This window comes from Streptomyces sp. NPDC002680, assembly GCF_042889145.1.
GTDB classification, from domain to species: domain Bacteria; phylum Actinomycetota; class Actinomycetes; order Streptomycetales; family Streptomycetaceae; genus Streptomyces; species Streptomyces adonidis.
Genome location: NZ_JBIAQP010000001.1, coordinates 1023140 through 1138172, shown reverse-complemented (window position 1 = coordinate 1138172; position 115033 = coordinate 1023140). Strand labels below are relative to the sequence as shown.

Sequence of the window (115033 nt, the reverse complement as noted above, 5' to 3'; positions counted from 1 at the left end):
TCACCGGCCTCCCGCTGGTCACCGCCGCCAACCTGGTCGAAGCGACCCAGGACTGCGGGGCGTTCGTCCAGATGTCCGGTGTACTGAAGCGGGTCGCGGTCAAGTTGAGCAAGAGCTGCAACGACCTGCGTCTGCTCTCCTCCGGGCCCCGCGCCGGCCTCGGCGAGATCAACCTGCCGCCGGTGCAGGCGGGTTCGTCGATCATGCCGGGTAAGGTCAACCCGGTGATCCCCGAGGTCGTCAACCAGGTCGCCTTCGAGGTGATCGGCAACGACGTGACGATCACGATGGCCGCGGAGGCGGGCCAGCTCCAGCTCAACGCCTTCGAGCCGATCATCCTGCACTCCCTCTCGGAGTCCATCACCCACCTGCGTGCCGCATGCCTCACGCTCGCCGAGCGCTGCGTCGACGGCATCACCGCCAACACCGAGGCACTGCGCGCGAGCGTCGAGAACTCCATCGGCCTGGTCACCGCCCTCAACCCCCACATCGGCTACACGGCCGCCACCGACATAGCCAAGGAGGCCCTGGCCACCGGCCGGGGCGTAGCCGAACTGGTCCTGGAAAAGGGCCTGCTGCCGGCAGAACGCCTCGCGGAGCTGCTCCGCCCGGAGATAGTGGCCGGCACGGGCGCGCCCCGATAGGGACGCGGGGCTGTGTCGATATGCGGCTCCGCCGGCGCGGCTGCGCGACAAGGCAATCGGCCTCGGTGCAGCCGCGCCCCTCAGGGGCGCGGGGAACTGCGCGACCAGCCCCCACCGGGCCGCAGATTCATCACTACCGCCCCAACGAAGCGCCCAGCACACACGAACGCGCATCAGGACCGGCCCAGAGGGACAATGGCGATCATGGCATCAGCACCCTCGCCCCCGACCTTCCAGCCGGTCCTGGACCGAATCGCCGAGGAAATCGCCCGCACACCCGGATGCGGGCGCCCCGCCGACTACATCCCCGCCCTCGCGTCGCAGGACCCCCGCAGCTTCGGCATGGCCGTCGCCGAACTCGACGGCACGGTGTACGGCGTGGGGGACTGGCAGCAGCCGTTCTCCACCCAGTCCGTCACCAAGGTCTTCACCCTCGCCCTCGACCTGGCCCGCGAGGGCGACGAACTCTGGGAGCACGTGGGCCGCGAACCCTCCGGAAACCCCTTCAACTCCCTGATCCAGCTGGAGTACGAGAACGGCATCCCGCGCAACCCGTTCATCAACGCGGGCGCCCTCGTCGTCACCGACCGCCTGCACACCCGTACCGGCGACGCGGCCGGCGCACTCCTCGACTTCCTGCGCGCGGAGTCGGGCAACCCCGGCCTCACCTTCGACAAGGACGTGGCCGCCTCCGAGGCCGGACGCGGCCACCGCAACGCCGCCCTGGGCCACTTCATGGCCTCGTACGGCAACATCGACAACCCGGTCCCGGACCTGCTGGAGCAGTACTTCCGCCAGTGCTCCATCGAGGCGTCCTGCGCCGACCTGGCCCTCGCGACCGGTTTCCTGGCCCGCCACGGAGTCCGCGCCGACGGCACCCGCCTCCTGACCCGCAGCCAGGCCAAACAGATCAACGCCATCATGCTGACCTGCGGCACCTACGACGCGGCAGGCGACTTCGCCTACCGGGTGGGCCTCCCCGGCAAGAGCGGAGTGGGCGGCGGCATCATCGCCGTGGTCCCCGGCCGCTGCACGCTGTGCGTCTGGAGCCCCGGCCTGGACGAGCGCGGCAACTCGGTAGCAGGCGTCACAGCCTTGGCCCGCTTCACAACACTGACGGGGGTTTCGGTCTTCTGACCGGAACGCCGAGGGCTTGAGGAGGTCGTGAGCCGTCGCTTTCGTGGGCACGGGCGGCCACATTCGAGGAACGGTGCGCGATCGCTTTCGTGGGCACGGGCGGTCACTTTCGAGGGACGGTGCGCGGTCGCTTTTCGGGGCACGAGCGGTCACCTGCAAGCGACGGCAACCCGCCGCTTTCAGGGGCGCGGGGAACTGCGCGACAAGCCCCCACCGGGCCCGCACCCGACACCCAACCCCCAGAGATCACCCGCCAGTAACTCCCAGGTCCCCACCCGGAGAGCACTCCGTAGCCTCCCGGCCACCCACGATTGACACCCTGACCGAGTGTTGGCCATGGCTTTCCCCATCGATCTCCGCCGCTGTCAGGCCCTCGGCCTGATCGGCACCGCATGCCTCGCCCTGGGCGGCGAGACCGCCGGCGCCCTCCCCGTACGAGAACTCATCGCCCCCTCGACCGGCCGCGCAGCGCTGGGCCTCGTCGGCGTCTACTTCGGTGTCGTCCTCCTGATCGCCGCCTGGATCATGCTCGGCAAACTGGTCCGCAGCCCGGAGCCGCCCACCGTACGGTCCCTGATGCTCGTCCTCGTCGTCTGGGCGACCCCGCTCCTCCTCGCCCCACCCCTCTTCAGCCGCGACGTCTACAGCTATCTCGCCCAGGGCGCGATGGTCGAGGCGAACATGGACGTGTACACGCACGGCCCGGCCCTGCTCGGCGGCCCGCTCGCCGCCGAGGTCGCCCCGGTGTGGCAGCAGACCGGCGCCCCCTACGGCCCCGTGTTCCTCGCCGTCGCGTCCGGGCTCTCCGGACTGACCCGGGGCGAGATACCCGCCGGCCTGTTCGGTATGCGGCTGGTCGCGCTGCTCGGTGTGGCCCTGATGGCGGCCGCCCTGCCCCGCCTCGCCCGGCACAGCGGCGCCGACCCGGCCGCCGCGCTCTGGCTCGGCGCCCTCAACCCGCTGGTCCTGCTGCACCTGGTGGCCGGCGCCCACAACGACGCGATCATGCTCGGGCTGCTCGGCGTCGGTCTGGTCGCGGCGCTGGGCCGGTGGCCGGTCCTGGGCGCCGTACTCGTCACACTCGCCGCCCTCGTCAAGGCGCCCGCGCTGCTCGGCCTCGCCGCGGTCGTGGCCCTGCAGATCCGCGCGGGCCGCAGTCCGGTGCGGGCGATACTGACCACGGCGGGCGCGGCAGCCGCCACCACCGTGGCCGTCACCACGCTGGCCGGCACCGGATACGGCTGGATAGGCGCCCTGAAAACCCCGGTGTCACCCCAGAACTGGGCCCTCACCAGCCTCCTCGGCCGCGCCACGGCCGCCGTGCTCACGAAGGTCGGCAGCGACCTCGCGCCGCTCGCCGTCCCGGCCTGGCACTTGCTCGGCATCGCGCTCACCGTCCTCGCCATCGCGTACATATGGCTGCGCCGCCCACGCCTCAGCCCGGTCTACGCACTCGGCCTGAGCCTGGCCGTCGTGGTCGTCCTCGGCCCGGCGATCCGGCCCTGGTACGCCCTGTGGGCCCTGTTCCTCATCGCCGCCGCCGCGCCCAGCAGTTCGGTACGGCGTCGGCTCGCGGCCGTCACGGGAGTCGTCGCGCTCCTCGCCCTGCCGAGCGGCGCGCCCGCCGGCACCGAGGAACTGGTCCTGGCCGTCTCCGGCGGCGCACTGGCCGTCGTCGTCCTCTGGCAGGCCCACCAGGCGGCCCAGGCACCCCTGCGGGAGAGCACGGTATGAGCATCAGCACTGTCAGACTGCCCCGCACCGACCGGGGACGGCTCCTCCTGGTGCTCGCCCTCGTCGCCGCGGTGACCGTGTTCACGGCGACCGTGCCCCTGCTGCGCGGCTGGTTCGACCTGCGCGTCTACTACGGAACCATCGACACCTGGGTCCACCACGGCGGCCGGATCTACGACTACCAGGTGCCCGGCACGACGTACGGCTTCACCTATCCGCCGTTCGCCGCCGTCAGCATGCTGCCGATGGCGCTCGTCGGACTGCGCGCCGCCATCACCGCCGCGCTGCTGCTCAACCTGGCGGCCCTCGGCGCGGTGGTCTGGATGACGGCCAGGCCGGTGCTGCGCCGCTACGGCTGGTACGGCTGGGCCCTGACCGGCTGTGCGCTGGCGCTGTTCGAACCGGTCCGCGACACCTTCAGCTTCGGCCAGGTGAACCTCGTACTGCTGGCCCTGGTCCTCCTCGACGCCTGGCTGCTGACGACCGGCCGGGCGCGCTGGGCGGGCATCGGGATCGGGCTCGCCGCCGCCATCAAGCTGACGCCCGCCCTCTTCATCGGGCTGCTGCTCCTCGCCGGTCGGCGACGGGCCGCCGGGGTCGCGACGGCCGTCGCCGGTGCGGCGACCGGGCTCGCGGTGTGGATCGCGCCGGACGCCTCGCGCTTCTACTGGAGCGAGGCGCTGTGGGACACCCAGCGCATCGGCAGGCTCGCGTACGTCTCGAACCAGTCCCTCCAGGGCGTCCTGGCGCGGCTGGCCGTGCCGGGCGAACCCAGCCGTGCCGTATGGCTGGTGGTGGTACTGGTCGTCCTCGCCGTCTGGGCGTGGCGGGCCCGGCGGGCCGTCGTGGTGGGGGACTGGTGGGCCGCGTTCGCCCTCACCGGGCTGACCGCCTGTCTGGTCAGCCCGATCACCTGGGTACACCATCTCGTCTGGCTGCTGCCGTCGTTCGCCGTCCTCCTGCGTACGGGGCACGCGCGCGTGGCGGGCGCCCTGTACGCGGTGCTGTGCACGAGCGTGGTGTGGCTGTGGTTCGACGACGCGTCCGGCGTCGACGGGTTCATCGGCGGCAGCGCGTACGTCTGGGTCACCCTCGTGCTGCTGCTGTGGCTGCCGGTGGACGGTGCCGATCAGGCCCGCCGTACACCCGCGATCCGCAGCAGCAGCGACACCGCTCCGGCTCCGAGCACGGCCGCGCCCACGATCGTCCAGGTCTCCGGCCAGCCCGGCCCGGTCCCGGACGCCACGGTGGCGGCCACCGGCACCGAGCGCGGCGCCTGCGGACCGGCCTGCGACACGGGCCGTGAGACGGCCAGTGAGCCGACGGGATCGACGCGTCCGGCGGCCCCGAAGCCCCAGTCGAGCAGCGAGCGGGCCTCCTCGTAGACGGCGTATCCGCCGCCCTCCTGAGGGTTCATCACCGTGACGACCAGGGTGCGATCGCCCCGGCGCGCGGCGACGACCAGCGTGTTGCCCGCCTTGCTGGTGTAGCCGTTCTTGACGCCGACGACGCCGGGGTAGCGCCCGACGCCGTCGGCACCGGTCAGCAGCCGGTTGGTGTTCTGGATCTCGTACGACCAGCCGCCACCGCCGGGGAACTTGGCCCGGGCGGTGCCGCAGTAGTCGACGAAGTCCGCGTTGTGCAGCCCCGCCCGCCCGAACACCGCGAGGTCGTACGCCGACGAGACCTGCCCCGACGCGTCGTACCCGTCGGGTGACCGCACGTGCGTGTCGCGGGCGCCCAGGGAGCGGGCCTTGGCCTGCATCCGGACGGCGGTGTCGCGCCAGCCCCCGCTCATGGCGGCCAGGACGTGCACGGCGTCGTTCCCGGAGTTGAGGAACACGCCCCGCCACAGGTCGGCGACCCGGTACGTACGCCCCGCCGCGACCCCGACCAGACTGCTGCCGGCCCCGATGCCCGCCAATTCCTCCTCGGTGACCTTGTGCCGCAGGCCCGCGGGCAGCGTCGGCAGCACGGTGAGGGCGAAGAGCGTCTTGAGCGTGCTGGCCGGGGGCAGCTTGCGGTGTGCGTTGTGCGCGGCGAGGACGTCACCGGTGCGGGCGTCGGCCACCAGCCAGGACAGTGCGGACACGTCCCGTGGGATTCGGGGTGCGCCGGGGCGGAGCCGGGCGTGGGTGCCGGGGCGGTACAGCAGTTGGGCGTCCGCCGCCGTCTGCGTGGTCTGCGTCGTCGCGTCGGCGGTGGGGTGGGCGGATGCCGGGGCCGGCGCGAGGGCCAGCACGCCCGTCGCGCACAGTGCGCAGCAGGAGATGGCGATGCGGGAAGGGAATCTGATCGTCATACCGCAAACGTAGGAACGGATGTGCGGTACGGGGTGGTGCCGGGGCCGAGGGGTGGTCCCTAACACCCGGATGCGCTAGCGCTCCGCGGGGTGGGGGCGTTTTCGGCTGCGGGCCGGTGGGGGCTGGTCGCGCAGTTCCCCGCGCCCCTGTCGGGGCGCTGCGCGGCCCCGACTTCAGCCGGACGTGGGCAGTGTCGGCTGGATTCGGCGCAGGAAGGTCGCGTTGTCGGGTGTGTCGCGGAGGCGTTCCAGGAGGGTCTCCATGGCCGACTGGCCGTCCCGCGACTGCAGGGCCCGTCGCAGGCCCTGTACGGTCGTCAACTCGGCCGGAGGTAGCAGGAGTTCCTCGCGGCGGGTGCCGGACGGGATGATGTCGACGGCCGGGTACACGCGCCGGGACGCCAGCTCGCGGCTCAGCCGCAGCTCCATGTTGCCGGTGCTCTTCAGCTCCTCGAAGAAGAAGTCGTCTGCGCGTGAACCCGTCTCCACCAGGGCGGTGGCGAGGATGGTCAGCGAACCGCCCTCCTCGGCCAGGCGCGCCGCGCCGAACAGCCGCTTCGGCCCGTGCAGCGCGGCGGCGTCGACACCGCCGCTGAGGGTACGGCCACCGGAGGCCGCCGCGTTGTTGTGGGCGCGGCACAGCCGGGTTAGGGAGTCCAGGAGGATGACGACGTCCTCGCCCGCCTCGACGAGCCGCTTGGCCCGCTCGATGACGAGTTCGGCGAGGGCGATGTGCTGCTTGGGTGTCTTGTCGAAGGTCGAGGCGTACACCTCGCCGCGCACGGAGCGCCGCATGTCGGTGACCTCCTCGGGCCGCTCGTCGAGCAGCACCACCATCAGGCGGCACTCGGGATGGTTGCCGGCGACGGCCGCCGCGATCTGCTGGAGCAGTACGGTCTTGCCGGTCTTGGGCGGGGCCACGATCAGCCCGCGCTGGCCCTTGCCGACGGGCGTGACCAGGTCGGTCACGCGTCCGGAGAGTCCGGCGGCCGGGTGTTCGAGGCGGAGCCTCTCACGCGGGTGCAGCGGGGTGAGGTCGCGGAAGTGACGGCGGCCGCGCAGCTCTTCGGGCGTACGGCCGTTGACCAGCCCGACCTCGGTCAGGGCGCGCTGTGCACCGCGGGCGCCGGCGACGAGGTCGCCCTTGCGCAGGCCGTACCGGCGGATGAGCGCCGGGGAGACCTGGAGGTCGGTGGGGGAGGGCAGGCAGCTGTCGGCGGCCCGCAGGTAGCCCTTCCCGTTGCTGTCGATGTCGAGGACACCGGTCGCGATCCGGGTCGGGGGCAGTTGTTCCACAGGGGGGTGTTCGAGTGTGGTGGTCATGAGACTGGGTCCTTTCAAGGACGGAGACGCATGCCGCATGAGGCACGCGGAGACAGAGAGGAAGGGTGAGAGGCCGCGAGAACTGAGCGCGCCGAACGCGCTACGGGCGGCGAAAGAGCTGATGCGCCGATCGGAAACCGACGGGCGGTCAGCGGGAGAGAGAATGATCCAGCACCGGCGCCCAAGAGGGGGCGTACACAAGTGCTGTTGGCACCGTACCACACGATGCGCGGTCCCGGATGTGAGGTGTGACTCAGCGGCTCGACGCCCGTCGAGGTGCGGACGCGCCCCCGAACTCCACTGCCCGCATACCTGCCATACGAACCCCCGATGGACCTGAAGCGACGCATTTCTTGTTCTGCCCAAAGGCCGTACCTACGCTTCCACCACCGCACTCCGGCGGCACTGGACAAGGGACATGGCAACCATGGGTCGACTGGCCGGGAAAATCGCTTTCATCAGTGGAACGGGGGCCGGAATAGGCCGATCCGCGGCCCTCGTATTCGCCGCGGAAGGCGCCACGGTATTCGGCTGCGACCTTGACGAGGACAGTGCGTCCGAAACCGTCGAACTCGTCGAGAAGGCCGGCGGAACCATGAAGTCCCTTGCCCCCGTGGACCTCTCCACCGAAAGCGGCGCCCGGGAATGGATCGACGCCGGGATCGAGGCCTTCGGCGGCATCGACATCCTCTACAACAACGCCTCCGCACTACGGAACGGGCCGTTCGAGTCCCAGCCCGTCGAGGACTGGTACTTCACCATCCGCAACGAGCTGGACATCCCCTACTTCTGTACGCGCGCGGCCTGGCCGCACCTGATCGCGCGCGGCGGCGGAGTCGTCCTCAACGTCGCCTCCGTGGCCGCCGTACGAGGGGCGCCCTTCATGCCGATGGTGCCGCACGGGGCCGCCAAGGGCGGGGTGCTGGCGATGAGCAAGCACCTGTGCGCGGCCGGCGCCCCGCACCACATCCGCGTCAACACCATCGCCCCCGGCATGACCCGCACCTCGGCCACCGCCCCCTTCCTCGACGACCCGGACGGCCCCCGGGCCCAGTTGGAGGCCCGTATCCCCGTCGGACGCGTCGGTGAACCCGAGGACATCGCCCGCGCCGCGGCCTTCCTCTGCTCCGACGAGGCGGCCTTCGTCAACGGCGCCAACCTCATGGTCGACGGCGGCGACAGCGCGATGGCGGGCTGAGCGGACGTGACCACCCGACTCGACCACGTGGGCGTCAACGTACGCGATCTGCCCGCCCAAACCACCTGGTACCAGGGCGCGTTCGCGCTGAAGACCGTCTTCGAGTTCCACCTCGAAGGACCCGGGCTGAAGGGTGTCGTCCTGGAGCATCCGGACGGCTGGCGCCTCGAACTGCTCGCCCGGCCCGGCTCCGCCCCGGGCCTGCGCGCACCGGACCCGCTGACCGCCGCCCTCACCGAGGGTTACGGGCACTTCGCGGTCACCACCCCCGAACTCGACCCCGTTCACGACGCTTTGATCGCCCATGGAGCGGGCGAGGTCATGAAACCGGGGCCGTCCCCCGAACCGGGCGTGCGTATGGCCTGGGTCAGTGACCCCGAGGGAAATCTCATCGAACTCATAGAGAAGAAGCCGCGATGACGCAACCAACGAAATCGATCTCCCTGAACAGACTCGACAAGGGCACGCTCATAGCCTGCTGCCTCGCGGTCGCGGCGGCACAATTGTGCATTACCGTCCCCTCGCCCATCAACGGGGAAATCCAGGCCGCATTCGGGGCCTCGGGTTCCCAAGTGGCCTGGGTGACCTCCGCCTTCATTCTCCCCACCGCCATTCTTGAACTGAATTTCGGTGTGGTCGGAGATCTCTTCGGCCGTAAGCGCCTACTGGTCCTCGGCGGACTGATCCTGGCCCTCGGTGAACTCCTCAACGCCACCGCGCAGAGCATCGGCATGCTCTGGACCGGCCAGGCCCTCGCCGGTATCGGCGCCGCCGCGCTCTTCCCCAGCTCCCTCGCGGTCATCGCAGCGGCCACCCCGGACCAGAAGGACCGCGCGAAAGCCGTCTCCACCTGGGCACTGAGCATCTCGCTGGCCTCGGCACTCGGACCGCTGTCCTCCGGTGTGCTCGCCACCGTCGCCGACTTCCGCTGGGCGTTCGTGCCGCCCGTCATCCTCGGACTCGTCGTCGCCGGCACCTGCTGGAAGCTGGTCACCGACTCCAAGGCCCCCGAGGGCCGCACCCTGGACTGGCCCGGCCAGATCACCATCGCCATCGGCCTCACCGCCCTGCTCTGGGGCATCATCGAGGGCGGCGAACGAGGCTGGAGCAGCACGGCGATCGTCGGCTCCCTCTCGCTTGCCGCGATCGCCCTCGTCGGGTTCGTCGTCGCCGAACTGCGTGCCGCGTCACCGATGTTCAACCTCGAACTCCTGAAGATCCCCTCGTTCGCGGCGGCGGCCGTCGTCGCCCTCGCCGGGATGTTCGGCTTCATCGGCACCGCGTACTGCGTGTCGATCCGGCTCGGCGCGGTCATGCACCTGAGCGCCCTCAAGGCCAGCATGCCCTTCGTCATCCTCCAGCTGATCCCGCTGCTCCTGGCCCCCGTGCTGAGCAGAATGCTGACCCGGGTGGACGCCCGCTGGCTGCTGATGGGCGGGCTGCTGCCCATGGCCGCCGGCCAGTTCTGGATCGCCGCCCTGCCCATCACCACCACCTCCCTCGCGGCCTTCATCGGCCCGGTGCTACTGCTCGGCGTCGGCTTCATCTGCGTGGTCTCCTCGCTGACCTCCGCCGCCGTCAACGCCGTACCGATCCACATGACCGGCATGGCCAGCGGCGCCACCAGCCTCGTCCGGGAGTTCGGACAGGGCCTCGGTCCGGCCGTCATCAGCACGATCGCGATGAGCGCCGCGTCCTCCGCCCTGGTCGGCAAGCTCAGCGGGGCCGACGCGGGGATGGAGGCGGCGGCCGGACCGCTCGCCGTCGTCAACGCGGGCAGCGAAAGCGCCCGGGCCGCCGCGCAGGACGCCCTCGGCCACGGCATGGCACTGGGCGTGGTGATCTGCGGCTGCGCCTCACTGCTCGGCGCGGTGGTCACCCTGCTGCTGGTCCGCAAGAACACCGCCCGGTCGGAGGTCGACACGAGCGGAGAGACGGCGGTGCAGCCCGCGACCGCGTGACCCGTCGTAGACGCAAGAGGAGGAGGCCGTGGCTCCAAGCCACGACCTCCTCCTCTTGCGCGCCCCCGCAGGTCCGTCAGGACGCGTCGAGGGCGTTCGTGATCGCCTTCACGCCGCCGTGCGCCGCGTAACCGCCGTCCACGGTGATCTCCGCGCCGTTGACGTACGACGCCTCGTCCGACAGCAGATACACGACCAGCGGTGCCACCTCCTCCGTCGTCCCGGGGCGACCCTGCGGGGTCATCGCGAGATGCGCGCCCACGAACACCGGGTTCGCGGTAGCCATCAGCGGCGTCTCGATGTACCCGGGGTGGATGACGTTCGTACGGATGCCACGGGGTGCCAACTCCAGTGCGGCCACCCGCGACAGGCCTCGCAGCGCCCACTTGCTCGCCGTGTACGCGACCGCGTGATGAGCGGTGAGACCGGCCACCGAGCCGACGTTCACGATCGACGAACCGGACGGCATCAGCGGAGTCAGTGCCTGGATGCCGAGCAGCGCACCCGTCGTGTTCACCGCGAACGCCCGGTTCCAGTCGGCGAGTTCGACGTGCCCGAGCCGCGCCCGTACGGCGATGCCCGCGTTGTTCACCAGCCCGTGCACGACGTCCAGCGAGGCCGCGAGGGCCGTCCAGTCGTCCTCGGACGACACGTCCAGGTGCCGGTAGGTGACATCGAGGCCGTCGGCGCGCAGGGCGGCGGCGAGCTTCTCGCCGGGCTCGTCGAGGACATCGGTCGCGATCACCGACGCACCTTCGCGAGCGGTCGCCGACACCTCGGCGGCGCCCTGTCCCTGCGCGGCTCCGGTGACGACGACGGTACGGCCGGCCAGACGCGTACGGCTCACGGTTCCTCCAGGAGGCTAGGGGTTTCCCCTGCCACGCTAGGAAGCGGGCGCCAGCTCCGGAAACGCGCGTTCCTCATGGCTGGCATCCGTGTCCGCGATCGGCTCGGTACCGTCGGTCTCCGGCTCCTCGTCCAGACGGGCGCCCACCCTGCGCATGGTCTCGCGCAGCCAGCTGTGGGCCGGGTCGGAGTGCCGGTTGTGGTGCCAGTACATGGCCTCCACCAGCGGTACGTCCGGGAACGGCGTCGGTACGGCGACACAGCGCGCGAAGCCCTCGTACCGCCGGGCGAGCCGCTCGGGCACCAGGGCGACCAGATCGGTGCCGCCCACCAGGAACGGCAGCACACTGAACCCCGGCGCGCTGACCTGCACCTTCGGCACGATGCCAAGGGTCTCCAGCTGCCGGTCCGCGGGCGTCTGACTCTTGCCGAACGCCGACGCGGCATGCGGCATCTCCGCCAGATCGCGGAGCGTGAGGCGGCCCTCGACGAGGCGCGGGTTGTCGGGGTCGACGATGCACACGAACCGGTCGTGCATCACGGCCTCGCTGATCCCGGGCAGCCGGTAGCCGAGCGGTACGACCATCAGGTCGTGGCAGCGCAGATGGGTCTCGTTCTCCGGCTGGCCGTGCACCAGGGGGTGGAAGTCGATGCGTACGCCGGGCGCCTCGTCCGCGATGGCCCGCAGCAGCGGCTCGACGAACACCGTCATCACGTAGTCCGACATCACCACCGAGAACCGCTGCCGACTGCGCTCCGGATCGAACCGCCGGGTCAGCGACAGGGCCTCCTCGGCCTTGTACAGGGACGCCTGTACGACGGGCAGCAGCCGCTCGGCCAGCGGGGTCAGTTCGTACTCGCGGCCCACCCGCACCAGCAGCTCGTCGTTGAAGTGCCGGCGCAGCCGGGCGAGCGAGCCGCTCATCGCGGACTGGCTGGTGGAGAGCCGGACGCCGGCGTGCGTGACGTTCTTCTCCTCCAGCAGGGCCTCCAGCGCCACCAGAAGATTGAGATCGATCGCTCCCAGACCCACGGATGTCCCCTTCCGTCACGCCTGGCCGCAGGCGCCGGCCACCTCGTCGTACGGCCGTGAAACCGGAGCGTAACTTCGGGAGGACTGCGTGAGGAAGGTCCGTGCGCGCATTCTCAGAAACGCGGATGCGAGCCATCGCGACCGGGAATACGCGCAGGTCGGCGGGCCTGCACCCCCATGGTCGGGACACAGGCCCGGCTTGGTCGAGGCACAGGATTCCGTGCTACGGCCGTGGTGTGCGGCCCCGCTTCCGGGCACGCGGAAGGTACACGTCCGTACGCCCGGTGACGATGCGGTTGGAGAGGCTGCCGAGGCGTTCCACGGTGAGCGTCACCTCGTCACCGGGGGCGAGGGGCGCGGGAGTGCGTTCCCCGACGCGGCCCCAGAACTCCGCCAGGGCGCCCCAGCCGCAGGTGCCCGAGCCGAGGATGTCACCGGGGCGCACCCAGGCGTCACGGGCCGCGTAGGCGATCATCTCCTCGAAGGTCCAGGAGACGTTGGCGAGCGTGTCGCGGCCGATCAGCTCGCCGTTGAGGGTCGCGGTCATCTCCAGGTCGAGGAAGCCGTCGGCGTCCCTGCGGTCCTCCACCTCGTCGGCGGTGACCAGGAACGGGCCGAGCGTGTTGGCGAAGTCCTTGCCCTTGGAGAAGCCGAGGCCCAGGTTCTTCTCCGGTTTCTGAAGGTCACGGGCCGACCAGTCGTTGAAGACGAGATAGCCGACGATGTGCTCACGGGCCTGCTCGGGCGTGAGGTCACGCCCCGCCCGTCCGATGACCACTCCCACCTCCAGCTCGAAGTCGAGCACCGAGCAGCCCGCCGGGATCGGCACCTCGTCGTGAGCGCCGTAGGCCGCGTGCGGGTTGGTGAAGTAGAAGTTGGGCGCCCGATACCACTCCTCGGGCACGTGCTCCAGCCCGTCGAGGGACTTGGAGACACCCTCGATGTGCGCCTCGAAGCCGACGAAGTCCCGGATGGACGGCGGCTTGAGCGGCGGTAGCAGTCGCACCTGATCCACCGTCAACTCACTTGCCTGGCTGAGAGCTTCGGCTCCGGCCGCGTGCAGTGCCTCCGTCTCGACGAGCGAGAGGACGGTGACCCCGTCCGGCAGCGGATGGATGCTCTGCCCCTGGACGACTCCGGCGCGCTCCACGCCCTCGTACTCGTATGTCGCGAACCGCATGCCTCACTGCTCCCAGTGGTTGGTGTTGGTGACGGCCCCGGTGCTCAGATATCCGGCGAAGAGGCCCTTCGGGTCGCGTACGGCCCGGATCTCGCGCAGCCGCCGCCACTGCGCGTCGCCCATGAACCGCACCTGCCGGACGGTGAAGTCGGAGTCCCCGAGGTACTGACCGGCGGTCACCGGCTCCATGTCCGCCATCGCGCCGTCGAGCCAGGACCGCAACTCGGCGTCCCGCTCGGGCTCGTCGTGCACGACGTACGTGGCGCAGTAGATCTCCGACTGCAACGAGAAGGCCATGTCGGGGAGTTGGCGCAGCGGGGCCATCGAGAACCAGATCGTGAACGTCTGCGGAGTGGGCTGCTCGGTGAACGCCTTCCGGATGACCGGTACGACCTCCTCGGCGGGCCCGGTCAGCCAGGCGTTGTCGACGAGATAGCGATGCCCTTCGGGGTTCGCGGTCCGCTGGTTGAGAAGCTGCTCGGCGAGTGTGGTCGGCTGCGCCTCGACGCGGAAGACGGCCCGGTCGGCGTAGGGATTGGCGTGCAGCGGCGCCAGCGCCTCGGCGGCCTGTTCGGGCGTGTCGGTCATCGACACGCCTGTGACCAGGAGCAACGGCTCGTCGTGGCCGGGCGGTGTCTGGGTGAGGGCGACGATCTCGACCAGGTCCGACACCGTGTGGTGCATGCCGTGCAGCCAGGTCATGACCTCGTCGAAGAGGGCGACCGGGTACGCGTGGACCGTGTGCGCCAGATGCTTCGGCAGGGGGCGGGTACGGAGGTGGAAGCGGGTGACGACGCCGAAGAAACCGGGACCGGCTCCCCGCGCCGCCCAGAACAGGTCGGAGTTGGTCGTCTCGTCCGCACGGACCAACTCGCCCTCGGCGGTGACGACATCGATCGCCACGAGATTCTCCGCCGCCCAGCCCCAGCCGCGCGCGTTCCAGCCCTGGCCGCCCTGGAGGAGGAAGCCGCCGATACCGACCGAAGGACAGTGCCCGCCGTTGAAGAACCGGCCGAACTCGCCCAGGAACGGGTTGAGTTCGTCGCCTCCCTTGACGCTGGGGGTGGCCGTCACGATCCCGGTCGTGTCGTCGTACGTCATCTCGCGCAGATCCCCGAGATCGATCAGCAGGGCGTCCGTCCGCACCGACCAGGCCGCCCAGCTGTGCCCGCCGGAACGGACGGCGACCTGCCAGCCCCGCTCCAGGGCCAGCCGTACGCCCTCGACGACGTCCTGCTCGGTCGCCACCCGCAGTACGGCCGCCGGTGAACGGTCCGACGGGCGGCGGGCGTTGAAGACACGGCCGAAGCAGGCCTCGTCGAAGTCCTCGTCGCCGGGGAGGTGGAGGGTGCCGGAGAAGCGGTTGCTGTTCATGGGGCTACTCACTTGACCGCGATCGGGTTGACGGGTGCGCCCACCGCGCCGGTCACCGGCAACGGCGCCGCGACCAACAGGAATTCGTACACACCGTCCGCCGCGCAGTCCTCGGACAGTTCCTCCAGGTCCCACATCTCGCCCAGTGGAAGGCCCATGTTGGGGATCGCGATCTGGTGCAGCGGGGACATGGCCCGCTCGGTGAACTCGTACGGCCGTACCTCAAGTCCCCACGTGTCGGAGGCGATTGCCGCGAGTTCCGTGCGGTGCAGCCAGCCGAGGGTGGTGAACGAGAGGCCGGGGGCGTCGCCGGCCGCGTAGCCGCCCCAGTCGCCGAGCCGTCGTACGCGGCCCAGTTGGCCCGTGCGGATGAGCACGAGGTCGCCGCGGCGGACCGTCGAGGTGGCGCCCTGCGCCTCGATCGTGGCGCGCAGGTGTTCCTCCAGGATGGGGAAACCGTCGGGGAGTTCGCCGTGCTCGTCGCCGATCGCACGGCCGACGTCGAGGAGGACTCCGCGGCCGGTGAAGGCGTCCTTCATGTGCTCGATGCCGGTGACGGAGTCGCCGTCGCCGTTGACGATCGTGCACGAACGGCCGTTCCACGCCTGCTTGTTGTCGAAGATGTGGCCCAGCCCGTCCCACTGCGTGGAAGCCTGGAGCGGCATCACCACATGGTCGTCGGCGCCGCCGAAGCCGTGCGGAAAGCCCTGCGTGCCCGCCGCCGCGTCCGAACCGGTGTCCTTCATGTAGTGGACGGGGTTGATCCGGCCCCGGAAACCGCGCTGCGGACCCTGCTCGTTGAACTCCTGCGCGAGCGAGAAGGGCCGGCCGCGCCGCACCAGACCTACCGCGTGCGCACGCATCGCGTCGTCGATGTGATTGAGGGTGCCGAGCACGTCGTCCGGTCCCCAGCGTCCCCAATTGCGGTATGCGGAACGGGCCTTGGCCAGCTCTTCCTCAATGGGACCGAGGTTCATCGGACGCGTCCTTTCAGCAGCAGGTCGTAGGCGTTGCCCCCGGCGACGGCGGACCGGTCGGCGGCGGTCAGCCCGGCGGCGCCGAGGCGGTCGAGCGGGTCGGCCACGCCCATGTCGAAGGGGTAGTCGGTGCCCAGGACGACCCGGTCCGCGCCCACCTCCTCGACCAGATGGCGCAGTGCGCGCGGGGTGTAGACGAGCGAGTCGAACCACATACGCCGCAGATACGCGCTCGGCGGCTCGGCGCATCCGCGCGCGTCCTCGCGGACCCGCCAGGCGTGGTCGGAGCGCCCGATGTACGTCGGCAGATAGCCGCCGCCGTGCGCGACCACCAGCTTCAGCCGGGGGAAGCGGTCGAGGACGCCGGTGAAGACGAGATGCGAGAGCGCGACCGTCGTCTCGACCGGCTGCCCGACCGTGTTCCCGAGGTAGCGCGTGGCCAGTCGGGCGCCGAGCGAGCAGCCCCACGGATGCACGAACACGAGCGCGCCCAGCTCCTCCGCCCGCTGCCACACCACATCGTGCGCGGGATCGGCCAGCTCGCGCCCCTCGACGGTCGTCGACACGCTGATCCCGTTCAAGCCGTGGTCGACGACCGCCTCGCCCAGCAGGGAGACCGCGAGGTCCGGATGCTGGAGCGGAACCGTGCCGAGCCCGTACAGCCGCTCCGGCGCCTCGGCACAGTGCGCGGCCACCGCCTCGTTGACGGTACGGGTGAGTCGTGCGGCCAGTTCGGTGTCGGCCCAGTAGTGGTGCATCGGCATCGGGCCGACCACCTGGGCGTCCACACCCATCGCGTCGAGATCGGCGAGGCGAGCGTCGACGTCCGTCAACTTGGGGGCCAGTCGCTGGAGTTGGGCCCGGTTCACGGCGAGGGAGACGGGGGAGTGGGCGCGCTGTTCGGCGGCGAACTCGGCGGCGAGACCGGGCGTACCGGCGCACAGCGTGTCGGCGGCCGGTACCGCGAGATGGCCGTGGAAGTCGACGACGGGGGCGCTCACGCCGCCGCCGTCAGGGAGTTCAGCGTGCGCGACATGATGCCCGCCGGGTCGGCGCCCGGTGTGCCCGGGGCGATCTCCCACGCGGCCAGCTGGAGCGAGTTCTCCAGCACCATCCGCACCCTCGGCAGCCGTCGCACCATGAAGTGCTCCAGGGCCAGGTCCACCGGCTCGTCCCCGGTCACCAGCTCGGCCAGCAGCACCGCGTCCTCCGCGCACATCGCCGCACCCTGCGCGATGAGCGGCGGGCACGCGTGCGCGGCGTCGCCGATCACCACCGTACGGCCGCGATGCCAGGGTTCGTCGACGAGGATCGCCTCGATCCAGCGGTAGTCGACCGCCGTGTCGTCGGGCAGCGAGGCGAGGATCTTGCCCCAGGTGCCGCCGTACCCGGCACCGCGTTCGCGCAGCAGCCCGAGGGGGGCGCGCGGGCCGACGAGGGAGGCGTCGAGGTTCTCGTCGAGGAGGTAGGCGTAGCACTGGTCCGGGGAGATCGGGCTGTAGCCGGCCTTGTAGCGGGGGCCGCCGTAGTAGACCTCCGCGCAGTCCATCTCGGCGGGGCGGTCGGCGACGACCCGGAAGATCGACATACCGACCGGGTGGGGCCGCGTGTCGATGCCGATCTGTTCGCGCATCCGGGAGTTGATGCCGTCGGCGCCGACCACCAGGTCGTACCGCCCGGTCGAGCCGTCCGTGAAGGTGACGTCGACGTGGTCGGAGGACTGGTCGAGCCGCTCGACGCTCAGCCCGAGCCTGACCCGTACCCCGTGCGCGTGCACGGCGTCGCACAGCGCGTTCTGCAGATCGGTGCGCAACGCCCCTGCCGTGGACGGCAGTTCAGGCCCGCCGGTGTGCGGTGTCGGCAGCTCGGTGAGCAGCTCGCCGTCGGCGTGGCGCAGCCGCATGATGTCGAAGGGGACCGCCCGGGCGAGCACCCGTTCCAGTACGCCCACGGAACGCAGCGCCTTGAGGGCGTTGCCCTGGAGGGTGATGCCGTGCCCCACCCCGAACCACCGGGGCGACAGTTCCACCAGCTCGGCCTCGGCGCCGCGCTGGGCCAGCGCGAGGCACAGCACGCTTCCGGTGATGCCGCCGCCGACGACGAGCACCTTTTCAACGGGCATGGGGATCCTTGCGAACGTAGAGGGGGGGAGGCAGGGGTGCCGGCAGGTCAGCCGGTGAAGCGGGCGGCGCGCTCGCTGTAGTGCTCGACCACCGGCGGCGCGGCGAAGAACGGGCCGACCAGCGCGCGCCAGCGGGCGAAGCGTTCGGACTCGCGGAAACCGACCGTGTGGTGGGCGACGGACTCCCAGCCGACGAGCAGCAGATAGGTGTCCGGCCGCTCCTCGCAGCGCAGCAGCTCGGTCCAGCGGAACCCGTCCGCCTCGGCGAGAACGAGGCGGGCCTTCTCGTAGGCCTCCTCGAACGCCTGCTCACGCCCGGCCTGGACGGCCAGCTCGGCATGCTCGACGATCACGGTTCGCTCCTCTGTCCAGAGCTTGGCTCGGTGGGTGGTCCGAGCCTGCGTGGACGGTGGATGCAGGGTCAACGGATCGAGGCATCGGCAAGGGGCACGTCATCCATTGCGTACGGCGATGGGCCCCTGATCACGGGCCGTACGGGCCCCGCCGGGGCCACCGATGGCAGGCATCGCCAATCACCATTTCCGCCGTCCCGCGGCACTGCCTAGCGTCGAGGGCGAGCCCCCAGTCGTACGAGGAGAGCCGCCCGTGCCTGATCCCCTGCCCACTCATTCCGGACCGTTCGCGCTCGGTACGTTCAGGAGCCATTCCGGAGCCTTCCCCGGCCTGGTCACCGGCGTCCGTGTCCGTGACCTGTCCGGCCAGGTGCCTTCCGTGCGGGCGATCGTCGAGGAGTGGGACACCTGGCTGCCCCGCCTCCACGACCTCGCCACGACCGCCGACGGTCCGTGGCACGACCTGGCGGCGCTCCGCGTGCTGGCTCCGGTCGAGCCCGGCCAGATCCTCCAGAGCGGCGCCAACTACCGCAAGCACGTGGTCGATCTGGTCGCCGCCGAGAAGGAGAGCGTGCACGGTGCGACCCCCGAGGAGGCCCGCGCCGACGCCGAGAAGATGATGGACGTACGGGCACGGAACGGCGTCCCGTACGTCTTCCTCGGCTCGCCGCGCGCGATGTGCGGCCCGTACGACGACATCGTGCTCCCCGCGCTCGGCGACCAGCACGACTGGGAACTCGAACTCGCCCTCGTCATCGGCAAGTCGGGCAGGAACATCCGTGCCGAGGACGCGATGGAGTACGTCGCCGCCTACACGATCTGCAACGACCTCACCACCCGCGACCGCCTCTACCGGCCCGACCTCAAGGCGATCGGCACGGACTGGTTCACCGCCAAGAACGCCGACACGTTCCTGCCGACCGGCCCCTTCCTGGTGCCCGCCGCCTTCGTCGGTGACCCGAGCGACCTGCGAATCACCTTGCGCCACAACGGAGTTGTCCGCCAGGACGAGTCCACCAAGGACATGATCTTCGACATCCCGCAGCTCATCGCGTACGTCTCCACGACCACCACCCTGCGCCCCGGCGACCTGCTCCTCACCGGCTCCCCGGCCGGCAACGGCGCGCACTGGGGCGTCTTCCTCAAGCCCGGGGACGTCGTGGAGTCGGAGATCACCGGCCTGGGCCACCAGCGCAACACCGTCAGGAGCGGACAGTGACCTTCCAGCCCATCACCCACTTGCGCCATGTCGACCTGGCCGTACCGGACTTCGCCCGCCAACGTGCCTTCTTCGGTACGACCTGGGGCCTGACCGAGGTCGCGAACGACAGCGGCATCGCCTTCTTCGCCGCCGAGGGCAGCCCCGAGCAGTACATCGTGCGGATCCGCCAGGGCGAGCGGAAGCGGATGGACCTGATCGCCTTCGGGGCGGCCTCGCCCTCCGCCGTCGACGAGCTGGCCGTGCGGCTCGGCAGCGCCGGTGTCCAACTGGTCCATGAACCAAGGGCGTTGGACACTCCGGGCGGCGGCTACGGCTTCCGGTTCTTCGACCCTGACGGGCGGGTCGTCGAGGTCTCGGCCGACGTCGCCACCCGCGCACACCGGAAGATCGAGGAACGCGAGGCCGTCCCCGTACGGCTCTCGCACTGCGTGGTGAACTCCCAGGACCCGGAAGGGCTGCGGGACTTCTATGTCCGGCACCTCGGGTTCCGGCTCACTGACACCCTCTACTCGACCCACATGGGCGATCTCATGTACTTCCTGCGGTGCAGCCCCCTCCACCACTCCTTCGCCATCGCGCGCGGACCCCATGTCTCCCTGCACCACGCCTCGTTCGAGATGCGGGGCGTGGAGGAGTACATGCGCGGCACGGGGCGTGCTCTGCGTGCCGGAACCCGGCTCACCTGGGGGCCGGGCCGCCATCTGGCCGGCGACAACACCTTCTCCTACTTCCACGATCCGCACGGCAACACCGTCGAGTACACGACCGAACTCGCCGTCCTCGAAGAGGACTTGTGGCATCCCGGCCGCCATGACGTCGACGACCCGATCACCCAGGACCAGTGGGGGACGGCCGATCCGATGAGCGAGTCGGTCGCCAAGGAGCAGTTCAACGACCCCGACGTGCTGTTCACTGCGCCGCCCGTCTGATCCGAACCACCCATGGAAAGGCCGCAGTTGTGGCAGAGATCCTGAAGCACGCCGTACCGAGGTCCGAGGTCGCCGCCTCCCTCGCCCAGGTGCGGGAGACCGTGACCGGCGTCATCGCGGACATCCGTGAACGCGGTGACGCGGCCGTGCGCGAGTACTCCGAGAAGTTCGACAACTGGAGCCCGGACTCCTTCCGGCTCTCCGCCGAGGAGGTCGAGAAGATTGTCGCGTCGGTGCCCGAGCAGGTCATCGTCGACATCCGCTTCGTCCAGGACCAGGTGCGCGCCTTCGCCCGCCACCAGCTCGACTCCCTGCGCGAGTTCGAGGTGGAGACGCTGCCGGGTGTCCGGCTGGGGCAGAAGCACATCCCCGTGCAGGCCGCCGGTGCCTACATCCCGGGCGGACGCTATCCGCTCACCGCCTCCGCCCACATGACCATCGTGACGGCGAAGGTCGCGGGCGTACCGCGTGTCGTCGCCTGCACACCGCCGATCCGCGGGGAGATCCCGGCCGCCACCGTCGCCGCGATGCACCTGGCGGGCGCGGACGAGATCTGGCTCCTCGGCGCAGTACAGGCGGTCGCCGCGATGGCGGTCGGGACGGACTCGATGCGGCCCGTGAACCTGATCGCCGGGCCCGGCAACGCCTATGTGGCCGAGGCCAAGCGGCAGTTGTTCGGCGAGATCGGCATCGACCTGTTCGCCGGGCCCACCGAGATCCTGGTCCTGGCCGACGAGGGCGCCGACCCGTTCGTCTGCGCGGTCGACCTGCTCTCCCAGGCCGAACACGGCCCCGACTCCCCGGCCGTCCTCGTCACCACCTCCCGCGAGGTCGCCGAACGGACGATCACCGAGGTGGAGCGCCTCCTGCCCGGCATGCCGACCCGCGACTTCGCCGGACCGGCCTGGCGCGACCACGGCCAGGTGCACGTCGTCGACACCCTGGACGAGATGTACGCGCTGGCCGACGACTTCGCCTTCGAACACGTCGAGGTCCTCACCGCCGAACCACGCCTCGCGCTGGAGAAGATGACCCAGTACGGCGCCCTGTTCCTCGGCGAGGGCACCTGCGTGTCCTTCGGCGACAAGGTCATCGGCACCAACCACGTCCTGCCCACGCGCGGTGCCGCCCGCTACACCGGCGGGCTGTGGGTGGGGAAGTACCTCAAGACGGTGACCTACCAGGAGGTCACCGACAGCGCCTCGCAGGCACTGCTGGGCCGCCTCTGCGGGCGCGCCTCCCGCGTCGAGCTGTTCGAGGGCCACGCCCGCTCCGGCGACGTACGCGCGGCGAAGGCCGAGGGCGACGCGCTGCCGTGGAACGGCGTCGCATGAGCCTGCACGGGCGTACGGCGCTGATCACGGGCGGGGGAGGACCGCTGGGGCGGGCGTTCGCGTCGTCACTGTCGGACGCGGGCGCCCGGGTGATCCTGGTCGGCCGTGACGAGATCGCCCTCGCGGACGCGGCGGACCGGATCACCAAGCAGGGCGGCGAGGCACGTACGGCGGTGTGCGACGTCTCCGCCCCCGAGTCGGTGCGCGCGCTGGCATCCCAACTGGCCGACGAGGACGTGTCGTTGCTGGTCAACAACGCGGGCGTCGCAGGACCCGTGAAGCCGCTCGTCGACATCGAGCCGAACGAGTGGGACGACGTGTTCGCCGCCAACGTCCGGGGCGTCTACCTGATGTGCCGGGCCTTCCTGCCACCGATGCTGACGGCGGGCCGAGGCGACATCGTCAACATCGCCTCGGTGAGCGGCAAACGCCCCCTGCTCCACCGCACCCCGTACACGGCGTCGAAGATGGCGCTTCTCGGCCTCACCCGCACCCTCGCGGGCGAGGCCGGCCCGCAGGGCGTCGCGGTCAACTCCCTTTCCCCGGGCCCGGTTCGAGGCCCGCGCATGGACCGCAACTTCCGCCTGACGGCCGAACTCACCGGCTGCACCCCGGAGGAGGCGGAACGGGACTTCGCCTCCCGGGCGGCGCTGGGTCGCCTGGTGGAGGCGGACGAGGTGGCCCGCGCCCTGTTGGCGATGCTCGCGATGCCGGGCCTGTGCGGGGCGGACATCGATCTGTCGGCGGGAATGATCGCTCCGGCGTAGCCTCGCAGGGTCCCCCTCACCGGGGCCGCCGCGACGCTTCCAAGCAGCCCGGCCGGTAGGGGAGTTCGGGCAGATGCTCGTGCCAAGTGGCCCGGGAGAGCGGGTGGGGACAGCGGGCGCAGACGGCCTTCGCCGGATCGGCCAGGGCGGACACGTCCCACAGGTGGAGCCGGGCGCCACCTGCCGCGAGGGAGAAGCCGTCGCGGCTGAAGGCCAGGGAGGTGACATCGCCGGAGTGGTCCGTCATCTGTTCCCCGATCGCCTGTCGCCCGACGACGTCCCACAGCTGGATCTCCCCGAAACCAACCCGCCTGTGGGGAATCAGGGCCGGGCAGCGGCGGACCATCCGCGTCGCCGGGCCGCTGCCATTGCAGGGTCACCGTCAGATGGGTCTCCCCGGTCGACTCGGCGATGACCAGGCCGGCCTTCGCCGACAGCTTCAGCCCGAACTCCACCTGCACCGAGTCCGGCGGCCGGGTCCCGGACCGCACCGGGTGAGCACCTCGTTGGAGAAGGACCGCACACGGTCCAGCCCGGCCGAGAGGCTCTCGGGCAGCCGCATCACCGCGTCCGCCCTTCGGCTCACCGGCCCGAAGGTGTCCTCGTCGTCCTGTGAGGTCACCTCGACGGACATCAACTGGTCGTCTCTGAGCGGGACTTGAAGAAACCGTGCCACGCAGCCGTCCTTCCCCGTAACGGCAGGGCAACCCCCGACTCGGCCCTTCCGCCGACGCATCCCAGGACGCGAACGAGGCCTCGCGTGGCGAAAACGGACGAGCGGAGCAGGCCGTGCGAATCCGGCATGCGAGGCCGTTCGACACCCCTTGTGGCCACTCTGTGTGAGCCCCATGAACCGGGCGCCGCGATCCGAGCCATCGGGGTCCTGTATGTGTGCGCGGGGCGCCTATTCCCTTGTGTACGTGGGTGATTCACTCCCTCGTGCGCACCACTGGTGCCGCTGCCCGCCCCGTCGCCCCCGTGCGTTCCACGGCTGTCCGGTCACGGTCCGCGACGGCGTACTCGATCCCTGGGAAGGCATGCCATGACGCTGATCACCCGACGTTCGATTCTCATCGCCGGTACCGCGACCGCCGGTGCCGTACTGGCCCCGGTGGCCTCCGCGACCGCCGCGCCGGCGACCGCCCGGGGCGCGCGGATCACGGTCGCCGCCGGGGAGACGTACGAGCTGTCCGCGACCACCCGCGTGGACCGACTGTCCATCGCCCAGGGCGGAAAGATCGCCGCCCCCGACGGCCACAGCGTCACCCTGACCGTCGACGGCGTGGAGACGGGCCAGTTGCTGACCGAGACCGGCGGTACGGAGACGCTGATCCAGGCCGGCACCTACCGGGGCGATGTCGTCCTCACGGTGGCCGAGGCGAACCCGGTGACCTACGAGACGCTCACCTTCCCCTTCCGGCAGGCCCTGTACGTCGACGCCGACGGCGTAGCGCGCGCCAAGTCCGTGCTGACCAGCGTCATCGGGGGCCGGCTCACCGACACCGTCGCGAAGAACGTGTCGATCACCTCGACCGGCGAGTGCTTCGACGGCGTGTATGTGAAGGACGCCGACTACACGCTGGAGCGGCCCGTCATCTCCTTCACCGGGAACGGGCGTTCCGACTTCGCCGGGTACGGTGCCGCCGTGGTCGGTACCGGATCGGCGACCACGCTCGTGGTCGACGGCGCCCGGATCGCGACCAAGGGCGTCGTACGCACCGGTGTCATCGCCGACGCCGGTGCGAACGTCGTCGTCAAGAACTCCCGGATCCACACCCGCAACGGCGTCCTGCCCGCCGACTACCAGGCCACCGTCGAGACGCCGTACATGCAGTCGGTGCCCTGGATGCTCGGCCTCGACGGGAACGTCCGCGCCACCAACCTCATCGGGGCGGGCAGTCGGGCGACCTATGTCAACTCCACCGTGTTCTCGGAGACTTGGGGCGCGCTGTCCGTCGAGGGCGGCCGGGCGCTCAAGCTGACGGTCGTCAACAGCCAGGTCGGCAACACCGGTTCGTACGGCTACGGCACCTATGCCATCGGCGACGCGACCGTCCGCGTCCTCGGCTCACGGTTCGACGTCGGCAGCTACGCGACGATCATCGCGGGCCCGGCGGCGGTCGTGCACTACGGCGACAGCACGCCCACAGCCGTCGCCGCGCTCAACACCGAACTCGAACTCGGCCTGAGCAACGCCGAGTTGAAGGCTCTGCCCGCCCGGAACACGGTCGTGAACTCGGGGCACTTCGGCTACATGTTCTTCGGCGCCGGAACGCTGACGCTCGACGGCGGAACCGTCGTCAACTCCGAGAAGGCCACCTTCCTCAACAAGGGGCAGCAGACCATCATCACCGTCGACGGCTCGGAGGGCGCCCGTCTCAACCCGCGCAACGGGATCGTCCTGCAGATGATGGAGCTGGACGACCCGGGCCCGGTCCCCGTCAACGGCAAGATGATGAACGTCGGCGTCTACACCGAGCCCACCGGCGACCCGGCCAAGGACACCACCTTCGACGTCACCGCCGTCCACACCGCCGACGGGGCCGCCACCTTCACCTCCATCGCGCTGAAGGGCGACTTCTACAACGGCATGCGCAAGGGCAAGAACCTGGTCCTCACCTTCGACGACAGCACCGTGAAGGGCGTCATCTCGGCCTCCAGGACCCAGCACCGGGTCTCCACCATCGACGCCTCCACCTTCTACGAGCTGGGCGAGGTCACCAACACGAAGCAGGCGGCCGTCAACAACGGGGTGATCGTCCAACTGGGCGCCGGCTCCACCTGGACGGTCACCGGCACCTCCTACCTGACGAAGCTCACCCTCGCGGCCGACGCGGTGGTCGAGGCACCCCATGACAAGAAGCTGACCATGACCGTCGACGGGACCGTCACAGCCGTCGCGGCCGGGCAGACGTACACCGGAGCGATCACGCTGACCGTGGGGTGAGCCGTCCCCAGCAGGGAGGCCCGGGGTCTGCTCAGGCGGACCCGGCGGCCCGCGCCATCCGCTCGCTCGCCCCCTAAGCTGAGCCGATGTTCAGCCCCGAAGGACCCACCTTCCGCGAACTCGCCGTGCAGGCACTGTCGTCCGTCGAGCGCGGCTACGACCTCCTCGCACCGAAGTTCGACCACACCCCGTTCCGTACGCCGGACACGATCCTCGACGCGGTGGCGTCGGCGCTCGACCGCCTCGGGCCCTTCGACGACGGCCTCGACCTGTGCTGCGGCACCGGCGCCGGATTGGACGTGCTGGAGCGGGTGTGCCGGGGGAGCGTCACCGGGATCGACATCAGCGCGGGCATGCTGGAGGTGGCCCGGCAGCGGACGGGCGAGCGGACCGGCGGGCCCCGCGTCTCCCTGGTGCGCGGCGACGCCCGCGCCCTGCCCTTCACCACGACAGCTGCCCCTGCCCCCGCCTTCGATCTGGTCGTCAGCTTCGGGGCGTTCGGGCACTTCCTGCCGGGCGAACTGCCGGGTCTGTTCGCCCAGGTCCACTCCGTACTGCGGCCGGGCGGGCGCTTCGCCTTCCCCCTCGTGGCGCCGGCCCGCCCGGGAACGCGCGCCTACTGGGCGCTGCTCGGCTTCGACGCGGTGATGAGGGTGCGCAACGCCGTGTGGAAGCCGCCGTTCGTCATGTACTACCGGGCCTTCCGACTGGCCGACGTACGCAGGGAGTTGACGTACGCGGGCTTCGACGTCGAGACCTGTGCCCTGCCCGAGTTCGGGCGACGGCCGGACGGCAGTCCGCGCTGCCGGATGGTGGTGGCGACGCGGACACCGGCCGGGTAGCCCGTCGGCTCAGCTCTGGATGAACTCCAGCAGATCGGCGTTGAACGCCTTCTCGAAGTCGCCGACCAGGCCGTGCGGGGCGCCCGGGTAGACCTTCAGCGTCGAGTCCTTGACCAGCTGTGCCGTCTTCTCCGCCGACGCGGCGATCGGCACGATCTGGTCGTCGGCGCCGTGCGCGATCAGCGTCGGTACGTCGATGCGGCCGAGGTCCTCGGTGAAGTCGGACTCCGAGAACTGCTTGACGCAGTCGTAGGCCGCCTTGAGCCCGACCTGCATGCTCCACAGCCAGAACGAGCGGCGCAGACCTTCCGACGGGGTGGCGTCCGGCCGGTTGAAGCCGAAGAAGGCCTCGCTCAGGTCCCAGTAGAACTGCGAACGGTCCGCCTCGACGCCCGCCCGGATACCGTCGAAGGCCTCGATGGGCGTGCCCTCCGGATTGGCGTCGGTCTTCAGCATCAGCGGCGGCACCGCGCCCAGCAGCACGACCTTGGCGACCCGCGCCGTCCCGTGCCGGCCGATGTAGCGGGTCACCTCGCCGCCGCCGGTCGAGTGACCGACCAGGATCACGTCGTTCAGGTCGAGCGACTCGATCAGCTCGGCCAGGTCGTCCGCGTACTGGTCCATGTGGTTGCCCTGCCACGGCTGCCCGGAACGGCCGTGCCCGCGCCGGTCGTGCGCGACCGCGCGGAAGCCGTGGTCGGCGACCAGCCGCGCCTGCCCGTCCCACGTGTCCGCGTTCAGCGGCCAGCCGTGGCTGAACACCACCGGCTGCCCCGTGCCCCAGTCCTTGAAGAAGATCTCGGTGCCGTCGGAGGTGGTGAACGTGCTCATGGGGGTGTGCCTTTCGAGAGGTGGGACGTCACGACACCCGACGGACGCGCGATCCACCACGCGTCATCGGATGCCATGCCCCGACGCTATGCGCCCGTGACCTCCGGGGAATCTGTCATCCGACTGCGTCTTCCGCCCCCTCGGTACGGCTCACCACCCACCCGCGACCCTTACCCAGGTCAGAGCGCGCTGTACAGGGCGTCGATCAGCGCCATCTTCCGCGGGTCGTCGGCGATGTGCGGCCCCATGCGGTTCATGACGTACCCCAGCGACACGCCCGCCTCCGGATCGGCCAGCCCGCAGGAACCACCGAAGCCGTCATGGCCGTACGCCCTCGGATTCGGCCCGTACGAGCCGCCCGGCCCGCTCAGCCACAGCCCCAGCCCGATCTCCGTCTCGTGGCCGAGACCCGCGCCGAGCACCAGGTCGCGACAGCTGCCCTGCCCCTCGCGCACCCGCTCGGCCGCCTCGGGGGAGAGGACGCGCTGCCCGCCGTACGAGCCCTGCCCGGCGAAGACGCCGTACAGCGCGGCGATCGCGCGAGCCGTGCCATGGCCGTTGGCGGCCGGTATCTCGGCGGCCCGCCACTCGGGGCTGTTCGCCTCGGCGGCGCCCAGGATGGGATTGGCCAGGGCGGCGATCGCGGCGGGCGTCAACTGGGCGAAGATCGCGGCCTGTTCACTGGACGAGGCGGCCGGCGGCTGTACCAGCTCGGCGGCCCGCCCCGCCTCCTTCTCCGGCAGCCCGATCGTGAAGTCGATGCCCAGTGGCCCGGTCACCTCCCGCTCCAGGAAGGCACCCGGCAGCAGCCCCGACACCCGGCGGACCACCTCACCGACCAGGAAGCCGTAGGTGAACGCGTGATAGCCGGACTGCGTCCCCGGCTCCCACCAGGGTTCCATCGCGGCGAGCCGCTGGGTCGTCAGCTCCCAGTCGTAGAACTCGGCGAGCGCGTGCGGCTCCCGCAGACCCGACAGGCCCGCGCGGTGCGACAGCAGATGCCGTACGAGCACGCCCTCCTTGCCGCCCGCCGCGAACTCCGGCCAGTACGTGGCCACCGGGGCGTCCAGGTCGAGCAGTCCCCGGTCGGCGAGGATGTGCGCGCACAGAGCCGTCGGGCCCTTCGACGTCGACCACACGTTGACGAGCGTGTCGTGCTCCCACGCGCGCGTGCGCCCTGTGTCGGCCCAGCCGCCCCACAGGTCGACCACCGTCTCGCCGTCGACCGTGACGCTCACCGCCGCGCCCAGCTCCCCGCGCTCGCGGAAGTTCTCCTCGAACGCCGTCCGCACCGCCGAGAAGCGTGCGTCGCAGTCACCGTGAACGTGTGGCACGTGCTCGGACATGGGCCCTCCGTCGTCCGCCGGAACACCGGGCCACGACACTGTGACCCGGCACCGCCGAACATACCGACTGGTCGGATCGCGGGGAAGGGAGGAGAAGTCATCGGAATCGACCAGTTGCGCCGTTCCCGTTGCCGCCCTCCCTTGCCGCTGGCCCGACCGCAGCCACCCGCGGGCCCGTCAGGCGTACGAGCGCAGCCACCTCACCTTCGTCGCCTCCTGGAAGGGGCCGCCGCCCTCGTGGTCGTTGAAGTCGTAGACCTCGACCTTCTTGTCCTCGTGCGCCCAGGCGTTGAAGGCCGCGAAGACCGTCGACGGCGGGCAGGTCTGATCCTCCAGGGCCGCCGAGAAGAGCGCCGGGGCCCGGCCGCGCGCGGCGAAGTGCACACCGTCGAAGTAGGCGAGCGTGTTCTGCGCGTCGGCGCTGCGGCCCCGGTGGGTCTTGAGGTAGTTGCCGATCTCGCGGTACGGGTGGCGGTCCGTGAGGGTCGCCGCGCGCGGGAAGTCGCACAGGAACGGCACGTCCGGGGCGATCGCGACCAGGTCCGGGACCAGCCCGCCGACCGCGATCGTGATCCCACCGCCCTGACTGGTGCCGATGGCCACCGTGCGCGCCGGATCGACCAGGGGGTGCGAACGGGCGGCCTCCACCGCGCGCACCGCGTCCGTGAACACCCGCCGGTAGTAGTAGTTCTCGGGGGCGTCGATACCCCGGGTCATGAAGCCAGGGAACGCCGGCGCGTTGCCCACCGGGTCCGCCGTTCCACCGCCGCCGCCCCAGGCGCTGCCCTGACCGCGGGTGTCCATGACGAAGTGGGCGCGGCCGGTCGACGCCCACAGCAACTGCTCGTGCGGCAGGCCGCGCCCGCCGCCGTACCCGATGAACTCCACGACCACCGGCAGCGGCTCCGACGCACCGGCGGGCAGCCGCAGCCAGCCCTTCACCGGGTGGCCGCCGAAACCGGCGAACGTCACGTCGTACACGTCGACCGTGGTCAGGCCCGTGTCCACCGGCTCGAAGCGGGCGTCCAGGTCGTGTTCCCGGGCCTCCTGGAGGGTTTTGGACCAGAAGGCGTCGAAGTCCTCGGGCTCGACGGACGCGCTGCGGTACTCCTGGAGTTCGTCGAGGGGGAGGTCGAACTGTGCCATGCAGGACCGCCTTTGTGGGGTGACAGCAAGCGATTGCGGGTGATCACACCGTACGTGGGAGGCCTGGACGCCCGCCAGGCCTCATGCCCCGGACGGGCCCCCGACGCGGCCCGGACGCGGTCCCGGACGAGATCCCCTAGGGGCTCGCGCCGCTCTACGATGACGCCCATGTCGATTCCTGTGGAACTGCTGGTCAGGGACGCCGAACTCCTCGTCGTGGACGGCGCGCGCGAGATTCCCGGCGGGTGGGTCGCCGTCGACGGCGGACGTGTCACCGCCGTGGGCGCCGCCGGGACCGAGCCCGAGGCCCGGACGACCGTGTCGGCGGCCGGGCGCCTGGTCACCCCGGGCCTGATCAACACGCACCACCACATCTACCAGAACCTCACGCGGTCCTACGCGCCCGCCGTCAACGGCACCCTCTTCGACTGGCTGACCACGCTCTACCCGCTGTGGGCGGCGCTCGACGAGGAGGCGGCGTACGTGTCCGCGTACGTGGGCATGGCCGAACTCCTGATGGGCGGCTGCACCACCTCCTCCGACCACCTGTACGTCCACCCGCGCCCCGGACTCGTCGACGCCGAGATCCGCGCCGCCCGTGACATCGGCTTCCGCTTCCACGCCACACGCGGCTCCATGACCCGGTCCGTGGAGGACGGCGGCCTGCCACCCCGGAGCGTCACCCAGACCGAGGAGGAGGTCCTCGCCGACAGCGAGCGCCTCATCAAGACCCACCACGACCCGCGACCGGGCGCGCTGATCCGGGTCGCCCTCGCGCCCTGCTCACCCTTCTCGGTGACCAAGGAGCTGATGACGGCCACCGCCGAACTCGCCGAGCGCCACGACGTACGCCTGCACACGCACCTCGCGGAGGACCACGACGAGGACACCTACTGCCTGGAGACCTACGGCTGCCGGCCCGTCGAGTACTTCGAGGAGGCCGGGTGGATGAGCGACCGCACCTGGGTCGCCCACTGCATCTATCCCAACGACGCCGAACTGCGCCGCCTGGCCGCAGCGGGCGTCGGGGTCGCGCACTGCCCCAGCTCCAACATGCTCATCGGCGGCGGCACCGCGCGCGTGAAGGAGATGCGCGAACTGGGCCTGCCCGTAGGCATCGGCTGCGACGGCTCCGCCTCCACCGACCACGCCTCGCTCTGGATGGAGACCCGCGGCGCCCTGCTCCTCGGCCGCTACCGGGGCGGCCCCGGAGCGATGACCGCGCGGGACGCCCTCGACATCGCCACGCGGGGCTCCGCGCGCTGTCTGGGCCGCGCCGACGAGATCGGGCATCTGCGGCCCGGCGCCTGCGCCGACCTGGTCGTCTGGGACCTGCACGAGGTCGCGCTCGCCGGGGCGCTGAGCGACCCCGTGGAGGCGTGGCTGCGCTGCGGACCCGCGCGCGCGTGGACGACGGTCGTCGCCGGACGGGTCCTGGTCGACCGGGGTGAACCCGTCCTGCCGGGCCTGCGGGACGCACTCACCGACCACGGCAGGATCGCCCGCCGGATGCAGGAGCGCGTGTAGAGCCCCTCACGCCCGACGCCGGGTCCACTCCGGCTCCGTACGCGCCCACGCGCGTTCCCACTCCACGAGCCGACGCTGAACGGACGTACGGTGTACGGCGCTTCGGGCGAGGAGGGCGACGCCGACGGTCGCGCCCGCCGCGCAGATCCCGACCGCGACCGCGTGCTGCCGGACAGCGGCGGCGCCGGGCGGCGGTGCGACGGTCCGCCCCTGCGCGTCGAGCCACAGGTCGACGACATCACCGCGCCGCGTACCGGCCGGAACGTGCGCCGTCGCCGTACGCGCCCCCGCGCCCGGCTCCGTCCACAGCACCTGTACGCGGTACAGGTGCTGTCTGCCGGCGAGTGCCGCAGGCTCCCCGGGCCCGGCGACGGCCACCGCACGCACCCGATGCCGCTCCGCCCGCTGCGTGTCCGCCGTCGCCCGAGCCTCGTCGTGCGCCCACCGGGCCGCGAGGGCCCCGACCAGGGGCGCGCCGACGCCCAGCACCACGGCGACGACGAGCACCGTCCACGCCTCCACGACGTCCGACCGGCGGCGCAGCGGATTCTGCCGCCAGCGCCAGCCGTACACCCGCGTTCCCCTCCGGACCTCCACCCACCCATCGTCGCGCGCGACACCGACCGAACGGGAGCCGCGTACGAGGGGCCGTGCACACGACCGGCCCACGCCCCCGTGGATCCGGCGCACCACCGTGGCCGTGGCCTCGGGCGCGCCCGGGAAGGTGCGGGGCCGCACACTTGCGCCGGGAGGCCGCCACCGGGGGCCGGATTCAGATCCGGTTCACGGGTTGGCTCGCCGCGACCAGCAGTCGTGGCGCTGGCGGGTGTCCGGCGAGGGCGTTGGAGCCACGCACGTGCGTCTCGCACCGGCGGGGCGCATGGGCACCACCAGGGCTGGGATCCTCAGCCGAAGCGTTCGATGCGGATCCGGTCCACGGGCTGGCCCGCCTCCACCAGCAGGCGTGAGGCGTGTTCGGCGAAGGCGTTGGAGCCGCACACGTACGCCTCCCAGCCGCCCGGCGGCTGCTCGGCGCCCAGCAGCGGCGCCACATGGGCCGGCGCCAGTCGCCCGACCGGTACACCCTCGGGTGCCCGGCGGGTGAAGACGGGCGTGGTTTCGGAGCCGTACTCCCGGGCGTAGATCAGGTCTTCGGGGCCGCGCGCGGACACCAGCAGCCGCAGCGGCACGGACAGGTCCCGCGCGCGGTGGTGGCGGATCATCGACATCAGGGGTACGACCCCGGAGCCCGCGCCGATCAGCAGTGCGGGACGGTCGCCCGGCCAGGCGAAGAAGCCGCTGAGGGGGCCGCGCACCTCCACCTCGTCGCCGGGTTTGGCCACCGTGTGGAACCAGCCGGAGACCTCGCCGTCCTCGACATGGTCCAGGGTCAGTTCGATGTGTCCGGCGTCGTCCGGGGGCGAGGCGATCGAGTAGTGGCGCTGGGCCGTGTAGCCGTCGTCGGCGGTCAGCCGCAGCATCAGGTGCTGGCCGGGCAGATGACCCGCCCAGCCGGGCACCGCGAACCGGAACGTGGACGCCTGGGGTGTCTCCCGGCGGACCTCGGTGAGCGTCGCCGTCTGCCAGAGGGCCGCCGCGCGGTTGCTGACGGCGATCCGGCCCGGCACCGCGAACCGCGTCACCGGCACGAAGTCCGATCCGGCCACCCGGGTGCCCGCGCCCTGAAGGGGCGCGGGGAACGGCGCGATCGGCGACGACGACGCCGCGGACGGCCGACGGCCCGTTGCGGAACTCTCAGCGGAGCGCTCAGTCACCGGAGTACCTCTGTTCCTCCCACGGGTTCCCGCGCGCGTGATAGCCGTTCTGCTCCCAGAACCCCGGCTCGTCGTGGTCGAGGAGCCGCAGCCCCGCGATCCACTTGGCGCTCTTCCAGAAGTACAGATGCGGCACCAGGAGCCGCGCCGGACCGCCGTGCTCGGCGGGGAGCGGCTGCCCCTCGTACTCCCAGGCGATCCACGCCCGGCCGCCGGTGAGGTCGGAGAGCGGCAGGTTCGTGGTGTATCCGGTGTGCGAGTAGGCGACTGCGTGTGTCGCGGACGCGTCGGGCCGCACCGCGTCGAGAAACGCGTCCAGGGACACGCCCCCGAACCGCACCCCGAACTTCGACCAGCTCGTCACACAGTGGATGTCACCCTCGTACGCCGACGCGGGCAGCGCGTGGGCCTCCGCCCAGTCCCAGGTGCGGGGCGCGGCCACCAGGCCGTCGATCCGGAAGGACCAGTCCGCGGGCGCCAGATCGGGAGTGACCTCGGCGGACAGGACGGGCCAGTCGTCGCCCGCGTCGTACTGGCCGGGCGGCAGACCGGCGTTGAGGACGCGCGGGCGTCCGGTGAAGCCTCGGGTGACGTTCATAGGGTGGGCGCCTCACGGTCAGGCCTGGTCAGTCGGTACGCGTACCACCGTACGGGGTCACCGCGGGTGCCCCCGACCTTGGGCCCGTGGTGATCATTGCGGCCGTATGAACTCTCGGCCGTCACGGGAATAGCACCCCGGCGATCCACCTTGCCCTGAATACCGGCTCCGGTGATCGGCTGATCCGGTGCTGATGCTGAGCGAAGGAGAGTGGGAGCACATGCCCAAGGCGTACGTCTTCACACGGTTCGGCGGTCCGGAGACCGAGGCGTTGGTCGACGTGGACCGGCCGCGACCCGGCCCCGGGCAGCTGCTCGTGGCGGTGCGCGCGGCCGGTGTGAACCCCGTCGACTGGAAGCAGCGCACCGGCTACGCGCGCGCGGGCGGCGGGGCGCGCGAGCTGCCCGCCGTCTTCGGCAACGAGGTCGCCGGAATCGTCGCGGAGGTCGGCGAGGACGTCACCGGCTTCGCCGTCGGGGACGAGGTCTTCGGCAACCCGGTCGCCGGCGGCTACGCCGAGTACGCCGTGCTGCCGGTCACGGTGACCGCCCACAAAACCGCCGAACTGTCCTTCACGGACGCGGCGGCCCTGCCCGTCGCGGCGGCGACCGCGTACGACGGCATCGTCCAGCTCGCCCTGCCCGAGGGCGCGACCCTGCTCGTCACCGGCGCGGGCGGCGGGGTCGGCGCCGCGATCCTCCAGATCGCCCGAGCCCGGGGGCTGCGGGCAGTCGGGGTCGCGGGCGACGGCAAGAAGGACTTCGTCGAGTCGCTGGGCGCGGTCCACGTGCCGTCCGGCCCCGACCTGGCGGCACGCGCGCGTGCCGCGGCCCCGGACGGCGTCGACGGCGTCTACGACCTGGTCGGCGGCGAGGTGCTCGACGAGGCCGCGACCCTGCTGACCGACCGCACGAAGCTGATCACGGCCGGCGCGTCCGCCGAGGACGTGGAGCGGCTGGGCGGCGCCCGGGTCGCCCGCGCCCGCGACGCCGCCGTCCTCGACGCGGTCGCGGACCTCGTCGTACGCGGTGACCTGGACCCGTATGTGACCCGGACGTTCCCGCTCGACCGGGCCGGCGAGGCACTGCGTACGGTCGAGGAGGGTCACGCGCGGGGCAAGACGGTCATCGTGATCGAGGTCGCCCGATGAGCGACGGCACACCGCATGTCCTCGACAACCCCGCTCTGGCCTCGCTGACCGGCCCGCACGCCCACTTCGCCGAGCGGCGCGGACGGGTGCTGCGCTACCCCGTCGACGTGTCGCCGTGGCTGGCGCTGCCCGACGAGCCCGACGCCGACGACTGGGCCGACGCCGCCGCGCTCGCGGGCCCCGGGGCCGAGGTGCCCTTGGCGGGCTTCGTGGGGCAGGTCCCGAAGGGCTGGGAGATCACGTTCGAGGTCGACGGTGTGCAGTTCGTTGACGACGGCATCGCCGCCGCACCGGACCCGGAGGCGGTCCTCCTCGGCCCCGCCGACGTGCCCGAGATGCTCGACCTCGTCGAACGGACCCGGCCCGGGCCGTTCCTGCCCCGCACCGTCGAGATGGGCACCTATCTTGGCATCCGGCGGGACGGAGCCCTCGTCGCCATGGCGGGGGAGCGGCTGCATCCGCCGGGCTGGACCGAGATCAGCGCGGTCTGCACCGACCCCGCCGTTCGCGGCCAGGGCCTGGCGACCCGGCTGATCCACGCCGTCGCCCACGGCATCCGGGAACGCGGCGAGACACCCTTCCTGCACACCGGAGCCGGGAACACCCACGCCATCCGGCTCTACGAGTCGCTCGGCTTCCGGCTGCGCCGCAGAACCGCGTTCCTGGCCGCCCGCGTACCCGAACGACTGGGCGACGAGCGGGAGTTGGCGCTGCCGTAGCAAGAGTGTCGGGGTGCGGGGGGCGTGGGCCCGACCGTTCGGGTAATGTTGCCGTCCGGCTGTGGAACGCCCCAGCCGGACATCACCTGGGAGGTGAGACCCATTACCGCTGTGTCAGGTCGGGTGCTCTCACCTCAAGGCATCACGGACCGCCTCCGCTAGGCGGCCGCGAGAGCGCCCTTCGGCTTCCGAAAGGCTCTCGGCTCCATGCCCCCCAGTTCCTCCGGCACTGCCCGTTCCTCCAGCTCTTCTTCGCTCGATCCCTCCCCGGCCGTCGTCGCCGCTCTGCGCGCCGCCGGTTGTGTCTTCGCCGAGGAGGAGGCCCGGCTGATCCTCGGCGCCGCCCGTGGCGCGGACGAGCTGGCCGCCATGGTCGCCCGCCGCGCCTCGGGTCTTCCGCTCGAACACGTCCTCGGCTGGGCCGAGTTCAGCGGTCTGCGCATCGCCGTCGAGCCGGGCGTCTTCGTGCCGCGCAGACGTACCGAGTTCCTCGTCGCCGAGGCGCTCGCCCAGGCTCCGGACGCGTCCGTCGTCGTGGACCTGTGCTGTGGCTCGGGTGCGGTGGGCGCCGCGCTGGCCGCCGTACTCACCGGCGTCGAGTTGCACGCCGCCGACATCGACCCCGTGGCCGTGGAGTGCGCGCGCCGGAATGTCGCCGCGTACGGCGGACACGCCCACGAGGGTGACCTGTTCGACGCGTTGCCCTCCGGGTTGCGCGGGAGGGTCGGGATCCTTGCCGCCAATGTGCCGTACGTCCCGACCGAGGAGGTCGGACTGCTGCCCCCGGAAGCGCGTGACCATGAACCGCTTGTCGCTCTGGACGGGGGTGGCGACGGGCTCGACGTGCTGCGCAGGGTCGCTGCGCGGGCTTGGGAGTGGTTGGCGCCTGGTGGGTGTCTTCTGGTCGAGACGAGCGAGCGTCAGGTGCGTTCGGCGGTTTCGGCGTTTGAGGGGGGTGGGTTGGATGCGCGGTTGGCGGTGTCGGAGGAGCTGTACGCGAATGTGGTGATCGGGGTTCGGAGCTGAGCGGATTGTGGGGGTTGGTGGTTCGGCTGCTGCGCCGTCGTGGCTGGTCGCGCAGTTCCCCGCGCCCCTGGCGGGCGGGGGCTGGCGCCCCGCCCCCGCCCCCGTCCGCCTCCCGCCCTCCGTCCCCCGTCCGCCTTCCGTCCGCCGCCCCGCCCCCCCCCGTCCGCCTTCCGCCCCCCCGTCCGACGCCCCGGGGCGGGGCGGCGGACGGAGGGCCAGGGAAAAGGGGGCAGGTGGGTCAGAGTCGGTACGGCTTTGCGCGGCGGCGTAGTACCCAGGCCGCCGCCACCGCTCCGCACACCACCAGGGTGCCGCCCGCCGCGAGGGTGAGGGTGCCGTAGTCCTTGGTGGCGCCGCCCAGGCCGCCCATGACGCCCCGGGAGGGGGAGGCCGTGGCCGAGATCGTCGGCGTCGAGGCCGTGCTGACGATGACCGCCTGGGAACCGGCGGTGACACCGTTCGCGCACCGCACGGTGACCGTGTAGGTGCCGGTGCCGACGCTGGACCAGACGGCGGACTGGCTGGCGCTCGTGCCCGAGAGCGTCACCACACGCCCTTCGTCGAAGGACCGCTGACTGCTGTTGAGGAGCGAGGCGCTGCCGTAGCCGCTGCCGCTGCTGGTGGGGCACGCACTGGTGGTCACCGAGACCGTGGACCCGCTGGTGCTCACCGAGATCCCGGCCGCCGAAGCGGTCTGGGCGGTCAGGACGAGCGGAAGCACGGCGGCGGCCGCCACGGTCAGGCCGGATCGGAGGAGGAGTGGAACGGTTCGCATGTGGACTGCCCTCCGGCGGCACGGTTGGCGGTACGTCCCATGCGCCGCCGAGGGTCGGGGATCGCCCGTGCTGCCTCGGGGCCAGCCAATGTGGCCTTGCCCCGGCCCGCACCCGGACGGCGACCGGGCAGGTGACGGATTCGTTCGTACGGCGGACCGGTGATGGGCTGTCAGGGCGATCCCGGCCGCGGTCCTACGGCGCCGTCACCGCCGTCCGCTCCGCCGAGAACCCGCCCCACGTCCCGTCCGGCAGCCGCGCCCTGATCCGCACCCGGTACTCCGCCCCCGCCTCCCGGCCCACATAGAAGCTGTACGACGCCCGCCCGCGCGGAACGGGCCCGCCCCACACGAGGGAGGTGGCCTGACGTCCGTCGAGCTGGATCTCGTACTCCGTGATCACCCCGTCCGCGCGCGGCGGAACCCAGGACAGGTCCAGGTAGTACGCCCCGTCCGTGCGATGGGTCGCCGCCCGGAAGTCGGTGGGGGCGGTGGCTCGGCCGTCGTCGGTGCCCGGTGTCGTGAGCCGTACGGGGGTGCCGGGCGCGGAGACGTTGTCCGCGGCGTCGCGGGCGCGGACGGTGAAGGTGTAGCGGGTGCCCGGCCGCAGCCCGGTGACCACGGCCGTCGTCCGGTCCCCGGCCACCGTGTGGATTCTTGCCGCGCCCTGGTGGATGTCGTACGAGGCCACGTTCCTGTCGTCCGTCGACGCGTCCCAGGACAGCCGTACCGACCGGCTGCCGGTGGTCTCGGCCCGCGTGCGGCCGGGGCGGGTCGGGGCTGTGGTGTCCGACGGGGACGCGGCCGGGGTCGTCGCGCGGACGTCCTCGCTGCGGGGTCCCGAGCGGCCGTCGGTGCTGCGGGCCCGCACGGTGAAGACGTACGTGGTGGACGGGGTGAGTCCGACGACGTCCACCATGTGCTCCGACCCGGGTACCTCCTTCACCTTCGCCGTGCCCCGGTACACCTCGTACACGGAGACCTCGGGACCGTCCGGCGCGCGGTTCCACATCACGTGCACGCTCGTCGCACTGCCCGCGGCGGCCGTGACCCCGGCCGGGGCGGGCGGGAGCCCACCGTCCGAGCCGCTCCCGCCCGCGTTCCCGGTCCAGGTGCAGGAGGCGGTGAGCAGCAGCGCTCCGCAGACGGACGTGACGTACCCGGCGACGCGTCGCACAGCTGTCCCCTCCTCCGCCCCTCCCGCACGGTATTGGTCCGGACCAATATGGACCCGGTGAGGCGTGTGCATCAAGAGGGGTGCGGTTGCTCCGTGTCCGCCGTGATTACGTATGCTGAGGCTCGTCAAGGCTGAACTCGCCCCGCTGTCGGGGCAGTTCATGTCAGTTGCGCGGAACCGCTGTCGTCGCAGGACCCGCGCCGTCACGGGTGGCCGGGTCGCCGGAGCCGACACGGGCTCAGGCGCCCGGCCCCTGTCGCGAGTTCGGGGCATGCACCGTACGGCCCCCTAACGGTGGACGCGTGATCGGACCGGCACCAGATTGGGCCGAGTGTCCGTCAGATCCCCCAGGAGAGGGCCCCTATCGTGCGTGTCCACACGCTGACACTCGCCGCGGCCGGCGCCGCCCTGCTCGCCCCGACCGCGTTGCCCGCCGCTCACACGAACGCGCCGGCGCGGTACGAGGGCAGCGTCCGGGCTGTCGACCTGCTGGCCAGGGTGCAAGGCTGCACTCCTGTGTCCAACGGCCACTATCGCAGCGACGCCGGAGCCCGCGCGGACATCCCGGTCTGCGGCACCGAGGAGGCCGTCTACTGGACGGCCGACATGGACATCGACTGCGACGGCCAGGCCGGCCCGCGCTGCAACAGCACCACCGACCCGTACTTCGCCGACACCACCGCCTACCAGCAGTCCGACGGCCGTCAACTGGACGCCGCACGGCTGCCGTTCATCGTCGTACCGGTCGCCAGCAGCATCTGGAACTACCGCGACTACGGCATTCGGGGCGGCTCGGTCGCCGCCGTCGTCTACAAGGACCGGGTGCAGTACGCGGTCGTCGGCGACACCGGTCCCCGCGACATCATCGGTGAGGCGTCCTACGCGACCGCCGACGCGCTGGGCATCAACCCCGACCCGCACGGCGGCGGAACTGCCTCCGGTGTCACGTACATCGTCTTCAAGAACTCCAAGGTGTCGCCGATCGAGGACCACGCGGCGGCGGTGGAGACGGGGGAGCGGCTGGCGAAGGAGTTCGTGGGCGAGGGCGTCGGCCGTGCCGGGGCCGGGGCCGTGGACGGGGACTGAGTCGGCCCGTCAGGGACGGCGGGCCGGTCCTCGACCGTTGCCCGCCGCTCCCGACCCCCTACACCTTGCGGTACGTGTACGCCTCCGCGGCCGCCGCCTCCACCGCCGCGAGGTCGGCCCCTGTCGACGCCGTGACGACCGCCGCCACCGCTCCCTCGACGAACGGGGCGTCCACCAGCCGGGTGCCGTCCGGGAGTTCGTCGCCCTCCGCCAGGAGCGCCTTCACCGTGAGGACCGCGCTGCCCAGGTCCATCAGGACCGCGACTCCGGCACCCTGGTCCACGGAACGGGCCGCCGCGGTGATCAGGTCGGCGCTCGTGCCGAGTTCACCGGACCCGGTGCCGCCCGCCGCGGCGACGGGAACGGCCGCACCGCCGCCGACCAGCGCCCGGGCCAGATCCGCCACCGAGGCGGCCACCGCCGCGCTGTGCGACACCAGCACGACCCCGACAAGGCCGGTCCCGTCACTCACCGGCGGTCTCCGCGAGAGCCGCGATCAGCAGCGCCGCCGAGGTCGCCCCCGGATCCTGGTGGCCGATGCTGCGCTCGCCGAGATAACTCGCCCTGCCCTTGCGGGCCTGGAGGGGCACGGTCGCGAGAGCGCCCTGTTCGGCGGCCGTGCGTGCGGCGGCGAACGAGACGGCGAGGGCGTCCACGGCGGGTACGAGGGCGTCGATCATCGTCTTGTCGCCGGGCGCCGCACCGCCGAGCGCCATCACCGCGTCCACCCCGGTGCGCAGCGCGTCCGTGAACTGCTCCGCGCTCACCTCGGCCGCTTCGCCGAGCGCCTTGCCGGTGCGGCGCAGCAGCGTTCCGTACAGCGGCCCCGAGGCGCCGCCGACCGTCGAGATGAGCTGGCGTCCGGCGAGGACGAGGACGCCGCCGGGCGTGTCCGGGGCCTCCTTCTCCACGACGTCGGCCACGGCGTTGAAGCCGCGCCGCAGATTGCTGCCGTGATCGGCGTCGCCGATCGGCGAGTCCAGGGCGGTGAGCCGTTCCGCCTCATGGCCGACGGACACGGCCATGGCCGCCATCCAGCGGCGGAAGAAGTCGGCGTCGAGCACAGGATCTCCTTGCGTGGTAGGTGCGTGGTGGGTAGGTCGGTCACTGCCGTACCCGCGCTCACATGCCCCAGCGCAGACCCGCCGTCCGCGCCGGCGCGTCCCACAGTCCCAGCAGCTCCTCGTCGATCTCGCACAGGGTCACCGAGGCGCCCGCCATGTCGAGCGAGGTGACGTAGTTGCCGACCAGTGTGCGGGCCACGGCGACCCCGCGTCCGGCCAGCACCCGGTGCACCTCCGCGTTGAACCCGTACAGCTCCAGCAACGGTGTCGCGCCCATCCCGTTGACCAGGAGCAGCACGGGATTGCGCGGGTTCAGATCCTCCAGCAGCGCTTCCACCGCGAAGTCGGCGATCTCGCCCGAGGTCATCATCGGCCGCCGTTCCCGGCCCGGTTCGCCGTGGATGCCGACGCCCAACTCCAGCTCGCCCGGCGGCAGATCGAAGGTGGGGCTGCCCTTGGCCGGGGTGGTGCAGGCGGCGAGCGCCACACCGAAGCTGCGGGAACTGTCGTTGACCTGCTGGGCGATGGCGCGCACCTGCTCCAACGGGCGGCCCTCGTCCGCCGCCGCGCCGGCGATCTTCTCCACGAACAGCGTGCCGCCCGTCCCGCGCCGCCCGGCCGTGTAGAGGCTGTCGGTGACGGCGACGTCGTCGTTGACGAGGACCTTCGCGATCTGGATGCCCTCGTCCTCGGCGAGTTCGGCGGCCATGTCGAAGTTGAGGACGTCGCCGGTGTAGTTCTTCACGACGAACAGCACGCCCGCTCCGCTGTCCACGGCCGCCGCGGCCCGCACCATCTGGTCGGGCACGGGAGACGTGAACACCTCACCCGGACAGGCCGCCGACAGCATCCCCGGTCCCACGAACCCGCCGTGCAGCGGCTCGTGCCCCGAACCGCCGCCTGAGACAAGGGCCACTTTCCCGGCCACGGGAGCGTCCCGCCGTACGATCACCCGGTTCTCCACGTCGACGGTCAGCTCGGGATGGGCCGCCGCCATGCCCCGCAGCGCGTCGGCGACCACAGTCTCCGGAACGTTGATGAGCATCTTCACGTGTACCTCCTGATGAGATTAACAGATGAGCCTCTGACCTGTGTCTTCGCAGGTCAGACTATGACTGTTCAGTTGTCGATCTTGGCGGTGCGTGGCGGTCGGAAGCGGGCTCTGGCGGTACTGATGCTGACTCAATGCTGACTTTGGTGACGGGGCGTCAGGTATGGCTGACGTGCAGTTGGTGTGGCCCTGGAAGCCTTCCCTCGAAAGTATCGACGCTGAGTGAGCGGGGGTCACGTGTGCGGATGCTAACGGGAGTACGTGGGTTGCGCGCCCGTGAACCTTTTGGCGTGGACGTCGTCGGCTCTGACTCCGCCCGGCGCTGGTTGGAGTGTTCGTACGGCTACGTGTGGACGATTTGTTGGAGCCCTTGCGGCCGGAATACGGAGATGGATGACTACCTGGTAGCGGACGGCTCGCTGAGTGCACCCTGGACGTCGCCACGTCACTACCGGGTCGTCCGGAGGAACCGTCGGCTCCTCCGGTGCGGATGGGCCCCCGGCGGCTTCTGTCGACTCCAGGGTGAAGGTGCACGGCCGCTGGGCGAGCTGAGACGGCAGGGGCGCCCGGAGGTTCGGCGTCAGCCCTGATGTCAGTGCCCCCTCATAGGCTTGGTTCATGGCATCAAGCAGCCGCAAGGAAATCCCGGCGCCGGTCACCAACCGCCTGTTCGCGCTGTCGGGGAATCAGTGTGCGTTCCCGGGGTGTTCGAGCCCGGTAACGTATCAAGAGGCTTCTGGGGAGAAGCCTGTGACGCTGGCGCAACGCGCGCATCTGGTCGGTGTCGGGAGGCAGGGGCCGCGCTCGAGAGAGGCTCCGCTGTCGAATGATCCGGACGCGGTGGAGAACCTGACTCTCTTCTGCGGAACCCATCATGCGGTCGTGGATGGGAACCCCCGGATCTATTCGGTCGAGGTCCTCGCCAAGTACAAGGCGGACCACGAAGCGAGGATGGCGGCCAAGGATCTTCGCGTACCGCCTTCGTCGTTCGAGACCGACTCGGTCGATCTGTCGGTGCTGTTCGTCTCGGAACTTCCGGGTTCTGTCTGGAAGGCGGAGTCGCGGTTCAGGACGTCCATGGAAGTCATCGAACGGCTTCCCCGACCGATGCGCGGTCAGGTCCTTCCTTTTGTGCTGGTCAACGGTCAGGTGTGGGCGTTTCATGATCTCGCCGATACCCGTGGACCGTTCAAGCAGGTAGTAAAGCCTGAAGACGCGCAGTGCCTGGACGCGGCGGAACTGCTGGCTTCGCAGGACCGGAACATCTATGTGTGGCTGCTGAACTCGGCTCTTCGCTTGGCCCTGCGTAAGCGCGGGATCCAGTATGACCGTGATCACGGGCGCTACTACTTTCTGGCGGACCACGAGACGGTCACCCGACGGGTGGAGGCCAAGACCAAGACAGGCAGGAACCAGTCCGCCAAGAAGGTCGTCCGCCAGGAAGGCGAGCTCGTAGGTAATCCACGAGATGTGTGGTGGCATCTCGCGGCGCAGCTTCGCTTCGAGGAATTCGCCACGGGGATGTGGGGGCTCACGGTCCGGCCGGAGTTCCATCTCACGAAGGACGGGAAAGTACCGCTGGATCCGCGCAGGGTAGGGCGCAAGGTGACGAAGCGTAAGTCCCGCATGTATAACGAGGGATACTTCGACGCCGTCCATTTCTTCCGGTACTTCCTTCTCGACGGCCGTGCGCGGGTTGTCTTCGAGGTCGGCCAGCAAAATATTGCGATCGACGGCGACTTCCCGCAGGTCGACGCCAAGTGGCCGCTGATCGACGACAACCGCTTCAACCCCGTCACCATGCTCGACAGCGGAGACGAAGACGACGTCATCGATGCTCTCGCCAGTTCGTGGGACGTCGACGACGAGGAGTGGGACTGGGGCGCTGAGCATAAGGAGGACGATCGATGAGTCTCGTACTCAAACCGCTGAACCTGGGCATCGAATGGATCGATGAGCCAGACCTCGCCTTTGCCGGCAACCTGACACACATCGACCCTAAAGTCGGCATTCCTGCGGCGGGCCCCTGGTCGCGTGACCAGCCGAACCACCCTGAGGCTGTGACCGCTGGCTTCATCGGCACCGCCGAATCCATCGCCAAGGCCCGGGCCTGGCTGTCGCGGGCGGCTGAAGGTGTCGACGGCGACGACGAGCACCATCCGTTCTGCGGGTTCCAGCCGGATGGTCCGTTCGCGTCCCGGTTGCGTACCGACGGTCCGGAAGCGAAGATCACTGCTGCCGAGATCCGTGCCGTGACCGCGGAACGGCTCAGAAGGCTTGAAGGCTTCAACCAGCTCCTGGACGTCATCGACGACCGTCTGCGCAGGCTGGCCAGCCTCGATGCTCCGCCCGCCGTCGTGTTCATCACGCTGCCATCCGAGATCACCAAACGGTACTGGGCCGTTCACCAGCGAAATCGCGGAGTGGAGACGGTGTGGAACCTGCGTGCCGGGATCAAGGCCCGGGCGATGCAGCGGGGGCTGCGCACGCAGTTGCTCCAACAGGAGACCGTCGAGTCGGACCTGAACGCGCACACCTCCGACCTCGAACACCCCGCCGACCTCGCCTGGAACCTGTTCACCGCGATCTACTTCAAGGCCGGTGGCTTCCCCTGGACCCCGGTCGGCCTACCCGAGGGAACGTGCCACCTGGGGGTCACGTTCTACCGTCCGCACGGTGAGAGAGCCGCGATGCGTACGAGTGTCGCCCAGGCGTTCGCCGAGAACGGAGAGGCGTTCGTGCTCCGCGGCAGTCCGTTCGAGTGGAAGGGCAAGTGGCCGCACCTTCCGGCGGAAGAGGCGTCCCGGCTGATCTCCGACGTCATCGGCCGTTACAAGCAGACGATGGGGCGCACTCCCCGGCGCATCGTCATCCACAAGCAATCGCGGTTCTTTCCCGAGGAACGCGCAGGCTTCGAAGACGCGCTCAGCGACTACGAGTACGACCTGGTGGCCCTGGCACCCTCCACCGGCGTACGCATGATGCGTCACGGCGAATACCCGCCACCTCGCGGCACGTGCGTCAGCCTCGGCGACCGTCGCTACCTTTACACGACCGGTTACGTGCCGTCGCTCGGCCGCTACCCGCACGGGCATGTGCCGGCGCCGGTTCAGATCACCGACCATGTCGGCGACTCCAACGCCCGGGACCTGCTCCGCGAGGTCCTGCTGCTGACCAAAATGAACTGGAACTCCGCCCGCTTTGCTGAACGGTTGCCCGTCACGGTGCGGTTCGCTGGCGAAGTCGGCGCCATCCTGCGCGACCTCCCGGACGCCTACGAACCCGAAGCCCGCTACGCGTTCTACATGTAGGTGCGGATCCGGGTGCCTCATGGTGCCGGTCCGCACCGCGAGATTTCATGACGGCGGCGTGGCCGACACCCGGAGCAGTGGGGACCCTCCGGTTCTGGCAGCGGATTGGTGTGCGGCGGTAGGCCGACACCTTCTGTGTAGCGGGTGGACAAGACGGATCATCTTCGCCTCGGGGGAGGGGTGGGGTCAGTTCTCGGGGCCGGTGACGCCGACGCCTACCCGCTGTCGAGGACGGTCGGGTCGGGCGTCGCCGTGACTGCCGGACGTACGGCGTGTCGCCGTCACGAGGTAGGTGACGGCGCCCGCGAAGACCAGCAGGGCGGTCCAGTCGTTCAGCCGCAGGCCGAGGATGTGGTGGGCCTCGTCCACCCGCAGGTACTCGATCCAGAACCTGCCGACGGTGTAGGCGGCGGCGTACAGCGCGAAGGCCCGGCCCCGGTCGAGGCGAAAGCGCCGGTCGGCCCACAGGACCAGGCCGGCCACGCCGAGGCACCACAGCGACTCGTACAGGAACGTGGGGTGGTAGGTGGCCAGGTCCGGCGTCGTCGCGGGCCGGTGCTCGGGGTCGATCTCCAGCGCCCAGGGGAGGGTGCTGGCCCGCCCGTACAGTTCTTGGTTGAACCAGTTGCCCCAGCGGCCGACGGCCTGGCCCAGCGCGATGCCGGGGGCCACTGCGTCGGCGTACGCGGACAGGGCGACGCCCTTGCGGCGGCAGCCGATCCACGCTCCGACGGCGCCGCCGGCGATCGCGCCCCAGATGCCGATGCCGCCGTCCCAGACGTAGAGGGCTTTGACGGGGTCGCCGCCCTCGCCGAAGTACGGCCCGCTGGAGGTGATCACGTGGTAGACGCGGGCGCCGACCACACCGAACGGAACCGCCCACAGCGAGATGTCCGTCACGACCGTCCGCTCCCCGCCGCGCGCGGCCCAGCGACGGCCGCCCAGCCAGATCGCGGCGGCGATACCCAGGATCAGCATCAGGGAGTAGCCGCGCAGCGGCAGCGGACCGAGATGGATCTCGCCGACGGAGGGGCTGGGAAGGAAGGCCAAGGACACCGGTGGTACCTCACGTGGGGGTGCTGGAACAGCGGGGATCGGCCGCGGGCCCGATCGTCGCCGCCCGGCCCCGTTCCGCACATCGTCCGATCGACGCATCGCCCGCCAACCGATCGGTGGACCTGTCCCCACCGGCCGGCTGATCCTCCCGCTGCCCCACGGCGCCTACGCTGAGGGGCATGGCACTGCGACAGACATGGGCGGGGGAGCGGTGGAAGGCGGTAGGCCAGCACGCCTTCTTCGTCGTCGTGCTCGCGCTGTCGGTGCTGGGCGCGCTGGCCGGCACCCATCCGACGATCGGCGGGGCGCTGCTGCGCATCGGCCCGGCCCTGGGGCTCGCCGCCTGGTACGCGTACTGGATCGTGCTGCGCGGCGGCGCCAACCGCCTCCAACTGCCCTACCTCGTCGGGGCGTCGGCCTGGTGGGCGGTGATGTCCGCGGTGGACCCGGCGCTGCTCCCGGCCGCCGTGGCCGTGCTCACCCCGTACTGGCTGCGACGGGCCTGGTGGTCGGCCGGTGGGGTGCTGGTGCTGGGCGCAGCCTGGGCGTGGCAGCGCCTCACCACAGAGGGTTCCGTCGACGTACGGACGCTCACGGGCTGTGTGCTCGGAACCGCGGTGGCGGTCTCCCTCGCCTGTTACGTCGCCACCCTCGACCACGAGAGCCACAAGCGCCGGCGGCTCCTGGACGAGCTGACGGCCACCCAGGCCGAGCGCGCGGCGGCGGAACGGCAGGCGGGTGTCCTGGCCGAGCGTCAGCGTCTCGCCCGGGAGGTCCACGACACGCTGACCCAGGGGTTCGCGTCGATCGCCATGCTGCTGGACGCCGTACGGGACGATCTTCCGCCCGCCACCCCGGCGGCCCGCCGGGTCGAGCAGGCCATGCGGACCGCCCGGGACAACCTCGCCGAAAGCCGACGGCTCGTGCACGCCCTGCGCCCCGCGCCGCTGGAGCGGACGCATCTGGCGGACGCGGTCCGTGAACTCACCGCTCGGCTGGCCGAGGAGACCGGAATCGAGGCATACACCGTCGTCACCGGGGAGCCGGCCCCCACCTTTCCCGCTGCGGAGAGCGAGTTGCTGAGGGTCGTCCAGGAGGCGCTGACCAACGTCCGCAGGCATGCGCGTGCGGTGAGCGTGTCCGTCACGCTGTCCTACCTCGACGACGTCCTGGCCGTCGACATCCAGGACGACGGCGGAGGCTTCGCGCCCACCGCCCGACACACCGGTATCGGGCTGGCCACCATGCGGGAGCGCGTCGCCGGGCTGGGCGGCACGTTCGTAGTGGAGAGCGGCCCGGGCGAGGGCACCACTGTCGCCGCGACCGTTCCGCTGCCGGTCGCTGAGTCCGTGCCGACACCAGCTGCGGCGGACGACTCGGCTGCCGGTGCCGACCGTCTCGTGGTGCTGCCATGAACACGCACACCGGGCCCGCGATCCGAATCCTCCTCGCCGACGACCACCCGGTGGTCCGCGACGGACTCGCCGCCGTGCTCTCGACGCAACCCGACCTCAAGGTCGTCGGCGAGGCCGCCACCGGCGCAGAGGCGGTGCGCCGGAGTGCCGAACTCGCCCCCGACGTGGTGCTGATGGACCTGCAGATGCCCGGCATGGACGGCACCGCCGCGACCGCCGCCATCCGCGCCGCTCAGCCCGACGTACGGGTACTGGTCCTGACCACGTACGACACGGACGCCGACATCACCGCCGCCGTGGACGCGGGCGCGGTCGGCTATCTACTCAAGGACACGGGACGGTACGAACTGTGCGAGGCCGTGCGGACTGCCGCCCGCGGAGGTGCCGCGCTGTCGCCCACGGTCGCCGCCAAGGTCCTGGCCCATCTGCGCGGCGAGCGGGCCGCGGGGCTGTCCGGCAGGGAACTGGAGGTGCTGTCCGCCGTGGCCCGGGGACAGAGCAACAAGCAGATCGCCCGCGGCCTGCGCCTGTCCGAGGCCACCGTCAAGACCCATCTGTTGCACATCTACACCAAGCTTGATGTCGGCGACCGCACCGGCGCCGTCACCGCCGCGCTGGGCCGGGGCATCATCCGCGTGGACTGAACGCACCGACGCACCAGCCGGTATGGCGACAGCGGACGGTCAGTGACGCGGGGACCGGCGGACGGTAAGGACAGCGACGTCGTCGTGGAGGCCACCGTGGCCGGCGAACGCGCGGGCGTCCTCGTAGAGGGCCTGGGGCAGTTCGGTGGGGGAGCGGTCGAGCTGTTTCGCGAGGCGTTCGTCGACGGGGTAGAAGGTGCCGTCGCCGGCGCGCGTCTCGGTGAGGCCGTCGGTGCTCAGCAGGAGTGTCGCCCCGTCGGGGAAGGGGAACCAGTCGACGGTCGAGGGTTCGACGGCCAGCTCGGCGAGTCCGAGCGGGACGCCCGAGTCCAGTGCCGGCGAGGTGATGGAGCCCTCGTGCATCACATGGGGCAGGACGTGCCCGCAGTTGACGGCCTGTACTTCGGTGTCGGCGTCGATGCCGATGACGAGGGCGGTGACGAAGCGTTCGTCGTCGCCGGTGTGTTCGGCGTAGGAGTTGTGGCGTACGACGGCGGCGTCCAGTGCGTCGACGAGCGCGGTCAGCGTGGGCTCGCGGTGTGCCGCCTCGCGGAAGGCGCCGATGACGGCGAACGCGGCGCCGACGGCGGCCAGTCCCTTGCCCTGTACGTCGCCGATGAGGACTCGGGTTCCCCAGGGGCAGGCGACCACGTCGTAGATGTCGCCGCCGACCAGGCGGTCCTCGTGGAGGGGCTCGTAGACGCCGTTGACCAGGACGTCGTCAGTGACGAGGGGGAGCGGGTGCAGGATGTGCCGCTGCATGGCGACGGCGGTCGAGCGCAGGCGGAGCATCTCGTGCTCGCGTCTGACGCGCCGGTGGCAGGCGTAGACGGAGGTCACGCCGAGAGTGAGGGTGAGCAGGACCAGCAGGAGGCGGTCGAGCCAGCGGGCCTCGTCGACGTCACGTACCACGGCGGTGGTGGTGACGACGAGGACGGCCCACGCGGCGACGAACCTCGTCTGCCGGACGGTGCACAGGGCGGAAGCCGTACCCGGCAGGAAGACCAGGAGTCCGAGGAGCCACACCTCGGACCCGGACAGCACGCCGAGGAACTCCACCAGGACCGTCGCGGAGACCACGGCGGTGATCAGTTCGGAGGTGCCCGGAGGCTCGATGGCCTCGAAGACCTCGGCGGGCCCCTTGCGGAGAGGGCGGCGGCTGCCGATCACGGGAACTCCCGGTCAGGATGTGCGGCGGCGAGCAGTTCGAGTGCGACGGTGAGGGCAGCGGCCCGGATCTCCTCCGGGTCGGCTTCGATGCCGTCCGGTGCGAGCGTCGCGGCGTGCACGGTGAGCATCGCGGCGATGCAGCGGAACCGGTCGGGCAGGCTTGCCCCGCCTTCGGTGAAGAGCGCGACCGTATGCGCCATCGTCTCCCGGCACGCCACTCCTGCGGGGAGATCGCGCACGGCTGCCTGGCTCGCCCTGAATACCGCGAGGACCGGGGCCGCCTGTGCGAGGGCGGTCGCGTAGCGGCGCAGTGCCTCTTGCTTGGCGGCCAACCCGGCAGGGGCGTCCTGGGCCCAGGCAAGCACGTCGTGGAGGGGCGCCATCCGCTCCTCGAAGAGGGCGTTCAGGATGTCCTCTTTCGCCTTGAAGTGATGGTAGAGGGCAGCCTTGGTGACACCAAGCCGTTCGGCGATCTCCCGGAGGGAGGTCTTCTCGTATCCTCGCTCGGTGAAGAGTTCCAAGGCCACACGCTGGATGTGGGTGCGAGTGTCGCCGGTTGTCATAGTGTCCGCCATGTCACTCCGCTTGTCCCGGCGAGACGCCGGGCGAACGCTTAAATCAATGGGTTGATTTAAAATATCCGAAGGGTTCGACCCGGTCAAACGGAGCGGGTCGGGCGTCCGTCGAATCATCCGGATCCCGCGGTACGGGGCGAGGTGGTCGTCGTCCGGCGGCAACTCGGTCACGAGGAGGTTGATCTGGGACATCTCCGGAGCGCGGACAACCGACTGCTAGGCCCGGATGCCGGTGCGTCGCTGCACAGTCCCCGGCACCGCACTTCCCGAGCTGGTCGCCCCCGGACAGGAACGGGCGCTCGTTCTCCCGGAGGTCGCGTGGGCCCTCGGCGCCGACAGGACTCTGATGGTGACGTCCGTAGCGACACGGCGTCCGCCGTGGCAGCCGCACCACTCTCCCCACGTGGGCCCATGTCGTGCTCGGTCTCTCAGAGAGTCGCCAGTTCCTCCGCGAGCGTGCGCAGCGTCTCCTTGGGGAATGAGGCGCCCGACATGGCGGCCAGCGAGATCAGCGACGTGGTGCCGATCAGCTGGAGAAGTTCGGTGTCGACGAGGGTGGGCGCGTGGGTACGCAGCACCTCGACGGCCACAGGGTCGGAGACCAGGACGGCGAGCGGGGTGCGCAGCGAGAAGCGGCCGACGGGGTAGTCCTCGGGGCGGGGGAGGGGCTCCTGGGCCTTGTCGGCCTGGTCACGCTGTGCCCGTACCAGGAGGTGCTCCGCGGTCGCCGGGCCCTCGGCGGGCAGGCCAAGACGCTCGTACTGGCTGGGCGGGGCGTCGCTCGCGCGCAGCAGATCGAGGAGCAGGTTCGCCATCAGCAGCTCCACGACGTCATCGACGATCGGCGAGCGCTGTTCCGGGTCGGTGTGCAGATCGAAGAGAAGGGTGCCGAACTGGAAAGGATTGAAGAAGGTCCGCCCGGCCACCCGAACCGTGCGCACGCCCTTGGTGAAGGAGAAGGGCTCGGCGAGTTCGATGTCGGCCAGTTCGTCGGGCGTGAAGCGTCCGCGCATGTGCGTCGGCATCAAGGTGTGCTCGAACAAGGGGGCGTTGTCCACGGACACCGGTGCGCGCATGTAGACGTACCGGCCGTCGGTGATGTTGACGTGCCCGCCGTGGATGCCGAACAGGGCCGCCTTGCGCACGCCTTCGTCGGCGGCTGTCCGAAGAGGTGAGCCCTGCATGTCCGTCGACCGCTCCACGCCGAAGAACTCCAGCAGTGTCGGAGCGAGGTCGATGGTCTGCACGAGCGACTCGCGGCGCTCGCCGGTGACGCCCGCCCTGGGGTCCCAGACGAAGAGCGGGAGATGAACGAGCTCGTTGTACCAGGGCTGGACGGACTTGCCCCACCAGTTCTTCTCGCCCAGGAGCAGACCGTGGTCGGTGTTGACGATCAGCAGGGTGTCGTCCCACATGTCGTGCTCGTCCATCAGGTCCAGGACGCGGCCGAGCGAGCGGTCGCACATGGAGAGCAGTGCCGCGTACTCCATGCGCGCATGCCGCACCTGCTCGTCGGTCTCGGTGACCTGCCGGTAGTCGGGCCAGTCGAAGTGTGGGCCGTCGTAGTCGTGCGGGTAGAGGTCCTTGTACTGCTGGTGGCTGAAGAACGGCTCGTGCGGGTCGAAGGTCTCGATCTGGAGGAACCAGCGGTCCTCGGTGTGGTTGGTGCGCAGGAACTCCAGACCGGCGTCGAAGGTGAGGGTCTGCGGGTGGCGGTCCTCGGTCCGCATGTACTGGCGGTTCACCCAGTCCTGGCGGTACCCCTCCTGCCGCATCTCCTTGACGTCCGCGTCCGGCATGGGCGGTGCGGCGACATGCCCCTTCCAGGCGTCGCCCTCCTGCCCGCGGAAGAACTCCCAGGTGTTGTACCGGCCGTGGTAGGTCGCTCCGCCGTCCTCCCAGTAGTGCGGGTGGTCGCTGGCCAGGTGTGTGTACACACCGGCGCGCTTGAGCAGTTCGGGCATGGAGTCGTCGAACGGTTCCAAGGGGCCCCAGCTGCGGTGCAGGAAGTTGTGGCGGCCGGTGTGCAGTTCGCGGCGGGCCGGCATGCAGGGCATTGAACCCGCGTAGCAGTTGTCGAATGTGACGGAACGCTCGGCCAGCCGCGCGAAGTTGGGGGTCTGGGTCCAGTCGCAGCCGTACGGCTGCAGCATGTGACGGTTGAGGCTGTCGAACATCACCATGATGGCTTTCATGCCGTGGTGCTCCTTCGGCGTCTTCGCAGTCGGTCGGTCACGGGTCTTCAGGCGTCCCGGGCGCAGCGGAACCCGGTGTGGCCGCTGGCCCCGTCGGGTGAGTTGGCGGTGCGGGCGGCGACGCGGTAGCGGTTGCAGTAGGACCTGTGGCAGAGATGGGAGCCGCCGCGGATGACCTTGTCCCGGCCCCGCGTGGGGCCCTTCGGGTTGGTGGCCAGGCCGGGGGAGTGGTCTACGGTCCACCAGTCGGCGCACCACTCCCAGACGTTGCCGGAGGTGTTGTACAGGCCGTATCCGTTGGGCTCGAAGGCATCGACGGGGGCCGTGCCCCGGTGGCCGTCGGCACTCGTGTTCTTCGTGGGGAAGGCGCCACGCCAGATGTTGCAGCGGTATGCGCCGTCAGGATCGAGTTCGTCGCCCCAGGGGTAGCGCCGCTGCTCCAGGCCGCCGCGGGCCGCGTACTCCCACTCGGCCTCGGTCGGCAGCCGCTTGCCCGCCCAGACGGCGTAGGCGGCTGCGTCGTTCCACGACGTGTGCACCACCGGATGGTCGCCGCGGCCGTCGAGGGTGCTGCCCGAGCCTTCCGGACGGTCCCACCGGGCGTCGGTGACCCCGCACCACCATGGAGTACGTTCCGGTCGTGGCGCCCCGCGTCGCAGCGCGGCGGGCAGGAAACCGGCGAACACGTAGGACCAGCCGATGCGTTCGGCCTCGGTGACGTATCCGGTGGCGTCGACGAATTCGGCGAACCGGTCGTTGCTGACGGCGTGGGCGTCGATGTGGAACGCGCCGAGCCGCACCGGACGGACCGGGCCCTCGCCGTCCTCGGGGAAGCCCTCCGTGTCGTTCGTGCCCATCAGGAACTCGCCGCCAGTCAGGCGGACCATGCCGTCCAGGGAGCCCGTACGGAGTCCCGGCGAAGGCACGACCACCGGCGGGCCGGGTGCTCTGCCGCTGCGGGGCGCGCAGCAGGCGGGGGGCGAGGAGTCGTGGGGATCCATGGTGCTCGGCTCCTGGTGCGGGGGCGGATCACGAGAACGAGGGAAACCCTAACCTCTAAATTTTTTGAAGTATAGATTTACGACGTCGTAACTCCACGGTCACTGACAACGACGCCCTCCGGATGCTCGCCCGGGTGACTGTCGCTCGGCCCGCCCCGGGTGACTGTCCGGGATTTCGGCCGTTCGCCCGCTCCCAGAAATGTCGCCGCGACGGAGGCGAGGGCGACCACCGCGATGCCGAGCCACTGCGGCCAGGCCAGCCGCTGCCCGAGGATGAGGAGCCCGAAGACGGCGCCGGCGGCCGGCTCCAGGCTGGTCAGCACACCGAACACGCGTGGCGGGATCCGGCGCAGCGCCTCCAGGTTGAGCGAGTACGGCAGCACGCTGGCGGCCACCGCCACCAGCGCGGCCACCCACAGCACCTGCGGGTCGAGGAGCGCGCTGCCGGCCTGGGCGATGCCGTACGGGGCGCTGACCATGGCCGCGAACAGCACTGCCACCGCCAGACCCTGACCGCCGCTGAGGCGTCGCGCCATGCGGGAGGAGACGAGGATGTACCCGGCCCAGCAGCACGCCGCCACTCCGGCCAGCGCGAGACCGCCCGGGTCGAGCGGGACCCCGCCCCCGCCGAGCAGGACGACTCCGCCGATCGCGAGGCAGGCGGGGAGCAGGTCGACGGTCCGTCGTGATCCCGCGAGGGCGATCGCGAACGGGCCGAGGAACTCGATCGTGGCCACGGCCCCGAGGGGGATGTGCTTCACGGCCTCGTAGAACGCGAGGTGATGGGCCGCCAGGAGAGCCCCGGCGCTTAGCACCGTTCCCCAGGCGCCCTTCACCGAACTCAGGGCCTGTCGCCGTGGCCGCCAGATCAGGCACAGCAGCACCCCGGCGATCAGCAGCCGCAGGAAGACGACGCCAGGCGCGCCCACCTGCGGGTAGATCCGCGGCGAGAAGGCCGCGCCGAACTGGATTCCGCACACGCCGGCCAGTACGAGCCCGGGAGCGGGCACCTTCCCCACGACCCCGGTGAACCCCTGGCCCATGCTGTTCTGTTTCATTCCTTGCCCGAGTTTCCAGAGGTTCCGTCGTCCTGCTGAGGGTGGTGCGCACGATGGCCGCCCTCAGTCGGTCACCCGAAGCAGCAGCTTCCCCGTAGAGGTGCGGCTGCCCATCAGTCGGTGTGCCTCGGCCGCGTCCGCCAGTGCGAACTCGGCGGTGACCGGAAGGCTGACGGTGCCGTCGGAGACCGTACGGAAGGCGCGCTCGGCGAGGGCGCGGAGGGCGTCGGGTGCGGACTGGGCGAGCGCCAGGATGGAGAAGCCGCCGACCGAACGGCCCCGTGCGTACAGCTCGGGCTGCCCGACCTGCCATGGCTCGGACCCGCTCGCGTTACCGAAGGACACCAGGCGGCCGAAGACGGCCAGCGCGTCGAGGCCGCGCCGCAGGGTGTCGCCGCCCACCGGGTCGAGGAGCAGGTCGACCCCCTTGCCATCGGTGGCGCGGCGGACGTCGTCGGCGAAGGTGTCGGCGGTGAACACCGCGTCGTAACCGTGCTTGAGCGCGTGCTCGGCCTTGGCCGCCGAGGACGCCACGCCGTACACCGCGCCGGCGCCGGCCGCCCGTGCCAGCTGCCCTGCCACGGTGCCGATGCCGCCCGCCGCGCCCTGCACCAGCACGGTCTCCCCGGCGCGCAGCCGCCCGACCTCGTGGAGCAGGGCGTGCGCGGTCGGTACCACCGTGGGGAGCGTGGCGGCAGTCCGCAGGTCCAGGCCCTCGGGGAGCGGGAAGACGGTGGCGGCGTCGGCGACGACCACCTCCGCATAGGCTCCGCCGTCGACGAGCGCGGCGACCTCCTGCCCCGGCCGCAGCCCCTCGACGCCGTCGCCGACCGCCCGGATCCGCCCGGCGACCTCCAGGCCCGGCCGGAACGGCAGCGACTGCACCCGGTACCCCTCGGCGCGTGCCTTGAGGTCGGCGAAGTTCACGCCGACATAGGCGGCGTCGACGGTGACCTGGCCCCGCCCGGGTTCGGGGGTCCCGGCCTGGACGATCTGCAGCACCTCGGGGGAGCCGTACTCCTGGAACTCGACTGCGCGCATGACGGATCACCGCACCCTTCGCTGAGTGTTCAACGGGAAGCGAACACTGGGACTGTAAGATATCCATCGAACACTCGACAACCGGCCGGGACGCTCCGAGGGGTGTGCCGTCGGCGATGCGTCACGGCGGGAGGGGCATGTCGAACCAGGCTGCGAGCGGTGGACACCGGGCGGCGCCGGTGCACACGGATCCCGAGGAGGTGTCCATGCTCACAGCGCTGTCCGCGGTCTCCGACCCCGTACGCATCACGCTGATCCGCGAGCTGGCGGGCTCCGCCGACTGGACACGCAGCTGCGGCAGCTTCGACGTGCCCGTGGGCAAGGCCGCGCTCAGCCACCACTTCTCGGTCCTGCGCGGCGCCGGCCTGGTCGAACAGCGTGATGAGGGCCCCAAGCGGGTCAATCGACTACGCCGCGAGGAGTTCGAGGAGCGCTTTCCAGGGCTGCTCGCTCTGCTTCTGCGGGACGACGGCGCCGAGTGACTTTCCTCTGAGGCTCGGGTGGCGGCACTGGCCGGATGGGGCGGATCGCTGTTAGTGGACGGAGACTGTCGCACTCCCTCCGGCGGCGACGGCGCTGTCGTCACGGTCGGCGGTGAGGTGATCCGCCCCCGGCAGACCGGGGCCCGGCCGGATACCTGCTCTGTTGGAGGTCGGTACTGCTCACCCGCACCACGTACGTGTCGCTCGTGGGCGGTCCGGCCCTCCGCTATGCCTCGGGCGCCGCAGCCTCGGCCGACCGGGCGCAACCGTACTCATCCACGGCGCGTGAACTGGCCGCATTCGTCGATTCCGCCCCGCGCCGAGTGGATCCAGGGGGCGTTGCGCCACCTCGAATTCGGCCAGTGCTTCGGGAGGATCGTCGTCACCGCGCCAGGGGGCGAGGTCTTGCTGTGCGCGGTCAGCTGTCACCCGGCATGCGGGGCTGGAGTGAGCGGTAGGAGACCGGACTTGTTCGACCCCATCTGCCCAACCCCATGACGCGCTGGGCGAGGCTGCCGTCCTTGACCGTCGGGTCGAACGGTTCGTCGGCTGTCCCGGCGTTGAAATCCTGTACCGGGCAGGTGAGTTGATCGTCTCCGGTGCCGATGGCCCGGGTCGGTCCCCAGTTGTGCGCGCCAGTAGGTATTCGCGGCGGCGCCATCGTCATGCCACCGCTCCCCGTCGACCGTCGCGTGTGCACGGCGTCCTCGCTCCGCAGCCCGGATGTCCGCGCTTCCCGTGCGGCAGCGCCGCGGTGAGCGCGGCACCCTGCCATGCCGCGCCGATGCGCAACCTCGCCCTGCGGGTGCCAGGAGGCGCCCGTGTTGCGTGCGCCGGTCGGCGTCGGCTCGCCCCGTCGCGGCCTCTCCGGCCGGACTGTCATGCCTCGCGGCCGTGCGCGTGCACCACTGGCGGCAGCACTCTGGCCGTGAATTTTTTTGAATGGTAGATTTTCGATCGCCGAAACATCGCGGTCACTCGAGACGGGGTCGCCGGGGCGTATCGCGTTCCGCCAGGCTGCGTGCCCGGCCCCCACGGCGGCGAGCCGACAACTCATGGAGTCCACATGATCCGCACGTCCTTCAACGACGGCTGGCAGGTCCGGCCCAAGGTCAACCCCTTCGCCGAACTGTCCGGTCATGTGGTCCCCTTTCGGCCGGTGACGCTGCCGCACGACGCGATGATCGAGCAGCGGCGCGCCGTCCCGGACGAGGTCACGATGGAGGGCGCCGCGGGCGCGTACTTCCCGGGCGGCGTCTTCGAGTACCGCAAGACCTTCGCCGTCCCGGAGGAGCAGCGGGGCAAGCGGATCTTCGTCGAGTTCGAGGGCGTGTACCGCGACGCCACCGTGTACATCAACGGCGACTACGCCGGCCAGCGGCCCTACGGATACTCGCACTTCCGCATCGACGCCGACCGTTTCCTGCGCTTCGGCGAGGACAACGAGATCCGCGTCGAGGCCCGCGCCCACCGTGACTCGCGCTGGTACACCGGCGCGGGCATCTACCGTGACACCTGGCTGCTGGTCGGCGAGGTGGTCCGGATCGCGCCCGACGGCGTCAGGGTCACCACCCCCGACATCGACGGCTCGCGTGCCGTCGTCGAGGTCGCGACGGAGGTGACCAACGACTCGATCGAGGTCCGCACGATTCCCGTCGTCACGGAGATCCGGGACGCGTCCGGGGCCGTCGTCGCCACCGACACATCCAAGGTCACGGTGCTGCCCGGCGAGCCGACGACGGTCCGGCAGCGTCTCTACGTTCCGTTCCCGGCCCTGTGGAGCCCGGAGTCGCCGGTCCTCTACGACTGTCACGTGGCTCTGGGGGAGGTGGACCGGGAGGCGGTCGGCTTCGGTATTCGCTCCCTGCAACTCGACCCCAAGCACGGCCTGCGCGTCAACGGCGAGGCCGTGAAGCTGCGCGGCGCCTGCGTGCACCACGACAACGGCATCCTCGGTGCGGCGACCTACGCCCGGGCCGAGGAACGGCGGGTCGAGCTTCTCAAGGAGGCCGGGTTCAACGCGATCCGCATCTCCCACCAGCCGATGAGCAAGGCGATGCTGGACGCCTGCGACCGGCACGGCATGCTCGTCGTGGACGAGACCTTCGACGTGTGGACGTCCGGCAAGACCGAGTTCGACTACAGCCTCAACTTCCCCGAGTGGTGGGAACGTGATGTGGAGGCGATGGTCGCCAAGGACTACAACCATCCCAGCGTGATCATGTACTCGATCGGCAACGAGATCCCCGAGACCGGCTCGCCCTTCGGCGCCGCGTGGGGCCGCAAACTCGCCGAGAAGGTCCGCTCCCTCGACAGCACCCGTTACGTCACCAACGCCGTCAACGGCATGCTTGCGGTGATGTCCGAGTTGGGCGCCCTCCAGCAGCAGGCGCTGGAACAGGCGGCCGAGGACGGCGCCGGCATCAACACCCTCATGGCCGACGCCGGCGACGCGATGAACGCGATCAGCGCCTCCGAGCTGGTCACCGAGCGCACGGCGGAGTCCTTCGCCGTGCTCGACGTGGCCGGCATGAACTACGCCGAGGCCCGCTACGCCCTGGACCGCGACCTGTTCCCCAACCGGATCATCCTGGGCACCGAGACCTTCCCCACCCGCATCGACGGCAACTGGCGGCTGGTCGAGGAGTACGGCCATGTCATCGGCGACTTCACCTGGACCGGCTGGGACTACCTCGGCGAGGTCGGCGTCGGCCGGCCCCAGTACCTCGCCGAGGACGGGGCGGGACAGCAGCCCGCCCACAATGCGCCCTACCCGTATCTGGTGGCGGGCTGCGGCGACATCGACATCACGGGTCACCGCAGGCCGGCCTCCTACTACCGGGAGATCGTCTTCGGGCTGCGGTCCGAGCCGTACATCGCCGTCCGTCGGCCCGAATACCACGGCAGGACATGGGCGGGATCGCCCTGGGCATGGAGCGATACGGTGTCAAGCTGGACCTGGCCCGGGTCCGAGGGCGCCCCGATCACGGTCGAGGTCTACAGCGACGCCGACGAGGTCGAACTCATCGGCAACGGCAACTCGTTGGGACGACGTCCCGTCGGCGCGGACCACCGCTTCCGCACCGAGTTCGGGATCGCCTACGTACCCGGTGAACTGGTCGCCGTCGCCTACCGGGACGACGTCGAGACCGGCCGCAGCAGCCTCCAGTGGGCAGGCGGTCCCGTACGGCTGAACGCCGAGGCCGACCGCGAGGTGATCCGGGCGACCGGTGGCGACCTGGCCTACGTCTCGCTGACCCTCACCGACGCGAAGGGCACCCTCCACACCGCCGCCGACCGCCGTGTGTCCGTCGAGGTCTCCGGCGCCGGCGTCCTGCTCGGCCTCGGTAGCGCCGACCCGTGGACCGAGGAACCCTTCGACACCACGGACCGCCTCACCTATGAGGGCCGCGCGCTGGCCGTCCTGCGTCCCACCGGACCCGGGAAGATCCGCCTCACCGCGACGGCCGAGGGATGCGACCCGGTCGACGTCGTCGTCACGGCCGAATGACACCGGCACAGCCCCCGCACAACCCCCGCAAGGAACGATGACCATGATCGACCGTGAGTCCCTCGTCCGCCGCCACACCATCGAGATCACCCGCCCCGATCCCTCCCACGTCCTGACGGTCGGCAACGGAGACTTCGCCTACACCGCGGACATCACCGGTATGCAGACCTTCGTCGAGTACCACGACCAGTCCGCGGCCTTCGCCGAGCAGCGCCTCGCCGTCAACAACGGGACCATGTCGAACTGGGGCTGGCACTCGATGCCCAACCCCGATGGATTCGTTCTCGACGACGCCATGTCGACGTACGAGACCGCGCGCGGTCCGGTGCAGTACCCCGACAAGTTCGACATGGCATCGATGATGGGCGGAGAGCCGGCCGAGGAATTCCGCGCCGGGGCCTGGCTCCACCAGAACCCGCAGCGGATCGACCTGGGCCGTATCGGCCTGCTGCTGCGCGCCGCCCCCGACGCGGAGCCGGAACCGTACCCGGAGGCGCTCGCGAACCCACGCCAACGGCTCGACCTGTGGACGGGCACGCTCACCAGCACCTTCGAGTACGCCGGACAGGAGGTGCGGGTCACCACGGTCGCCGACCCGAACCACGCCCGGGTCGCCTTCCGTATCGAGTCGGAACTGGTGGCGAGCGGCCTCGCCGGGGTCGTCCTGCGGTTCCCGTACGCCAGCGACGGCTTCTTCCAGACCTCCGACTGGACCTCGCCCGAGCGGCACGAATCGGTGCTGGAACCGCTGGGAGAGGGGGCGGGCCGTATCCGGCGAGTGCTCGACGACACGGTCTACGCGGTACAGCTGGACTGGAGCGAGGGCACGCTGTCCGCGACGGACGAGCCGCACGAGTTCGTGCTGACCGGCTCGGCGGACACCCTGGAGCTGGTCGCCGGCTTCGCGACCGACCAGGAGGGGCCGGACAGCGCCACCTTCGACGCGGTCGCCGACGCGGCCGTGGCCTGGTGGCAGGACTTCTGGACCTCCGGTGCCGCCGTCGACTTCGCCGGCAGCACCGATCCCCGGGCCGCCGAGCTGGAGCGCCGTGTCGTCCTGTCGCAGTACCTGACCGCCGTGCACAGTTCCGGCGCGCTCCCGCCGCAGGAGTCGGGACTCGTCGCCAACTCCTGGGGCGGCAAGTTCCACCTGGAGATGCACTGGTGGCACGCCGCCCACTTCGCAGCCTGGGGGCGCCCCGGACTGCTCGCCCGCAGCATGGACTGGTACCTGTCCATCCTCGATTCCGCCCGCGAGACCGCCCGGCGGCAGAGTTACGAGGGTGCCCGCTGGCCCAAGCACGTGGGCCCCGACGGCCGGGAGAGCCCGTCGGACATCGGTGCCCTGCTCGTCTGGCAGCAGCCGCACCCCCTCTATCTGCTCGAACTTCTCCATCGCGCTCAACCGAAGGAGCAGCGCCCGGAGTTGGTGTCCCGCTTTGCCGAACTCGTCGAGGAGACGGCCCGGTTCATGGCCTCCTTCGTCGAGGAACGCTCCGGCACCTACCACCTGCCCGCGCCGGTGATGCCTGCGCAGGAGTTCTACGACGCGAAGACAACCGAGGACCCCACCTTCGAACTCGCCTACTGGTGGTGGGGGTTGGAGATCGCACAGTCCTGGCGCGAGCGGCGCGGCCTGGACCGCGACAAGAGATGGCAGCACATCCAGGACAACCTGGCAGCACCCCACCAGCGGGACGGGCGCTACACCGCGACCGCCACCGAGCCGTACCTGCGCCGCGACGACCACCCCTCGCTGCTGTCCGCGCTCGGCCTCGTCCCGGCCGGTCCGCTCGTCGACACGGCCACCATGGAGGCGACCCTCGTCGACATCCTCGACGACTGGCAGTGGGAGACCGCCTGGGGCTGGGACTTCCCGGCCATGGCCATGACCGCCGCCCGCGTCGGCCGCCCCGACCTCGCGGTGAACGCCCTGCTCAAGGACACCCCGAGGAACACGTACTCGGCGGTCGGCCACAACCCGCAGTTCGGCAGCCTCCTGCCGCTCTACAACCCGGCCAACGGCGGCCTGCTCGCCGCAGTGTCCCTGATGGCCGCCGGCTGGGACTCCGCCGACGCCGACTGCCCGGGTTTCCCGCGCGACGGCCGCTGGCAGGTCCGGCACGAGGGCTTCGTCCCCTGGCCCTGACCGACCGCACCACGCTTCCGTCGCCGCCCGACCCCCTCCGAACGAAAGAAACCTGACATGGCCAGTGATGAATGGAGCCCGGACGAGATCTGGCAGCTGGTCTCCCGGCTCACCCTTGAACAGAAGGTCGCCCAGCTCGCCGGGCTGAGCGCCGCCGACCTGTTCACACAGTCGGAGGCCGGCCCCGCCGTCGAGGCGCCGCGCATCAAGGAGCTGCGTCCGCACGGCGTGGGGCACCTGTCCCTGGCATGGTTCCTGGGCCACGACGCCGACAGCATGCGCGGGCTGCTCGCCCAGATCCAGTACGTCGTCCGCGAGGTCTCCCCCTTCGGCATCGGCGCGCTGGTGCACAACGAGGGCATCAACGGTTTCCTGCACGCCTCCGGTTCCCAGTTCCCCACGGCCTGGGCACAGGCCACGACCTGGGACCCCGAGCTGGTACGACGGGCCGCCACGGTGACGTCCGCGCACATGCTCGACGCCGGGATCCAGCTGATGTTCGCCCCGGTGATGGACATCAACCGTGACCCGCGCTGGGGCCGCGTCCACGAGACGTACGGCGAGGACCCGGAGCTGGCCGCGCAGATGTCCGTCGCGTTCGTGCGGGGCGCCCAGGACAAGCCCGGCGTCCTCGCGACCGGCAAGCACTTCCTGGGCTACGGCAGTTCGGAGGGGGCCCTCAACCAGGCGGCGACCCAGCTCGGACGCCGCGCCCTGGTCGACGAGTACGCCGAGCCGTTCCGCCGCGCGATCACGGAGGCGGGCCTGCGGTCCGTGATGAACTCGTACAACGAGATCGACGGAGTGCCCGTGGCCGCCAACCGCTGGCTGCTCACCGAGTTCCTGCGCGAGACCCTCGGGTTCGACGGCCTGGTCGTCGGCGACTACGACTCGGTCAACCTGCTGCGCACCCACCACCGCACCGCCCGTACGGCGGGCGAGGCGGCGGTGCAGGCACTGTCCGCCGGCCTGGACGTCGAACTTCCCGGCAACGTCAACTACGCGTCCCTGGTGGAGGAGGTCACCGAAGGGCGCCTGGACGAGAAGGTCGTCGACGTGGCTGTGGCCCGCGTCCTGGCAATCAAGGCGCGCGTCGGACTCGTCCCCGGCTTCGGCCCGCCGCCCACCCCGGCGGTGCGTCCGGACCGCGAGGAGGCCACCGAGGTCCGTCGCGCCATCGCCGCCCGCAGCACGGTCCTGCTCCAGAACGACGGCATCCTGCCCCTGACGCCGGGTGAGCGCCGCATCGTCGTCGTCGGGCCCGCCGCCGACGAGCTGCGTATCCACTTCGGGGCGTACACCTCCGTCTCCAACGCCGAGATGCCCCTGGGCATGATGGCGGTCATGGAGGGCAAGGTGCCCGGCGTAGACCCGGCGTCCTTCAACTTCACCGACATCTTCCAGACCCGGATGCCCGGCATGGACCCCACCTTCGAGGGGGCGGCCCGCGACCTGCACCCCGAGGCGCTCACGGTGCTGGACGCCCTGCGGGAACACGAAGCGAAGATCGAGTTCGTGTCACTGGGCCGGTTCGAGAAGGACGGCTCCCTCGACGCCGCCACCGTGCGGACCGCCGTCGCGGACGCCGACCTAGTCCTCGCGGTCCTCGGCGAACGCACCGGCTGGGTCGGCAACAACACCGCGGGCGAAGGCCAGTCGACGGCCTCGCCGTCCCTGCCCGGTGACCAGGAGACCCTCCTGGAACACCTGGCCGCCACGGGCAAGCCGCTGGTCACCGTGGTCGTCTCCGGCCGCCCGCTGGTACTGGCGAAGGCGGCGTCGGTCTCCAACGCCGTCCTGCTCGCACCGCTGCTCGGCCAGGAGGCCGGTACCACCATCGCCCACACCCTGTACGGCCAGATCAACCCCAGCGGCAAGCTGCCCAGCACCTTCCCGCGCCACCTGGGCCAGATCCCTCTGTACCACGGCCACCATCACGGCAGCGGCTACGCACATCCCACCGGCACCCGCCACGGCTACGGCGACTTGGACACCCAGGGCCCCCTCTACGCCTTCGGCCACGGGCTGTCGTACACCACATTCCAGGTCACCCTCGACGAACAGGGGGACCGCCCGGCGGTCGAACTGGCCGACGGCGTGATCCGGGCCCGGCTCACGGTGGCCAACACCGGGGACGTGGACGGTGAGACGGTCGTGCAGCTGTACGCACGCGACGAGTACGCCTCCGTCGTCCGGCCCGTGCGGCAGCTGATCGCCTTCAGCCGCGTCGGCCTCGCCGCGGGGGAGACCAGGAACCTCGTCCTGGAAGCCCCGGTGGAGCGGCTCCACCACACCCTGACCGACGGACGCCGCGGCATCGAGCCGGGCGACGTCACCGTACTGGCCGGCCTCGCCGCCGACGCACTCCCCTGCGCGGCGACCGTGACGGTCGGTCAGGAGCTGTCCGATCCGACCTGAACGGGCCGGACAGGCTCCAGCTCGGCCGGCCCGGCCACCGGTGTCCTGACGCACCGTCGGCCGGCCGCGCCGAAGAGGCGGGGCGGGCGCGTCACCTGAAGGGCGCGTCCGCTTCGCCATGCCCTGGCGTCGGCGGAACCGTGCTGGGCGCGCATGGCCGATTTCCACAACAGTGCAGGCCATACGCCCTCTGTCGGGCGGGTCGGGTGAAGTACGGTCTCACGAGTGACGGACCAGCGAAAGCCACGAGGCCCCCGAGTGACGAACGAGCGAAAGCCGCGAGGCCCCTACCGCAAGAGCGCGGAGCGACGGGAACAGATCCTCCAGGCCGCGTACGAGGCCATCGACGAGCACGGCGAACGAGCCTCCCTGCAGGACATCGCCGACCGGGTCGGGGTGACGCAGCCGGCGCTGACGTACTACTTCCCCACCCGGGACGACCTGCTGCTCGCGGTGCTGGAACGCCGGGACGTGGTGGGCAAGGCCTCGGGTGACAGCGCCGCCGCGGAGCGCCAGAGCATGGTCGACGGCATGGCGGCGAGCGCCAGGCACACCACCAGCCACCCCGGGCTGGCCAAGCTGTACGTCACGCTCTCCGCGGCCGCGACCGACCCGGAGAGCCCTGCGCACAGTTACTTTCGCGACCGCTACCGCACCATCGCCACCGAAGTCACGCGTGACTTCGAGGAGCAGCAGCGGACCGGTGTGATCCGGGCCGACGAACCGGCCGAGCACCTGGCCAGAGCCGTGCTGGCGGTACTGGACGGCCTGCAGATCCAGTGGATGCACGATCCCACGGTGGACATCGCCGCCATCGCGGAGACATTCACCCGGATACTGGCGCCCTCGGTCGGCCCCGGGACGGAGACGAGCGCCGCCGACTGATCGGTGGCGCTCCGGCATTGAACTGTAATTTCTTTGAGTGTTAGATTTTGGTGAGCCGACACCCTGGGAGCACTCATGCCACTCGACCCCTTCCTCGCCGAGAAGTCGCACCTTCTCGAAGGCCTCAGCTGGGCGGACGCGCAGTCCGACCCGAAGGCCATGGGCCGGTTCGTGGAGTACTTCCGCGATCCCGGCGAGTGGACCGCGCCGGACATCTCGATCGAGGACCGCACTGTTCCAGGCCCGCACGGGGAGGTGCCCGTCCGGATCTACACCCCGCGCGAGGAGCCTCGCGGCGCGGTGCTGTGGCTGCACGGCGGCGGGTTCGCGGGGGGCGACCTCGACATGCCGGAAGCACACATCGTGGCTGCGGAACTCGCCGTCCGGGCCCAGGCGTCGGTGGTCTCCGTCGGCTACCGCCTGGCCGTGGACGGCATCCGTTACCCGGTCCCCGTCGACGACGCGCACGCCGCGTGGCTCTGGCTCGCGGGGGAGGGCCGGCCCCGGTCCGGTCCGGTCGGCCTCGGGGGCGCCAGCGCGGGCGCCGCGCTGGCCCTGTCCACGGCTATCCGGCTCCGCGACCAGGACGAACCCCGTCCGGACGCTCTGCTGCTCGCCTATCCCTTCGTGCACTTCCCGACCCCGGCGCTGGACGACGAGACGGCGGCCGGGATGCGGGACCTGCCGCCCCTGCTGCGCTTCACCACCGACTCGATCGAGCAGATGGTGCGCAACTACGTGGGCCGCCTCACCGATCTGCCCCCGGCCGCGATGCCTGGCGCCGCGCACCTCGACGGCCTCCCCGCGACCGGCATCGTCCTCGCCGAGTACGACGACCTCCGGCCGTCCGGCGCCCTGCTCGCCCGGCAGTTGGAGGAGTCCGGGGTGCCGGTCCGCACGTACTTCGCGACGGGCATGCCGCACGGGCACCTGAACCGGACCCCGGCCCTCAAGGAAGTCGACAGTTCACTGGACTTCTTCGTGACCACGCTCCTGGGCTGACCGCCACCTTCCCTTCACTCCGCCGTCTCGCGCAAACGCCGTAGGAGCAGCGCGAGTTCGAGACGGAGGCGGCCCGCGGGAGCCGTGAAGGAGAAGCCCAGGTGGGACTCCGCCCGCTCCAGTCGGGCCGCGACGGTGCTGGGGTGGCGGTAGACGGACGCGGCGGCTTTGCGGACCGAGCCCGTGGTGCACAACGCGACGAGCACCTCCAGGGTGCCCGCGCCGTGCGGCAGGGCGGCCAGCGTGTCCAGCGCCCTCACATCCGCGATCCTGGCGATGTCCTCGCCGCTCATCGCCGCGGCGATGGCTGCCAGCGAGCCGAGCTGCTCGGCGTGCACGACCTGTGCGCCGGGTGGGTTCGGCAGGGCGAAGCGGAGTGCCGTCCGTGCCTGTAGCCAGGACTCCGGTGCCTGGAGACCGGGCAGCGCCGGGCCCACACCAACTCGCATGCCCGTGGGCAGGGTGGGCGGAGGATGCGGTACGAGAACCGCGTGCAGCCGGCCGAGCAGCGCGACGCGTGCGCCGGACAGCCGGCCCATCGTCTCCCGGATGCCGCTGTGGTCGTCGGCCACCGCCAGGACGCACACGGGCGCCCCCGGATCCAGGCCCATCAGCCGTACCGCCCGGGCCCGTTCCATGTCCCCGGCGCTCGCGGACAGCGCGAGTTCCACGAGGGCGGCGTCGCCCAGCTTCGGCAGGGGCCCACTTGCCTGGTGGGACAACAGCGAAGCCGCGATGGCGAAACGCTCCAGCAGGATGTCGTCCAGGGGGAGCGGTTCTCCCGCGCGCTCGATCCACACCTGGCCGCCGTCGGAGAAGCCGTGGCATGTCGCGTCGTCCGGTGCCGTCCGGCCCGTTCCGTTGGAACAGAGGGAGACACCGCGCACGGAATCCGTGATGCCTGCCGGGCACTCCGCCAGCTGCGCGGTCTGGCGGGCGAGTACGCGCAGCGAGACGCGGCTCGTGATCAAGGCGTCGAAGAAGCCGATCACCCGCATGGCGTTCGCCGCGTCGGCGTCCAGCGCGGACAGTCGCATGAGGAGGCTGTTCATGAGCGGGAGGGGGCCTTCCGGTGATCCGACGGTCGGCGGGTTCTCTCCCTGCCGGACCCGGCACTTGACGGGTTCCGGCAGTGCCGGGCCCTGGCGATGATCGGAGTGTCGACAGCTGACGAAGGAGTGCGAGAGTGACGTACGACGTGGACCCCGAGCTCGTCCCCTGGATGGAGATGCTCCAGCCGGCCCCGATGAGCGAGTACCAGCAGGCCCGCGAGAACATGGCGGCGCTCCTCGAACGCAGACCGCCGTACGAGTCCGGCACGCCGCTGGACGTCAGGGATGTCCGGGTGCCCGGCCCCGAAGGCGCCCCCGAGGTCGCCGTGCGCGTTTTCAGTCCTTCCGGTCGTGGCCCCGACGAGCGCCTGCCCGGCCTGGTGTTCATCCACGGAGGCGGGTTCGTCCTCGGTAGCGTCGACGGACTGGACTACGACGCCGCGCGTATCGCTGACCAGGTGGGCGCGGTGGTCGTCTGCGTCGAGTACCGGCTCGCCCCCGAAAACCCCTTCCCGGCCGGACTGGAGGACTGCTACGCCGCGCTGACCTGGACCGCCGCCCACGCGGACGAGCTGGGCATCGACCCCGAGCGCCTCGGCGCGGGCGGCGAGAGCGCAGGCGGCGGACTGACCGCGGCCTTGGCTCTGCTGGCCCGGGACCGGGGCGGCCCGGCCCTGTGCTTCCAGTACCTGGGCATCCCCGAACTCGACGACCGCCTCGACACCCCGTCCATGCGGGACTACACCGACGCCCCCATGTGGGACACCCACCGTGCCGGACTGAGCTGGGACTACTACCTTGGCGGTCCCGGGCTGCGGGGCGGCCCTTCGGTGTCCCCGTACGCCGCTCCCGCGCGCGTCGAGGACGTCGCCGGTCTTCCGCCCGCCTACGTCTCGGTCTGCCAGTTCGACCCCCTGCGCGACGAGGGCATCGTCTATGCGCAGCGGCTGATGCACGCCGGCATCCTGACCGAGTTGCACCAGTACCCCGGCACCTTCCACGGGGCGGCCGGGATTCCCGGCCCCGCCGTCAGCGAGCGCATGACCGCCGACATGCTGTCCGTACTGCGGCGCGGACTGCGGGCCGGAAAGGAGTAGACGACTCACGCGGACCCGATCCCGTGTCACCCGGCCGCCGCGTCAGCGGACCCGGAGGACCGTCCGGGCGGAGGAGGTCCGGTAGTCGGTACGTCCGTCCCGTGTGTCCGCCGGGGTTGCCTGGCCCTGGACGACTTCCACGGCGCTTTCGGGGAACGGCAACCGGATCTCGGTCGGCAGGCCCGCCGGGACGTCCACGGTCAGGGTGAGTCTGTCCTCGTCCCGCAGCCAGCTCGACGACACCCGGCCGTGCGGGGTGAGCACACTCGCCGACGCGTGGTCCAGATCGGCGGGGAACACGGGGGCGATCCGGACCTCGCCGTAGCCGGGCGTGGCCGCCTGGATCCCGGCGAGGTGCCGGAAGAACCAGTCCTCGACCGTGCCCAGGAAGGGGTGGTCGAGGGACTGTTCCGAACCACGGTGGCTCCAGGTCTCCCACGACGCGGTCGCGCCCTGCTCCACCCAGTGGCCCCAGCTCGGGTACTCGGTCTGGGCGGCCACCCGGTAGGCGAGATCGCCCAGACCGTGCTCGGTGAGGACGGGGAGCAGCAGCTTGGTGCCGATCGCGCCGGTGTTGAGGCGGTGGCCGCGCGCCGTCAGGTCGGCGACCAGGTTCGCCAGCACGGCGTCCTCGTGCCCGGCGGGCACCAGGCCGAACGCCAGCGGGACCAGGTTGGAGGTCTGCCGGTAGCCCTGCTGGGCAGGGGTGCGGTAGACGTTCTCGGCGGTGTCGAAATAGGCCGCGTTGAACGCCGTCGCGATGCGGTCGGCCATCGCCTCGAACCGTGGGGCGTCCTCGGGGCGGTCCAGCAGCCGGGCGATACGGGCCAGCGTTCGCGCCTGCAGGAAGAGGTGCCCGTTGGCCGTGACGGCGCCGCCCTCCGGCGGACTGAGGGCCACGGTGCCGGCGTCCTCGGAGCCGGGGGAGGAGTGGTCTCCGAAGGAGTAACCGTCGTACAGGTCACCGGACTTGAGGATGAGAGCGTCCATGCGGTCCATCCAGACGACCATGGCCTCGTAGTTGTCCCGCAGGTACTTCGACTCCCCGTAGTGCTGGTACAGCGTCCACGGCATCAGCACCAGCATGCCCGACCAGGACGGGTCGTCGTAGAGCTGGACCTCCCGTCCGAAGGGCGCGTAGACCGGCGTCGAACCGTCCGGCAGCCGTGCGTCGCGCAGTGAGAGCAGGAATCGGTCGTAGACCTCGGCCACGTCCGCGAAGTTGAGGATCGCGCCGTCCATGAACAGCGCCGTGTCGGCGGTCCAGCCCTGCCGGTCCCGCCAGGAGGTGTCGGTGGGGAAGCCCCAGTGGTTGAGCAGCAGGCTGCGGCGCTGGTTGTCGTGGATGCGGTTGAGCAGCGGGTTGCCGCTGGCGAAGGTTCCCGTCGGCTCCAGCGCCGTGTGGTTCTCCCGGGCCTCGATCCGGAACGAGCCGACGTGGTCCAGAGGGGCGCCGGTGTGGTCGGAGAAGGAGACCTCGACGTACTGGAATCCGTGCCGGACGAAGCGGGGCTCCCACACCTCCGGGCCCTCGCCGCTGAGGGTGTAGCTGTCGATGTGCATGTTCGGCAGCCAGGTGTAGACCGTGCCGTCGTCGTTGAGGGTCTGCCCGTAGGTGAGGGTGACGGTCGTGCCGCGCTCGCCCTCGACGGTGATCCTGGTCCAGCCGGCCGTGATCCGGCCGAAGTCGTAGACACGCGTGTCGGCCTGCGACTGGGTCTGCGCGACGGGGCCGAACGTGTCGGCGATCCGGACCGGCGGCATGAGCGCCGGGACGACGCGCCGTGTGGGTACGGGCTGTTGCGGCGCCGCAGACCAGGACGAGGTGTCGTACGACGGTGTCGTCCAGCCCGGCTTCTCCGCCCGGGCGTCGTGGTGCTCGCCGAGGAACAGCCAGTCCCGGACCGGCCCGTCCGCCATGCGCCAGGCGTCGTCACTGACGATGCGCAGCGTTTCGCCGCCGGGCAGGGTGATGTCGAGCTGGGCCAGCAGACGCGGCTCGGACGTCCAGACCGCCTCGGGGCCGCCTACTCCGGAGACGTAGGCGCGGCCGAGCATGACACCGAGGGCATTCTCCCCCTCGTGCAGCAGTTCGGTGACGTCGATCGTGCGGGAGAACGCAGTCCTGTCGTACTGGGAGGGCGGCGGGTCCAGCAGTGCGTCGCTCACCGCGCGGCCGTTGATCTCGGTGTGGTGGTAGCCCAGGGCGGCGATGTGCAGTTCGGCGTGCTCGGGCGGGCAGGGGAGCCGGAAGTCCCGGCGCAGCAGCGGCGCCGCGGGCTGCTCGCCCGGCGGTGGGGGAGGCACCGGGTTGTCCCGGCCGATCCATCGGGCGGTGGCGTCGAACTCGTGTGTGTCCGTGAGGGTCCGGGGATTCTGGGGCGGCATGGGGCTCCCGTCGTGCGTGGTGGTTCCGGTCGGGCTCGGTGGGGGACCGTGTGTGCGGATGCGGGGGTGTCTTCGTGGCCTCGGCCGGCTCTGACGGGGAGTCGGAGCCGGCCGAGAAGGCGTGGGGGGCCACGAACCAGAGAGAGGCCGTCAGGCTGCCTGGCCGACCTCTGCCTCCTTGAGGCTCTTGGCCTTGGGGATCAGCAGGATCAGCAGGGTGCCGACCGCGATCACGCCGGCGAACAGCAGGAATCCCTTGCTGTAGCTGTCGTCGACGTAGAAGGCGGTGCCCTTCATCACGTTGCTGTTCTGCGCGACGAGCACGAAGGCCACCTGGGTCATCACGCCTTGCAGAACGCCCTGCATCATGTTCTGCGCGCCGTTGCCCAGCGCCTGTTCCTCCGGCTTGACCGACTCGATGACCATGATCGGGACGAGTGCCACGACGATGCCCATGCCGACCCCGCTGAACACACCGATCGCCATGATCTGGCCGACGCTGTGGTGGAACTCGGACATGAGGGCGACACCGACGGCCACCAGGGTGCCGCCGATCCCGAGCAGCAGGCGGGAGTCGAAGCGCCGGACGAGAACGCCGGTCGCCACCGAGACCGCGATGAGGAGGACGCTGTTGGGCGCGCTGACCCAGGCGTTCTTCGTGGCGGTCCAGCCCAGGCCGTCGGACAGCCCCGGGATCTTCGGCATCAGGATGAGCAGGTTGAGCACCGTGCCCTGGGCGAAGATCGCGCCCATGATGAGGCTCGACACCAGGAACGTCGACCACACCCGGCGGCGTCCGAGCAGGGTGATGGGGAACATCGGGTGGGCGACCCTGCGCTCGACCAGGACGAACCCGATCACGGCCAGCAGACCGAAGCCGATGAAGGACAGCGTGTCACCGCTGGTCCAGCCCCACTGCTCACCCTTGCCGACGCCGTAGATGACGGACGCCAGACCGCCGCCCAGCAGGATTCCGCCGGCCCAGTCGACCGGGGTGCGAGGCTCGCGGACCTTGCTCTCCGGCACGAGGAACAGGAGTGCCAGGAGGCTGACCCCGGTGGCGATCACCATGAACCACAGGACACCGCGGTAGCCGTAGTCGTCGAGGACCCAGCCGGACAGGAACGGTCCGCCGAGGGCGAGCACGCCCATGCCGCCGCCGAGGAAGCCGCTGGCGGGACCGACCAGCTTGGGCGGGAAGACGTCCCGGGTCAGCGCGTAGACGAGCGCGATCGACGGGCCGTAGAAGCCGGCGACGGCGCGCCCGACGAGCAGGGTCTCGAAGTTGGTCGAGAGCGCGGCGATCAGGTCGCCGACCAGGCCGAGCGTGGTGATGATGATCAGCAGGCGCCTTTTGCCGAACATGCCGGCGGCCTTGACGATGAACGGCGTCGCGAAGACGCCGATGAGCAGGCCGATCTGGCTGAACCAGGCGATCTCGGTGGTGTGGTAGTGGACCGCGATCTCGGCCTGTGCGTTTGACCCCATGAGGCCGATGAGGCCGTTCAGCTGGGACGCCCACAGCAGTGCGATCAGGATGAGTGCGAACCGAGCGCCGAAACCGGACTTACCGGTCTCTTCCTTGCGTTCTGGCGACTCGACGTTGAGTGTCATGCGGCACCCCGGCCTTCTGTGCGGTGGAGCCCTTTTGCTCCCGACGCGCAGGCTAGCTCTGAATTTTTTTGAATGGTAGATTTTCAACACGGAAACATTTCTGTGACCTTGAGGTGGCGCACATGCAGCAGTTCGACACCGCGGCCCTCTCCCTGGAGGAGAAGGCGTCCCTGCTCTCCGGAGGGGACTTCTGGTCCACTCAGCCGCTCGACCGGGCAGGAGTTCGCGCGGTGGTGCTGACCGACGGCCCGCACGGCATCCGTCGTCAGATGGAGGGCACCGACCATCTGGGCTTCCATGCGAGCGAGCCCGCCACCTGCTTTCCGCCGGCCGTCGCGGTCGGTTCCGGCTGGGACACCGAGCTCGCCGCCCGGGTGGGGGAGGCCGTGGGCCGGGAGGCCCGCGCGCACGGCGTCGCCGTCGTCCTGGGCCCCGGCGTGAACATCAAGCGCTCCCCGTTGTGCGGGCGCAACTTCGAGTACTACTCCGAGGACCCCCTCCTGTCCGGCGTCCTGGGCGCCGCCTTCGTACGCGGCATGCAGACCCAGGGCGTGGCGGCGACCGTCAAGCACTTCGCCGCCAACAACCAGGAGACCGACCGGATGCGCGTCAGCGCCGACGTCGACGAGCGCACCCTGCGCGAGATCTACCTGGCGGCCTTCGAACGTGTCGTCACCGAGGCCCGCCCGGTGGCCGTCATGGCCGCCTACAACCGGATCAACGGCGTCCCGGCCTCCGAGAGCCGCCGGCTGCTCACCGAGATCCTGCGGGAGGAATGGGGCTTCGAAGGGCTGGTCGTCTCGGACTGGGGCGGCGTCGGCGACCGGGTGGCAGCGCTGGCCGCAGGCCTCGACCTGCAGATGCCGGGTCCGGACCCCGTCCACGACGCGGCGGTCGTGCGGGCGGTGCGCGAAGGCGGCCTGGACGAGGCACTGGTCGATGCGAGCGTACGCAGGGTGGCCGCCCTCGCCGGACGCGCCGTGCCCCCGGACGCCGGGGCCGCCGTACCCGCCGCCGAGCACCACGCGCTGGCCCGCGAGGTGGCCGCCGACTGCGTAGTGCTGCTGAAGAACGACAAGTACACCTTGCCGTTGGCGGAGGGCGTACGTCTCGCCGTCATCGGCGAGTTCGCCGCGAGACCCCAGTTCCAGGGCGGCGGCAGCTCCCTCGTCAACGCCACCCGCGTCGACACCGCGCTGGAGACGCTCCAGGTCCTCGGTCACCCCGTGACGTACGCGCCCGGGTTCACCACCGACGGGACGGGCGACCCCGAGGAACTGCGTGAGGAGGCCGCACGGGCCGCCTGCGGGGTCGAGGTCGCCGTGGTCTTCGTCGGGCTGCGCGGGGACACGGAGGGCTCCGACCGTGAGCACCTCGACCTGCCCGCGGACCAGGTGGCAGTGGTGCGGGCGGTGGCCGCCGTCGCCCCGCGCACGGTGGTCGTCCTCTCGACCGGCGGCGTGGTGTCCCTGGAGGGCTGGCACGACGACGTCGACGCGATCATGGCGGGCTGGCTGCTCGGCCAGGCCGGCGGCGCCGCCCTTGCCGACGTCCTGACCGGCGCCGTCAACCCGTCCGGCCGACTGGCGGAGAGCATCCCGCTGCGGCTGGAGGACAACCCCAGCTACCTCACCTTCCCCGGAGAAGCGGGCCACGTCCGCTACGGCGAGGGGGTGATGGTCGGCTACCGCCACTACGAGAGTGTCGGCCGCGCCGTGCGCTACCCGTTCGGACACGGCCTCGGCTACACGACCTTCGAGACGGGCGAACTGTCGGTCGACATCACCGGGGACGACACCGCCACCGTCCGGCTGCGGGTGACCAACACGGGCGAGCGGGCCGGCAAGCACGTCGTCCAGGTGTACGTCGCGACCGGTGCCGGGCGAGTGCGCCGCCCGGTGCGTGAGCTGCGCGCCTTCACCAAGCTCGCCCTGGCTCCCGGTGAGTCCCGCACAGTCGAACTTCCGCTGGGGCGAAGGGCGTTCGCCTACTACGACGTGGAAGCCGGCCGCTGGACGGTGGCCCCGGGCGAGTACACGATCCAGCTCGGCGAGAGCGCCGCCCGCGTCGTCGCCGAGCAGACGATCACCCTCGTCGGTGATGCCGCCGCCGCTGCCCTGACCCTCGACTCCGCCATCGGCGACTGGTTCGCCCACCCGGTGGCCGGTCCACTGCTCCAGGAGGCCCTCATGGCCGGGGCGACCGAGGAGCAGCGCCGGCAGGCGGAGGCCAACAGCGACCTCATGGAGATGGTCGCGTCCATCCCGGCCCGTCAGTACCTGCATTTCCCCGGCGTCCCCGTGACCGCCGACGACCTGACCGAGATCCTGGAGGCGACCCGATGAGCCGTGCGCCCGACCTGCGTCCCGACTTCCTGTGGGGCGCGTCCACCTCGCCGCACCAGATCGAGGGAAACAACATCAACAGCGACTGGTGGCGGATGGAGCACCAGAGCCAAGGACACCTGGAACCGAGCGGCGATGCCCTCGACAGCTACCACCGCTACGGCGAGGACATGCGCCTGCTGGCCGAAGCCGGTCTGAACGCCTACCGGTTCGGCGTCGAGTGGGCCCGGATCGAGCCCGAGCCCGGCCAGTACTCGCGGGCCGAACTCGCCCACTACCGGTGCATGATCGAGACGGCGCGCGGCCTCGGCCTCGAACCGGTCGTCACTCTGCACCACTTCAGCAGCCCCCGCTGGTTCACCGACGAGGGCGGCTGGACGAGCCCGAAGGCCGTCGACCGCTTCGCCGGCTACGTCGAGCAGGTCTGCCCGATCCTCGACGACGTCACCTGGGTCTGCACCATCAACGAGCCGAACATCCTGGCCCTGATGAGCGGCATGGCGACGGCCGTGGCCGACGGCGTTGACATCAACCTCGGCGCGGGCATGCGGATGCCGTCCCCCAGTACGGAGATCGGCGAGGCCCTCGTGCGGGCCCACCGGGCTGCCGTGGTCGTCCTGCGCGAGCACACCTCCGCGAAGGTCGGCTGGACCGTGGCGCAGCAGGCGCTGGTCCCCACCCCCGGCAGCGAGGAACTCCACGCCGAGCTGCGGTGGGCGTGGGAGGACCTCTACCACCACGGGGCACGCGGGGACGACTTCCTGGGCGTGCAGTCGTACACCAGCCAACTGGTCGACAAGGACGGCATCGTCCCCGCACCCGAGAGCCCCGACAACACCCTGACCGGCTGGGCGTACCGGCCCGACGCCCTCGGCATCGCCCTGCGGCACGCCTGGGAGGCCACGGAGGGCATCCCCCTGCTCGTCACCGAGAACGGCATCGCCACCACCGACGACTCACGCCGCATCGCCTACACGACCGAGGCGCTCGGGCACCTGTACGACGCGATCGCCGAGGGCATCGATGTGCGCGGCTATCTGCACTGGTCGGCGCTGGACAACTTCGAGTGGGGCCACTGGGCGCCGACGTTCGGTCTCATAGCCGTGGACCGCGAGACGTTCGAGCGCACCCCGAAGCCGAGCCTGGCGTGGCTCGGCGGGGTCGCGCGCAAGGGCGGGGCCCTGGACACGGGGGAGTGAGTACGGGGCGGGTCTGCGACAGGTGACCCCGGCGGAGACGGGCGGGCCGGATGAACTCGTCCGGCCCGCCTCGCCGTTCGGCGCGGCCAGGCCACGCTGGAGCACGTGGTCGAACAACCGTCATGCGCACGGCCGTCGGCGCTCTGTCAGGGAGCCATTTCGACAATCGTGGAAATCGGGCCGCGGATCTCCGTCCGCAGTAGATGTCCCGCCCCGGCGCGCTGCTCGACGATGGTCTGCAACGCGCTGCGGGGTTCCCCGAACGCGGTCTCCGGCAGTGACCTTCCCGGCCCTGGCCCCGTGCCTCCCGCGCCGACACCGAGAGGGGTGTTCCGATGACCGGTGCCTCCACCGACCCGCTGCTCCAGCCCTTCCAGCTCAGGCATCTGCGGTTGCGCAACCGCATCATCAGCACCAGCCATGAGCCGGCCTACGCCGAGGACGGCAAGCCGAAGGAGCGCTACCGGCTCTACCACGAGGAGAAGGCCAAGGGCGGCATCGCGCTCACGATGATCGGCGGATCGGCGAACGTCGCGATCGACTCGCCGTCCTCGTTCGGCCAGGTCTACGTCGGCGACGACGCGGTCGTCCCCTACTTCCGGGAGATCGCCGACGGTGTGCACGCCCACGGCGCCGCGGTGATGAGCCAGATCACGCACATGGGCCGCCGTACCCGGTGGGACGACGCGCAGTGGCTGCCGATGGTGTCCTCGTCACCGCTGCGGGAGCCGGCGCACCGGAGTTCCCCCAAGGAGATGGAGGAGTTCGACATCCGTCGGATCGTGCGCGCCTACGGTGCGGCGGCGCGCCGATGCAAGGACGGCGGCCTGGACGGTGTCGAGGTCAGCGCGCACGGCGGGCATCTGATCGACCAGTTCTGGTCGCCGCGCATGAACCGGCGCACCGACCGCTACGGCGGCAGTTTCGACGGTCGGCTCCGGTTCGCGTTCGAAGTGATGGAGGGGGTCCGCGCCGCCGTCGGCGACGACTACATCGTCGGCATCCGCATGAGCGCGGCCGAGAACGCCGAAGGAGGCCTGACGGCACAGGACTCCATTGCGATCGGGCAGCGCCTGGCCTCGTCGGGCCTCGTCGACTTCATCTCGCTGACCGTGGGGTCCTCGACGACGGACCTGGAACTCGCCCGGCAGATCCAGCCGCTCGGCACTCCGCTCGGCGGGTACCTGCCCCTTGTCCGGGCGTTCAGGGACAAGGTCGATCTCCCGCTCATCCACGCGGGCCGCATCGCAGACCTGCCCACCGCGCGCCACGCTCTGCGGGAGGGCGGCGTGGACCTCGTCGGCATGGTGCGCGCGCACATCGCCGACCCGCACATCGTGCGCAAGCTCGAAGCCGGCGAGGAGGACCGGATCCGCCCGTGCGTCGGAGCCTCGTACTGCCTCAACCGGATCTACGTCGGTCTCGACGCCCTCTGTCTGCACAATCCGGCCACCGGTCGCGAGCAGTTCATCCCGCAGATCTCGCCCCCGGCGGCGCGACGCGGCCAGGTCGTCGTGGTCGGCGGTGGCCCGGCGGGGCTGGAGGCGGCCCGGGTCTGCGCCGAGCGCGGGCACACGGTGACCCTGCTGGAGGCGGCCGGCCGGCTCGGCGGTCAGGTGCAGCTCGCCGCGCGCGCCAACGAGCGGCAGAAGGAGCTGCTCAGCATCGTCAACTGGCTGGAGGCCGAGGCACGGACGCTCGGTGTCACGGTGCGGCTCAACACCTACGCCGACGCCGCCGACGTCCGGGCGCTGAACCCGGACGTCGTGATCGTCGCCACTGGCGGCCTCCCCGCGACGCCGGCGCTCGACGCGGGGGAGGACCTCGTCGTGTCGACGTGGGACATCCTCGGCGGCGACGCGACGCCCGGGCGGCGAGTCCTCGTCTTCGACGACCACGGCAACCACCAGGGGATGTCCACTGTCGAGCGGCTGGTCGAGGCGGGCTCCGAGGTGGAGATCGTCACCCCCGACCGAGTGGTGGGCCACGAAGTGGTCGGCACGCTGTACCCGGCATACCTCGACTCCTTCTACCGGTCCGGCGTACGGCTCACTCCTGACCATCGGCTTCGCGAGGTCCGCCGCGGCGCCGACGGGCTCGTGGCCGTCCTCCGCAACGAGTACACCGGCCAGTGCGTGGAACGCGTCGTGGACCAGGTGGTGGTCGAGCACGGCACACGGCCCAATGACGACGTCTATCTGGAGCTCAAGGACGCGTCCACGAACCTCGGTGAGGTCGACCTCGACGCGCTCGTCGCCGTCGCGCCGCAGCAGCTCTCGCGCAACCCGGACGGCCGCTACCAGCTGTACCGCATCGGGGACGCGGTGGCCGGCCGGGACATCCACGCGGCGATGTACGACGCGCGTCGGCTCGCGCTCTCCCTCGGGATGACTCGCCGACAAGAGGCGCCGTCCCTGGAGTGATCTCCTCCAAGGACACGTGGGAGCCCATGAGTTCAGCAGGCCGAAGTGTTCGCGACCGCCCGCAGCCGTCAGGAGTCGGCGGCGGGCGGCATCACCATCGGGTCCGCCGGTACCGGGTCCGGGTCGGGTGCGTAGGTGAAGCGGGTGAGCAGGGCGTCCGTGCCCAGCCCCTCCACGCCGATCACCCGGCCGGTGAAGCCGCCCGCCACCTCGGTCGACAGGTACCGCCCGTCGATCGTGGCCAGCGACCGGAACCTGCCGTCGGCGAGGTAGCCGAGGTGGAGGTCGTCGGGGCCCTTGGCGAAGGCGAACTGCTCGGTGTTGGCGACGGAGCGCAGGGCGAGCGGGTGGTCCGGCGTGACGCCCTCGGCGGTGCCCAGCACCTGGTCGAACGGGCCGACGACCGCGCGCGCCGACACGGTCGTGCCCTGACGTTCCACGGCGGCCCAGTGTGCGTCGTCGATCCGTACGACCAGGGCCACGTCGCCCTGCGGCACGGTGGCGGTCGCGGTCCAGGAGGAGTCGCGGGCCCGGACCGAGAGAAGCCGAGCGGCCTCTCGCGCCTCGGGCGCCCGTCCGGCCGACAGACGAATGCCGCCGCCCGGCCTGGGCACGGCGAAGGAGCGAGGGTCGGCGCCCGGCGCGATCCAGCGCGGATGCAGCCGCTGCGCGTCGAAGTCGTCGGTGAAGGCGGTGGGCGCTTGGGGCACGTCGAACCGGTCCTCGACGATCACGGGCCAGTCGTCGACCCAGTCCACGCCGGTGAGGAAGGTCTCCCGGCCGTTGACATGGGACTCAGGGAACGATCCGCGCGGCCGTACGCCCAGGTGCACCATCGCCCAGGAGCCGTCGGGCAGTTCGACCAGGTCGCCGTGGCCGGTGTTCTGTACCGGGTGCGGGGAACTGCGGTGGGAGAGAACCGGGTTGGCGGGGTGCGGTTCCCACGGGCCGGAGGGTGAGTCCGAGCGGGCGACGGTGACCCCGTGTCCCGGGCCGGTGCCGCCCTCGGCCACCAGGAGGTACCAGTACGCGCCGTGCCGGTACAGGTGCGGGCCCTCCACGTGGGCCAGGCCCGTGCCGCTCCAGATGAGGCGCGGTTCGGAGAGCACCTTGCCGGTCGCCGGGTCCACCGTGGACTGATGGATGCCGCCCGGGAACGACCAGGTCAGGTAGCAGGTACCGGACTCGTCCCAGGCGAGGTCGGGGTCGATGCCGATCGCGCCCGTGGTGTACACGGGCTCGCTCCACTCGCCCGCCGGGTCGCTCGCGCGGACGATCAGATGGCCCTTCAGCACGTCCTCGCGGTTCGTGGTCACCATCCAGAACTCGCCGTCGTGGTGGCGGATCGTGGGCGCGTAGATGCCCGCGCTGGCTCCCTCCCGCCCCGGCCGCACGGTGAACTGGCTCGGCCGGTCGAGGACGTTGCCGATCTGCTCCCACCGCACCAGGTCCCGGCTGTGGAAGATCGGTACCCCGGGGAAGTACTCGAAGCTGGAGTTCACCAGGTAGTAGTCCTCGCCGACACGGCAGACGGACGGATCCGGATAGAAGCCCGGAATGACCGGATTGGGGTTGGTGGTCATGTGCGGCCCTTCGGCGTGCGGTCGTGCGGGACGGCGGTGTCGCGATCACCCTAGCTCCTAAATTTTGTAGATGTTAGATTTTGAAAGCCGGCCCGCGAAGGACCGAAGAAGGACCGAAGAGAGGACCAGGACACCGATGTCCACCCCCCACACCTCCTCCCATTCCGCCTCCCGTACCTCCACCCCCCACCCGGACGACCTCGGCTTCGACCCCGAGGCCCTGCGCGCCCGCTACCGCGCCGAGCGCGACCGTCGTATCCGCCCCGACGGCACCGCCCAGTACAACGCCGTCAGTGGCGAGTTCGGCTACTACGCCGAAGACCCGTACGTCGAAGGTGAGTTCACCCGGGAACCGCTGCACGACCGGGTCGACGTCGCGATCGTCGGCGGTGGCTTCGGAGGCCTGCTCGCCGCCGCCCGGCTTCGACAGGCGGGCGTGGAATCGATCCGGGTGATCGACAAGGGCGGCGACTTCGGCGGCACCTGGTACTGGAACCGCTACCCGGGCATCCACTGCGACATCGAGTCGTACGTCTACCTGCCGCTGCTGGACGAGATCGGCTACGTCCCGAAGTGGCGGTACGCGCCGGGCGAGGAGATCCGGCAGCACGCGCGGGCCGTCGCGCGGCACTTCCGCCTCTACGACGACGCGTGCTTCCGTACGCAGGCCACCGAACTACGGTGGGACGAGGCCGAGTCGGAGTGGATCGTCGCCACCGACCGCGGCGACCGCATGCGGGCCCGCTACGTCGTCACCGCCACCGGATCGCTCAGCCAGGCCAAACTCCCCGGGATCCCCGGCATCGAGTCCTTCAAGGGCCACACCTTCCACACCAGCCGCTGGGACTACGCCTACACCGGCGGCGACGCGAACGGCGGCATGACCGGGCTCGCCGGCAAGCGGGTCGCCCTCGTCGGCACCGGTGCCACCGCCATCCAGGTGGTCCCACACCTCGGCCGGGACGCGGCCCACCTGTACGTGTTCCAGCGCACGCCCTCCTCCGTGGACGTACGCGACAACCGCCCCACCGACCCGGAGTGGGCCGCCTCCCTCCGGCCGGGCTGGGCGCGGCACCGCAGGGACAACTTCCTGAAGGTCGTCACCGGCGTCCGCACGGACGAGGACCTGGTCGGCGACTCCTGGACGAGCAGCGCCCGGCTCCAGGAGAAGCTCATCCCCACCAACGCGTACGCGGACGTACCCGCCGAAGAACGCGAACGGGCCTACGAACTCGCCGACTTCCAGAAGATGAACGAGATCCGCGCCCGGGTCGAAGGCATCGTCGAGGACCCGGCGACGGCGGAGAAGCTGAAGCCCTGGTACCGCTACATGTGCAAGCGGCCCACGTTCAGCGACACCTACCTCCAGACCTTCAACCGGCCCGACGTCACCCTCGTCGACACGGCCGACACCCACGGCGTGCAGCGGATGACGGAGACCTCGGTCGTCGTCGGCGACACCGAGTACGAGGTCGACTGCGTCATCTTCGCCACCGGCTTCGAGACCGGCGTCTCGGGCATCCTGTCCGGGCAACTCCCGGTGTACGGAAAGGGAGGCGTCCACCTCTTCGAGGCCTGGGCCGAGGGCCCGAAGACGCTGCACGGCTTCAGCACCCACGGCTTCCCCAACCTGTTCCAGCTCGGCCCGCTGCAGAACGCGTCCGCCGTGAACTTCGTGCACATCCTCGACGAACAGGCTGTCCACGTCGCCGAGTTGGTCGCCCAGGCGGGAAGGCGCCGGGCCCGGTACGTCGAGCCGACCGCCGAGGCGCAGGAGGCGTGGGTGGCCGCCCTGCAGGAGAAGGCACCCGACCTGCACGCCTTCCAGGCGCAGTGCACCCCCGGTTACTACAACAACGAGGGCAAGCCGGTGGAGCGGAACGAGGCGTATGCCGACGGTCCGGTCGCCTTCCACGAGTTGCTCAGGACCTGGCGTGCCGACGGCGGCCCGGACGAGGTGCTCGTGGAGGCGGAGGAGGCGTGAGCACCTTGCTTCCCAGCCGCTTCGACGAGTCCGGCAACGCGACCGTCTCCACCTCGCGTTGGCGTGCGGAGCGCCTCAACCCGCCCAGCCGTCTTTGGGGTTCCAACGGCGTCGCCTTCGGCCCCGACGGACGGCTCTACGTCGCTCAGTTCCTCGCCGGACAGATCAGCTCCGTCGACCTCGCGACCGGGGACGTGGAGACGGTCGTACCGATGGACGGCCCGGTCCAGTCGCCGGACGACCTCGCCTTCGGCGCGGACGGCTCCATGTACATCGCCGACCTGGTGCCGGGCCGGGTGTGGCGGCGCAGCCGGGCCGGCGAGTACAGCCTGGTCTCGGAGGACGTGAAGGTCCCCAACGGCATCACCTGCGTCGGCGACCGGCTGTTCGTCAACGAGATGCGGCCGGGCGGCCGGCTGCTGGAACTGTTCCCGGACGGTGGCGATCCCGTGGTGCTCACGGAAGGGCTCGCCCTCGGCAACGCCATGCAGCTCGGTCCGGACGGTCGGCTCTACTACCCGCACATGATGACGGGCCAGGTCTGGTGCATCCCGCCGGACGGCGGCGTGCCCGAGCCGGTCGCCGAGGACGTCCACGAGCCGGTCGCAGTCCGCTTCGACCAGGGCGGTGTCCTGCACGTCCTGTCCCGGGGCGTCGAAGGCATCGTCACCCGCATCGACCTGCACGGCAGCGGCTCTCGCAGCCTCGTCGCCAGCGGACTGGTCGGCCTCGACAACGCGGCCTTCGACGAGGACAACCGCATGTTCGTCTCCAGCTACGCCACCGGAGGCGTCACCGAACTGCACCCCGACGGCCGCACCCGTGAGATCGTCCCGCGCGGACTCGACGGCCCCTACGGCGTGACGGTCGACCTCGGCGGCACGATCTACGCGGGTGACCACTACCGCCTCGTCGGGCCACAGCCCGAGGGGGACACAGCTTCGCTGACCCTGCTGCCACCCTTCGTGCACGGCGTGACCAACGCGGGCGGTCTCGTGCATCTCACCTCCCAGTACGGGGAGGTCCACACCTACGATCCCGATGACGGGACGACCAGGGAACGCGCGGCGGGACTGAGGGAACCGGTCGGCATCACGGTCGCCCCGGACGGCGCCCTGGTTGTCGCCGAGGCGGGGGCCGGCCGGATCGTGGCCGTCGACGACACCGATTCCGTCACCGTCCTGGCCGAAGGGCTCGACCACCCGGTGGACGTCGCCTTCGACAGCGACGGGCACTGCCTGGTGAGCGACAACCGGCTCGGAGCAGTGCTACGGCTCACGGAGGACGGAACGACGGAAGTCCTCGCGGACGGACTCGGCGCACCCCACGGTCTCGCGGTCCTGGGAGACACGCTGTTCACCGTCGAGACCGGACCCCGCAGACTCACGGCGATCTCGCTCAGCACGGGGGAGCGGCGCACGGAGGCGGAGGACCTGCCGGTCGGACAGCCCCCGGGCACGGCACCGCGCACCGAACCCGCGCTGTTCACCCACGGCATGACCGGCGCGCCGCGCCCCTTCACCGGCCTGGCCGTAGCCCCGGACGGCTCTCTCCTCCTGTCGGCCGACGGAGAAGGCAGCGTGTGGCGGTTCAGGCGCGCCACATGACCCGTACGTACACCTCCGGCGCCATGCAAGGAGCAGCCCCGATGAGCATCAACGCCCCACTGGTCGTCACGGCCCGCGGCCCGGTCCGCGGTGAGCGGCGTCCCGACGGCGGCATCCGTTTCCTAGGCATCCCGTACGCCCGGCCACCCGTCGGCGAGCTGAGGTTCGCCGCGCCCGTGGCACCCGAACGGTGGATCGAGCCCCTCGACGCCACCGCGTACGGACCGACAGCCCAGCGACACCCCGTCACCGAGGACACGACGGTCCCGGAGCCGACCATCCCCGGAGACGCGGTCCTGAACCTCAACGTCTTCACGCCCGACACCGTCCCCGGGGAGCCCCTGCCCGTCCTGGTCTGGATCCACGGCGGCGGCTATGTCGCCGGCTCGGCGGCCAGCCCCTGGTACGACGGATCCGCCTTCAGCCGGGACGGCGTGGTCCTCGTCTCGCTGGGCTACCGGCTCGGTGTCGAGGGCTTCCTGCACCTCGACGACGCCCCGGCCAACCGTGGGGTGCTGGACTGGATCGCCGCCCTGGAATGGGTCCGCGACAACATCGCCGGGTTCGGCGGCGACCCGGCGAAGGTGACGATCGCCGGTAACTCGGCGGGCGGCGGCGCCGTACAGACGCTGCTCGCCGTGCCCGCCGCCCGTGGACTGTTCCGTGGCGCGATATCCGCCTCCGGCATTCTCATGCGCCCGGACGGCCCCGACGTCGCGCGTGCGGCGGCACGTCTGTTCACCGCCCGCACCGGTGTCCCGGCGACGGCCGCCGCGCTGCGCGGACTCGGCCACGACGAACTGTTCGACCTCCAGAGCCGGCTCCTGGAACCGGGGGCGGACCGCGAAGGGCTGCCCCCGATGCAGACCCTCGCGCCCTTCGCCGACGGCGAGTTGATTCCGCAACCGCCGTTCACGGCCCTCACCGAGGGCGACGCGGGCGTCGACGTACCGCTTCTGCTGGGCTGTACAGCGCACGAGTTCAACGTGCTTCCGGAACTCCCCATGACACCACCGCTGCCCGTACTCCTCGGCTTCCTGGGCATGGACCCCGAGCGGTTGGACGCCGGCCGTGCCGCGTACGAGAGCCTCGGACCTGACGGGTACTTCGGCCAGGCGCTGACCGACAGCACCTTCCGCGCCCCGGCCGTGGCCGTCGCCGACACCCGTGCCGCTCGTGAACTCCCCACCTGGCTCTACGAGTTCACCTGGACCTCGCCCGTGAACGGCGCCGCCTTCCACTGCCTCGACGTGCCGTTCGCCTTCGACCTCCTCGACGCCGAGGGCGTCACGGCAGCGGCGGGGGCAGCGCCCCCGCAGGCGCTGGCCGACGCCGTCCACGGAGCATGGGTGGCCTTCGTCCGGGACCTGGACCCGGGCAAGGAGTGGCCGCGCTACACGGCCGAGGAGCGCACGGCGATGGTGTGGTCCGCAGAGCCCCACGTCGAGGACGACCCGCTGCGCCGGGTCCGCGCGGTCTGGGCCGTGTGAACGTCCGCCCGGAAGAGGAGATCCCCGTGATCCAACGACTCGCCCACCTCCTTCTCGCGACCGCGGCGGCCTTCGGGCTTCCCGGCGCCCTCGCGGCACCGGCGGTCGCGGACACCCAGGAAGCGGTCCGGCCCGCCGGAACGCGTTGTGCGCCCGCCGAGTCCGGCCTCACCACCGTCCAGGTCACCTCCGCCGACGTCACCTACCCGGTGACGGTGTACGTGCCCCGCGGATACACCGGACGGCATCCCGTCCCGTTGGTCCTCAACCTGCACGGCAGCGGCTCCAACGGAACCAACCAGTTCATCATCAGCGACATGCAGAGAGCCGCCGACGAACACGGGTTCCTGGTGGCCCTGCCCAACGGTGGCGCACCGCAGCCTGATTCGCCCGACGGCTACACCTGGGTCCTGCCCGGCGTGCCGAACGTCTCCGGACAACTGCCCTCCCCGGACGACCGTGACGACGTCAGGTTCCTCTCCGACACCATCACCGCCCTGTCCGACAGCCTCTGCGTCGCTCAGGAACGGGTCTACACCACCGGGTTCTCGGGTGGCGCCCGGATGGCCTCCCTGCTCGCCTGCCGACTCTCCGACCGCATAGCCGCGATTGCCCCGGTCGCGGGTCTACGGGCCGGCAACCCCGATGCGGCCGACCCCACCCGGCCCGTCGCCGGTGGCTGCACCCCCTCGCGTCCGGTCCCCGTCCTGGCCTTCCACGGACAGGAGGACACGGTCAACCCCTACCCGGGGGGCGGCCCCGCCTACTGGCAGTACTCGGTTCCCACGGCCTACGCCACCTGGGCGGAACTGAACGACTGCCGCGTCGGACCGCGCGAGACCCGGCTCACCGAACACGTCACCCTCACCTCCTACAAGGCATGCCGTGAGGGCGCCGATGTGAGCATGTACGTGGTGGCGGACGGTGGACACACCTGGCCGGGCTCCCCCTACCCGGCCGCATTCCCCGACCTCGGCAACGTCTCCACCGAGATCAACGCGACCGACATGATGTGGGACTTCTTCGCGCAGCACTCGCTCCGCTAGCTAGGGAGTCTGCTTCGCCCGATCACCTCGTACGGCAGGCCGCGCCTCCCGCAGAGCCTGCGCCAGCCGCTCCGGCTCCCGCGTCGACAGGTACAGATACGGTGTCGGATCGGCGGGGTCGGCCACCTCCACGCGAAGCGCGGTGGGGATGTAGGCACGCAGCAGCAGGAAGGCGCGTGCGTCCGCCTTGTATGTCCGCCAGGCCCGGGTCTCCTCCGGGTCGAGTGTCCTCGCCTCCCCCAACGCGGACACCGGGATCTTCGCCTCCCCCGCGATCAGGAACCCGCCCACGACGCGGATCCGCGGCGAGCCGTACGCGCTCATGACGGCCGCCGTGACCGCGATGCCGCCGGCCAGTCCGGCGAGCATCGGCAGCGTGCCGAGGGGCAGCAGGGCGAGGGCCGCCCAGAGACCGACGGGGAAGGAGACCAGGCTCCAGGAACGGGGGACGGTGAGGCGTTCTTCGTAGGCGGGGGAAGAGGGCTGCATGGGGGGCGGACCTTCGGTCAGAGGCTGCGCAGGACACGCAGCCGGTCGGCCCGTGAGCGTTGGACGACGTCGATCCGCGGGGCGAGATGGTCGAAGGCGTGCGGACAGCCCGGGTGCACATGTAGCTCGACTGAGGTGCCGGTGGCTGCCAGCCGACGGGCGTACGCCACGTCCTCGTCACGGAAGATGTCCAGCTCTCCGACCTCGATGTAGGTCGCGGGCAGGCCGGACAGGTCGTCGGCCCGCGCCGGAGCGGCGTGGCCCGGCACATCCGGTCCGCCGACGGCGTCGCCCAGCAGGGCGTGCCAGCCGGTGTAGTTGTTGTCGTAGTTCCAGGTGGCCGTGGGCACCAGCGCGGGGTCGGGTTCGGTGGTGCGGTCGTCCAGCATCGGATAGACGAGGATCTGCCTGGTCAAGGGCAGCCCTCGGTCCCTGGCCAGCAGTGCCGCGCCCGCGGCCAGCCCGCCGCCCGCGCTCTCGCCCATGAGCGCGATCCTGGCCGGGTCGACACCCAGTTCACCGGCGTGCGCGGCCAGCCAGGCGAGGCCCGCGTACGCGTCCTCGACCGGGGTGGGGTGGGGGTGCTCGGGCGCCCGGCGGTAGTCGACGGAGAGCAGCGGAACGCCGCTGTCTGCGGTGTAGCCGGCGGCCAGGCGGTCGAACAGCTCCACCGAGCCCGAGATCATGCCTCCACCGTGCAGGAACACCACGGCCGGGCCGGCCCCGGACGCGTCGTACCGCGCGGGTGTGTACCAGCGCACCAGCACCTCGGCGCCGTCGTGGGACACGGCGTGGTGGTCGGCGCGGGCGACGGACGGCTGTTCGGCCTTCATGGCGTCGAGGGCGGCCAGACCGGACTCGCCCTCGCGGAGGGCCTTCCAGTCACCGCGGGCCGGACGGTGTGCCTCTTGGTCGGCGGTGGGGCGACTGGCGGTGAGGATCTGCTGGAGCTGGGAGTCGAGGGCGTACGGCATGGGGTTCTCCGTGGAGTGGTGGTGCTCTGTTGTGGGCTGCGCTGCGTCCGGGAGAGCGTCAGGCGAGCCTTGAGGTCCATCCGCCGTCGACGGGTACGACCACCCCGGACACGAACGAGGCGCGGTCCGAGGCGAGGAACGCGGCCACGTGCGCCTGCTCCTCCGGCTGCCCTGCCCGGCCCAGCGCCGCCTTGCCCTCCAGCATCGCCAGGGCCTCGGCCGGCACCCGGTGGTTCTTCTTGCTCATGGTGAAGCCGGGCGCGACGGCGTTGACGCGGATGTTCTGGGGTCCGTAGTGCACTGCGTAGGACTTGGTCAGGGAGTTCACGCCGGACTTCGCGGCGGCGTAGGCCATGGAGATCAGTTTGTCGGTGTTGAAGGAGGCGGCGGAGGAGAAGTTGACGATGGCGCCGCCGCCGTTGGGTGTCATGGCTCGTACGGCGTGTTTGTTGGTGAGGGCGGTGCCGAGTAGGTGGACCGAGGTCAGGCTCTGGTACTCCTCGACGGTGATCTCGTCGCCGCGTCGTCCGCCGGGGTTGCCGGCGACGTTGACGAGGATGTCCACGCGCCCGAACACCTCTACGGCGTGGGCGAACATGGCTTCGACCTCTTCCTCGCGCGTGATGTCGACCTGGAAGGGAGCCGCTGCGGGTCCGAGCGCGACCGCGGTGTCCTTCTGCGCGCCGCTGATGTCGGCGCAGACCACCTGCGCGCCCTCCTGCACGAACACGGCTGCGGTGACCGCCCCGATCGTCTCGGCCGCGCCGACGCCGGTGATCACGGCCACCTTCCCATCGAGCAGGTGGCCCGGAAAGTGCGCATGCGTTGCCTGGTTGTCGGTAGTCATTGGTTCTCCAACTGTTCTGTGGCCGCCGACGGTTGAACCGATGGGCGGGGGTGATCGGAGGGTGATCGAGGTCGGCCGCAACCGAGCGGACCCGCTACGCCTTGTGCCCGGCGTCCGCGGTTGCGGGGGCGTTGGCGGGGGTTCCGTGGGCGGTGATGGTGGATCGCTTGTGGGGGAGGAAGGAGGCGAGGAGGAGGGCGAGGAGGGCGGCGCCGCAGCCGATGGCCATGATCACCTTGAAGGAGTTCTCCGAGGGCAGGGCGTGGCCGCCGAAGTCGATGGTCATCTGGGCGAGGATCACACCCGAGGCAGCGCTGGCGACGGAGCTGCCGATGGAGCGCAGCAGGGTGTTGAAGGCGTTGGCGGCGGCGGTCTCGGAGACCGGGACGGCGCTCATGATGAGCATGGGCAGGGCTCCGTAGGCGAATCCGATACCGGCGCCGATGACGCAGGAGACCAGGATGAGCTGCCAGATCTCGCTCATCAGGAAGATGTTCAGGGCGTAGCCGCCTGCGACGATGAGAGCGCCGAGCATGAGCGTGAGCTTCGGGCCCTTGGCCTGGGAGATCTTCGAGGAGAGCGGGGCCGCGAACATGACGATCAGACCCTGGGGAGCCAGGACGAGGCCGACGGTCAGCAGGTCCTCGCCCAGGCCGTAGCCGGTCTGTTCGGGCAGCTGGAGGATCTGCGGGACGATCAGCTGGACCGCGAACAGGGAGAAACCGAAGGCCAGGGCGGCCAGGTTGGCGAACAACACCTGAGGACGGACCGTGGTGCGCAGGTCGACGAGGGGCTGGGTGGTGCGTAGTTCGAAGAAGCCCCAGGCGATCAGGATCACGATGCCGACGGCGAAGAGGCCGAGGGTGGTGCCGCTGGCCCAGCCCCAGTCGCCGCCCTTGGAGATGGCCAGCAAGAGGGAGACGAGTCCGGCCGCCAGGCCGACGCCGCCGAGCAGGTCGAAGCGTCCGCCGGTGCGCACCTTGGACTCCGGCACCAGCACGAGGACCGTGACGAGAGCGATGGCGCCCATGGCTGTGGAGGCCCAGAAGAGGACGTGCCAGTCGAAGTTGTCAGCGACGAAGGCAGCGATGGGCAGGCCCAGGGCGGCGCCGATACCGAGGGAGGCACTCATCAGCGCGGTCGAGGCGCCGAGCCGCTCGGCCGGCAGTTCGTCGCGCATGATGCTCAGGCCCAGCGGGATGACACCGGCGGAGAGGCCCTGGAGCAGGCGTCCGACGATCATCGGGGTGAGCGAGTCGCTGAGTGCGACGACCGCGGAGCCTGCGGTGAGCAGGGCGAGGCTGGTGAGGAGCATGCGGCGTTTGCCGTACATGTCGCCGAGGCGTCCGGCGATGGGGGTGGCGACGGCGGCGGCGAGGAGGGTGGCGGTGACCGCCCAGGCGGTGTCGGACGCGGGGGCGTCCAGGAGCTTCGGCAGCTCGGGGACAATGGGGATGACGAGGGTCTGCATCAGCGAGACGACGATCCCCGCGAAGGCAAGCACCGCCACGATCACGTTCGGGTTCGGAGACGCGGACGCGGGAGCGGTGGTGTCCGGCGGTGGTGTGGGGGTGTCGGGCATGGCTTGTCTCCGTCCGAACAGGCAGATGGGTGGATGAACCCACTAGAATTAAGTCAATGGGTTTATTTAAAATGTAGCCTGGTATCCCGCCTTGTTCAAGTCGGGATGGCTGAACCCCGTGGTGACACCATGTGGAAGGACGGTGAAAGAGGTGGCCTGGGGAGGCACCTCCATTGCGTAGGCTTTCGTCGTTTGACCTTGCCGATCAGGGCGGGGACCTGCGGCTGTCTGTGGGACGGGCCGTCGTGGGGCAGCGCGGTGTCCCGAGGTGGTGATGATGACCGGCAGGACGAGGCGGGACGAGCAGGTCAGCGCGACGCGTGAGGCGCTCCTGGACGCGGCCGAGCGGCTGTTCGCCGAGCATGGGGTGCACGCGGTCGCCAACCGGCAGATCAGCCTGGCCGCCGGGCAGGGCAACAACGCGGCGGTCAGCTACCACTTCGGCACCAAGACCGACCTGGTGCGCGCGGTAGCCCGTCGTCACGCCGAGCAGATAGAGGTCGGCCGCCTGCGCATGATCGAGGCCATCGGCGACTCCTCCGAGCTGCGGGACTGGGTGACCTGCGCGGTCCGTCCCGTCACCGAGCACATGGAGTCCCTGGGCATGCCCAGTTGGTACGCACGGTTCATCGCCCAGACCACCGGCGATCCCGCCCTTCGCGCGGACATGGTCGAGGAGTTCGTGGCCGCGTCCCCGTCGATGGAGAAGCTGCAGGGCGGTCTGAACCGATGTCTGCCCGACCTGCCGCCCGAGGTGCACGCCGAACGCGCCGCCATGACACGCCACCTCATCACGCAGATGACCGCCGAGCGCGAGCGTGCCCTCGCGGACGGCAGTCCGACCTCCCGCACCACCTGGCGGGAGGCGGCGAACGGCCTGATCGATGCCATCGTCGCCCTGTGGCAGGCGCCCGTCACCTGCGACGAGGACGACTGATCGGACGGTCTTCCGTTGGGCGTCCCTCGACGGAACCGCGCGGGTAGGGCTCAGGGACGCGGCCGGACCAGGCCCGCGTCGTACGCCATGATCACGGCCTGGATGCGGTCGCGGGCGCCCAGTTTGGCGAGTACTCGGCCGACGTGCTTCTTCACCGTGGACTCCGTGAGGACCAGCTGTTCGGCGATCTCGGTGTTGGTCCAGCCCTTGGCGACGGCGAGCAGGACCTCGTGCTCCCGCTCGCTCAGTGTGCCCAGCCGTGGGTCGGCCTGCGGCATGTCTGCGCCGGTGGGAGCGAGGACCTGCCGGGCGTAGGCGTCGAGGAGACGCCGGGTCAGACGCGGCGAGACGACCGCGTCGCCGCTCGCCACCGCCCGGATGCCGGCCACTAGTTCCGCGGGGCGGGCTTCCTTGAGCAGGAAGCCGCTGGCTCCGGCGCGCAGCCCGGCGTGGGCGTACTCGTCCAGGGCGAAGGTCGTCAGGATGAGGATGCGGGTGCGGCCACCGGCGGCCACGATACGGCGGGTGGCCTCGATACCGTCCATGCCGGGCATCCGCACGTCCATCAGCACGACGTCGGGGCGCAGCCGGGCGGCCAGGCTGACGGCCTCGGCGCCGTGCGCCGCCTCGCCCACGCCGGTCAGGCCGGGGGTGCCCTGCAACAGCATGCGGAAGCCGAGGCGTTGCAGGGGCTGGTCGTCGGCGATGAGGACGGTGGTCATGGAGCGTGGTCTCCTGGTGCGGAGCGGGGGACCGCGGAGCGTGGTCCTTCGGCACCGGTCGGTTCGAGGGTGACGTCGACGATCCAGCCGGGGCGGCCGGTGCGCGGTCCGGCGCTGACGGTGCCGCCGTACATCGCGGACCGCTGGCGCATGCCGACGAGGCCGTGACCGGACGACGTGTTGGTCAGCGGGTCCGTACGCCGGTCGCAGGGGTGGGGTCCCGTGTCCGTGACCTGTACCCGTACGCCGTCCTTGCCGGTGCTCACGCTGGCGTGTGCGGCCGAGCCCGGTCCGGCGTGTTTGAGGGTGTTGGTCAGGGCTTCCTGGACGATGCGGTAGACGGTCAGCTGGATGCCGCCACCGAGTGCGGTGAGGTCTCCCTCCGTGCAGTAGGAGACGCTCAGGCCGGCGGCGCGCACCCGGGCGAGCAGGGTGTCCAGATCGACCAGACCGGGCTGGGGACTGAGGGGTGCGTCCTCCGGCTCGTCGCCGAGCACGCCCAGGACGCGGCGCAGCTCACTCATGGCCTCCCTGCTGGTGTCTCCGATGATGCCCAGTGCTTCGGCGCTGTGCTCACCCCGGCTGGCGGCGAGAGCGGCGGCTCCGTCGGCAAGTCCCACCACGACGGCGAGGTTGTGACCGACGATGTCGTGCATCTCGCGGGCCACGCGGTAGCGTTCGGCGGCCGCGGTGAGACGTTCGCGTTGTTCCCGCTCTACCTCCATACGGGCCGCCCGGTCCTCCAGGGCCGCCAGGTTCGCGCGCTGTGTCCTCAGCGCGAGGGCCAGACCGATCGCGGCGATCTCCTGGCTGGCCAGAATGAGCAGGCCCGGAGTGGGTTCGCGGGACGGCAGCAGGAACCACACCGCCACGCCGATCTCGATCAGCACCACCACGGCCGCCCATCCCAGCAGCCGCACAGGCCCGTGCAGCGTCAGGTTGTACAGGGCGGTGAGCAGGCAGGCGCCGGCGAGCAGCCACAGGTTGATCGTCCAGGGGACCAGGGCGCCCGCGGTGACGACGGTGAACACGGCCACGGGTGCCCGGCGGCGCCACCACAGCGGCAGGACCGTCACGGCGATCACGCCGAGCAGCACGACGAACGGCAGGTCGGGGCGGGCTGCCTCGAACGGGCCGCGGTCCTCGCCGATGCGGACGTCCAGCAGGGCCATGGCCGCGATGACCGTGGGGACGGCCGCGTCCAGGGCCCAAGGGCGCTGCCGGTCGACCCGGCGTAGTCGGCGCTGCGTGCGCAGCAGCAGCGCGAGAGTGGGGTGAGCCCAGGCGGCCTCCAGCCCCGGGGGCGGCGAGGGCACCGCTCCCGGGGCGCGGGAGGCCCCGGCGACAGGGGGGTGGTGGCTCGCCATCGCCGTCTCCGCTCTCATCGGACCTGTCTCTCCTTCACCGAGGGACTGCCTCCGACCGGTCCCTCATGCATCGGTCCTGGCCAACCGATAGGCCGCTCCGGCCAAGGTCAGGGCCACCCAGCCGGCGAAGACCGCCAGACCGGCCCAGGGAGCGAGGGAGTCGGAGGCCTGGTGCAGATGCATCACCGCCTGACCGGCGTTGTTGGGCAGGTACGGTGTGACGTCGTCCCGGATCGACTCGGGCAGCAGCCCGGCAAGGCCGGGCAGGACGAGCAGGATGCCGACGAGAACGGCGATGCCGCCCGCGGTGGAGCGCAGCAACGTGCCCAGGGCCACGCCCCACACTCCGACCAGCCCGAGGTAGAGGCTGGCGCCGACCAGGGAGCGCAGCACCCCGTCATCGGTGAGGGACATCGCGAGGGCGTCGTCCTTGAGGATCATTTCACCGATCTGGAACGTCATCAGGATGCCGCCCATGGCCGCGCCCTGGGCGATCACGCCGAAGAAGAGGACCTTCGCCCAGAGCACGGGGAGCCGCTTCGGCACGGCCGCCAGGGTGGAGCGGATCGTGCCCGAACTGTATTCGCCGGCCGCGATGAGAACGCCGAGCACCCCGAGAGCGAGCTCGGCGAACGTCACGCCGGTCAGGGCCAGTCCCACCGCCCCGTCCTCGATCTCCGGCTGTCCCCCCTCTCCGCCAGGCGTGTAGACGGCCGCGGCGATCAGGCCGACCGCCAGGAGCAGCACCTGGGCCAGGCCCAGGGCGATCAGGCTGGAGCGCAGCGACAGGAACTTGCCCCACTCCGAGCGCAGCACCTTGGTGAAGGTGACCTTGTAGACGGGCCGGTCGGACTTCCGCTCGGCGGCGGTGGAGGGCGCGGTCGCAGTGGTCATCAGGCGGCCCTTCCCGAGGTCGAGAGGGGAGCGCTCTGGTACTCCACGACATCGCTGGTGAGTTCCATGAACGCCTCCTCCAAGGACACGGTCTGCGAGGTGAGTTCGTACAGCGGGATCTGGTGTTGCGCGGCCAAAGCGCCGATCCGGCGTGCGTCCAGTCCCTCGACGACGAGTTCCTCCGCCGCGCTGGAGGTGATGCTGATCTGCGGGCCGGACAGGACCGCGCGCAGTCGTTCCGGTTCGGTGGTGGCGACCTTCACGCCACGTCCGCCGGCCTGCTCGATGAAGGCGTCGACCGTGGTGTCGGCGAGCAGCTTGCCGCGGCCGATGATCACCAGGTGCTCGGCGATCAGCGCGGTCTCGCTCATCAGATGGGACGACAGCATGACCGTACGGCCCTCGTCGGCGAGGCGGGACAGCAAGTTGCGCACCCACAGCACGCCCTCCGGGTCCAGCCCGTTGACCGGCTCGTCCAACATGACGATCTCCGGGTCGCCGAGGAGCGCCGCCGCGATGCCGAGGCGCTGGCCCATTCCCAGGGAGAAGGCACCGGCGCGCTTGCCCGCGACGCTCTGCAGTCCGGCCAGTTCGATGACCTCGTCGACCCGGCTGCGGGGGATGCCGTGGGTGTTCGCCAGGGACGTCAGATGCGCGAAGGCACTGCGGCCCGGGTGGACGGACTTGGCCTCCAGCAGGGTGCCGATCTCCTGCAGCGGCGCCTGGTGCTGTGTGTACTGCCTGCCGTTGACCGTCACCGATCCGCCGGTGGGCCTGTCCAGGCCGATGATCATGCGCATGGTCGTGGATTTCCCGGCGCCGTTGGGGCCGAGGAATCCGGTGACCTGGCCCGGCTTGACGGTGAAGGTCAGACCGTCGACCACGGTTTTGGTCCCGTAGCGCTTGGTGAGTTGTCGTACGTCGATCACGTGCTGTCTCCCGGCTTCGGGGCTGTGCTTGCGTGCTCCAAGCTATGAACGGAAGCGGATCCCTCCCCGGGTCCGGGGACGACATTGGTACCCAGGTACCAGTGCCGTCCCGTTCACACCCCGGACGGCGCTCGCGGCCGCTCACGTCTCCTCCCGCGAGGGACTCGCCACGCCCAGGGCGGGCAGGATCACCGCAGCGACGAAGCGGTGGAGAAAGACGCGGTCGACAGGTGCTTCCTCGAGCAGGGAGCGCGTGATCACCGCCCCGAGCAGCAGTAAGGCGAGGTGCTCCGACGCCGGCTGCCGTGCGCCGAGTTCACCCCGGTCCACCGCGCGGGCGATCAGCGGATCCAGCCGGCAGGGGTCGGACTTCCGTACCGACGACGCCAGTTCGGGGTGGGTGCGCAGTGCGCTGAACAGGCCCCGCAGCAGAGCGGCGTCGTCGCCGAGCCGGTCGTCACCCCGTTGCTCGATCAGCCCGTGCAGGTCTCCGGCCAACGAACCCGTGTCGACGTCGGTGACGTCGAAGGGGGAGAGATGCCGCAGAGCCTGCGTCACCAACTGCTGCTTGTCGGTGAAATGGCGGTACAGAGTGGCCTTGCTGCAGTGCATCCGGGCGGCTATGGCTTTCATGGTCAGGCTGTCGTAGCCGGTCTCGTGCAGCAGTTCGGCCACCGCCGTGTACAGCTCGGCCGTGCGTTCAGGGCCGAGGCGCCGGTAGATCGATGCCGGCGAGCCGGGCCTCAGAGGTGTAGTGCGCGCCATACCGGGTCTCCCTGAGAGGAGGAAGGAAAGGGTCAGTCACGCGCGCCGGAGGTGTCCGCCTTGGCGAGTGGTTCCTTGGTGGCGTTCCCCGTGGAGGATGCGCCGACGGAGGGCCGGCGGCCCGGCAGGAAGGACGCGAGGGCGAGCGAGACGAGGGCAGCGCCGCAGCCGATGGCCATGATCACCTTGAAGGCGTTCTCGGAGGGCAGCGCCTGACCGCCGAAGGTGGTGGTCATCTGGGCGATGATCACACCGGCGAGGGCGCTCGCGATGGACGTGCCGATGGCCCGCATCAGGGTGTTGACGCTGTTGGTCGCGGCGGTCTCGGACGGCGGTACGGCGCCCATGAGAAGCAGCGGCAGCGCTCCGTAGGCGAGGCCGACACCGGCGCCGATGATGCAGGCGACCAGGATCAGCTGCCAGATCTCGCTCATCAGCACCAGGTTCAGGGCGTAGCCGGAGGCGACGACCACGGCGCCGGTCATCAGTGTGACCTTCGGGCCCTTGGCCCTGGAGATGGTCGCGGAGACCGGGGCCATGAGCATGAGGACCAGGCCCTGCGGCGCCATGACCAGCCCCACAGTGAGCAGGTCCCCGCCCAGCCCGTAGCCGGTCCGCTCGGGCAGCTGCACGATCTGCGGCACGAGCATCTGCAGCGAGAACAGGGAGAAGCCGAACGCCGCCCCGGCGAGGTTGGTGAACAGCACCTCGCGGCGGGCGATGGTACGCAGCTTGACCAGCGGCTGCGGGGTGCGCAGCTCGAACCGTCCCCACGCCAGCAGGATCACCACGGCGCCGGCGAACAGCCCGAGGGTCGTACCGCTGCCCCACCCCCAGTCCGCGCCCTTGGACATGGCCAGCAGCAGGGAGACCAGAGCCGCGGAGAGGCCGAGGGCGCCGAGCAGGTCGAAGCTGCCGCCGGTGCGCACACGGGACTCGGGAACGAGCAGGAGGACGAGCGTGGCGCCCAGGGCGCCCAGGACCGCGGAGCCCCAGAACAGGAAGTGCCAGTCGAAGTTGTCGGCGACGAGAGCGGCGAGCGGCAGACCGAGGGCGGAGCCGACGCCCAGGGAAGCGCTCATCAGCGCGGTCGCGGAGCCGAGCCGTTCGGCGGGCATCTCGTCGCGCATGACGCTGATGCCGAGCGGGATGACACCGGCCGACAGGCCCTGCAGGACGCGCCCGGCGAGCATCGGGAGGAGGGAGTCGCTGAGTGCGCACAGGGCGGATCCGGCAGTCATCAGAACCAGGCTGACCAGGAGCATCCGGCGCTTGCCGTACATGTCTCCGAGACGCCCAGCCACCGGAGTGGCGACGGCGGCGGCGAGCAGGGTCGCGGTGACGATCCAGGCGGTGTCGGCCGGCGACGAGTCCAGCAGCCGCGGCAGGTCCGGGACGAGCGGGATCACCAGCGTTTGCATGAGCGAGACCGAAATTCCGGCCAGCGCCAGCACCACCACGATGACGGTCGGATTCCGTGGCGCGGATCCTCCCGAGGGCTTGTTGAGGACGTCGGGCATCTGGCGGTCTCCGGTCTGGGTAGGTCTGACGTTCGCCCTAATAAATCAACGGGTTGACTTAAAATGTAGCCGGAGGTTGCCTCTCGATCAAACCCGCGCCGATGGAGGTCGGTGCTCGCCGCGATGTCCGACTCTGGGGCGCATCTGTTGACGACAACTAATCTGCATACCTATAGTCTGCCTACCATTTCATGTCGCGTCGTCGCGGCGCGGCCTGGCCCTCGACCGGGTGGGTGGGAGCATGGGTAACGCAGCCGACGGGGCCACACGGCCACTTCCGATGGCGCACGGGGAGAGCCTCGTGCCGGGCGTCACGCTGGCCCGGTTGGAGCCGGGTGGCGCCAACGGACCCGACGACGTGGTGCATTCCGAGGTGGTCGGCGGACTGGTCTGGCAGGACCTCTGGTACCTGGGGTCGGACGACGACGCCTTCCGTATGTGCGTCCCGGACATCAGGATGCCCGCCAACCAGATCTGGCCGCTGCACTGGCACGACGACTGGATGTTCATCGCGCCGCTGGACGGCTCCGTCCTCGTCGGCGACTGGCTGATGAGGCCCGGAGACGTCCTCGTCACCGCTCCGTACGTCGAGTACGGGCCTCTGGTGATCGGACCCCGGGGCTGTCAGCTGCTGGAAGTCTTCTCGCGGAACAGGAAGGGGGGCGGCTACGCCGCCGAGTACCACGACCACCCGACGCTGGTCGGCCCCGGCCGGCTCATGTACCGGCCCGGCATCCACAAGCACGGCCCGGCCGGGGTCTTCAACTTCGGTGCGAGGCCGCCCGGAGCGGAGCGCAACGAGGGCAACCAGACGATGCGGATCGAGGGGACGCCGGGGCTCCTCAAGGGCAGCCTTGCAGGGGGTGGACGCTGGGACCTGGGTGCGGTCGACGATCCGGATCGTGGGGTCGCCCTCGGCACCGGGTTGACGGCGGGCGAGGTGGTCCCCGCGCACCGGCTCGGCGACTGGCGCTGGTCGCTGGTGATCGGCGGTGATCTGACCCTGGGGGGACGGCCCCTGACCGTGGGCGACATCGTGGTCACCGAGCCGGACGTCGACGTGCCCGAAGCGGTGGCCGGGAGCCGGGGCGCGCGGCTTCTCGAACTGTGCCGCACGGCGGCTGCGGAAACGCGTCTGTCCGGATCGTAGTGGCGTGGGCCGGCCAGGAGGCTCGGGTGCGTTCGGAGTACGGCAGGCGGTTCTCCTTGGTCGTGGACGAGAGCGTGTCACGACTGGAGGTGATGCGGCGCGCCGTCGAGGCGCATGCGTCCGGCGTCGAGGTGTTCCTCGTCGACCTGCCGGACGGGCGGGGTGCCGTCTCCTTCCTGCAGGGTGTGCTCGCGGGTCCCCGCGCACCAGGGCACATCGTGCTCCTTGTGCGGGCCGTTCCGGAGAGCTGGGCGACCGCGGCCATGCTTGCCGCGATCGGCTCACCGGGGGTCGGTGGCCATGTCGACGTCGTGGTCGCGGCCGAGGGACGCCCGGACATGCTGCCGGTGCTGATCGCCGACTTCCCGGCGCTGCGGGTGGTGTCGCCCCGCAGTGACCCCTGTGCGGTTGTCGTCGGCCTCGTCGGCGCGAGGCTGGACGACGCCCCATCCACCTGAGCCGGACCGTGGTCCGATCCGAGCCGCAGGTCACAGACGATAGGATGGCAAAGTATCGAAGGTCCGAACGTCGGAGGGACAAGGTTCGATGGGCAGCGGCGACAACCGCGGGACTCGTGACGACGCTCGTGGTGTGGACGCCGTGAGCGTCGGCCGCTCGGCCACGAGCGCGCGGCTCGCCGACTCGGTCAGCCAGGTGTACGACCTCGACTCCGCGGCCACGGAGCGGCTGCTCGTCGCGGGCCTGGTCCTGCGGGTGCGTGATCTGCTGCTGCGCGAACTCGACCGGGTGCTCAGCGAACTCGGGACTTCGCACGCCAAGTACCAGGTGCTCTCGGTCGTCTGTCCCGAGCCCGAGGGTGTGCAGTTGTCGGAGATCGCCGCGCGGGCGTCGGTGCACTCGACCACGATGACGGCGACGATCGACCGCCTCGTGCGGGGCGGCCTGATCGAACGGCGTGCCGACCCGAGCGACCGGCGCCGCATTCTGGCGGTCGCCACACGTGAGGGGCACAACCTCTACCGGCGGGCCCATGCCGAACTGGCGGCCATCGAGTACGGGTTGGCCGACGTGGACACCGAAACCGTCAAGAGCCTCCTGGTGGGCCTGGACACCGTCGCCCTCATGTTCGAGGGCGGAGGGGACGGCGAGTCCACGTAAGGCAATCCACGGCCCGGCCAGCCGGGCTGTCGGCGCGTTCTCTCTCAGTCGTACGCGGAAGTCGCGGGGCGAGCGGGGCCGCAGCCCTGCCGTGAACCCCCGCTCGTGCGGCTTTTTGGCGACCCCGAAAGCGTCAGCTCCTCGGCCCTCCACTCATCTCGAGCCAATTGACCGGCTATACGATTGTCGCCTAGCCTACTATTTTGTGCCCTGCGAGATCGGCCATGTTTCGGCGAGCGCAATGGAGGGTCCGTATGAACAGCGACGACTACATCATGATCAGCGTGGACGATCACGCGATCGAACCGTCGGACATGTTCGAAGGCAGGCTTCCACGGAAGTTCGCCGACAAGGCGCCCTTCGTGCGAAGGGACGCGAACGGTCACGACTGCTGGGTCTACGAAGGTCAGGTGCTGGCGAACTTCGGACTGAACGCCGTCGCCGGACGCCCGAAAGAGGAGTACGGCATGGAGCCCAACTCCTTCGACGACATGCGGGCGGGCGCGTTCGACGTCCATGAGCGGGTGAAGGACATGAGCGCCAACGGCGTGCTGGCCTCACTCAACTTCCCCACCTTCGCCCGGTTCGCCGGTGCCCTTTTCCTGACGAACGCCGGAAAGACGCCCGACCAGGCGCTGGCGATGGTCCAGGCGTACAACGACTGGCACCTGGAGGACTGGGCGGGGCAGTACCCCGACCGATTCATCCCCTGCTGCATCACTCCGCTGTGGGACCCCGAGCTACAGGCCCGCGAGGTCCGTCGGGTCGCCGAACGGGGCTGCCACGCGGTGACCTTCTCCTCCAACCCGTACAAGCAGGAACTGCCGTCCCTGCACAGCAGCTTCTGGGACCCGTTCTGGGCGGCGTGCGAGGAGACCGGGACAGTGGTGTGCATGCACCTCGGGTCGTCCTCGTCCGCCCCCATGACCGCCCCCGACGCCCCGTACTCGGTGCAGATCACGGGCACCGCCATCACGCTGTTCGACACGGCCTCCGACCTGATCTGGTCGGACATCTTCAAGAAGTTCCCCAACCTGAAGATCTCCCTGTCGGAGGGCGGGATCGGCTGGATCCCCTACTTCCTCGAACGCGTCGACTACACCTACCGCCAGCACGGTGCCTGGACCGGCGCGGACTTCGGCGACCGCATGCCGAGCGACATCTTCAAGTCCAACATCATCACCTGTTTCATCGACGACCACTTCGGCGTCGCCAACCTCGACACCATGAACCACGACATGATCACGTGGGAATGCGACTACCCGCACTCGGACTCCACCTGGCCAGAGGCCCCCGAGCGGCTCGCAGCGCACTTCGGTGGTGTCGCTGACGATCTCATCGACAAGATCAGTCATCGGAACGCGATGAGCCTCTACTCGTTCGACCCGTTCGGTATCCGGCCGCGTGAACGCTGCACGGTCGGGGCGCTGCGCGCGGAGGTCACCGGACACGACGTGTCGACGGTGTCCCATGAGCGGCACCGCGGACCGAAGGCCACCACCTACGGAGACATCGTCTCGACGGGCTACCGCAGCGAGTCCGCAGAGGCCAGGGAAGTGGCGAAGTACAACGAGCGCCGGACCTCGGCCGAGTCGGCCCGGTAGGCGCCTGGTGTACGACGTACTGGCAGGCGTCCGGGTTGTCGAGGTGTCGGCATGGCTCTTCGCACCCAGTTGCGGCGCGATCCTCGCCGACTGGGGCGCCGACGTGCTCAAGGTCGAACCGGCCCAGAGTGGCGACCCCTACCGCGGCTATTTCCCCGGCGGCCCGGTCGCCCCCACCATCGAACTGGCCAACCACGGCAAGCGCAGCCTGGCCGTCGACCTCCGCACCGAGGCCGGCCGTGAGCTCCTGTCGACCGTGCTGCGGGACGCCGACGTCTTCGTGACGAGCCTGCTCCCCGCGTCACGCAAGAGGCTGCGCATCGATCTGGACGACGTCCGTGCCGACAACCCGGGCATCATCTACGCCCGCGCCACGGGCCAGGGCACCCGGGGGCCGGATGCCGAGGTGGGCGGCTTCGACCTGGCCTCGGCCTGGGCCCGCTCCGGCATCGCCGAGTACCTGACGCTGCCCGGCGCGGCCCAGCCCGTGCACCAGCCCGGCGGTACCGGTGACGTGGTCGGCGGGCTCGGCCTCGCCGGCGCGGTGGCCGCCGCGCTGTACAAGCGGGAACGGACGGGCGTGCCGTCGGAGATCGACTCCTCGCTGCTGCACGCAGGCATCTGGATGTTCGCGGTCGTGCTCAGCATGGAGGCCAACCGCGATGTCGGCGGCGTCGACATGACCCGGGGCAGCCGGTCCGCGATGCCCAACCCGTTGGTGAACTCGTACCGGACCAAGGACGACCGGTGGATCTGGATGGTCGTGCTCCAGCCGGACCCGCACTGGAAGAGCTTCTGCGAGCACATCGGACGGCCCGAACTGGCCGACGACGAGCGCTTCGCGACCTTCCAGGCACGCACAGCCCACCGCGGCGAGTGCATCGGCGAACTCGACGCCGCCTTCGCGTCCGCGACGCTGGAAGAGTGGCGTGAACGGCTCGCCGGGTTCGGCGGGGTCTGGGCCGTGTGCCAGACGCTGCCGGAGGTCTTCGCCGATCCGCAGGTGGTGGCCAACGGCTACCTCTCGCCGATCGAGGGGCACGCCGTCGAGGCGCGCGGTGTCGCGTCGCCGGTGCAGTTCGACAGCCGACCGCTCGGACCGGTCCGGGCAGCGCCGGCCCACGGCCAGCACACCGAGGAGATCCTCCTCGAACTCGGTCACTCCTGGGCGGACATCACCGCCCTGAAGGAACGCGGCGCAATCCTCTAGGGGAACACCACCATGCCCGAATCCCAGGCGACTTCCGCCCAGCCGGCCTCGATCGCGGACCTGCGGGCGGAGATCCTGTCGGCCCTCGGCCCTCAGGTCTCCGCCGTGGCTCCCGACGTCAGCAAGCTCGCGGCGAGCTTCGCGTACGGACAGGTCTGGCCCCGGCCCGGGCTGACACAACGCGACCGCAGCATCGCGACCCTCGCCGCCCTCGTGACGCTCGGCTGCACCGAGGAACTGAGGCTGCATACCCTGCGGGGTCTCGCCAATGGTCTCACCAAGGCCGAGATCGGCGAGATCCTCACGCAGCTGGTTCCCTACGTCGGGTTCCCGCTCGTCGTATCGGCCGCAGCGAAGATCGCGGACCTGCTCGAACGAGCGGACGTCACCGCCACCTAGGTTTCACGCACCTGGTCGCGCCAGGACGGCGGATCCCGAGCCGTCAGCAGACGCAAGCGAGGCCTGACCGGAACCAGCGGCCTTCCCCGACCGCCGGACCGCTCACTTCACCTTCCCGGCATGCCTCGTGCCCCGTCCCCCAAGCGAAAGCGGAGTGCTTTCCTCATGTCCGCATCCCCGTCCCCTGTGAATACGCCTGTCCCGAAACCATGGCGCGACGCTCTCGAAGGCGCCGCTGCCGGACTGCTCGCGGTGGTCGCCATGGCCGCGTTCGCGGCGGTCGCCCTGGCCGTCTTCGACCCTGGGTCGGTCGACTCGGTCTGGGCGCTGACGATGGCGGTGACCGCCCTGGCCGTCGGCGGCTCGGTGAACATCGGCCCCGACGCGATGCCCGCCCCACCCGCCGCGGCCCAGGGCGGCGCGCTGCCCGGTGGCGAAGCGGCGAACCTGACCCTGAGCGGCACGGCCCACGTCGTGCCCATCGCCGTGACGCTGTTCGGTGCGGTGGTCCTCTGGCTGGCGTTCTCCTGGCGGATGCGCCGACGTCCTTTCAGCACAAGCGAGTTGGCCGCCCGCGCGATCGGCGCGATGGCCACGGCCGTGCCGGCCCTGCTGCTCGCCGCGAACCTCGGGCACGGCACCTTGAAACTGCCGAGCGGGGCCGACACCGCGAGCCTCGGTGGCAGGCTCGGCGAGCTGGTGGAGAAGCTGTTCGGTGCCGGCGGCCTCGCCGGTGGTGGGGGCGGAGAAACCGCAGCCGCGCAGCCGCCAATGTCGTACCACGTCAGCCTGGGCGCGACCGTGGTGGGCGCGCTGGTCTGGGTCGTCGTTGTGCTGGCCGTGGGGCTGCTGGCCGGCCGCAGGGCGCCCGTCGGCTTCACCGCGCGCGGGCTGCGGCCCGGGTGGGCGCCGAGCCTCTCGGCCGTCACCCGGACGCTGCTGGCGGTGGCAGCGGTGATGACGATCTCCGGACTGGCGGGCGCCGGTGATCACAAGGCGGGCGGCGGGGCGATGCTTCTGGCACCGGTCGCGCTGTTCACCGCCCTGAGCCTCGGCCTGGGGTCCACCTGGACGTCCTCCTCGCACCAGGCGCAGAGTCCCGTTGCCGCCGGGCAGCAGCCCACCGCTGCGGCTCCGCCGCCCGACCACACCCAGCAGTTGGGCGACCTGACCGCGGGCGGAATCCCGCTGTGGGTCGTGTCCCTCGTGATCACCGCTCAGCTCCTGCTGGGCTGTGCCTATCTCGCCGCCCGTGCCACGGACCCGGAACACGCCCGTCCGCTGCACCCCTATCGCGGCCCGGGGGCGCGGCACCTCGGCCTCGCCGAGCGCTTCGGCGTCGTCACGGCCGTCGTCCTGGGCGGGGCCGCCACGCTCGCACAGACCTCGTTCAAGATTGATGTGACCATGGCGGGTCGCGCGGTCGGCGGGAGCGAGCTGAATCTCGGCGGTGGTGTGCTGTGGACCTTCGTGGCTGGACTGCTCGCCGGCGCGGTGGCCGGATTCGCCGGAAGTCTCTTGGTCGGCGAGAAGCAGCGGACCCGCGTCGGTACCCGTAGGTCCCCGGTCGGGGTCGGCGGGCCGCCCGTCGTCTCCAGTCCGGTGGAGCCCGGGGCTTAGCCGGCCGTCGGCAACCACCCGCCGTCAGTCGCTGTGTGCTCCCGCCCGGGCCGGTCCGGTCCCGGCGGGATCACACCACGCGGGGTGCGCCGACCATGAACACGGCCATGACGCAGGGCTCCGACGTCGGGTTCCGCCAGTGGTGAAGATTGCCGCCCTGCACGAGAGTGTCCCCGGCCGAGAGCTGGGTCTCCCCGGCGTCGCCCACGACGAGCGTCACCCGGCCCGAGAGGACCACGACGCAGTCCAGAGTGTCGGTGCGATGCATTCCGGCCGGGTTCTCGCCGGAGCTCTCGGGAGGCAGGCGCCACATCAGGAAGCGAACACCCCCGGCAGGCAACAGGAGTTGGCTCTCGGCCCCCTGCTCCAGCCCCTCGGTGGGCGAGCGGACCGGTACATGGGGAGTGCGGTCGCTCTGCCAGATCGTCGCGGTCGCCCACCCGTCGACGTCATGCAGTGTCCTGACCTCGCCCACCGCGCCGTCGCTGAGGACCGACGCCATCCCTGAGGCGTCCACCCCTGTGACAACGCGACGGACGACAAGCTCTGCATCCATGTGGTGACCTCCGGTCCGACGCATACTAGGTATACGAATTATCCTATAGCGAAGTACCGAGGTTCGTCAGAGTCTCCAGGGGTGCCCCGGACGGTTCCGGAGGTCGAGTGCTTCTGTCCATGGGTCGTGCCTCAGACCGGTTGGTTGCGGAACCGGAGGACAAGCCGACCCCTGGTCCCGCCCTTTTCCAGTCGGGCGTGTGCCACGTTGGCCTGCTCCGGCGGGTAGACGCCGGCGACCCGCGGGGTGAGTGTTCCGCTCTCGACCTGCCGCCGCAGTCTGTCCAGCTTCTGGCGCTCGTGGCGGTACTCGCGCACCCAGACTTGGTGCACCGTGATGCCCCGCTCGGAGTCGCCGGAGAACGGCCGTACCGCCGCGAGCCCGCCGCCGTCCCGTACGGCTGCCAGGGCGAGCCGCCCGAGCAGCGCGGTGTCGACCACCGCGTCGACGCCGCCGGGCAGGACCGCGCGGATCCGCGCGGCGACGTCGTCACCGCGCCGCACCACGACGTCGGCTCCCAGGGACCGGACCAACTCCTCGTCCTCCTTGGATGCGTCGGCCAGCACCGACAGGCCGTCCTGCCCGGCGAGTTGGACCACATAGCCGCCCAGCGTTCCGGCGGCTCCGGTGACCGCGAGCGTGCCGCCCGGCGGCACGGCCAGGAGATCGAGGGCGAGCCGTGCAGTGAGCCCGTTCATCGGCAGCGTCGCCGCCTCGACGAGGGAGACGCCGGCCGGCACGCGTACCACGGAGGAGTCCGGCAGCACGATGCTGTCGCTGTAGCCTCCGTGGCTCCCCCTCGGCATCACGATCGCCATCACCCGGTCGCCGACCGCGAGATCGGTCGTGGCGTCCGGGCCGATCTCGTCGATGACTCCGGCGACGTCCATCCCGGGCACGAAAGGCGGTTCGGTGCCCCGCTGACGATCGTGGCCGAGACCGCTGCGCACGACCGAGTCGGTGGGGTTCACCGCTGCGGCGTGCACCGCGATGCGCACCTTTCCGGGTCCCGCATGGCGGTCGGGCAACTCGAAGAGGCGGAGCGCCTCCGGCCCGCCGTACGCGTCAGGTGTCACGCCCACGACTCGCATCTGCCGCCTGCCCCTCAACGCCGACGCTTTACAGCATTGATAGCAGATAATAGGCTAGCCATCTATTGTGTGGGAGGTGTTGTGGTCGACCGACCCCGACCCGTGCCGACGGACCTGACCCGTGGCTTCTGGGAGGCCGCCTCCCGTCGTGTGCTCGGCATCCAAAGGTGTCGTGACTGCGGCCGGTGGTTCCATCCGCCCGTCCCGGTGTGCTCGCGGTGCCACTCCCAGGAGCTGGGCTTCGAACCGGTCGACGGCCTCGGAACGGTGTACTCGTACACCGCCATGACGGAGGCCCTGGTGCCTGGATTCGAGTCGGACGTCCCGCTCGTCGTCGCCGCGGTCGAACTGCGCGAACAGGAGGGGCTGGTCGTGGTGGCGAACCTGCTCGGCTTCGACGAGGGGGAGCCGTCGATCGGCGCTCACGTCGAAGTGACCTTCGAGGAACTGCCGGGCGGCCCGTACCTGCTGCCCCAGTTCCGGCTGCGGGGCCACGGAGCGGCCGTATGACCCTCCCGCGCGGCCGGGGAGCGGCCGTCGTCGGCACCGGATGGTCCGACGTCGCCCGTCACTCGGCGTCCCCGCTGGGCGCCCATGTGGTCCAGGCCTGCCGCCGTGCTGTCGAGGACTGCGGCCTGACCATGGCAGACATCGACGGCGTGGCCACCTACCCGAACCCGTCCCGCCCTGTCGGCACGACCGTCGACGGCATCGACGTGGCCGGTGTGAACTACGTGGCGGCCACGCTCGGCCTCACGAACCTCGGCTGGGCATGTTCCGTGACCCAGGGAACCGTGATCGGCGCGCTCGTCGAGGCGGTGAACGCCGTGCTCGCGGGCGCCGCCCGGCACGTCCTGGTGTGGCGCGGGATGTTGAACCCGCCCGGCAGGTTCGGACGGGTCGCGAGGGAGACGGCCGAGGGGGACGACCAGTTCACGCGTCCGTACGGACTCGGCCACAACGTGCCGGTGTTCGCGCTGCCGTACGCGCGATATCTGTGGAAGTACGGCAGGTCCCGCACCGACATGGCGGAGTTCGTGTCGAGGAACCGCGAGCGCGTCGTCGACGACCCGGAGTCGGTCTTCCACGGCCGTTCCCTCCCGGTGGACGAGTACCTGCGCGCCCGGATGATCGCCACCCCGCTCTCGCTCTACGACTGCGACATGCCGGTCACCGGCTGCGGCGCGGTCGTCGTCTCCGCCACCGACCGGGCCCGCGACCTCCGTCACCGTCCCGCCCATGTCGCGGGACGCGTGAGCCTGGGGCTGCCCGCCCATCGCAGCGTCGTCATGCAGTACGAGCACCTCGCTGAGAGCGGGCGCCGGCTCGGGGCGCTGCTGTGGGCCGACGCGGGGCTGGGCCCGGCCGACGTCGACCAGGCGAACCTCTACGACGGCTTCAGCTTCTACGTCCCTTTCTGGGCCGAGTGGCTCGGGTTCTGCAAGGAGGGCGAGGGCCTCGACCACCTTGCCGACGGTGCCCGCGACCGTGCGCCGGTCAACACCAACGGCGGTGCGCTCGGCCGAGGGCGACTGCACGGCACACCGCAGCTCATCGAGGCGGTACGCCAGTTGCAGGGCCGGGCGTTCCACCAGGTCGACGGCGCCCGGGTGACGGTCGCGCAGGCGGGCGACCCCCTCCACGGCGCCGCGGCCGTGGTCCTCACGAACGAGGTCTGAGAAACGCCGGCCGGCGAGATCGGGAAGAGGTGAGCGATGGACTTGACCTGGAGCGAGGCCGAGGAGGCCTTCCGCACGGAGGCCCGCACATGGCTGGGGCTGAACCTGGCCGAGTGGCGCGAGGAACTGGGCGGACCGGTCCTGTCCGGTGACACCCGGGCGGGATTCGCCCAGCATCTGCTGTGGGAGCGCAGGCTGTACGCCGCTGGGTGGGCGGCCGTCTCCTGGGCAACCGAACACGGCGGCCGGGGCGCGTCCCCGTGGGAGTGGCTGCTGTTCGAGGAGGAGTACCACCGTGCCGGGGCGCCGCCGCGCGTCACCCAGAACGGCGTCTTCCTGCTGGCGCCCTCTCTCTACGAGTTCGGCACTCCCGCCCAGCGCGACGGCATCCTGCCCCGGATGGCCGCCGCCGACGACCTGTGGTGCCAGGGCTGGAGCGAGCCGGACGCCGGAAGCGACCTGGCCTCGGTGACGAGCACCGCCCGGCGCGTCGACGGCGGCTGGCTGCTCGACGGCCAGAAGACCTGGACCACCCGAGGAGCCTTCTGCACCCATCTGTTCGGCCTGTTCCGCACCGGCCCGACAGGGTCACGGCACCGAGGACTCACCTACCTGCTCATGCCCCTCGACACCCCCGGCGTGACGGTGCGCGGCTTCGGCCGGCTCGACGGGGACGAGGGCTTCGCCGACGTCTTCTTCGACTCGGCGTACCTCGCCGACGACGCCGTACCGGGCGGAGTCGTCCTGGGCGAGCCGGGGGAGGGCTGGAGCGTGGCGATGGCCACCACCGGCTCCGAGCGCGGACTGACGCTGCGCTCGCCGGGCCGGTTCCTGGCGAGCGCCGACCGGTTGCGGGCACTGCTCGCCGAACGGAGCGGCGGTGACGCGGTGCTGCGCCGCCGGGTGGCCGACGTGTGGATGAAGGCAGAGGCCTACCAACTCCAGACACTCCAGACGGTGACCCGGCTGACCGCGGGCGAGGCGGTGGGCGCCGAGGCCAGCCTGAGCAAGCTGTGGTGGAGCGAACTCGACATCGAACTCCACGAGATCGCCCTCGACCTGCTCGGCGAGGAGGCCGAGCGGGACAGCGCGTGGAGCAGGGCCTGGCAGTTCTCGCTCTCCGGTCCCGTCTACGCGGGCACCAACGAGATCCAGCGGAACATCGCCGCCGAACGCCTGCTGAAACTGCCGCGGCGATGAGGTTCTCCCTCACCGTCGAACAGGCGGAATTCCGGGACGCCGTAGGGGAGTTGCTGGCCAAGGAGTGCCCGCTCGCCGCCGTCCGCGCGGCCTGGGAGGCGCCCCCCGGCAGCCTCGACCGGCACGTGTGGCGGCGCCTCGACGAGATGGGCGTACAGGCCATGCTCCTGCCGGAGGCGCGGGGCGGCCTCGGCCTCGACGAGTGCGCACTCGTCCCCGTCCTCGAACAGACCGGCCGCTGCGCCCTCCCGCATCCGATCGTCGAGACCGCGATGGTGGCCGCGCCGCTGGGGGTGACCGGCTTCGTCGCCACCGATCTCGGTGGCCGGTTCGTCCCCTGCGCCGCCGACGCCGACGTACTGCTGCTGCGAGCCGACCCGACACTGCGCGCGTACCGGCCCGACGAGGTGGAGATCGTCGCTGTGACCACCGTCGACAGAGCCCGACGCGCCGCCACCGTGACGGCCGTCGGAGAGGGCACGCTCGTCACCGACGATCCCGCCGACATCGCCGCCGCCGAACTGCGGGGCGCCCTCGGCACGGCGGCCCAACTCGTGGGGCTGAGCCGTCGCATGCTCGACCTCACCGTCGCCCACGTCACCCAGCGCCATCAGTTCGGTGTGCCGGTCGGCTCGTTCCAGGCGGTGAAGCACCATGCCGCGAACGCGCTGACGCGGATCGAGTTCGCCGCTCCGGTGGTACTGCGGGCCGCGTACTCCCTGGCCTCCCGGGCGCCGACGGCGGGCCGCGACGTGTCGATGGCCAAGGCCCTGGCCTCCGACGCCGCCGCCATGACCGGCAGGACCGCGCTCCAGTGCCATGGCGCGATGGGCTACACCGTCGAGCACGACCTGCACCTGCTCATGAAGCGGACGTGGGCGCTGACCCGCGCGTGGGGCGACCGGGCCCACCACGCGGAGGTCGTCGCCACAGCCCTGGAAGGGGAGCGATGAGGACGAGAGTGCCGGCGCTGGGCGCCGAAGGCTGGTTCACCGAGGACGGCGGTATCGCCCTGATCGGCGGCAGGTGCACGGCCTGCGGCACGGTCGCGTTCCCGGCGGCACGCTCCCTGTGCGGGAACCCCGCCTGCGACGGACGCGAGTTCGAAGAGGCGCGGCTCGGCCCCAGGGGCACGGTGTGGAGCTACACGGACCTGCGCTACCAGCCACCGCCCCCCTTCGTCGCGGCCACCGAGCCGTACGAGCCGTGCGCGCTGCTCGCCGTGGAGGTCGACGGCAGCGGTCTGGTGGTCCTCGGCCAGGCGGTGGCCGGCGTACAGGTCGCCGACCTGCGGGTGGGCACCCGCGTCGAACTCGTCGTGGACACACTCTTCAGCGACGACGACCACGACTACACCATCTGGAAATGGCGCCCGACGGGGGAGACGCAATGACCGACGTGATCGTGGCCGGAGCCGGCATGACCCGGTGGGGCAAATGGGGCCGTCCCTTCGTCGAGTACGGCGTCGAGGCCGCCACGGAGGCACTCGCCGACGCAGGCGTCGACTGGCGCGACGTCCAGTTCGTCGCCGCCGGAGAGACCGTCCGCAACGGCTACGCGGGATACGTCGCCGCTTCGACGCTCGCCCGGGCGCTGGGCTGGTCGGGCGCCCAGATCGCGACCGCCTACGGCGCCTGCACCTCCGGCGTCATGGCGCTCGACGTGGCCCGCGCGCGCATTCTCGCCGGGCTGTGCGACATCGCCCTGGTCGTCGGGGCCGACACCACGCCCAAGGGGTTCCTGGCGCCCAACGCGGGAGACCGCCCGGACGACCCCGACTGGCTCCGCTTCCGGCTGCTCGGCGCGACGAACCCGGCGTACTTCGCCCTCGCGGCCCGCAGGCGCATGGACCTGTACGACGCGACCGCCGACGACTTCGCCGCGGTCAAGGTGAAGAACGCCCGCCACGGCCTGGCCAACCCCCGCGCCCGCTACCGCAAGGAGGTCACCGCCGAGGACGTGCTCACCTCACCGGTCGTCTCCGATCCGCTGCACCTGCTCGACATCTGTGCCACCTCCGACGGCGGTGCGGCCCTGGTGCTGATGAACGAGGCCAAGGCCCGTCAACTAGCCGGTACGACAAGGGCGGTGCGCATCCGGGGGGTCGCCAGCGTCACGCCGGCCTACCCGAACACGGTGCTCGAACTGCCGGACATGGCCACCGACTCTTCCCTCGTCGTGCCCCAGCCGGCGCGGTCCTACATGGACTCCATCGGCGACGCGGCCTACGACCAGGCGGGTCTGGGCCCCGACGACGTCGACCTCGCCGAGGTGTACGACCTGGCGACGGCACTCGAACTCGACTGGTACGAACACCTCGGCTTCTGCGCTCCAGGCGAGGCCGAGAAGCTGCTGCGCGACGGCGAGACCGCGATCGGGGGGCGGCTCCCGGTGAACCCGAGCGGAGGGCTCGCCTGTTTCGGAGAGGCGGTGCCCGCGCAGGCCATCGCTCAGGTCTGCGAGATCGTCTGGCAGCTGCGGGGGCTGGCCGGCGCCCGTCAGGTCGAGGGCGCCCGAGTCGGCATCACCGCCAACAAGGGCCTGTTCGGGCATGGTTCGGCGGTCGTCCTCAGCACCTGAGGACGACCGCCGCGAAGAACGGGGCCCTACCGCGCGGGAACCGGCAGCCCCAGGTTGCCGCGCAGGGTCTCGGACTCGTACTCGGTACGGAACCGGCCGCGTCGCTGCAGCTCGGGCACGACGAGGTCGGCGAAGCGCTCGAAGTCGTCGGGCAGCAGCGGCGGCTGGATCAGCAGGCCGTCGCAGGCCTCCTCGTCGACCCACTGTTCGATGACGTCGGCCACCTCCGCGGCGCTCCCCGTGACCTCCGGGTGGCCCCGGCCGGCCGAGAAGTGGCGCAGCAGGCCACGTACGGTCATCTCCGGGTTCTCGGTGCGGATCTTCTGGACGGCGTGGAAGAAGCCGGTGTTGCGGGCCTTGTCGCGCCACGGCTCCAGATCGGGGATCGGGCCGTCGAGGTCGTAGCCGCTGAGATCGATGTCGCTGATGTAGCGGATCTCGCCGATCGAGGCCCGCGGGTCCAGACAGTCCATCATCCGTTCCCGTAGTCCCCGCGCCTCTTCGGCGGTGTGGCCGACGTAGGTGCTCAGGCCCGGCAGAACCCGGACTGTCTCCGGATCTCGTCCCGCTCGGGCCACGCGGTCCTTGATGTCCTTGTAGAACAGCTTCGCCGACTCCAGGTTCGGCTGGACCGTGAAGACGACGTCGGCGATGTCCGCCGCCAGTGACCGGCCGATGTCGGACATGCCGGCCTGGACGATGACCGGGCGGCCCTGCGGTGGGCGGGGCTGGTTGAGGGGGCCGCTCAGCCGGTAGTACTTGCCTTCACGGCTCGGTGGCCGGGCGCCCTCCATCGACACGAACCGGCAGTCCTCCTTGTCTCGGGGGAAGGAGTCCTCGTGCCAGCCGTCCCAGAAGTCGAAGGCACACGCGACGACTTCGCGCGCGTGCTCGTACTGCGCTTCCTTGTCCGCGAGGGGCGCGGTCGTGAGCGACTTCTGCACCCGCAGTTGCGTGGTGACGACGTTCCAGCCCGCCCGGCCGTTCGACAGCAGGTCGAGCGAGCCCATCACCCGGGCGATCTGGTACGGGCCGTGGACGGAGGCGGACACGGTGGCCACGAGCCCCAGGTGCCGGGTGTACGTGGACAGCGCGGCCAGCAGCGTCATCGGCTCCAGCAGGCCGTACGGGGTGCGTTCGAAGACCTCGGGTGTGTGGTGGTCGGCGCCGATCGGCCCGAGCAGGTCCGCCAGGAACAGGAAGTCGAACTTGGCCCGTTCCGCGGTCTCGACCAGGCGCCGGAAGAAACCGAGGTCCATATGGGCGCGTGGGTCGCAGTCCGGGTGCCGCCATGCGGCCTGATGGGCTCCGGGCGCCAGTCCCAGGACGCCGAGATGTACCGCCTTCTTCGCCGGCATTCCCGCCTCCGAATCGTGTGTAGGTGCGGCTAGTTCACTGATCGCTCCCGGTCCCCCCAGTACCGGGCGCGCAGGGCCTTCTTGTCGGGCTTGCCGAGGGGGCTGAGCGGGATCGCTTCGGCGAAGTCGAGGGATTTCGGGGCGTGCAGCGAGCCGAGACGATCCCTCACGTACCGGATGAGCGTGTCCTCGGTGACGTCCTCGTGGCCGGGCCGCCGGACCACGACCGCTTTCACGGCTTCCCCCCAGCGCTCGTCGGGGACGCCGACGACCGCCACGTCGCCGACGGCCCTGTGCCTGGCCAGGCAGTCCTCGATCTCGCGCGGATAGATGTTGAACCCGCCGGAGAGGATCAGGTCCTTCTTCCGGTCGACGACGTACAGGAAGCCGTCCTCATCCTCGGTCGCCACATCTCCGGTGTGCAGCCAGCCGCCCTCCAGCGCCGCTGCCGTCTCGGCCGGGCGGTCCTTGTAGCTCTCCAACGCCACGAGGGGGCCGCGGACGCAGATCTCGCCGGGTTCCCCGCGCTCCACCGCCTTGTTGTTGTCGTCGAGGAGTTGGACCTCGATGCCGGGCACCGGCCGCCCGCACGAGGCGAGCCGCCGTGGCACGCTCAGGTCGTGGTCCTCCTTGCGCAGGACGGCCACGGTCATCGGCGCCTCCGTCTGCCCGTAGAACTGGAAGAAGACCGGCCCGAAGACCCCGACCGCCTCGGCCAGGCGGGTCGGCGAGCAGGGGGCCGCGCCGTAGAAGACCGTCTCGATGCCGCTCAGGTCCGCGTCGGCCAGTGACGGTTCGTCGAGGAGCCGGTAGAGCTGGGTCGGTACGAGAAGCGCCGAGGTCACCGATTGCTCCGCGACCGCCGTGAGCCAGGCGTCGGGGGAGAAGCCCCTCTGCAGTACGACCGAGCCGCCCCGGGCGAACACCGGCGGCAGCAGCGTTCCCGCAGCGTGCTGGAGCGGGGTCGACAGGAGGAGGCGTACGTCGTCTGGCCACTGCCAGTGCTCCGACATCGTCGCCGCCGCGAACGCCTGCGCGGCGGGCGACATGATGATGCCCTTCGGGCGACCGGTGGTGCCGCCCGTGTAGACGAGTGCCTTCGGAACCCGCACCGGTCCGGTCTCCGGCGGCCCGGGCGGCTCGGCCGACGCCGCCGCGAGCAGGTCGAAACCGATGCCGGCCGGGCCGAACGAGGCGAGCGTGCGCAACGGGACCTCGGCCCGCAGCGCACCGACCGTGTCCTCGTGTCCGGGCTCGAAGACGATCCCGCTCAGTTCGGCGTCTTGCAGGATGAACGCGTGCTCGTGGACCGGTCCGAGCGTGTGGAGCGCGGTCGTGCGGACGCCGACAAGCTGCGCGGCCGTCCTGACGAAGAACAGTTCGGGCCGGTTGCCGGACAGCAGAGCGAGTCCGTCACCGGGCCGGACACCCTGCGACAGCAGGGCCCGGGCGATCCGGTGGACCGAGTCGAGCACCTCGCGGTAGCTGATCGTGGTGCCCTCGAAGAAGAAGCACGGCCGATCCCCGTGGGCGGCGAGGGAGGCGAGAACCGGCAGGCGCACGCCAGCGTCCGTCACGGCGGTGTCACCTCCTCACAGCGCTCAGGGACGGCGTCGTACTCCAACTGCAGCGAGCGGCACAGCAGTCCGAACATCACGTACTGGGCCGCGATGTACCCGGCCTCGACGACGGCGGCCTCGGAGAAGTGCTCGCGGAGCCGCTCGTAGGTGGCGTCCTGCGAGCGGCCGCCACCGAGCGAGATCTCGTCGGTGAGGGCGAGCAGTGCGCGCTCCTGCGGGGTGAACACGATGGACGTGGTCCACACCGGAATCTCGTCTGCCTTGTCCTCCGGGTAGCCGGTGGCGCGCAGGAACTTGCGGTGCTGCGAGTACTCGAACCTGCTCTCGACGTTGAACGCCGCCCGTACGATCACCAGTTCGCGTTGCGCTCGGTCGAGTTCGCGCGTGGTGGACCGGACGAAGTCGCCGGCGAACGTCCGTGCGTGCACGATGACCTCGGGCACGTGCGCGAGCACCGTCCAGAAGTCACCCGGAGATCCCGTCGCCGTACCGGGCTCGGCGACGGGATCACGGCCGGGGGAGAAGACCGCGTCGTAGATCGCCCGGACCTGCGGCGGGGCGTTCTCCCGGGAGACGGGTTTCAGGCGGGCCACGGTACTCAGCGCGGCGCGAGCGCGTCGGCGCTCGCCATCTTCCAGTTGAAGACCCGCTCGGCGTTGCCGTGAGTGATCGCGTCGATCTCGGCCTGGGAGCAGCCGGCCTCGCGGAACGTCATCTCCGCCGACTCCTGGCTCTCGGGCCACGTGGTGTCGTTGTGCGGATAGTCGCACTCCCACATGATCCGGTCGACGCCGATGTCGTCGCGGTACCGCAGACAGGTGGGCTCCTCCAGCATGCAGAGGTACATGTTCCTGCGGAAGATCTCCGAGGGGAGGATGTCGTCGGTGTTGTTGTAGACCCTGTGGCGCACCCAGAACCGGTCCGCGCGCTCCAGCGCGTTCGGGATCCACCCGATACCGCCTTCCGCGAAGACGAACTTCAGCCCGGGGAACTTCCGGCACACCGGGCTCATCATCAGGTTCACCGACGACATGATCGAGCCGACGTGCAGGAGCGAGAAGGTGAGCACCTCGGGTGCGTCCGGCGTCGGTTCGGGCCGCCAGCTGCTGGTGCCGATGTGCAGGCACATCACGATGTCGCGTTCCTCGCAGGCTCGCCAGATCGGGTCCCAGTACGGCTCCCAGTACGAGGGCAGACCGAGCGGTACCGAGTTCTCGGGGAACGAGATCGCGCGGGCGCCGAGGTCGGCGCACCGGTGGATCTCCTGTGCCGCCTTCTCCGGATCCCACAGTTGGCAGATGATCGTCGGCACATAGAGGCCGGGTGGTCCGGCCGGACACCACTCGTCGATGATGAAGTCGTTGTAGGCCCGGACGCAGACGTCGGAGAGTTCCTTGTCGTCGAAGGTGAGGAACAGGGTGCCGGAGAACCGCGGGAGCGAGGGGAACAGCACCGACGCGTAGATGCCGTCGGACAGCAGGTCCTTGGCACGCTCGGCAGGGTCGTAGCATCCCGCGCGCATGTCGGAGAACCGGACGGGGTCCAGGTTGACCTGGTCGCGGGGGCGGCCGACCACGGCGCTCAGGCCCATCGTCTCGCCGCGCGTCCCGGCGTAGACCCAGTATTC

100 protein-coding genes and 1 pseudogene (2 of these 101 cut by a window edge) are annotated in these 115033 nt (G+C 70.7%); 50 read left to right on the top strand and 51 right to left on the bottom strand.

All coding sequences use genetic code 11. The features are described 5' to 3' along the window. The 4 genes from aspA to ACFYXF_RS05145 form a co-directional block, all read left to right on the top strand. Positions 1-644, top strand: the end of a protein-coding gene (gene aspA / locus ACFYXF_RS05160) for an aspartate ammonia-lyase (protein ID WP_389348166.1). 787 nt of this gene lie to the left of the window's left edge; the window shows 644 of its 1431 coding nt (coding positions 788-1431); its start codon lies off the left edge, out of view; the stop codon is at positions 642-644. A 195-nt stretch (positions 645-839) separates the two neighbouring features. Next, positions 840-1781: a glutaminase gene (locus tag ACFYXF_RS05155; protein WP_389348165.1), complete on the top strand. Its 942-nt coding sequence runs from the start codon at positions 840-842 to the stop codon at positions 1779-1781. Positions 1782-2117: 336 nt separating this feature from the next. Then, positions 2118-3515: a polyprenol phosphomannose-dependent alpha 1,6 mannosyltransferase MptB gene (gene mptB / locus ACFYXF_RS05150; protein WP_389348164.1), complete on the top strand. Its 1398-nt coding sequence runs from the start codon at positions 2118-2120 to the stop codon at positions 3513-3515. Then, positions 3512-4900 (top strand): glycosyltransferase 87 family protein, encoded by a 1389-nt coding sequence (locus ACFYXF_RS05145; RefSeq protein WP_389348163.1) that lies wholly within the window; start codon positions 3512-3514, stop codon positions 4898-4900. The genes mptB and ACFYXF_RS05145 overlap by 4 nt, the downstream gene beginning before the upstream one ends. 83 nt (positions 4901-4983) lie before the next feature. Here the strand turns inward: ACFYXF_RS05145 and ACFYXF_RS05140 are convergent. Together ACFYXF_RS05140 and rho are read right to left on the bottom strand one after the other, a co-directional pair. Beyond that, a pseudogene (locus ACFYXF_RS05140) lies at positions 4984-5817 on the bottom strand (D-alanyl-D-alanine carboxypeptidase family protein); the annotation flags it as partial. Between the two features lie 174 nt (positions 5818-5991). After that, on the bottom strand, positions 5992-7140 hold the full coding sequence (rho, locus tag ACFYXF_RS05135; RefSeq protein WP_389348162.1) for a transcription termination factor Rho: 1149 nt from the start codon (positions 7138-7140) through the stop codon (positions 5992-5994). Positions 7141-7558: 418 nt separating this feature from the next. On the opposite strand from rho, the gene ACFYXF_RS05130 reads away from it, so the two are divergent. Genes ACFYXF_RS05130 through ACFYXF_RS05120 form a run of 3 tightly spaced genes read left to right on the top strand, consistent with a single transcriptional unit; the run spans position 7559 to position 10299 of the window. Continuing rightward, the gene (locus ACFYXF_RS05130) at positions 7559-8338 is read left to right on the top strand and encodes an SDR family NAD(P)-dependent oxidoreductase (RefSeq protein WP_389348161.1); all 780 of its coding nucleotides are present in this window, start codon (positions 7559-7561) and stop codon (positions 8336-8338) included. A 6-nt stretch (positions 8339-8344) separates the two neighbouring features. Then, the gene (locus tag ACFYXF_RS05125; protein ID WP_389348160.1) at positions 8345-8758 is read left to right on the top strand and encodes a VOC family protein; all 414 of its coding nucleotides are present in this window, start codon (positions 8345-8347) and stop codon (positions 8756-8758) included. Next, complete coding sequence (locus ACFYXF_RS05120) at positions 8755-10299, top strand: MFS transporter (protein WP_389348159.1); 1545 nt, start codon at positions 8755-8757, stop codon at positions 10297-10299. The genes ACFYXF_RS05125 and ACFYXF_RS05120 overlap by 4 nt, the downstream gene beginning before the upstream one ends. Before the next feature lie 76 nt (positions 10300-10375). Here ACFYXF_RS05120 and ACFYXF_RS05115 read toward each other — a convergent pair whose 3' ends face one another. From ACFYXF_RS05115 to ACFYXF_RS05080, 8 genes are all read right to left on the bottom strand, one after another. After that, positions 10376-11146 (bottom strand): SDR family NAD(P)-dependent oxidoreductase, encoded by a 771-nt coding sequence (locus ACFYXF_RS05115; RefSeq protein ID WP_389348158.1) that lies wholly within the window; start codon positions 11144-11146, stop codon positions 10376-10378. A gap of 36 nt (positions 11147-11182) precedes the next feature. Next, entirely contained in the window at positions 11183-12178 is a 996-nt protein-coding gene (locus tag ACFYXF_RS05110) for a LysR family transcriptional regulator (RefSeq protein ID WP_389348157.1), read from the bottom strand. Between the two features lie 223 nt (positions 12179-12401). Then, positions 12402-13358 (bottom strand): fumarylacetoacetate hydrolase family protein, encoded by a 957-nt coding sequence (locus ACFYXF_RS05105; protein WP_389348156.1) that lies wholly within the window; start codon positions 13356-13358, stop codon positions 12402-12404. Between the two features lie 3 nt (positions 13359-13361). Further along, complete coding sequence (locus ACFYXF_RS05100; RefSeq protein WP_389348155.1) at positions 13362-14732, bottom strand: FAD-binding oxidoreductase; 1371 nt, start codon at positions 14730-14732, stop codon at positions 13362-13364. Positions 14733-14740: 8 nt separating this feature from the next. Then, positions 14741-15709 carry a cyclase family protein gene (locus tag ACFYXF_RS05095; RefSeq protein WP_389348154.1) on the bottom strand — a complete coding sequence of 323 codons (969 nt, stop codon included), beginning with the start codon at positions 15707-15709 and terminating at the stop codon, positions 14741-14743. Next, positions 15706-16710, bottom strand: coding sequence for an amidohydrolase family protein (locus ACFYXF_RS05090; protein ID WP_389348153.1), 1005 nt, complete (start codon positions 16708-16710; stop codon positions 15706-15708). Before ACFYXF_RS05090 ends, ACFYXF_RS05095 begins: the two co-directional genes overlap by 4 nt. Then, positions 16707-17831 (bottom strand): FAD-dependent monooxygenase, encoded by a 1125-nt coding sequence (locus ACFYXF_RS05085; RefSeq protein WP_389348152.1) that lies wholly within the window; start codon positions 17829-17831, stop codon positions 16707-16709. The genes ACFYXF_RS05090 and ACFYXF_RS05085 overlap by 4 nt, the downstream gene beginning before the upstream one ends. Positions 17832-17878: 47 nt before the next feature. Next, positions 17879-18184: an antibiotic biosynthesis monooxygenase family protein gene (locus ACFYXF_RS05080; RefSeq protein WP_389348151.1), complete on the bottom strand. Its 306-nt coding sequence runs from the start codon at positions 18182-18184 to the stop codon at positions 17879-17881. 253 nt (positions 18185-18437) lie between these two features. On the opposite strand from ACFYXF_RS05080, the gene ACFYXF_RS05075 reads away from it, so the two are divergent. Genes ACFYXF_RS05075 through ACFYXF_RS05060 form a run of 4 tightly spaced genes read left to right on the top strand, consistent with a single transcriptional unit; the run spans position 18438 to position 22436 of the window. Continuing rightward, a complete protein-coding gene (locus ACFYXF_RS05075; protein WP_389348150.1) occupies positions 18438-19403 on the top strand; it encodes a fumarylacetoacetate hydrolase family protein in 966 nt (321 codons plus the stop codon). Continuing rightward, on the top strand, positions 19400-20335 hold the full coding sequence (locus ACFYXF_RS05070) for a VOC family protein (protein ID WP_389348149.1): 936 nt from the start codon (positions 19400-19402) through the stop codon (positions 20333-20335). The genes ACFYXF_RS05075 and ACFYXF_RS05070 overlap by 4 nt, the downstream gene beginning before the upstream one ends. Before the next feature lie 29 nt (positions 20336-20364). Continuing rightward, a complete protein-coding gene (gene hisD / locus ACFYXF_RS05065; RefSeq protein ID WP_389348148.1) occupies positions 20365-21669 on the top strand; it encodes a histidinol dehydrogenase in 1305 nt (434 codons plus the stop codon). Beyond that, entirely contained in the window at positions 21666-22436 is a 771-nt protein-coding gene (locus tag ACFYXF_RS05060) for an SDR family NAD(P)-dependent oxidoreductase (RefSeq protein ID WP_389348147.1), read from the top strand. The genes hisD and ACFYXF_RS05060 overlap by 4 nt, the downstream gene beginning before the upstream one ends. Positions 22437-22452: 16 nt before the next feature. Here ACFYXF_RS05060 and ACFYXF_RS05055 read toward each other — a convergent pair whose 3' ends face one another. Both ACFYXF_RS05055 and ACFYXF_RS05050 read right to left on the bottom strand, forming a co-directional pair. Further along, on the bottom strand, positions 22453-22683 hold the full coding sequence (locus ACFYXF_RS05055; protein WP_389348146.1) for a hypothetical protein: 231 nt from the start codon (positions 22681-22683) through the stop codon (positions 22453-22455). Between the two features lie 192 nt (positions 22684-22875). Further along, positions 22876-23112 (bottom strand): hypothetical protein, encoded by a 237-nt coding sequence (locus ACFYXF_RS05050; protein WP_389348145.1) that lies wholly within the window; start codon positions 23110-23112, stop codon positions 22876-22878. A 366-nt stretch (positions 23113-23478) separates the two neighbouring features. On the opposite strand from ACFYXF_RS05050, the gene ACFYXF_RS05045 reads away from it, so the two are divergent. Then, entirely contained in the window at positions 23479-25383 is a 1905-nt protein-coding gene (locus ACFYXF_RS05045) for a hypothetical protein (RefSeq protein WP_389348144.1), read from the top strand. A gap of 86 nt (positions 25384-25469) precedes the next feature. After that, positions 25470-26225, top strand: coding sequence for a class I SAM-dependent methyltransferase (locus tag ACFYXF_RS05040; protein WP_389348143.1), 756 nt, complete (start codon positions 25470-25472; stop codon positions 26223-26225). Between the two features lie 9 nt (positions 26226-26234). Here ACFYXF_RS05040 and ACFYXF_RS05035 read toward each other — a convergent pair whose 3' ends face one another. The 3 genes from ACFYXF_RS05035 to ACFYXF_RS05025 form a co-directional block, all read right to left on the bottom strand. Next, the gene (locus ACFYXF_RS05035) at positions 26235-27056 is read right to left on the bottom strand and encodes an alpha/beta fold hydrolase (protein ID WP_389348142.1); all 822 of its coding nucleotides are present in this window, start codon (positions 27054-27056) and stop codon (positions 26235-26237) included. A 179-nt stretch (positions 27057-27235) separates the two neighbouring features. Beyond that, on the bottom strand, positions 27236-28402 hold the full coding sequence (locus ACFYXF_RS05030; RefSeq protein WP_389348141.1) for a serine hydrolase domain-containing protein: 1167 nt from the start codon (positions 28400-28402) through the stop codon (positions 27236-27238). A gap of 177 nt (positions 28403-28579) precedes the next feature. After that, positions 28580-29548: an acetylxylan esterase gene (locus ACFYXF_RS05025; protein ID WP_389348139.1), complete on the bottom strand. Its 969-nt coding sequence runs from the start codon at positions 29546-29548 to the stop codon at positions 28580-28582. A gap of 168 nt (positions 29549-29716) precedes the next feature. Between ACFYXF_RS05025 and ACFYXF_RS05020 the strand changes: the two genes are divergently transcribed. Next, the gene (locus ACFYXF_RS05020) at positions 29717-31075 is read left to right on the top strand and encodes an 8-oxoguanine deaminase (protein WP_389348137.1); all 1359 of its coding nucleotides are present in this window, start codon (positions 29717-29719) and stop codon (positions 31073-31075) included. 6 nt (positions 31076-31081) lie between these two features. Here the strand turns inward: ACFYXF_RS05020 and ACFYXF_RS05015 are convergent, their stop codons facing one another. The 3 genes from ACFYXF_RS05015 to ACFYXF_RS05005 form a co-directional block, all read right to left on the bottom strand. Then, entirely contained in the window at positions 31082-31672 is a 591-nt protein-coding gene (locus ACFYXF_RS05015) for a hypothetical protein (RefSeq protein ID WP_389348136.1), read from the bottom strand. Between the two features lie 308 nt (positions 31673-31980). Continuing rightward, positions 31981-32742, bottom strand: coding sequence for a ferredoxin reductase (locus ACFYXF_RS05010; RefSeq protein ID WP_389348466.1), 762 nt, complete (start codon positions 32740-32742; stop codon positions 31981-31983). A gap of 100 nt (positions 32743-32842) precedes the next feature. Further along, on the bottom strand, positions 32843-33448 hold the full coding sequence (locus ACFYXF_RS05005; RefSeq protein WP_389348135.1) for a sulfite oxidase-like oxidoreductase: 606 nt from the start codon (positions 33446-33448) through the stop codon (positions 32843-32845). Between the two features lie 220 nt (positions 33449-33668). Between ACFYXF_RS05005 and ACFYXF_RS05000 the strand changes: the two genes are divergently transcribed. From ACFYXF_RS05000 to ACFYXF_RS04990, 3 genes are all read left to right on the top strand, one after another. Next, a complete protein-coding gene (locus ACFYXF_RS05000) occupies positions 33669-34598 on the top strand; it encodes an NADP-dependent oxidoreductase (protein WP_389348134.1) in 930 nt (309 codons plus the stop codon). Beyond that, the gene (locus tag ACFYXF_RS04995) at positions 34595-35317 is read left to right on the top strand and encodes a GNAT family N-acetyltransferase (RefSeq protein WP_389348133.1); all 723 of its coding nucleotides are present in this window, start codon (positions 34595-34597) and stop codon (positions 35315-35317) included. The genes ACFYXF_RS05000 and ACFYXF_RS04995 overlap by 4 nt, the downstream gene beginning before the upstream one ends. Positions 35318-35524: 207 nt before the next feature. Next, positions 35525-36343 (top strand): putative protein N(5)-glutamine methyltransferase, encoded by an 819-nt coding sequence (locus ACFYXF_RS04990; RefSeq protein ID WP_389348131.1) that lies wholly within the window; start codon positions 35525-35527, stop codon positions 36341-36343. A gap of 238 nt (positions 36344-36581) precedes the next feature. Here ACFYXF_RS04990 and ACFYXF_RS04985 read toward each other — a convergent pair whose 3' ends face one another. Further along, on the bottom strand, positions 36582-37118 hold the full coding sequence (locus ACFYXF_RS04985; protein WP_389348130.1) for a hypothetical protein: 537 nt from the start codon (positions 37116-37118) through the stop codon (positions 36582-36584). A gap of 193 nt (positions 37119-37311) precedes the next feature. Then, on the bottom strand, positions 37312-38292 hold the full coding sequence (locus ACFYXF_RS04980; protein ID WP_389348128.1) for a fibronectin type III domain-containing protein: 981 nt from the start codon (positions 38290-38292) through the stop codon (positions 37312-37314). Positions 38293-38658: 366 nt separating this feature from the next. Here ACFYXF_RS04980 and ACFYXF_RS04975 point away from each other — a divergent pair, with 366 nt between their 5' ends. Continuing rightward, positions 38659-39378, top strand: coding sequence for a glycoside hydrolase family 75 protein (locus tag ACFYXF_RS04975; protein ID WP_389348127.1), 720 nt, complete (start codon positions 38659-38661; stop codon positions 39376-39378). A 58-nt stretch (positions 39379-39436) separates the two neighbouring features. Here ACFYXF_RS04975 and ACFYXF_RS04970 read toward each other — a convergent pair whose 3' ends face one another. The 3 genes from ACFYXF_RS04970 to dhaK are packed head-to-tail and all read right to left on the bottom strand — an operon-like array spanning position 39437 to position 41493. Beyond that, complete coding sequence (locus ACFYXF_RS04970; protein ID WP_389348125.1) at positions 39437-39850, bottom strand: PTS-dependent dihydroxyacetone kinase phosphotransferase subunit DhaM; 414 nt, start codon at positions 39848-39850, stop codon at positions 39437-39439. Beyond that, positions 39843-40442 (bottom strand): dihydroxyacetone kinase subunit DhaL, encoded by a 600-nt coding sequence (gene dhaL, locus ACFYXF_RS04965; protein WP_389348123.1) that lies wholly within the window; start codon positions 40440-40442, stop codon positions 39843-39845. Before dhaL ends, ACFYXF_RS04970 begins: the two co-directional genes overlap by 8 nt. A gap of 58 nt (positions 40443-40500) precedes the next feature. Continuing rightward, complete coding sequence (gene dhaK / locus ACFYXF_RS04960) at positions 40501-41493, bottom strand: dihydroxyacetone kinase subunit DhaK (RefSeq protein ID WP_389348122.1); 993 nt, start codon at positions 41491-41493, stop codon at positions 40501-40503. Positions 41494-42111: 618 nt separating this feature from the next. Here dhaK and ACFYXF_RS04955 point away from each other — a divergent pair. Both ACFYXF_RS04955 and ACFYXF_RS04950 read left to right on the top strand, forming a co-directional pair. Next, positions 42112-43404 (top strand): hypothetical protein, encoded by a 1293-nt coding sequence (locus tag ACFYXF_RS04955; protein ID WP_389348120.1) that lies wholly within the window; start codon positions 42112-42114, stop codon positions 43402-43404. After that, on the top strand, positions 43401-44804 hold the full coding sequence (locus tag ACFYXF_RS04950) for a hypothetical protein (RefSeq protein ID WP_389348118.1): 1404 nt from the start codon (positions 43401-43403) through the stop codon (positions 44802-44804). The genes ACFYXF_RS04955 and ACFYXF_RS04950 overlap by 4 nt, the downstream gene beginning before the upstream one ends. Before the next feature lie 186 nt (positions 44805-44990). Here ACFYXF_RS04950 and lgt read toward each other — a convergent pair whose 3' ends face one another. Then, on the bottom strand, positions 44991-45860 hold the full coding sequence (lgt, locus tag ACFYXF_RS04945; protein WP_389348116.1) for a prolipoprotein diacylglyceryl transferase: 870 nt from the start codon (positions 45858-45860) through the stop codon (positions 44991-44993). Between the two features lie 179 nt (positions 45861-46039). Between lgt and ACFYXF_RS04940 the strand changes: the two genes are divergently transcribed. Together ACFYXF_RS04940 and ACFYXF_RS04935 are read left to right on the top strand one after the other, a co-directional pair. Further along, complete coding sequence (locus ACFYXF_RS04940) at positions 46040-47275, top strand: sensor histidine kinase (protein ID WP_389348115.1); 1236 nt, start codon at positions 46040-46042, stop codon at positions 47273-47275. After that, positions 47272-47919, top strand: coding sequence for a response regulator (locus ACFYXF_RS04935; RefSeq protein WP_389348113.1), 648 nt, complete (start codon positions 47272-47274; stop codon positions 47917-47919). Before ACFYXF_RS04940 ends, ACFYXF_RS04935 begins: the two co-directional genes overlap by 4 nt. A gap of 39 nt (positions 47920-47958) precedes the next feature. Here the strand turns inward: ACFYXF_RS04935 and ACFYXF_RS04930 are convergent, their stop codons facing one another. The 6 genes from ACFYXF_RS04930 to ACFYXF_RS04905 all read right to left on the bottom strand — a co-directional run bounded on the left by ACFYXF_RS04930 (position 47959) and on the right by ACFYXF_RS04905 (position 54959). Then, positions 47959-49089, bottom strand: coding sequence for a PP2C family protein-serine/threonine phosphatase (locus ACFYXF_RS04930; RefSeq protein WP_389348111.1), 1131 nt, complete (start codon positions 49087-49089; stop codon positions 47959-47961). Then, positions 49086-49856, bottom strand: a complete 771-nt coding sequence (locus ACFYXF_RS04925; protein WP_389348109.1) for a TetR/AcrR family transcriptional regulator — start codon at positions 49854-49856, stop codon at positions 49086-49088. Before ACFYXF_RS04925 ends, ACFYXF_RS04930 begins: the two co-directional genes overlap by 4 nt. Positions 49857-50092: 236 nt before the next feature. Beyond that, positions 50093-51859, bottom strand: coding sequence for a sulfatase (locus ACFYXF_RS04920; RefSeq protein WP_389348107.1), 1767 nt, complete (start codon positions 51857-51859; stop codon positions 50093-50095). 47 nt (positions 51860-51906) lie between these two features. Next, positions 51907-52860: a formylglycine-generating enzyme family protein gene (locus tag ACFYXF_RS04915; protein ID WP_389348106.1), complete on the bottom strand. Its 954-nt coding sequence runs from the start codon at positions 52858-52860 to the stop codon at positions 51907-51909. Positions 52861-52937: 77 nt separating this feature from the next. Further along, on the bottom strand, positions 52938-53918 hold the full coding sequence (locus ACFYXF_RS04910) for a DMT family transporter (protein ID WP_389348105.1): 981 nt from the start codon (positions 53916-53918) through the stop codon (positions 52938-52940). Between the two features lie 63 nt (positions 53919-53981). Further along, positions 53982-54959 (bottom strand): zinc-binding alcohol dehydrogenase family protein, encoded by a 978-nt coding sequence (locus ACFYXF_RS04905; protein WP_389348104.1) that lies wholly within the window; start codon positions 54957-54959, stop codon positions 53982-53984. Between the two features lie 137 nt (positions 54960-55096). Between ACFYXF_RS04905 and ACFYXF_RS04900 the strand changes: the two genes are divergently transcribed. Beyond that, the gene (locus ACFYXF_RS04900) at positions 55097-55441 is read left to right on the top strand and encodes an ArsR/SmtB family transcription factor (protein ID WP_389348102.1); all 345 of its coding nucleotides are present in this window, start codon (positions 55097-55099) and stop codon (positions 55439-55441) included. Positions 55442-55859: 418 nt separating this feature from the next. Here the strand turns inward: ACFYXF_RS04900 and ACFYXF_RS04895 are convergent, their stop codons facing one another. After that, complete coding sequence (locus ACFYXF_RS04895) at positions 55860-56108, bottom strand: hypothetical protein (RefSeq protein ID WP_389348101.1); 249 nt, start codon at positions 56106-56108, stop codon at positions 55860-55862. Between the two features lie 399 nt (positions 56109-56507). Here ACFYXF_RS04895 and ACFYXF_RS04890 point away from each other — a divergent pair, with 399 nt between their 5' ends. The 5 genes from ACFYXF_RS04890 (at position 56508) to ACFYXF_RS04870 (ending at position 65406) form a co-directional block, all read left to right on the top strand. After that, positions 56508-58952, top strand: coding sequence for a glycoside hydrolase family 2 TIM barrel-domain containing protein (locus ACFYXF_RS04890; RefSeq protein ID WP_389348100.1), 2445 nt, complete (start codon positions 56508-56510; stop codon positions 58950-58952). Between the two features lie 43 nt (positions 58953-58995). Continuing rightward, entirely contained in the window at positions 58996-61101 is a 2106-nt protein-coding gene (locus tag ACFYXF_RS04885) for a hypothetical protein (RefSeq protein WP_389348098.1), read from the top strand. Positions 61102-61158: 57 nt separating this feature from the next. Then, complete coding sequence (locus tag ACFYXF_RS04880; RefSeq protein ID WP_389348097.1) at positions 61159-63519, top strand: glycoside hydrolase family 3 N-terminal domain-containing protein; 2361 nt, start codon at positions 61159-61161, stop codon at positions 63517-63519. Between the two features lie 258 nt (positions 63520-63777). Further along, entirely contained in the window at positions 63778-64404 is a 627-nt protein-coding gene (locus ACFYXF_RS04875) for a TetR/AcrR family transcriptional regulator (protein ID WP_389348096.1), read from the top strand. A 75-nt stretch (positions 64405-64479) separates the two neighbouring features. Further along, positions 64480-65406, top strand: coding sequence for an alpha/beta hydrolase fold domain-containing protein (locus tag ACFYXF_RS04870; RefSeq protein ID WP_389348095.1), 927 nt, complete (start codon positions 64480-64482; stop codon positions 65404-65406). Positions 65407-65420: 14 nt separating this feature from the next. Here ACFYXF_RS04870 and ACFYXF_RS04865 read toward each other — a convergent pair whose 3' ends face one another. Next, positions 65421-66458, bottom strand: coding sequence for a helix-turn-helix domain-containing protein (locus ACFYXF_RS04865; protein ID WP_389348094.1), 1038 nt, complete (start codon positions 66456-66458; stop codon positions 65421-65423). A 134-nt stretch (positions 66459-66592) separates the two neighbouring features. Here ACFYXF_RS04865 and ACFYXF_RS04860 point away from each other — a divergent pair, with 134 nt between their 5' ends. Beyond that, a complete protein-coding gene (locus ACFYXF_RS04860; RefSeq protein ID WP_389348093.1) occupies positions 66593-67555 on the top strand; it encodes an alpha/beta hydrolase in 963 nt (320 codons plus the stop codon). A 42-nt stretch (positions 67556-67597) separates the two neighbouring features. Here ACFYXF_RS04860 and ACFYXF_RS04855 read toward each other — a convergent pair whose 3' ends face one another. Both ACFYXF_RS04855 and ACFYXF_RS04850 read right to left on the bottom strand, forming a co-directional pair. Continuing rightward, a complete protein-coding gene (locus ACFYXF_RS04855; RefSeq protein ID WP_389348092.1) occupies positions 67598-69943 on the bottom strand; it encodes a family 78 glycoside hydrolase catalytic domain in 2346 nt (781 codons plus the stop codon). Between the two features lie 150 nt (positions 69944-70093). Next, positions 70094-71557, bottom strand: a complete 1464-nt coding sequence (locus ACFYXF_RS04850; protein ID WP_389348091.1) for an MFS transporter — start codon at positions 71555-71557, stop codon at positions 70094-70096. Positions 71558-71679: 122 nt separating this feature from the next. Between ACFYXF_RS04850 and ACFYXF_RS04845 the strand changes: the two genes are divergently transcribed. From ACFYXF_RS04845 to ACFYXF_RS04835, 3 genes are all read left to right on the top strand, one after another. Beyond that, positions 71680-73902: a glycoside hydrolase family 3 C-terminal domain-containing protein gene (locus tag ACFYXF_RS04845; RefSeq protein WP_389348090.1), complete on the top strand. Its 2223-nt coding sequence runs from the start codon at positions 71680-71682 to the stop codon at positions 73900-73902. After that, entirely contained in the window at positions 73899-75101 is a 1203-nt protein-coding gene (locus ACFYXF_RS04840; protein WP_389348089.1) for a glycoside hydrolase family 1 protein, read from the top strand. The genes ACFYXF_RS04845 and ACFYXF_RS04840 overlap by 4 nt, the downstream gene beginning before the upstream one ends. A gap of 335 nt (positions 75102-75436) precedes the next feature. Further along, entirely contained in the window at positions 75437-77524 is a 2088-nt protein-coding gene (locus tag ACFYXF_RS04835; protein ID WP_389348088.1) for an FAD-dependent oxidoreductase, read from the top strand. A gap of 68 nt (positions 77525-77592) precedes the next feature. Here ACFYXF_RS04835 and ACFYXF_RS04830 read toward each other — a convergent pair whose 3' ends face one another. Further along, positions 77593-79107: a family 43 glycosylhydrolase gene (locus tag ACFYXF_RS04830; protein WP_389348087.1), complete on the bottom strand. Its 1515-nt coding sequence runs from the start codon at positions 79105-79107 to the stop codon at positions 77593-77595. A 136-nt stretch (positions 79108-79243) separates the two neighbouring features. Between ACFYXF_RS04830 and ACFYXF_RS04825 the strand changes: the two genes are divergently transcribed. The 4 genes from ACFYXF_RS04825 to ACFYXF_RS04810 are packed head-to-tail and all read left to right on the top strand — an operon-like array spanning position 79244 to position 85234. Then, entirely contained in the window at positions 79244-81091 is a 1848-nt protein-coding gene (locus ACFYXF_RS04825; RefSeq protein WP_389348086.1) for a flavin-containing monooxygenase, read from the top strand. A 5-nt stretch (positions 81092-81096) separates the two neighbouring features. Further along, complete coding sequence (locus tag ACFYXF_RS04820) at positions 81097-82698, top strand: SMP-30/gluconolactonase/LRE family protein (RefSeq protein WP_389348465.1); 1602 nt, start codon at positions 81097-81099, stop codon at positions 82696-82698. A gap of 41 nt (positions 82699-82739) precedes the next feature. Next, on the top strand, positions 82740-84188 hold the full coding sequence (locus tag ACFYXF_RS04815) for a carboxylesterase/lipase family protein (RefSeq protein ID WP_389348085.1): 1449 nt from the start codon (positions 82740-82742) through the stop codon (positions 84186-84188). 26 nt (positions 84189-84214) lie between these two features. After that, entirely contained in the window at positions 84215-85234 is a 1020-nt protein-coding gene (locus tag ACFYXF_RS04810; RefSeq protein WP_389348084.1) for an alpha/beta hydrolase family esterase, read from the top strand. Here the strand turns inward: ACFYXF_RS04810 and ACFYXF_RS04805 are convergent, their stop codons facing one another. The 4 genes from ACFYXF_RS04805 to ACFYXF_RS04790 all read right to left on the bottom strand — a co-directional run bounded on the left by ACFYXF_RS04805 (position 85235) and on the right by ACFYXF_RS04790 (position 89126). Next, complete coding sequence (locus tag ACFYXF_RS04805) at positions 85235-85723, bottom strand: DUF3093 domain-containing protein (RefSeq protein ID WP_389348083.1); 489 nt, start codon at positions 85721-85723, stop codon at positions 85235-85237. It lies immediately after the preceding gene. Positions 85724-85740: 17 nt separating this feature from the next. After that, a complete protein-coding gene (locus ACFYXF_RS04800) occupies positions 85741-86697 on the bottom strand; it encodes an alpha/beta hydrolase (RefSeq protein ID WP_389348082.1) in 957 nt (318 codons plus the stop codon). Between the two features lie 58 nt (positions 86698-86755). After that, positions 86756-87544: an SDR family NAD(P)-dependent oxidoreductase gene (locus ACFYXF_RS04795; protein WP_389348081.1), complete on the bottom strand. Its 789-nt coding sequence runs from the start codon at positions 87542-87544 to the stop codon at positions 86756-86758. Between the two features lie 94 nt (positions 87545-87638). After that, complete coding sequence (locus ACFYXF_RS04790) at positions 87639-89126, bottom strand: MFS transporter (RefSeq protein ID WP_389348080.1); 1488 nt, start codon at positions 89124-89126, stop codon at positions 87639-87641. A 277-nt stretch (positions 89127-89403) separates the two neighbouring features. Here ACFYXF_RS04790 and ACFYXF_RS04785 point away from each other — a divergent pair, with 277 nt between their 5' ends. Continuing rightward, positions 89404-90063: a TetR/AcrR family transcriptional regulator gene (locus tag ACFYXF_RS04785; protein WP_389348079.1), complete on the top strand. Its 660-nt coding sequence runs from the start codon at positions 89404-89406 to the stop codon at positions 90061-90063. Positions 90064-90113: 50 nt separating this feature from the next. On the opposite strand, the gene ACFYXF_RS04780 is transcribed toward ACFYXF_RS04785, so the two are convergent. From ACFYXF_RS04780 to ACFYXF_RS04755, 6 genes are all read right to left on the bottom strand, one after another. After that, complete coding sequence (locus tag ACFYXF_RS04780) at positions 90114-90785, bottom strand: response regulator (protein ID WP_389348078.1); 672 nt, start codon at positions 90783-90785, stop codon at positions 90114-90116. Further along, positions 90782-92170 (bottom strand): sensor histidine kinase, encoded by a 1389-nt coding sequence (locus ACFYXF_RS04775; protein ID WP_389348077.1) that lies wholly within the window; start codon positions 92168-92170, stop codon positions 90782-90784. The genes ACFYXF_RS04780 and ACFYXF_RS04775 overlap by 4 nt, the downstream gene beginning before the upstream one ends. 45 nt (positions 92171-92215) lie before the next feature. Beyond that, positions 92216-93046 (bottom strand): ABC transporter permease, encoded by an 831-nt coding sequence (locus ACFYXF_RS04770; protein WP_389348076.1) that lies wholly within the window; start codon positions 93044-93046, stop codon positions 92216-92218. Beyond that, positions 93046-93975: an ABC transporter ATP-binding protein gene (locus tag ACFYXF_RS04765; protein WP_389348075.1), complete on the bottom strand. Its 930-nt coding sequence runs from the start codon at positions 93973-93975 to the stop codon at positions 93046-93048. Before ACFYXF_RS04765 ends, ACFYXF_RS04770 begins: the two co-directional genes overlap by 1 nt. Before the next feature lie 141 nt (positions 93976-94116). Beyond that, positions 94117-94740 carry a TetR/AcrR family transcriptional regulator gene (locus tag ACFYXF_RS04760; RefSeq protein ID WP_389348074.1) on the bottom strand — a complete coding sequence of 208 codons (624 nt, stop codon included), beginning with the start codon at positions 94738-94740 and terminating at the stop codon, positions 94117-94119. Positions 94741-94772: 32 nt separating this feature from the next. Continuing rightward, positions 94773-96260: an MFS transporter gene (locus tag ACFYXF_RS04755; RefSeq protein ID WP_389348072.1), complete on the bottom strand. Its 1488-nt coding sequence runs from the start codon at positions 96258-96260 to the stop codon at positions 94773-94775. A gap of 241 nt (positions 96261-96501) precedes the next feature. Here ACFYXF_RS04755 and ACFYXF_RS04750 point away from each other — a divergent pair, with 241 nt between their 5' ends. The 7 genes from ACFYXF_RS04750 to ACFYXF_RS04720 all read left to right on the top strand — a co-directional run bounded on the left by ACFYXF_RS04750 (position 96502) and on the right by ACFYXF_RS04720 (position 103362). Then, on the top strand, positions 96502-97410 hold the full coding sequence (locus ACFYXF_RS04750; protein ID WP_389348070.1) for a hypothetical protein: 909 nt from the start codon (positions 96502-96504) through the stop codon (positions 97408-97410). A gap of 26 nt (positions 97411-97436) precedes the next feature. Next, positions 97437-97868 (top strand): hypothetical protein, encoded by a 432-nt coding sequence (locus ACFYXF_RS04745; RefSeq protein ID WP_389348069.1) that lies wholly within the window; start codon positions 97437-97439, stop codon positions 97866-97868. A 133-nt stretch (positions 97869-98001) separates the two neighbouring features. Continuing rightward, positions 98002-98529: a MarR family winged helix-turn-helix transcriptional regulator gene (locus ACFYXF_RS04740; protein ID WP_389348067.1), complete on the top strand. Its 528-nt coding sequence runs from the start codon at positions 98002-98004 to the stop codon at positions 98527-98529. A gap of 254 nt (positions 98530-98783) precedes the next feature. Beyond that, positions 98784-100133, top strand: coding sequence for an amidohydrolase family protein (locus ACFYXF_RS04735; RefSeq protein WP_389348065.1), 1350 nt, complete (start codon positions 98784-98786; stop codon positions 100131-100133). A 7-nt stretch (positions 100134-100140) separates the two neighbouring features. Further along, complete coding sequence (locus ACFYXF_RS04730; RefSeq protein ID WP_389348063.1) at positions 100141-101343, top strand: CaiB/BaiF CoA transferase family protein; 1203 nt, start codon at positions 100141-100143, stop codon at positions 101341-101343. A 12-nt stretch (positions 101344-101355) separates the two neighbouring features. Further along, complete coding sequence (locus ACFYXF_RS04725) at positions 101356-101742, top strand: carboxymuconolactone decarboxylase family protein (protein WP_389348061.1); 387 nt, start codon at positions 101356-101358, stop codon at positions 101740-101742. A 165-nt stretch (positions 101743-101907) separates the two neighbouring features. After that, positions 101908-103362, top strand: coding sequence for a streptophobe family protein (locus tag ACFYXF_RS04720; protein WP_389348059.1), 1455 nt, complete (start codon positions 101908-101910; stop codon positions 103360-103362). A gap of 70 nt (positions 103363-103432) precedes the next feature. On the opposite strand, the gene ACFYXF_RS04715 is transcribed toward ACFYXF_RS04720, so the two are convergent. Beyond that, positions 103433-103918 (bottom strand): cupin domain-containing protein, encoded by a 486-nt coding sequence (locus ACFYXF_RS04715; RefSeq protein WP_389348058.1) that lies wholly within the window; start codon positions 103916-103918, stop codon positions 103433-103435. Positions 103919-104049: 131 nt separating this feature from the next. Further along, a complete protein-coding gene (locus ACFYXF_RS04710; protein ID WP_389348057.1) occupies positions 104050-105009 on the bottom strand; it encodes an NADP-dependent oxidoreductase in 960 nt (319 codons plus the stop codon). 81 nt (positions 105010-105090) lie between these two features. On the opposite strand from ACFYXF_RS04710, the gene ACFYXF_RS04705 reads away from it, so the two are divergent. The 6 genes from ACFYXF_RS04705 to ACFYXF_RS04680 are packed head-to-tail and all read left to right on the top strand — an operon-like array spanning position 105091 to position 110468. Next, complete coding sequence (locus ACFYXF_RS04705; RefSeq protein ID WP_389348056.1) at positions 105091-105519, top strand: Zn-ribbon domain-containing OB-fold protein; 429 nt, start codon at positions 105091-105093, stop codon at positions 105517-105519. Further along, positions 105516-106688, top strand: a complete 1173-nt coding sequence (locus ACFYXF_RS04700; RefSeq protein ID WP_389348055.1) for a hypothetical protein — start codon at positions 105516-105518, stop codon at positions 106686-106688. The genes ACFYXF_RS04705 and ACFYXF_RS04700 overlap by 4 nt, the downstream gene beginning before the upstream one ends. A gap of 36 nt (positions 106689-106724) precedes the next feature. Further along, the gene (locus tag ACFYXF_RS04695) at positions 106725-107888 is read left to right on the top strand and encodes an acyl-CoA dehydrogenase family protein (RefSeq protein WP_389348054.1); all 1164 of its coding nucleotides are present in this window, start codon (positions 106725-106727) and stop codon (positions 107886-107888) included. After that, positions 107885-108841, top strand: coding sequence for an acyl-CoA dehydrogenase family protein (locus ACFYXF_RS04690; protein ID WP_389348052.1), 957 nt, complete (start codon positions 107885-107887; stop codon positions 108839-108841). Before ACFYXF_RS04695 ends, ACFYXF_RS04690 begins: the two co-directional genes overlap by 4 nt. Beyond that, positions 108838-109281, top strand: a complete 444-nt coding sequence (locus ACFYXF_RS04685) for a Zn-ribbon domain-containing OB-fold protein (RefSeq protein ID WP_389348051.1) — start codon at positions 108838-108840, stop codon at positions 109279-109281. Before ACFYXF_RS04690 ends, ACFYXF_RS04685 begins: the two co-directional genes overlap by 4 nt. After that, positions 109254-110468, top strand: coding sequence for a lipid-transfer protein (locus tag ACFYXF_RS04680; protein ID WP_389348050.1), 1215 nt, complete (start codon positions 109254-109256; stop codon positions 110466-110468). The genes ACFYXF_RS04685 and ACFYXF_RS04680 overlap by 28 nt, the downstream gene beginning before the upstream one ends. Positions 110469-110494: 26 nt before the next feature. Here the strand turns inward: ACFYXF_RS04680 and ACFYXF_RS04675 are convergent, their stop codons facing one another. The 4 genes in view from ACFYXF_RS04675 to ACFYXF_RS04660 are tightly spaced (at most 29 nt apart) and all read right to left on the bottom strand, a layout consistent with a single transcriptional unit that may run on beyond the window. Continuing rightward, on the bottom strand, positions 110495-111826 hold the full coding sequence (locus ACFYXF_RS04675; RefSeq protein ID WP_389348049.1) for an NtaA/DmoA family FMN-dependent monooxygenase: 1332 nt from the start codon (positions 111824-111826) through the stop codon (positions 110495-110497). A 29-nt stretch (positions 111827-111855) separates the two neighbouring features. Continuing rightward, positions 111856-113403 carry an AMP-binding protein gene (locus tag ACFYXF_RS04670; protein ID WP_389348048.1) on the bottom strand — a complete coding sequence of 516 codons (1548 nt, stop codon included), beginning with the start codon at positions 113401-113403 and terminating at the stop codon, positions 111856-111858. Next, positions 113400-113999, bottom strand: a complete 600-nt coding sequence (locus ACFYXF_RS04665) for a carboxymuconolactone decarboxylase family protein (RefSeq protein WP_389348047.1) — start codon at positions 113997-113999, stop codon at positions 113400-113402. The genes ACFYXF_RS04670 and ACFYXF_RS04665 overlap by 4 nt, the downstream gene beginning before the upstream one ends. 5 nt (positions 114000-114004) lie before the next feature. Further along, positions 114005-115033, bottom strand: the 3' portion of a protein-coding gene (locus tag ACFYXF_RS04660; protein WP_389348046.1) for an amidohydrolase family protein. It continues 117 nt past the right edge of the window; only the last 1029 of its 1146 coding nucleotides appear in the window; its start codon lies off the right edge, out of view; the stop codon is at positions 114005-114007.

Coding starts and splice junctions, on each gene's coding strand:
- ACFYXF_RS04695 (WP_389348054.1), top strand. CDS start 106,725: ATGGACTTGACCTGGAGCGAGGCCGAGGAGGCCTTCCGCACGGAGGCC.
- ACFYXF_RS05020 (WP_389348137.1), top strand. CDS start 29,717: ATGTCGATTCCTGTGGAACTGCTGGTCAGGGACGCCGAACTCCTCGTC.
- ACFYXF_RS05030 (WP_389348141.1), bottom strand. CDS start 28,402: ATGTCCGAGCACGTGCCACACGTTCACGGTGACTGCGACGCACGCTTC.
- ACFYXF_RS04950 (WP_389348118.1), top strand. CDS start 43,401: ATGAGTCTCGTACTCAAACCGCTGAACCTGGGCATCGAATGGATCGAT.
- ACFYXF_RS04750 (WP_389348070.1), top strand. CDS start 96,502: ATGGGTAACGCAGCCGACGGGGCCACACGGCCACTTCCGATGGCGCAC.
- ACFYXF_RS04850 (WP_389348091.1), bottom strand. CDS start 71,557: ATGACACTCAACGTCGAGTCGCCAGAACGCAAGGAAGAGACCGGTAAG.
- ACFYXF_RS04690 (WP_389348052.1), top strand. CDS start 107,885: ATGAGGTTCTCCCTCACCGTCGAACAGGCGGAATTCCGGGACGCCGTA.
- ACFYXF_RS04685 (WP_389348051.1), top strand. CDS start 108,838: ATGAGGACGAGAGTGCCGGCGCTGGGCGCCGAAGGCTGGTTCACCGAG.
- ACFYXF_RS04915 (WP_389348106.1), bottom strand. CDS start 52,860: ATGGATCCCCACGACTCCTCGCCCCCCGCCTGCTGCGCGCCCCGCAGC.
- ACFYXF_RS04870 (WP_389348095.1), top strand. CDS start 64,480: ATGCCACTCGACCCCTTCCTCGCCGAGAAGTCGCACCTTCTCGAAGGC.
- ACFYXF_RS04895 (WP_389348101.1), bottom strand. CDS start 56,108: ATGACGATGGCGCCGCCGCGAATACCTACTGGCGCGCACAACTGGGGA.
- ACFYXF_RS04985 (WP_389348130.1), bottom strand. CDS start 37,118: ATGCGAACCGTTCCACTCCTCCTCCGATCCGGCCTGACCGTGGCGGCC.
- ACFYXF_RS04955 (WP_389348120.1), top strand. CDS start 42,112: ATGGCATCAAGCAGCCGCAAGGAAATCCCGGCGCCGGTCACCAACCGC.
- ACFYXF_RS05005 (WP_389348135.1), bottom strand. CDS start 33,448: ATGAACGTCACCCGAGGCTTCACCGGACGCCCGCGCGTCCTCAACGCC.
- ACFYXF_RS05095 (WP_389348154.1), bottom strand. CDS start 15,709: ATGAACCTCGGTCCCATTGAGGAAGAGCTGGCCAAGGCCCGTTCCGCA.
- ACFYXF_RS04800 (WP_389348082.1), bottom strand. CDS start 86,697: ATGCCGTACGCCCTCGACTCCCAGCTCCAGCAGATCCTCACCGCCAGT.
- ACFYXF_RS05085 (WP_389348152.1), bottom strand. CDS start 17,831: ATGCCCGTTGAAAAGGTGCTCGTCGTCGGCGGCGGCATCACCGGAAGC.
- ACFYXF_RS04830 (WP_389348087.1), bottom strand. CDS start 79,107: ATGACCACCAACCCCAATCCGGTCATTCCGGGCTTCTATCCGGATCCG.
- ACFYXF_RS04770 (WP_389348076.1), bottom strand. CDS start 93,046: ATGACCACTGCGACCGCGCCCTCCACCGCCGCCGAGCGGAAGTCCGAC.
- ACFYXF_RS04880 (WP_389348097.1), top strand. CDS start 61,159: ATGGCCAGTGATGAATGGAGCCCGGACGAGATCTGGCAGCTGGTCTCC.
- ACFYXF_RS04790 (WP_389348080.1), bottom strand. CDS start 89,126: ATGCCCGACACCCCCACACCACCGCCGGACACCACCGCTCCCGCGTCC.
- ACFYXF_RS04940 (WP_389348115.1), top strand. CDS start 46,040: ATGGCACTGCGACAGACATGGGCGGGGGAGCGGTGGAAGGCGGTAGGC.
- ACFYXF_RS04920 (WP_389348107.1), bottom strand. CDS start 51,859: ATGAAAGCCATCATGGTGATGTTCGACAGCCTCAACCGTCACATGCTG.
- ACFYXF_RS04845 (WP_389348090.1), top strand. CDS start 71,680: ATGCAGCAGTTCGACACCGCGGCCCTCTCCCTGGAGGAGAAGGCGTCC.
- ACFYXF_RS04865 (WP_389348094.1), bottom strand. CDS start 66,458: ATGAACAGCCTCCTCATGCGACTGTCCGCGCTGGACGCCGACGCGGCG.
- ACFYXF_RS05060 (WP_389348147.1), top strand. CDS start 21,666: ATGAGCCTGCACGGGCGTACGGCGCTGATCACGGGCGGGGGAGGACCG.
- ACFYXF_RS05145 (WP_389348163.1), top strand. CDS start 3,512: ATGAGCATCAGCACTGTCAGACTGCCCCGCACCGACCGGGGACGGCTC.
- ACFYXF_RS04735 (WP_389348065.1), top strand. CDS start 98,784: ATGAACAGCGACGACTACATCATGATCAGCGTGGACGATCACGCGATC.
- ACFYXF_RS04995 (WP_389348133.1), top strand. CDS start 34,595: ATGAGCGACGGCACACCGCATGTCCTCGACAACCCCGCTCTGGCCTCG.
- ACFYXF_RS04890 (WP_389348100.1), top strand. CDS start 56,508: ATGATCCGCACGTCCTTCAACGACGGCTGGCAGGTCCGGCCCAAGGTC.
- ACFYXF_RS04775 (WP_389348077.1), bottom strand. CDS start 92,170: ATGAGAGCGGAGACGGCGATGGCGAGCCACCACCCCCCTGTCGCCGGG.
- ACFYXF_RS04935 (WP_389348113.1), top strand. CDS start 47,272: ATGAACACGCACACCGGGCCCGCGATCCGAATCCTCCTCGCCGACGAC.
- ACFYXF_RS05120 (WP_389348159.1), top strand. CDS start 8,755: ATGACGCAACCAACGAAATCGATCTCCCTGAACAGACTCGACAAGGGC.
- mptB (WP_389348164.1), top strand. CDS start 2,118: ATGGCTTTCCCCATCGATCTCCGCCGCTGTCAGGCCCTCGGCCTGATC.
- ACFYXF_RS04680 (WP_389348050.1), top strand. CDS start 109,254: ATGGCGCCCGACGGGGGAGACGCAATGACCGACGTGATCGTGGCCGGA.
- ACFYXF_RS04795 (WP_389348081.1), bottom strand. CDS start 87,544: ATGACTACCGACAACCAGGCAACGCATGCGCACTTTCCGGGCCACCTG.
- ACFYXF_RS04760 (WP_389348074.1), bottom strand. CDS start 94,740: ATGGCGCGCACTACACCTCTGAGGCCCGGCTCGCCGGCATCGATCTAC.
- ACFYXF_RS04710 (WP_389348057.1), bottom strand. CDS start 105,009: ATGCGAGTCGTGGGCGTGACACCTGACGCGTACGGCGGGCCGGAGGCG.
- ACFYXF_RS04815 (WP_389348085.1), top strand. CDS start 82,740: ATGAGCATCAACGCCCCACTGGTCGTCACGGCCCGCGGCCCGGTCCGC.
- ACFYXF_RS05035 (WP_389348142.1), bottom strand. CDS start 27,056: ATGAGCACGTTCACCACCTCCGACGGCACCGAGATCTTCTTCAAGGAC.
- ACFYXF_RS04785 (WP_389348079.1), top strand. CDS start 89,404: ATGACCGGCAGGACGAGGCGGGACGAGCAGGTCAGCGCGACGCGTGAG.
- ACFYXF_RS04905 (WP_389348104.1), bottom strand. CDS start 54,959: ATGCGCGCAGTCGAGTTCCAGGAGTACGGCTCCCCCGAGGTGCTGCAG.
- ACFYXF_RS05130 (WP_389348161.1), top strand. CDS start 7,559: ATGGCAACCATGGGTCGACTGGCCGGGAAAATCGCTTTCATCAGTGGA.
- ACFYXF_RS04715 (WP_389348058.1), bottom strand. CDS start 103,918: ATGGATGCAGAGCTTGTCGTCCGTCGCGTTGTCACAGGGGTGGACGCC.
- ACFYXF_RS04910 (WP_389348105.1), bottom strand. CDS start 53,918: ATGAAACAGAACAGCATGGGCCAGGGGTTCACCGGGGTCGTGGGGAAG.
- ACFYXF_RS04990 (WP_389348131.1), top strand. CDS start 35,525: ATGCCCCCCAGTTCCTCCGGCACTGCCCGTTCCTCCAGCTCTTCTTCG.
- ACFYXF_RS04805 (WP_389348083.1), bottom strand. CDS start 85,723: ATGCAGCCCTCTTCCCCCGCCTACGAAGAACGCCTCACCGTCCCCCGT.
- ACFYXF_RS05055 (WP_389348146.1), bottom strand. CDS start 22,683: ATGACGGACCACTCCGGCGATGTCACCTCCCTGGCCTTCAGCCGCGAC.
- ACFYXF_RS05045 (WP_389348144.1), top strand. CDS start 23,479: ATGACGCTGATCACCCGACGTTCGATTCTCATCGCCGGTACCGCGACC.
- ACFYXF_RS04755 (WP_389348072.1), bottom strand. CDS start 96,260: ATGCCCGACGTCCTCAACAAGCCCTCGGGAGGATCCGCGCCACGGAAT.
- ACFYXF_RS04675 (WP_389348049.1), bottom strand. CDS start 111,826: ATGCCGGCGAAGAAGGCGGTACATCTCGGCGTCCTGGGACTGGCGCCC.
- rho (WP_389348162.1), bottom strand. CDS start 7,140: ATGACCACCACACTCGAACACCCCCCTGTGGAACAACTGCCCCCGACC.
- ACFYXF_RS05040 (WP_389348143.1), top strand. CDS start 25,470: ATGTTCAGCCCCGAAGGACCCACCTTCCGCGAACTCGCCGTGCAGGCA.
- ACFYXF_RS04780 (WP_389348078.1), bottom strand. CDS start 90,785: ATGACCACCGTCCTCATCGCCGACGACCAGCCCCTGCAACGCCTCGGC.
- ACFYXF_RS05000 (WP_389348134.1), top strand. CDS start 33,669: ATGCCCAAGGCGTACGTCTTCACACGGTTCGGCGGTCCGGAGACCGAG.
- ACFYXF_RS04725 (WP_389348061.1), top strand. CDS start 101,356: ATGCCCGAATCCCAGGCGACTTCCGCCCAGCCGGCCTCGATCGCGGAC.
- ACFYXF_RS05155 (WP_389348165.1), top strand. CDS start 840: ATGGCGATCATGGCATCAGCACCCTCGCCCCCGACCTTCCAGCCGGTC.
- ACFYXF_RS04925 (WP_389348109.1), bottom strand. CDS start 49,856: ATGTCCCAGATCAACCTCCTCGTGACCGAGTTGCCGCCGGACGACGAC.
- ACFYXF_RS04855 (WP_389348092.1), bottom strand. CDS start 69,943: ATGCCGCCCCAGAATCCCCGGACCCTCACGGACACACACGAGTTCGAC.
- ACFYXF_RS05025 (WP_389348139.1), bottom strand. CDS start 29,548: ATGGCACAGTTCGACCTCCCCCTCGACGAACTCCAGGAGTACCGCAGC.
- ACFYXF_RS04825 (WP_389348086.1), top strand. CDS start 79,244: ATGTCCACCCCCCACACCTCCTCCCATTCCGCCTCCCGTACCTCCACC.
- ACFYXF_RS04835 (WP_389348088.1), top strand. CDS start 75,437: ATGACCGGTGCCTCCACCGACCCGCTGCTCCAGCCCTTCCAGCTCAGG.
- ACFYXF_RS04700 (WP_389348055.1), top strand. CDS start 105,516: ATGACCCTCCCGCGCGGCCGGGGAGCGGCCGTCGTCGGCACCGGATGG.
- ACFYXF_RS04720 (WP_389348059.1), top strand. CDS start 101,908: ATGTCCGCATCCCCGTCCCCTGTGAATACGCCTGTCCCGAAACCATGG.
- ACFYXF_RS05100 (WP_389348155.1), bottom strand. CDS start 14,732: ATGAACAGCAACCGCTTCTCCGGCACCCTCCACCTCCCCGGCGACGAG.
- ACFYXF_RS04900 (WP_389348102.1), top strand. CDS start 55,097: ATGTCGAACCAGGCTGCGAGCGGTGGACACCGGGCGGCGCCGGTGCAC.
- ACFYXF_RS04885 (WP_389348098.1), top strand. CDS start 58,996: ATGATCGACCGTGAGTCCCTCGTCCGCCGCCACACCATCGAGATCACC.
- ACFYXF_RS04840 (WP_389348089.1), top strand. CDS start 73,899: ATGAGCCGTGCGCCCGACCTGCGTCCCGACTTCCTGTGGGGCGCGTCC.
- ACFYXF_RS05105 (WP_389348156.1), bottom strand. CDS start 13,358: ATGCGGTTCGCGACATACGAGTACGAGGGCGTGGAGCGCGCCGGAGTC.